The sequence below is a fragment of the Nostoc sphaeroides genome (assembly GCF_003443655.1).
Lineage (GTDB): Bacteria > Cyanobacteriota > Cyanobacteriia > Cyanobacteriales > Nostocaceae > Nostoc > Nostoc sphaeroides.
Genome location: NZ_CP031941.1, coordinates 4641354 through 4756696, shown reverse-complemented (window position 1 = coordinate 4756696; position 115343 = coordinate 4641354). Strand labels below are relative to the sequence as shown.

106 protein-coding genes, 1 tRNA gene and 4 pseudogenes (2 of these 111 cut by a window edge) are annotated in these 115343 nt (G+C 42.0%); 57 read left to right on the top strand and 54 right to left on the bottom strand.

The genetic code is table 11. The annotated features are described in order from the left end of the window. The 4 genes from aroC to psbA all read right to left on the bottom strand — a co-directional run. A protein-coding gene (gene aroC, locus D1367_RS21170; protein WP_118168114.1) for a chorismate synthase crosses the window boundary here: on the bottom strand, positions 1-522 show its beginning. 567 nt of this gene lie to the left of the window's left edge; only the first 522 of its 1089 coding nucleotides appear in the window; its start codon is at positions 520-522; the stop codon falls past the left edge of the window. Positions 523-631: 109 nt separating this feature from the next. After that, positions 632-1015: a hypothetical protein gene (locus D1367_RS32340; protein WP_228674785.1), complete on the bottom strand. Its 384-nt coding sequence runs from the start codon at positions 1013-1015 to the stop codon at positions 632-634. Next, on the bottom strand, positions 1012-1227 hold the full coding sequence (locus tag D1367_RS32335; protein WP_228674786.1) for a hypothetical protein: 216 nt from the start codon (positions 1225-1227) through the stop codon (positions 1012-1014). Before D1367_RS32335 ends, D1367_RS32340 begins: the two co-directional genes overlap by 4 nt. A gap of 319 nt (positions 1228-1546) precedes the next feature. Beyond that, the gene (gene psbA, locus D1367_RS21160; protein WP_118167236.1) at positions 1547-2629 is read right to left on the bottom strand and encodes a photosystem II q(b) protein; all 1083 of its coding nucleotides are present in this window, start codon (positions 2627-2629) and stop codon (positions 1547-1549) included. A gap of 876 nt (positions 2630-3505) precedes the next feature. Between psbA and D1367_RS21155 the strand changes: the two genes are divergently transcribed. Next, positions 3506-3877 (top strand): DUF2237 family protein, encoded by a 372-nt coding sequence (locus D1367_RS21155; RefSeq protein ID WP_118168113.1) that lies wholly within the window; start codon positions 3506-3508, stop codon positions 3875-3877. Between the two features lie 168 nt (positions 3878-4045). Here D1367_RS21155 and D1367_RS21150 read toward each other — a convergent pair whose 3' ends face one another. Together D1367_RS21150 and D1367_RS21145 are read right to left on the bottom strand one after the other, a co-directional pair. After that, positions 4046-6091 (bottom strand): hybrid sensor histidine kinase/response regulator, encoded by a 2046-nt coding sequence (locus D1367_RS21150; RefSeq protein ID WP_118168112.1) that lies wholly within the window; start codon positions 6089-6091, stop codon positions 4046-4048. 18 nt (positions 6092-6109) lie between these two features. After that, positions 6110-6670 (bottom strand): chemotaxis protein CheB, encoded by a 561-nt coding sequence (locus D1367_RS21145; protein ID WP_118171606.1) that lies wholly within the window; start codon positions 6668-6670, stop codon positions 6110-6112. A gap of 990 nt (positions 6671-7660) precedes the next feature. On the opposite strand from D1367_RS21145, the gene D1367_RS21140 reads away from it, so the two are divergent. The 5 genes from D1367_RS21140 to D1367_RS21120 all read left to right on the top strand — a co-directional run bounded on the left by D1367_RS21140 (position 7661) and on the right by D1367_RS21120 (position 12194). After that, positions 7661-8161 (top strand): DUF2231 domain-containing protein, encoded by a 501-nt coding sequence (locus D1367_RS21140; RefSeq protein ID WP_118168111.1) that lies wholly within the window; start codon positions 7661-7663, stop codon positions 8159-8161. Then, positions 8158-8775 carry a DUF2231 domain-containing protein gene (locus tag D1367_RS21135; protein WP_118168110.1) on the top strand — a complete coding sequence of 206 codons (618 nt, stop codon included), beginning with the start codon at positions 8158-8160 and terminating at the stop codon, positions 8773-8775. Before D1367_RS21140 ends, D1367_RS21135 begins: the two co-directional genes overlap by 4 nt. 117 nt (positions 8776-8892) lie before the next feature. Then, the gene (locus D1367_RS21130) at positions 8893-9819 is read left to right on the top strand and encodes a cytochrome c oxidase subunit II (RefSeq protein WP_118168109.1); all 927 of its coding nucleotides are present in this window, start codon (positions 8893-8895) and stop codon (positions 9817-9819) included. A gap of 13 nt (positions 9820-9832) precedes the next feature. Continuing rightward, complete coding sequence (gene ctaD, locus D1367_RS21125) at positions 9833-11494, top strand: cytochrome c oxidase subunit I (RefSeq protein WP_118168108.1); 1662 nt, start codon at positions 9833-9835, stop codon at positions 11492-11494. A 97-nt stretch (positions 11495-11591) separates the two neighbouring features. After that, complete coding sequence (locus D1367_RS21120) at positions 11592-12194, top strand: cytochrome c oxidase subunit 3 (protein ID WP_118168107.1); 603 nt, start codon at positions 11592-11594, stop codon at positions 12192-12194. Positions 12195-12332: 138 nt separating this feature from the next. On the opposite strand, the gene D1367_RS21115 is transcribed toward D1367_RS21120, so the two are convergent. Then, positions 12333-13112 carry a hypothetical protein gene (locus D1367_RS21115; RefSeq protein ID WP_118168106.1) on the bottom strand — a complete coding sequence of 260 codons (780 nt, stop codon included), beginning with the start codon at positions 13110-13112 and terminating at the stop codon, positions 12333-12335. Positions 13113-14273: 1161 nt separating this feature from the next. On the opposite strand from D1367_RS21115, the gene D1367_RS32885 reads away from it, so the two are divergent. Continuing rightward, entirely contained in the window at positions 14274-15512 is a 1239-nt protein-coding gene (locus D1367_RS32885; RefSeq protein WP_181984909.1) for a calcium-binding protein, read from the top strand. 527 nt (positions 15513-16039) lie between these two features. Here D1367_RS32885 and D1367_RS21105 read toward each other — a convergent pair. The 3 genes from D1367_RS21105 to D1367_RS21095 all read right to left on the bottom strand — a co-directional run bounded on the left by D1367_RS21105 (position 16040) and on the right by D1367_RS21095 (position 18569). After that, on the bottom strand, positions 16040-16873 hold the full coding sequence (locus D1367_RS21105; RefSeq protein ID WP_118168105.1) for a CheR family methyltransferase: 834 nt from the start codon (positions 16871-16873) through the stop codon (positions 16040-16042). A gap of 233 nt (positions 16874-17106) precedes the next feature. After that, a complete protein-coding gene (locus tag D1367_RS21100) occupies positions 17107-17637 on the bottom strand; it encodes a hypothetical protein (protein WP_118168104.1) in 531 nt (176 codons plus the stop codon). Between the two features lie 365 nt (positions 17638-18002). Beyond that, on the bottom strand, positions 18003-18569 hold the full coding sequence (locus D1367_RS21095; protein WP_118168103.1) for an HD domain-containing protein: 567 nt from the start codon (positions 18567-18569) through the stop codon (positions 18003-18005). Between the two features lie 776 nt (positions 18570-19345). On the opposite strand from D1367_RS21095, the gene D1367_RS21090 reads away from it, so the two are divergent. The 4 genes from D1367_RS21090 to D1367_RS21075 all read left to right on the top strand — a co-directional run bounded on the left by D1367_RS21090 (position 19346) and on the right by D1367_RS21075 (position 21389). Continuing rightward, on the top strand, positions 19346-20086 hold the full coding sequence (locus D1367_RS21090) for an LmeA family phospholipid-binding protein (protein ID WP_118168102.1): 741 nt from the start codon (positions 19346-19348) through the stop codon (positions 20084-20086). Between the two features lie 36 nt (positions 20087-20122). Further along, positions 20123-20674 (top strand): DUF2231 domain-containing protein, encoded by a 552-nt coding sequence (locus D1367_RS21085; protein ID WP_118168101.1) that lies wholly within the window; start codon positions 20123-20125, stop codon positions 20672-20674. A 93-nt stretch (positions 20675-20767) separates the two neighbouring features. After that, positions 20768-21184: a ribosomal maturation YjgA family protein gene (locus D1367_RS21080; protein ID WP_118168100.1), complete on the top strand. Its 417-nt coding sequence runs from the start codon at positions 20768-20770 to the stop codon at positions 21182-21184. Then, positions 21162-21389: a DUF167 domain-containing protein gene (locus D1367_RS21075; RefSeq protein WP_118168099.1), complete on the top strand. Its 228-nt coding sequence runs from the start codon at positions 21162-21164 to the stop codon at positions 21387-21389. Before D1367_RS21080 ends, D1367_RS21075 begins: the two co-directional genes overlap by 23 nt. Before the next feature lie 344 nt (positions 21390-21733). Here the strand turns inward: D1367_RS21075 and D1367_RS21070 are convergent, their stop codons facing one another. Further along, entirely contained in the window at positions 21734-22345 is a 612-nt protein-coding gene (locus D1367_RS21070; protein WP_118168098.1) for a glutathione S-transferase family protein, read from the bottom strand. Between the two features lie 209 nt (positions 22346-22554). Between D1367_RS21070 and D1367_RS21065 the strand changes: the two genes are divergently transcribed. From D1367_RS21065 to D1367_RS21045, 5 genes are all read left to right on the top strand, one after another. Then, entirely contained in the window at positions 22555-23259 is a 705-nt protein-coding gene (locus D1367_RS21065; RefSeq protein WP_118168097.1) for an SOS response-associated peptidase, read from the top strand. 79 nt (positions 23260-23338) lie between these two features. Continuing rightward, positions 23339-23860, top strand: coding sequence for a photosystem I assembly protein Ycf3 (locus D1367_RS21060; RefSeq protein WP_118171604.1), 522 nt, complete (start codon positions 23339-23341; stop codon positions 23858-23860). 76 nt (positions 23861-23936) lie between these two features. Then, positions 23937-24227 carry an Asp-tRNA(Asn)/Glu-tRNA(Gln) amidotransferase subunit GatC gene (gene gatC / locus D1367_RS21055; protein ID WP_118168096.1) on the top strand — a complete coding sequence of 97 codons (291 nt, stop codon included), beginning with the start codon at positions 23937-23939 and terminating at the stop codon, positions 24225-24227. A 252-nt stretch (positions 24228-24479) separates the two neighbouring features. Then, positions 24480-25448 (top strand): glutathione S-transferase family protein, encoded by a 969-nt coding sequence (locus D1367_RS21050; RefSeq protein ID WP_118168095.1) that lies wholly within the window; start codon positions 24480-24482, stop codon positions 25446-25448. 955 nt (positions 25449-26403) lie between these two features. After that, entirely contained in the window at positions 26404-26916 is a 513-nt protein-coding gene (locus D1367_RS21045) for a hypothetical protein (protein ID WP_118168094.1), read from the top strand. Positions 26917-27055: 139 nt separating this feature from the next. Here the strand turns inward: D1367_RS21045 and D1367_RS21040 are convergent, their stop codons facing one another. Both D1367_RS21040 and D1367_RS21035 read right to left on the bottom strand, forming a co-directional pair. Next, a complete protein-coding gene (locus tag D1367_RS21040) occupies positions 27056-27637 on the bottom strand; it encodes a thioredoxin family protein (RefSeq protein WP_118168093.1) in 582 nt (193 codons plus the stop codon). A gap of 146 nt (positions 27638-27783) precedes the next feature. Continuing rightward, a complete protein-coding gene (locus D1367_RS21035; RefSeq protein ID WP_118168092.1) occupies positions 27784-27999 on the bottom strand; it encodes a chlorophyll a/b-binding protein in 216 nt (71 codons plus the stop codon). A gap of 195 nt (positions 28000-28194) precedes the next feature. Between D1367_RS21035 and thyX the strand changes: the two genes are divergently transcribed. The 3 genes from thyX (at position 28195) to D1367_RS21020 (ending at position 30147) form a co-directional block, all read left to right on the top strand. After that, positions 28195-28917 (top strand): FAD-dependent thymidylate synthase, encoded by a 723-nt coding sequence (thyX, locus tag D1367_RS21030; protein ID WP_118168091.1) that lies wholly within the window; start codon positions 28195-28197, stop codon positions 28915-28917. Between the two features lie 105 nt (positions 28918-29022). After that, positions 29023-29859, top strand: a complete 837-nt coding sequence (locus tag D1367_RS21025; protein ID WP_118168090.1) for an Rpn family recombination-promoting nuclease/putative transposase — start codon at positions 29023-29025, stop codon at positions 29857-29859. Between the two features lie 36 nt (positions 29860-29895). Next, a complete protein-coding gene (locus D1367_RS21020) occupies positions 29896-30147 on the top strand; it encodes a DUF433 domain-containing protein (protein ID WP_118168089.1) in 252 nt (83 codons plus the stop codon). A gap of 141 nt (positions 30148-30288) precedes the next feature. On the opposite strand, the gene dcd is transcribed toward D1367_RS21020, so the two are convergent. Then, positions 30289-30858, bottom strand: coding sequence for a dCTP deaminase (gene dcd / locus D1367_RS21015; RefSeq protein ID WP_220451049.1), 570 nt, complete (start codon positions 30856-30858; stop codon positions 30289-30291). A gap of 236 nt (positions 30859-31094) precedes the next feature. Next, positions 31095-31631, bottom strand: a complete 537-nt coding sequence (locus D1367_RS21010) for a P-loop NTPase family protein (RefSeq protein ID WP_118168087.1) — start codon at positions 31629-31631, stop codon at positions 31095-31097. Positions 31632-31963: 332 nt separating this feature from the next. On the opposite strand from D1367_RS21010, the pseudogene D1367_RS21005 reads away from it, so the two are divergent. From D1367_RS21005 to D1367_RS20970, 6 genes and pseudogenes are all read left to right on the top strand, one after another. Then, a pseudogene (locus tag D1367_RS21005) lies at positions 31964-32587 on the top strand (adenylate kinase family protein). A 114-nt stretch (positions 32588-32701) separates the two neighbouring features. Beyond that, positions 32702-33445, top strand: coding sequence for a ribonuclease PH (gene rph / locus D1367_RS21000; protein WP_118168086.1), 744 nt, complete (start codon positions 32702-32704; stop codon positions 33443-33445). A gap of 310 nt (positions 33446-33755) precedes the next feature. Next, positions 33756-34478 (top strand): 6-phosphogluconolactonase, encoded by a 723-nt coding sequence (gene pgl / locus D1367_RS20990; protein ID WP_118168084.1) that lies wholly within the window; start codon positions 33756-33758, stop codon positions 34476-34478. 260 nt (positions 34479-34738) lie between these two features. Beyond that, positions 34739-35620 (top strand): FHA domain-containing protein, encoded by an 882-nt coding sequence (locus D1367_RS20980; RefSeq protein WP_118168082.1) that lies wholly within the window; start codon positions 34739-34741, stop codon positions 35618-35620. Between the two features lie 189 nt (positions 35621-35809). Continuing rightward, on the top strand, positions 35810-36553 hold the full coding sequence (locus D1367_RS20975) for a M50 family metallopeptidase (RefSeq protein ID WP_118168081.1): 744 nt from the start codon (positions 35810-35812) through the stop codon (positions 36551-36553). Beyond that, positions 36550-36810 (top strand): hypothetical protein, encoded by a 261-nt coding sequence (locus D1367_RS20970; RefSeq protein ID WP_338042131.1) that lies wholly within the window; start codon positions 36550-36552, stop codon positions 36808-36810. The genes D1367_RS20975 and D1367_RS20970 overlap by 4 nt, the downstream gene beginning before the upstream one ends. Positions 36811-36850: 40 nt before the next feature. On the opposite strand, the gene D1367_RS20965 is transcribed toward D1367_RS20970, so the two are convergent. Further along, a complete protein-coding gene (locus D1367_RS20965) occupies positions 36851-37855 on the bottom strand; it encodes a 2-hydroxyacid dehydrogenase (RefSeq protein ID WP_118168080.1) in 1005 nt (334 codons plus the stop codon). 125 nt (positions 37856-37980) lie between these two features. Then, positions 37981-39003 (bottom strand): serine hydrolase, encoded by a 1023-nt coding sequence (locus D1367_RS20960; protein ID WP_118168079.1) that lies wholly within the window; start codon positions 39001-39003, stop codon positions 37981-37983. 685 nt (positions 39004-39688) lie between these two features. Here D1367_RS20960 and D1367_RS20955 point away from each other — a divergent pair. Both D1367_RS20955 and D1367_RS20950 read left to right on the top strand, forming a co-directional pair. Next, positions 39689-39773 (top strand) — tRNA-Ser (locus tag D1367_RS20955). 362 nt (positions 39774-40135) lie between these two features. After that, positions 40136-41296: pseudogene (locus D1367_RS20950) on the top strand (CapA family protein); the annotation flags it as partial. A gap of 161 nt (positions 41297-41457) precedes the next feature. Here the strand turns inward: D1367_RS20950 and D1367_RS20945 are convergent. The 3 genes from D1367_RS20945 to D1367_RS20935 form a co-directional block, all read right to left on the bottom strand. Next, positions 41458-43053, bottom strand: coding sequence for a serine/threonine protein kinase (locus D1367_RS20945; RefSeq protein WP_118171602.1), 1596 nt, complete (start codon positions 43051-43053; stop codon positions 41458-41460). A 616-nt stretch (positions 43054-43669) separates the two neighbouring features. Next, a complete protein-coding gene (locus tag D1367_RS20940) occupies positions 43670-43885 on the bottom strand; it encodes a hypothetical protein (protein ID WP_118168077.1) in 216 nt (71 codons plus the stop codon). A gap of 4 nt (positions 43886-43889) precedes the next feature. Beyond that, positions 43890-45962, bottom strand: a complete 2073-nt coding sequence (locus tag D1367_RS20935) for a BamA/OMP85 family outer membrane protein (protein ID WP_118168076.1) — start codon at positions 45960-45962, stop codon at positions 43890-43892. A gap of 394 nt (positions 45963-46356) precedes the next feature. On the opposite strand from D1367_RS20935, the gene D1367_RS20930 reads away from it, so the two are divergent. Continuing rightward, positions 46357-47718, top strand: a complete 1362-nt coding sequence (locus D1367_RS20930; RefSeq protein WP_118168075.1) for a lipid-A-disaccharide synthase-related protein — start codon at positions 46357-46359, stop codon at positions 47716-47718. A gap of 117 nt (positions 47719-47835) precedes the next feature. Here D1367_RS20930 and D1367_RS20925 read toward each other — a convergent pair whose 3' ends face one another. Next, positions 47836-48561 (bottom strand): response regulator transcription factor, encoded by a 726-nt coding sequence (locus D1367_RS20925; RefSeq protein ID WP_118168074.1) that lies wholly within the window; start codon positions 48559-48561, stop codon positions 47836-47838. Between the two features lie 308 nt (positions 48562-48869). Here D1367_RS20925 and D1367_RS20920 point away from each other — a divergent pair, with 308 nt between their 5' ends. From D1367_RS20920 to D1367_RS20895, 6 genes are all read left to right on the top strand, one after another. Continuing rightward, positions 48870-49223 (top strand): HAMP domain-containing histidine kinase, encoded by a 354-nt coding sequence (locus D1367_RS20920; RefSeq protein ID WP_118168073.1) that lies wholly within the window; start codon positions 48870-48872, stop codon positions 49221-49223. A 348-nt stretch (positions 49224-49571) separates the two neighbouring features. Beyond that, positions 49572-50906 carry an ATP-binding response regulator gene (locus D1367_RS20915; protein WP_118168072.1) on the top strand — a complete coding sequence of 445 codons (1335 nt, stop codon included), beginning with the start codon at positions 49572-49574 and terminating at the stop codon, positions 50904-50906. Positions 50907-50942: 36 nt separating this feature from the next. Beyond that, a complete protein-coding gene (locus D1367_RS20910) occupies positions 50943-52067 on the top strand; it encodes a hybrid sensor histidine kinase/response regulator (RefSeq protein WP_118168071.1) in 1125 nt (374 codons plus the stop codon). 1110 nt (positions 52068-53177) lie between these two features. Continuing rightward, the gene (locus D1367_RS20905; RefSeq protein WP_118168070.1) at positions 53178-53375 is read left to right on the top strand and encodes a heavy-metal-associated domain-containing protein; all 198 of its coding nucleotides are present in this window, start codon (positions 53178-53180) and stop codon (positions 53373-53375) included. A 149-nt stretch (positions 53376-53524) separates the two neighbouring features. Further along, positions 53525-55894, top strand: coding sequence for a heavy metal translocating P-type ATPase (locus tag D1367_RS20900; protein ID WP_118168069.1), 2370 nt, complete (start codon positions 53525-53527; stop codon positions 55892-55894). A gap of 19 nt (positions 55895-55913) precedes the next feature. Further along, positions 55914-56141 (top strand): hypothetical protein, encoded by a 228-nt coding sequence (locus D1367_RS20895; RefSeq protein ID WP_118168068.1) that lies wholly within the window; start codon positions 55914-55916, stop codon positions 56139-56141. A gap of 163 nt (positions 56142-56304) precedes the next feature. On the opposite strand, the gene D1367_RS20890 is transcribed toward D1367_RS20895, so the two are convergent. After that, a complete protein-coding gene (locus D1367_RS20890; RefSeq protein WP_118168067.1) occupies positions 56305-56739 on the bottom strand; it encodes a heavy metal-responsive transcriptional regulator in 435 nt (144 codons plus the stop codon). Positions 56740-57205: 466 nt separating this feature from the next. Between D1367_RS20890 and D1367_RS20885 the strand changes: the two genes are divergently transcribed. Continuing rightward, positions 57206-58294, top strand: coding sequence for an aromatic ring-hydroxylating dioxygenase subunit alpha (locus tag D1367_RS20885; protein WP_118168066.1), 1089 nt, complete (start codon positions 57206-57208; stop codon positions 58292-58294). Between the two features lie 416 nt (positions 58295-58710). Here the strand turns inward: D1367_RS20885 and D1367_RS31070 are convergent, their stop codons facing one another. The 3 genes from D1367_RS31070 to D1367_RS20870 all read right to left on the bottom strand — a co-directional run bounded on the left by D1367_RS31070 (position 58711) and on the right by D1367_RS20870 (position 61625). Further along, complete coding sequence (locus D1367_RS31070) at positions 58711-58866, bottom strand: hypothetical protein (RefSeq protein WP_181984908.1); 156 nt, start codon at positions 58864-58866, stop codon at positions 58711-58713. Continuing rightward, positions 58863-59531: a hypothetical protein gene (locus D1367_RS20875; RefSeq protein WP_118168064.1), complete on the bottom strand. Its 669-nt coding sequence runs from the start codon at positions 59529-59531 to the stop codon at positions 58863-58865. Before D1367_RS20875 ends, D1367_RS31070 begins: the two co-directional genes overlap by 4 nt. A 111-nt stretch (positions 59532-59642) precedes the next feature. Continuing rightward, positions 59643-61625 (bottom strand): heavy metal translocating P-type ATPase, encoded by a 1983-nt coding sequence (locus D1367_RS20870; protein WP_118168063.1) that lies wholly within the window; start codon positions 61623-61625, stop codon positions 59643-59645. A gap of 671 nt (positions 61626-62296) precedes the next feature. Here D1367_RS20870 and D1367_RS20865 point away from each other — a divergent pair. After that, positions 62297-62671 carry a hypothetical protein gene (locus D1367_RS20865; RefSeq protein ID WP_118168062.1) on the top strand — a complete coding sequence of 125 codons (375 nt, stop codon included), beginning with the start codon at positions 62297-62299 and terminating at the stop codon, positions 62669-62671. A 539-nt stretch (positions 62672-63210) separates the two neighbouring features. Continuing rightward, positions 63211-63777 (top strand): annotated as a pseudogene (locus D1367_RS20860) (RNA-guided endonuclease TnpB family protein); the annotation flags it as partial. A 514-nt stretch (positions 63778-64291) separates the two neighbouring features. Here D1367_RS20860 and D1367_RS20855 read toward each other — a convergent pair. The 5 genes from D1367_RS20855 to pipX all read right to left on the bottom strand — a co-directional run bounded on the left by D1367_RS20855 (position 64292) and on the right by pipX (position 70047). Next, positions 64292-66970 (bottom strand): DEAD/DEAH box helicase, encoded by a 2679-nt coding sequence (locus tag D1367_RS20855; RefSeq protein WP_118168061.1) that lies wholly within the window; start codon positions 66968-66970, stop codon positions 64292-64294. A 221-nt stretch (positions 66971-67191) separates the two neighbouring features. Beyond that, a complete protein-coding gene (proC, locus tag D1367_RS20850) occupies positions 67192-68010 on the bottom strand; it encodes a pyrroline-5-carboxylate reductase (RefSeq protein ID WP_118168060.1) in 819 nt (272 codons plus the stop codon). A gap of 107 nt (positions 68011-68117) precedes the next feature. Beyond that, positions 68118-68720: a cell division protein SepF gene (locus D1367_RS20845; RefSeq protein WP_118168059.1), complete on the bottom strand. Its 603-nt coding sequence runs from the start codon at positions 68718-68720 to the stop codon at positions 68118-68120. Between the two features lie 362 nt (positions 68721-69082). Then, positions 69083-69772: a YggS family pyridoxal phosphate-dependent enzyme gene (locus D1367_RS20840; protein ID WP_118168058.1), complete on the bottom strand. Its 690-nt coding sequence runs from the start codon at positions 69770-69772 to the stop codon at positions 69083-69085. Next, complete coding sequence (pipX, locus tag D1367_RS20835; RefSeq protein WP_100898955.1) at positions 69769-70047, bottom strand: transcriptional coactivator PipX; 279 nt, start codon at positions 70045-70047, stop codon at positions 69769-69771. The genes D1367_RS20840 and pipX overlap by 4 nt, the downstream gene beginning before the upstream one ends. Positions 70048-70151: 104 nt before the next feature. Here pipX and D1367_RS31065 point away from each other — a divergent pair, with 104 nt between their 5' ends. Continuing rightward, positions 70152-70307, top strand: a complete 156-nt coding sequence (locus D1367_RS31065; RefSeq protein WP_181984907.1) for a hypothetical protein — start codon at positions 70152-70154, stop codon at positions 70305-70307. A gap of 178 nt (positions 70308-70485) precedes the next feature. Here the strand turns inward: D1367_RS31065 and D1367_RS31860 are convergent, their stop codons facing one another. From D1367_RS31860 to psaK, 8 genes are all read right to left on the bottom strand, one after another. After that, positions 70486-70749, bottom strand: a complete 264-nt coding sequence (locus tag D1367_RS31860) for a hypothetical protein (protein ID WP_220450970.1) — start codon at positions 70747-70749, stop codon at positions 70486-70488. Positions 70750-70826: 77 nt separating this feature from the next. After that, positions 70827-72392 carry an anthranilate synthase component I gene (locus D1367_RS20830; RefSeq protein WP_118168057.1) on the bottom strand — a complete coding sequence of 522 codons (1566 nt, stop codon included), beginning with the start codon at positions 72390-72392 and terminating at the stop codon, positions 70827-70829. Between the two features lie 22 nt (positions 72393-72414). Next, positions 72415-73332, bottom strand: coding sequence for an energy-coupling factor transporter transmembrane component T family protein (locus D1367_RS20825; RefSeq protein WP_118168056.1), 918 nt, complete (start codon positions 73330-73332; stop codon positions 72415-72417). Positions 73333-73588: 256 nt separating this feature from the next. Further along, on the bottom strand, positions 73589-74959 hold the full coding sequence (der, locus tag D1367_RS20820) for a ribosome biogenesis GTPase Der (RefSeq protein ID WP_094349751.1): 1371 nt from the start codon (positions 74957-74959) through the stop codon (positions 73589-73591). 217 nt (positions 74960-75176) lie between these two features. Continuing rightward, the gene (locus D1367_RS20815) at positions 75177-76415 is read right to left on the bottom strand and encodes an RNA-guided endonuclease InsQ/TnpB family protein (protein ID WP_118164787.1); all 1239 of its coding nucleotides are present in this window, start codon (positions 76413-76415) and stop codon (positions 75177-75179) included. A 257-nt stretch (positions 76416-76672) separates the two neighbouring features. Continuing rightward, positions 76673-76798: a hypothetical protein gene (locus tag D1367_RS32880; RefSeq protein ID WP_267255635.1), complete on the bottom strand. Its 126-nt coding sequence runs from the start codon at positions 76796-76798 to the stop codon at positions 76673-76675. Between the two features lie 43 nt (positions 76799-76841). After that, the gene (locus D1367_RS20810) at positions 76842-78038 is read right to left on the bottom strand and encodes a site-2 protease family protein (protein ID WP_118168055.1); all 1197 of its coding nucleotides are present in this window, start codon (positions 78036-78038) and stop codon (positions 76842-76844) included. A gap of 297 nt (positions 78039-78335) precedes the next feature. Further along, complete coding sequence (gene psaK / locus D1367_RS20805) at positions 78336-78590, bottom strand: photosystem I reaction center subunit PsaK (protein ID WP_109010963.1); 255 nt, start codon at positions 78588-78590, stop codon at positions 78336-78338. 130 nt (positions 78591-78720) lie between these two features. On the opposite strand from psaK, the gene D1367_RS20800 reads away from it, so the two are divergent. Continuing rightward, complete coding sequence (locus D1367_RS20800) at positions 78721-79416, top strand: phosphoribosylanthranilate isomerase (protein ID WP_118168054.1); 696 nt, start codon at positions 78721-78723, stop codon at positions 79414-79416. A gap of 55 nt (positions 79417-79471) precedes the next feature. Here the strand turns inward: D1367_RS20800 and folE are convergent, their stop codons facing one another. The 5 genes from folE to D1367_RS20775 all read right to left on the bottom strand — a co-directional run bounded on the left by folE (position 79472) and on the right by D1367_RS20775 (position 84393). Next, complete coding sequence (gene folE / locus D1367_RS20795) at positions 79472-80179, bottom strand: GTP cyclohydrolase I FolE (protein ID WP_118168053.1); 708 nt, start codon at positions 80177-80179, stop codon at positions 79472-79474. Between the two features lie 114 nt (positions 80180-80293). Continuing rightward, on the bottom strand, positions 80294-81019 hold the full coding sequence (locus D1367_RS20790; RefSeq protein WP_118168052.1) for an SDR family oxidoreductase: 726 nt from the start codon (positions 81017-81019) through the stop codon (positions 80294-80296). A 354-nt stretch (positions 81020-81373) separates the two neighbouring features. Next, positions 81374-82354, bottom strand: a complete 981-nt coding sequence (locus tag D1367_RS20785; RefSeq protein ID WP_118168051.1) for an acetyl-CoA carboxylase carboxyltransferase subunit alpha — start codon at positions 82352-82354, stop codon at positions 81374-81376. A gap of 190 nt (positions 82355-82544) precedes the next feature. After that, complete coding sequence (locus tag D1367_RS20780) at positions 82545-83564, bottom strand: long-chain acyl-[acyl-carrier-protein] reductase (protein ID WP_118168050.1); 1020 nt, start codon at positions 83562-83564, stop codon at positions 82545-82547. Positions 83565-83694: 130 nt separating this feature from the next. Then, the gene (locus D1367_RS20775; protein WP_118168049.1) at positions 83695-84393 is read right to left on the bottom strand and encodes an aldehyde oxygenase (deformylating); all 699 of its coding nucleotides are present in this window, start codon (positions 84391-84393) and stop codon (positions 83695-83697) included. 176 nt (positions 84394-84569) lie between these two features. Here D1367_RS20775 and D1367_RS20770 point away from each other — a divergent pair, with 176 nt between their 5' ends. Continuing rightward, positions 84570-85397: a carbohydrate ABC transporter permease gene (locus tag D1367_RS20770; protein ID WP_118168048.1), complete on the top strand. Its 828-nt coding sequence runs from the start codon at positions 84570-84572 to the stop codon at positions 85395-85397. Positions 85398-85616: 219 nt separating this feature from the next. Here the strand turns inward: D1367_RS20770 and D1367_RS33120 are convergent, their stop codons facing one another. Further along, entirely contained in the window at positions 85617-85880 is a 264-nt protein-coding gene (locus D1367_RS33120; RefSeq protein WP_338042151.1) for a hypothetical protein, read from the bottom strand. A 120-nt stretch (positions 85881-86000) separates the two neighbouring features. Further along, positions 86001-87032 (bottom strand): hypothetical protein, encoded by a 1032-nt coding sequence (locus D1367_RS20760; RefSeq protein ID WP_118168047.1) that lies wholly within the window; start codon positions 87030-87032, stop codon positions 86001-86003. A 298-nt stretch (positions 87033-87330) separates the two neighbouring features. On the opposite strand from D1367_RS20760, the gene moaA reads away from it, so the two are divergent. Then, positions 87331-88317, top strand: coding sequence for a GTP 3',8-cyclase MoaA (gene moaA, locus D1367_RS20755; RefSeq protein ID WP_118168046.1), 987 nt, complete (start codon positions 87331-87333; stop codon positions 88315-88317). 80 nt (positions 88318-88397) lie between these two features. On the opposite strand, the gene rpsD is transcribed toward moaA, so the two are convergent. Beyond that, positions 88398-89006 (bottom strand): 30S ribosomal protein S4, encoded by a 609-nt coding sequence (gene rpsD / locus D1367_RS20750; protein WP_094349733.1) that lies wholly within the window; start codon positions 89004-89006, stop codon positions 88398-88400. A 410-nt stretch (positions 89007-89416) separates the two neighbouring features. Between rpsD and D1367_RS31855 the strand changes: the two genes are divergently transcribed. The 3 genes from D1367_RS31855 to D1367_RS31850 all read left to right on the top strand — a co-directional run bounded on the left by D1367_RS31855 (position 89417) and on the right by D1367_RS31850 (position 91004). Next, positions 89417-89575 carry a hypothetical protein gene (locus D1367_RS31855; RefSeq protein ID WP_220450969.1) on the top strand — a complete coding sequence of 53 codons (159 nt, stop codon included), beginning with the start codon at positions 89417-89419 and terminating at the stop codon, positions 89573-89575. A gap of 22 nt (positions 89576-89597) precedes the next feature. After that, entirely contained in the window at positions 89598-90263 is a 666-nt protein-coding gene (locus D1367_RS20745) for a hypothetical protein (protein WP_228674789.1), read from the top strand. Between the two features lie 582 nt (positions 90264-90845). Beyond that, positions 90846-91004 carry a hypothetical protein gene (locus D1367_RS31850; RefSeq protein ID WP_220450968.1) on the top strand — a complete coding sequence of 53 codons (159 nt, stop codon included), beginning with the start codon at positions 90846-90848 and terminating at the stop codon, positions 91002-91004. A gap of 178 nt (positions 91005-91182) precedes the next feature. Here D1367_RS31850 and hetR read toward each other — a convergent pair whose 3' ends face one another. Continuing rightward, positions 91183-92082 (bottom strand): heterocyst differentiation master regulator HetR, encoded by a 900-nt coding sequence (hetR, locus tag D1367_RS20740; protein WP_100898938.1) that lies wholly within the window; start codon positions 92080-92082, stop codon positions 91183-91185. Between the two features lie 77 nt (positions 92083-92159). Between hetR and D1367_RS31060 the strand changes: the two genes are divergently transcribed. Together D1367_RS31060 and D1367_RS20735 are read left to right on the top strand one after the other, a co-directional pair. Beyond that, positions 92160-92336: a hypothetical protein gene (locus D1367_RS31060; RefSeq protein ID WP_181984906.1), complete on the top strand. Its 177-nt coding sequence runs from the start codon at positions 92160-92162 to the stop codon at positions 92334-92336. Positions 92337-94143: 1807 nt separating this feature from the next. Beyond that, the gene (locus D1367_RS20735; RefSeq protein WP_118164400.1) at positions 94144-95280 is read left to right on the top strand and encodes an ISAs1 family transposase; all 1137 of its coding nucleotides are present in this window, start codon (positions 94144-94146) and stop codon (positions 95278-95280) included. Between the two features lie 164 nt (positions 95281-95444). Here the strand turns inward: D1367_RS20735 and D1367_RS20730 are convergent, their stop codons facing one another. From D1367_RS20730 to D1367_RS33445, 4 genes are all read right to left on the bottom strand, one after another. Continuing rightward, positions 95445-97859, bottom strand: a complete 2415-nt coding sequence (locus D1367_RS20730) for an EamA family transporter (RefSeq protein WP_118168044.1) — start codon at positions 97857-97859, stop codon at positions 95445-95447. 865 nt (positions 97860-98724) lie between these two features. Next, entirely contained in the window at positions 98725-99993 is a 1269-nt protein-coding gene (locus tag D1367_RS20725; protein ID WP_118168043.1) for an inorganic phosphate transporter, read from the bottom strand. Between the two features lie 217 nt (positions 99994-100210). Further along, a complete protein-coding gene (locus D1367_RS20720; protein ID WP_118168042.1) occupies positions 100211-101257 on the bottom strand; it encodes a zinc-dependent dehydrogenase in 1047 nt (348 codons plus the stop codon). Positions 101258-101307: 50 nt separating this feature from the next. Continuing rightward, positions 101308-101424 (bottom strand): hypothetical protein, encoded by a 117-nt coding sequence (locus D1367_RS33445; RefSeq protein WP_476739228.1) that lies wholly within the window; start codon positions 101422-101424, stop codon positions 101308-101310. A 1001-nt stretch (positions 101425-102425) separates the two neighbouring features. On the opposite strand from D1367_RS33445, the gene D1367_RS20715 reads away from it, so the two are divergent. The 4 genes from D1367_RS20715 to D1367_RS20700 are packed head-to-tail and all read left to right on the top strand — an operon-like array spanning position 102426 to position 105886. Further along, positions 102426-104051, top strand: coding sequence for a DEAD/DEAH box helicase family protein (locus D1367_RS20715; protein ID WP_118168041.1), 1626 nt, complete (start codon positions 102426-102428; stop codon positions 104049-104051). Beyond that, a complete protein-coding gene (locus D1367_RS20710; RefSeq protein WP_118168040.1) occupies positions 103981-105195 on the top strand; it encodes a DUF790 family protein in 1215 nt (404 codons plus the stop codon). The genes D1367_RS20715 and D1367_RS20710 overlap by 71 nt, the downstream gene beginning before the upstream one ends. 15 nt (positions 105196-105210) lie before the next feature. Continuing rightward, a complete protein-coding gene (locus D1367_RS20705) occupies positions 105211-105453 on the top strand; it encodes a hypothetical protein (protein WP_118168039.1) in 243 nt (80 codons plus the stop codon). Beyond that, positions 105434-105886: a type II toxin-antitoxin system VapC family toxin gene (locus tag D1367_RS20700; RefSeq protein ID WP_118168038.1), complete on the top strand. Its 453-nt coding sequence runs from the start codon at positions 105434-105436 to the stop codon at positions 105884-105886. The genes D1367_RS20705 and D1367_RS20700 overlap by 20 nt, the downstream gene beginning before the upstream one ends. A gap of 141 nt (positions 105887-106027) precedes the next feature. On the opposite strand, the gene D1367_RS20695 is transcribed toward D1367_RS20700, so the two are convergent. Then, the gene (locus tag D1367_RS20695) at positions 106028-106720 is read right to left on the bottom strand and encodes a PD-(D/E)XK nuclease family protein (protein ID WP_118168037.1); all 693 of its coding nucleotides are present in this window, start codon (positions 106718-106720) and stop codon (positions 106028-106030) included. Positions 106721-106814: 94 nt separating this feature from the next. Between D1367_RS20695 and D1367_RS20690 the strand changes: the two are divergent. The 4 genes and pseudogenes from D1367_RS20690 to D1367_RS20675 all read left to right on the top strand — a co-directional run. Beyond that, positions 106815-106973: pseudogene (locus tag D1367_RS20690) on the top strand (tetratricopeptide repeat protein); the annotation flags it as partial. A 58-nt stretch (positions 106974-107031) separates the two neighbouring features. Continuing rightward, positions 107032-107298, top strand: coding sequence for a hypothetical protein (locus D1367_RS20685; protein ID WP_181984905.1), 267 nt, complete (start codon positions 107032-107034; stop codon positions 107296-107298). 525 nt (positions 107299-107823) lie between these two features. Then, complete coding sequence (locus tag D1367_RS20680) at positions 107824-108042, top strand: type II toxin-antitoxin system HicB family antitoxin (RefSeq protein ID WP_118168035.1); 219 nt, start codon at positions 107824-107826, stop codon at positions 108040-108042. 2 nt (positions 108043-108044) lie between these two features. Further along, complete coding sequence (locus tag D1367_RS20675; RefSeq protein WP_118168034.1) at positions 108045-108233, top strand: type II toxin-antitoxin system HicA family toxin; 189 nt, start codon at positions 108045-108047, stop codon at positions 108231-108233. A 96-nt stretch (positions 108234-108329) separates the two neighbouring features. Here the strand turns inward: D1367_RS20675 and D1367_RS20665 are convergent, their stop codons facing one another. Next, entirely contained in the window at positions 108330-108575 is a 246-nt protein-coding gene (locus D1367_RS20665; protein WP_118168033.1) for an AbrB/MazE/SpoVT family DNA-binding domain-containing protein, read from the bottom strand. Positions 108576-108744: 169 nt separating this feature from the next. Beyond that, the gene (locus D1367_RS20660; protein ID WP_118168032.1) at positions 108745-110112 is read right to left on the bottom strand and encodes an AAA-like domain-containing protein; all 1368 of its coding nucleotides are present in this window, start codon (positions 110110-110112) and stop codon (positions 108745-108747) included. 570 nt (positions 110113-110682) lie between these two features. On the opposite strand from D1367_RS20660, the gene D1367_RS20655 reads away from it, so the two are divergent. From D1367_RS20655 to D1367_RS20645, 3 genes are all read left to right on the top strand, one after another. Further along, positions 110683-112269, top strand: coding sequence for a sensor histidine kinase (locus D1367_RS20655; RefSeq protein ID WP_118168031.1), 1587 nt, complete (start codon positions 110683-110685; stop codon positions 112267-112269). 555 nt (positions 112270-112824) lie between these two features. Beyond that, on the top strand, positions 112825-114396 hold the full coding sequence (locus tag D1367_RS20650) for a metallophosphoesterase family protein (protein WP_118168030.1): 1572 nt from the start codon (positions 112825-112827) through the stop codon (positions 114394-114396). A 213-nt stretch (positions 114397-114609) separates the two neighbouring features. Further along, positions 114610-115343 carry the 5' portion of a YebC/PmpR family DNA-binding transcriptional regulator gene (locus D1367_RS20645; RefSeq protein ID WP_118168029.1) on the top strand. 25 nt of this gene lie beyond the right edge of the window, so only the first 734 of its 759 coding nucleotides appear in the window; it begins with the start codon at positions 114610-114612; the stop codon falls past the right edge of the window.

The following is a 115343-nucleotide window of genomic DNA, read 5'->3' as shown; positions in this document are numbered from 1 at the left end:
TTCTAAGGTGACAGTATTTGGATCAACTACACCTTCCAAGTCTTTGATGCGCTTAACGTAAGCAATAACTTCGACATTGGCGACTTGACGAAGAATTTTTTTAGCGATCGCACCTGCTGCGACTCTTCCGATTGTCTCACGCGCTGAGGATCTACCCCCACCTTGCCAATTGCGAATGCCATATTTTGCATCATAAGTTGCATCCGCGTGAGAAGGCCGATACTTCTCAGCCATCTCGTCGTAGTCTTGGGGACGAGTGTCTTTGTTCCGCACCAAAATTGTTATGGGCGTTCCCAGAGTTTTGCCTTCAAATACCCCTGATAAAATCTCGCAGGTATCCGCTTCTTTGCGAGGCGTCGTAATTTTACTTTGTCCGGGACGCCTTCTATCTAGTTCTACTTGAATTTCTTCTGCCGAAATTTCTAGTTGGGGAGGACAACCATCAATCACAACCCCCACACCGCCGCCGTGAGACTCGCCAAACGTACTAATGCGAAATAGATGACCAAAAATATTGCCCATGATTTTGAGGAAAAAGGTGAGGATTATGTATTCTACCTAGACTTATTGAAAAAGTTAATGTGCAAAAGGGTAGCCAAAATTTATAATATTAAGATATGTCAAATTTAATTTATTCAGGTAAAGCATCTAAATCAACTGACTTAGTTTGCCATTTTGCTGCATCAAGCTTTTTTAAATACTCCTTTATTAATTTATATTCATCAACAGAAAATGTTAGCGACTCTGTACGTTCATCAACTTTCTCTTTTTCTTCAAATCCATTTTCTATCTTTAAATAATAACCACCGCCAAAAACATCATCCCAGATACCTAATTTTACTACAAATTCGCCACTATTTGCCTTCCCTTCTTTACTATAAGAAGTATGAGTATCATCTTCATAAACACAGCATTCAAATTTCCAAGTTTTCCTAATGACACCGTTGTGTATTTTGTCAAGTAGTTTTTTTATATATCCTATACGATTCCCTTCTGGTTCTATAATATTCATCATATTTTTTCTTTAGCATCTTTATTTTGTTGATTGACTTGCTCAATTAAAGACTTCGCTAAAGCAAGACGTTCTTTTGCTTTGAGCAATATTTCTTGTTCCATTGTTGATATATTTATACTTTTTATCTCCAAAACTTCTACTAGCTGTCTGTAAAGGTCTACACGTTTTTGATAATTTTCTAGATGTTTCAGTTTTTCATCGCAAGCATTCAAAGTATCAATAGCAAATTGATAATTTCTATTCTGACAATGATGATTAAAGGCATCAATATAATCTGTTAAATCATCTTCCCAATCCCAATTTTCTAGCCACTCACCTTCTATATCATCAACATAAAGATGAATATACTCTGAACCATAAGTTTGTTTGTCAGTCTGTAATTGTTGGGATGCTTGCAGAGACTTGCCATCTACCTCAGAATTGGATTGATTATAAAACTTTATATACTTTTTGACTTAACAAAACCCACAAAAACAAAAAGCGCCCTCCTTTTTGGGAGAGCGCTTTTTAATTTTAGCTAAACTTTAGTATTTAACCGTTGATAGCAGGAGCAGTAAGAGCTACAGGAGCAACATCACCAGCAGCTAAATCTAAGGGGAAGTTGTGAGCGTTACGCTCGTGCATTACTTCCATACCCAGGTTAGCCCGGTTGATTACATCAGCCCAAGTGCTGATGACGCGACCGCTTGAATCAATGATGGATTGGTTGAAGTTGAAACCGTTCAAGTTGAACGCCATTGTGCTTACACCCAAGGCGGTGAACCAGATTCCGATTACAGGCCATGCTGCTAAGAAGAAGTGCAGTGAACGGCTGTTGTTGAATGAAGCGTATTGGAAGATTAGACGACCGAAGTAGCCGTGGGCTGCAACGATGTTGTAGGTTTCTTCTTCTTGACCGAATTTGTAACCGTAGTTTTGAGATTCGGTTTCAGTGGTTTCACGAACCAAAGAAGATGTAACCAATGAACCGTGCATCGCAGAGAACAAGCTTCCGCCGAATACACCTGCTACACCTAATTGGTGGAAGGGGTGCATCAAGATGTTGTGTTCTGCTTGGAACACAATCATGAAGTTGAAGGTTCCAGAAATACCTAAGGGCATACCATCAGAGAATGATCCTTGTCCGATGGGGTATACCAAGAATACTGCACTTGCTGCTGCGACTGGAGCAGAATATGCGATCGCAATCCAAGGACGCATACCTAAGCGGTAGGATAGTTCCCATTCACGACCTAAGTAGCAGAATACGCCGATCAAGAAGTGGAATATTACCAATTGGTAAGGGCCACCGTTGTAGAGCCACTCATCAAGGGATGCTGCTTCCCAAATTGGGTAGAAGTGCAAGCCGATGGCGTTGGAGGAAGGTACTACTGCACCGGAGATGATGTTGTTTCCGTAGATTAAGGAACCTGCAACAGGTTCACGGATGCCATCGATGTCTACTGGAGGTGCGGCGATGAAGGCGATTACGAAGCAAGCGGTAGCGGCTAAGAGGGTGGGGATCATTACTACGCCGAACCAACCGATGTAAATCCGGTTGTTGGTGCTGGTGATCCATTCACAGAATCGATCCCATACGTTGGCGCTTGAGCGCTGTTGTAAGGTTGCTGTCATGGTTTTATAAGTGCGGTTAGTTATTTATAAATCAGGCTCGTTTGCCTTTGCCTGTGAAACTACTTTACAATGCTTTACAAAATTTAATCAAGTTTTATTACTTCAGTAAAGCTGATGAGTTCTATCAGTTTTAGTTATTTAAAGGTAAGCAATGAGGTTAAGATACGCCAAAGCTCTCTTTTGTATGACATCACAACATATATAGCGGTTCTCGAATGGAAGCAATACACAATAGGGCATAGCAATGCTGTGCCCCTACAAATGGTCTGTATTCTATGCAATTGAGAACCGCTATATATCTGACTTTTCACGTTATGTGGAAAAGTCTACCAAAAACCTAACCCCCTAACCCCCAACTCGTCGCTCTAAGGGAGAAAATTCAAAGTCTCTCTCCTTAAAGGATGACAGAAATAGAAGTGAGGTTTTCCAGATGACCTGAATTGTCAGCCCTATATATATAGCTGTCGAAATTCCTATTCTATTTTGGTTCTATTGCGTATTGGACTGGGAATAATAGCTTTGTAGATTACCGCTATTCCAAAAAAATTAACCCTCGGCTTACCACTGGGGGCTTTTTTGCTTGGCAAAATGGCATATCTCTAAATTAGACGGTTGCTATGGTATTTAAGTAGGATACATTCCATGCGAAAAGTACTGACTTGCATTACCCCTGGCTAACTACCAGGGGTTTTTATCAGAAATTCTACTGAGATATTGCACCATTCTGAATAACTGTAAAGTTGAAATTTGGTATGAGTAGTGATTCTAAAATTCGCTACTTTTCCAAATTAATAAGAGATAGTGATTTTGATTCAAGTAGAGAATGTCAATATAGGCTTATATGGAAGCCAAAAAATCAAGTACAACTAATTAACAATGACAGAAGCTAAAAACGTAATCGGTGGAAACCTAGAAGCCTGCTGCACTTCACCGATGACTGGGTTTTACCGCGACGGTTTTTGTCGCACAGGTGGTCAGGATTTCGGATCGCATGTCGTATGCGCCGAAGTGACATCAGAATTCCTGGAGTTCACTAAATCCCACGGGAACGATCTAAGCACACCTGTTCCTGATTTTAATTTTCCTGGACTGAAGCCTGGCGATCGCTGGTGTTTGTGTGCTTCTCGCTGGCAAGAAGCTCTCGATGCTGGCGTTGCTCCACCCGTCATCCTCTCTGCAACCCATGCTAGAGCTTTGGAAATGGTTTCCCTAGACGAATTGAAAAAACATGCCTTAACTTCGTCTTGATTTGAAATTGGGCATTGGGCACTTGTACTGAGCGAAGTCGAAGTATGGGGCATTGGGCATTGGTCAATAATTAATAGTTATTCTTCCCCTGCTCCCCCTGCTCCCCCTGCTCCCCCTGCTCCCTCATCTCCCTCATCTCCCTCATCTCCCCCACCCCCCAGTTCAAAATCAACCCACTGGAACTTCCACAGGTAGCTTTAATACATTGGCAACCATAGCAATCAATTTAGTGGGGTCTATTGGCTTAGATAAATGCTGCTGAAACCCTGCTCTTAGGGCTTCTAGGCGGTCTTCCTCGCGCGTATATGCTGTTAAAGCGATCGCTGGGATACGTCCGCCTTTCTCTGGTTCTAAAGAGCGCAGTTTCCGAATCAGCGTATAACCATCTTGCTCTGACATGCCGATGTCACTAATCAAAATATCTGGTTTTGCTTGTTCAAGTACTGCCAACGCTTCATCAACTGATGCTACCGCAGTGGCAAACGCCCCATATTCTTCAAACATAAAACTGAGAAAGTTACGGGTATCTGCTTCATCATCTACAACTAAAACTCTTAATCCAGCAAGGGGGGTCAATGCCACAGGGGAAGAAATTTCTCCTGTGGCTTCTCTACTGACTCTGCTAGCCCTATTGTCTTGTAGCAGTGGTAATCTCACAGTAAAGGTTGCTCCTTGTCCAGTGCCTAGACTTTGGGCAACTATTGTACCCTTGTGCAGTTCTACTAGATGACGGACGATCGCTAGTCCTAATCCTAGTCCATTGTGCGATCGCGTTGTGGTGCTGTCTGCTTGCCGGAAACGCTCAAATACTTTGGGCAAAAACTCGGAACTGATGCCAATCCCTGTATCGATAACTTGAATTTGGGCGTATTTGTGAGTTATTTCTTGTTCTTCACCACAGACTACTGACAGATTCACATCTACTCTGCCACCCTTAGGGGTAAACTTAATGGCATTAGTTAGTAGGTTCCAGACAACTTGCTGTAAACGGGCTGGATCGCCATAAACTGACCCGACTGAAGTATCCAAAACAGTATTTAACTTAATCTCTTTTGGTTCTGCTAGGGGACGCACTGCCTCTAAGGCTGCCTCCGTTACCGTGAGCAGATTCACCGCAGATACATTTAACCGCAACTGACCACGGATAATCCGGGATACATCTAAGATATCCTCAATTAGTTGCATCTGAGATATTGCGTTGCGTTCAATGGCCTCTAGGGCGCGGGAAGTGGCTTTTTCGTCAAGTTTCTTAGAGCGAAGGATTTTTGACCAGCCCAGCATTGAGGTTAGCGGTGTGCGGAGTTCGTGAGAAAGAACAGCGAGAAACTCATCTTTCATGCGATTTGCTGCTTCTGCTTCGGCTCTTGCCGTCTGTTCTCGAATCACTTGAGCGCGGACTTCTTCTGCTTGTTTGCGTTCAGTAATATCTTCGAGAGTGCCTACATATCCTAGCAATTCTCCTTGACCGGAAAGCATAGGTGATGAGCGAACTTGAACCCAACGGACGATGCCATGAGCGGTTTGAAAACGAAACTCTTCTGAGTAATCACGACCTTCACGAATGTAGTTAGACCAAGTGGCAACTGCTCGTTCTCTATCTTCTGGATGAACAGATTCTAGCCATTTTTTTTGTAAACTCTCTGCCGCTTTCAAGCCACAAATTATTTGATAGCGAGGATTAGTATATCTACATCCTCCTTCGGTATCAATTTCAAAAATGCCAACGGGTGAACAGGTACTCAGCGATCGCAATCGTTCTTCACTTTGCCTGAGTTCGGCATTGACAGCTACCAGTTGCGCTGCTTGTTGCTTGACGGCTTCTGTTTTCTTAAATAGTTCTACGAATACTGTGACTTTAGAAGTCAAAATATTAGGGTCTAATGGTTTGAGCAAATAATCAACTGCACCTAAGGCATAGCCTTTAAATAGCATTTGGTCGCTGGTGCTAAAGGCAGTCAGAAAGATAATTGGAGTGTGACGCGATCGCCCCCGATTGCGAATCAAGGTTGCAGTTTCAAAGCCATCCATCCCTGGCATTTGCACATCTAACAAAATTACTGCAAAGTCTTGATGTAGCAGACACCTCAAAGCTTCTTCCCCAGAAGTAGCTCTTACCAGATTCTCTCCCAGTTTTTCTAGGATTGCTTCTAGTGCTAGCAAATTTTCTAGTTTATCATCCACTAGGAGGATGTTTACTTTGGGTTCCATCTGCATGGGTTTTTTTTTCCGTAATTAATGACAAAGCTTAACCATTTGGGAAGCAATGTTTGAAAGTGTTAAAATCCAGTCTACTGCAACAGCAGAAATTGCTGCTTCTGGCATAACATCACTCTCAGCTGTGGTAGGTTCTTGTACGATAGTAAGTCCTCCCCGCGCTTTTATTTTCTTCAGACCTTGCATACCATCTTGGTTTGCTCCTGTCAATATTACACCAATAACTTGCTCACTGTAGACATCGGCTGCTGACTCAAATAGCACATCGATAGATGGTCTGGCATAAGAAACAGGCTCATCAGTCGAAAGAGCAAAGTGACCTGGTTCAACCAATAAGTGATAATCTGCTGGAGCTATGTAGATATGTCCTGGTAGTATTTCGTCTTTGTCTTCCACTTCTCGAATCGGCAATGAAGTATATTCTTGTAATAACTCCTGGAGTGTGTTGTTAGACTCCTTGTGACGGTGTTGCACGATTGCGATCGGCACTAGAAAATCTGCTGGTAAATTACCCAAGAGAATTTTTAAGGCTGATAACCCACCCAAAGAAGTACCAATGACCACAATTTCAAATGCCACTTGTTTTCTCCTCACACCGATTAGTGTGACTTGATGGCTCATCAAACCCTTTCAGCATTCTCCAGTTCCACCATAGCTACTAAGACAATACGGTTCGGTTAAGCCAAAAGACGCGATAAATCGCCGTCTCTACAAAGGATTAATTATTGTAGAGACGGCGATTTATCGCGTCTTTGTGATTTAGAATTTTCATCAAAAAACCTTAACCGAACCGTATTGGCTACTAAGAGATTTCCAAATCAAAAAATATACCATTACTTTTAGGGCAAGGGAGCAGGCTTGCCGTGACTTGTACTGAGCGTAGCCGAACAGGAGCAGGGAGCGGCAAAGGAAAAATCGTTTTGATTCCAAAAATTGGATAGTTTATTTTTTGGAGTTCCCTAACTTACCTTGACTCGCTTTTATACTTACTAACCAAAATTATATATTTTTGTCATTTACATTACAATTAAAAATTTTATCATTGTGAAATACTTTACATAAAAAATATGATATTTATGGTTTTTTTGAATTTTAGTTAATGCCAGAATCGATACATTATATAAATATCTTTTTGCTAAATCACTAACTTTTAAAATTTTAATTATTATTGTTTTGACAATTTATAAAAATTTACTTAAGCTAAAGATAGGTTAAGGAAATCAACAAACGACAGCGATTTGATTTAGCTACATCAAAAATTGCTGTTGCAGACTATCGGCATGAGGAAATTAATCGCAACAAAAATCATTCCCTAAAGGCAAGTTTATTAAATTTGTCTACCAAAAGCTAAGACATGATTAAGCGTATTGCGCCGCGCACATATTGAACAGATTCCGGTCAATTATAGATAGATACTTGTAGTGGTGTTAGTGAGTATCCATCAATCATTGAAGTTTAATTAGCCATTTTGGATTAAGGTCTTCTGGTTTATATCTCGTCAGGGACGGAATAAATCTAAAATCCAAAATTGATTGACCACAGTGCGGTAGATATGTCCAGGAGAATCCAATGTTTGAGTATTTGACATCTTTGAACGACCATAATTTACCTTATCCAGATACGATTCATCCCATCGTTGTCCACTTCGTAATTGCGATGGTGTTGTTTTCCTTTTTCTGCGATGTAGTTGGCTATTTTACTGGTAAATCCAGTCTTTTTGAGGTGAGTTGGTGGAACATGTTAGTTGCCACGATCGCCATCTTCGTTGCGATTATTTTTGGTCAGTTTGAAGCGGGTTTAGCACAGCCTTACAGCCTCGCAAAATCGGTGCTGAATTTGCATACGCTGATTGGTTGGTCACTTTCGGGAATCATCACAGCAATTACAGCTTGGCGCTATGTAATTCGTGCCCGCAACCCGCAAAAAATATCAATTTATTATTTGGGAGCCGGACTAGTTTTAACTTTGATAGTTGGCTTGCAAGTATATCTCGGAGATGAACTTGTTTGGGTGTATGGATTGCATACAGTGCCAGTTGTGGAAGCAGTAAAGGATGGTCTGTTGCGATGAACTCAGAATTAATTGATCAATTAAGCGGCTCTTTAGGCGCAAACGGATTACCTTACACAATTCCCATTCATCCCAACTTAGTCCATCTGACAATAGGTTTGTTCATCATTGGGATGACCTTTGATATTGTCGGTGTTCTGTTCCCCTTTGAAAAATGGGTCTTCAAATATTTAGCAATTACTGTGGAACGTAACAACTTATTTGATGTTGGCTGGTACAACATGCTAGCTGCCAGCATCATCACATTTTTCACAGTGGCAGCAGGCTTTTACGAAATGCTGTTGGCCACACCACCAGCTGATATGAAAAGTGCCTGGGGATTGCAGGCAATGGAAACAATGCTTTGGCATGGTGTGGGTGGTGTGTTCTTATTAGCGCTGATTGTTGTCTTGACCATCTGGAGAGGATGGCAGCGCTTCGTTTGGGCCAAACAAGAATATAAACAGACAGATAGAGAAGTGCAATGGATCTATCTGTTGGCAGGCATAGCAATCATGTTCATTCTGTACGTCCACGGGACACTAGGGGCGCAAATGGCAGCCGAATTTGGCGTACACAATACAGCAGATAATTTGCTGCGATCGCACCAAGACCTCAACACAATACTCAAATAGTCATTTGTCAATTGTCCTTTGTCCTTTGTTTAAAGTTACTAACCATCGACCAATGACCAATGACCAATGACCAATGACTAATACTTCGGCTTCGCTCAGTACAAGTGACCAATGACCATGAAAATCCAGAAGATTTTAAATATTTTGACGCTGCTTACAGGCGCGATCGCAGTGACTGTTACGAGTCTCTGGATCGGGAAGCAGGCTTACTCCTGGCTTCCCCCCCAAGCAGCAGCCGAATCCCTACTAATTGATGATTTGATTAGCTTCTTAGTAACCCTTGGTTCCTTCATCTTCTTGGGAGTAACAAGTACTTTAATGTATTCTGTTATTTTCCATCGGGCTATCAAAGATGACTTCACCGACGGCCCTGCAATTGAAGGTAATATCACCTTAGAAGTTGTCTGGACAGCAATTCCAGTTCTGTTAGTGTTGTGGATTGCGGGCTACAGCTATCAAGTTTACGAACAAATGGGGATTCAAGGCCCATCTGAAATAGTTCACCTGCATAATCCATTGGGAATGGAATCGGCTTATGCAGAACCAAAAGATGCCCCAGCTAACACTTTAGCGGAACCTGTAGAAAAAATTGACGTACTAGCTAAACAGTGGGCGTGGGTGTTTCACTATCCTGAAAGAGATATTACCAGTACCGAATTGCATTTACCGAGCGATCGCCGGATACGTTTAGCGCTGAAATCGCAAGACGTTCTCCACGGCTTTTATATACCTGCATTTCGCCTCAAGCAGGATATTATTCCCAACCATGCGATCGACTTTGAATTTACTCCCATCCGTCCCGGCAAATACCGATTGACCGATTCTCAATATAGCGGTACATACTTTGCAACGATGCAGGCGAATGTAGTTGTCGAATCTCCTGAAGATTATCAACAGTGGCTAGCACAAGCTGCAACCCAAAAGCCATCCGTAGCAAAAAATCAAGCGGCTTCTGAGTATGCTCAAACATCCAATCAATCAGTCCAAACTGGTTGGGTTACAGTTCCACCTGCTGCACCTCCTCTAGTCAATTCACCTGGTTGAAAGGAAAGTAACCATGACTAATGTTCCTATTGAAGGTATTCTTCTCCCTGATGAGAAGCATAACCACGAATCTCCAAGTAATTGGAAAGAATACTTCAGCTTTAGTACCGACCACAAGGTAATTGGTATCCAGTATCTCGTTACCTCCTTCTTCTTCTTTCTCGTCGGCGGTATCTTTGCGATGGTGATGCGGGGGGAACTGATGACACCCGAATCAGATTTAGTCGATCGCACCGTCTACAACGGTATGTTCACCATGCACGGCACTGTGATGCTGTTTTTGTGGACATTTCCCTCACTCGTTGGTTTTGCCAACTATTTAGTACCCCTGATGATTGGGGCGCGAGATATGGCATTTCCCCGCCTGAACGCCGTCGCCTTTTGGATGGTGCCAGTAGTCGGAATTATCATGATGGGTAGTTTCTTTGTCCCTGGTGGGCCAGCCCAAGCCGGTTGGTGGTCTTACCCGCCAGTCAGTCTCCAAAATCCCACAGGTAATTTGATTAATGGCCAAGTTCTCTGGCTCTTAGCGGTGGCAATATCCGGCGTATCCTCAATTATGGGGGCAGTGAACTTTGTCACCACCATCGTGAAGATGCGGGCCCCAGGAATGGGCTTCTTCAAAATGCCCTTGTTTGTCTGGGCAGTATTTAGCGCCCAAATTATCCAACTATTTGGACTACCGGCATTGACAGCTGGTGCAGTGATGCTGCTACTCGACCTCACAGCAGGCACCGCCTTTTTCGACCCCGCCAAGGGTGGTAATCCAGTAATGTTTGAGCATTACTTCTGGTTCTACTCCCACCCCGCCGTTTACGTGATTATTTTGCCTATCTTCGGCATTTTCTCGGAAATCTTTCCAGTTTATTCACGTAAACCCTTATTTGGTTACAAAGTAGTTGCCGTTTCATCGATTTTGATTGCCGTAGTTAGCGGTATTGTTTGGGTACACCACATGTACGTCAGTGGTACACCCGGGTGGATGCGGTTGATTTTCATGCTGACGACGATGTTTGTATCTGTCCCCACAGGAATTAAAGTATTTGCTTGGGTGGCAACTATTTGGGGCGGTAAACTGCGGTTAAATACCCCCATGCTGTTTGCCTTGGGTGCATTAATCATGTTTGTCTTCGCAGGAATCACAGGCATCATGCTTTCCTCCGTGCCCGTTGATGTCCACGTTAACAATACCTACTTTGTGGTGGGACACTTCCACTACGTCCTCTACGGCACTGTGACGATGGGCTTGTATGCAGCCATCTATCACTGGTTCCCCAAAATGACCGGACGGATGTACTCCGAAAGCTGGGGTAAAATCCACTTCTGGTTAGCCTTCATCGGCACCAACCTCAACTTTTTGCCTATGCACCCATTAGGATTGCAAGGAATGCTACGCCGAGTCGCTTCCTACGCCCCAGAGTATCAATACTGGAATATCATCGCTAGCCTCGGCGGATTCCTCTTAGGAATGTCCACCTTGCCCTTCATATTCAACATGGTGATTTCTTGGATGCAAGGCGAGAAAGCACCCGCTAACCCTTGGAGAGCAATCGGACTAGAGTGGTTAGTTTCTTCCCCCCCCCCAGTAGAAAACTTTGAAGAAATTCCCATCATCGTCTCCGAACCCTACGGCTACGGCAAATCAGAACCCTTAACAGCCAACCTCCCAGAATAAACACAAACTATCGGGAAGACGCAAAAACCCTCCGCGTCCCTCTGCGCTTCCCTCCGCGTTCCTTTGCGTTTCAAATTCCTCTCAAACTAACAGCAAAATGGACAGTTATATCGATTCCCACGAATTGCACCACACAGCCGCAGAACATACCCACGACGAAGAAGGCAACAAGATGTTTGGCTTCATTGTCTTCCTCCTCTCAGAAAGCGTCATTTTCTTGAGTTTTTTCGCTGGATATGCCATCTACAAAACAACAACCCCTAACTGGCTACCAGCTGGTGTTTCGGGGCTAGAAGTAAAAGAACCGACAATCAACACGATAATTCTTGTCGCTAGTAGTTTTGTGATTTACTTAGCAGAACGTGCCCTGCAACGCCATGACTTAGTAAAATTTCGCCTGTTTCTCTTGACAACAATGGCGATGGGTACTTACTTTTTGGTTGGGCAAGCGATTGAATGGAACGGCCTCGATTTTGGCTTCACCACAGGGGTATTTGGTGGAACGTTTTACCTGCTAACAGGTTTCCACGGTTTGCACGTTTTCACCGGCATTCTGTTGCAGTCGATTATTTTGGTACGTTCTTTCATCCCTGGCAACTACGACACAGGCCACTTCGGCGTGAACGCGACTTCGTTGTTCTGGCACTTCGTCGATGTTATCTGGATTATTTTGTTTATCCTCATCTACGTTTGGCAGTAAATGAGAATGAGGGAGTAATTTCTCCCTCTGCTTATTTAATTCAATTGATGATTGCAACACATGCTTGGGGAAAGAAAGACGCGATGAATCGCGTCTCTACAAGTGGTCTGTTTGTCGGATTGTTTTTTCAAATTTGTATTAGACTAAATAACTCGTGTTGGGCACGATCGCAAATAAGGCATACTCATACCAAGCAGTCCATAAGAAACTGCGAATCCATCGCTGGCGCTTTTCGGGACTCAATTCATATTCAAACGCGCCACTAGATACATCAATGGAAGATAGGTGAGAGTTGCAACCGCAGCCGTGTTGATAAGTAAAACCGTATTTAGAAGCAATACTTTGCACCTTCATCTGAATCGCAAACACCTTACCTGCATGGAGTATGGCATCCCAAGCCCGCTTGTGTTCGATATCGCGCTGATCAAATCTTAAGGCGCGTTCTTCAAAAACATGATCGCGGTAAATTGGTGCTAGATGCACATGATAAAAGCTGGCAGGTAGTTCATAACCAAACTCGTTGAATAAATCTATGCCAATGTGAGCCACTTTTACTTCATCAGCATATTCTGTCCCCTTTGACTCCACATCACGGAGAATTTCTGCAAAGTTTGGATAGCTGTGTTTGAGAAAGTCTTGCCCAAAAAATTCTAGGGTTTCCCATGCCAGTTGTGTAAATAGCTGAGAGAATGACGGTATCAAGTGAGCTAGTTGGGGGCGATCGCTAAATAAGTCAACATCACCATGCTGTAATTTGTATAAGAACAACTGTGCCATCTCAACATAGCTCTGAGGATGGGAAACTCCGACACTTGTGGTTCCTCTAGCAATGTCTTGCCATGTAGAAGGTAGTTGAGAAACGTGAACCGCATTTTCTCCAGCAATGACTGCAACAGGAGGACATTCGAGAAGCTGCATCGACAATCTCCTTTAAGAGTTTAATGTGTAATTTACCTTAAGCGATGTCTAGCGACAAGCCGCGTTGCGTCTACGCTAAGTCTATCTTCTGAACACAATTAAAAATGTTTGACAGACTGTCTTTTGACAGCGATGCCTACGACGGGCTACATCTACGCAACTCAATACTGCGTAGGTTTTGAATCGATTCCCTCACCCCCAACCCCTCTCCCAAAATTGGGAGAGGGGAGCAAATTCTCTAGTTCCCCGAATCCCAATATTGGGAGAAGGGGTTAGGAGATGAGGGCAAAACCTCGAAACAAGACAGATTTTTGCTTAAGTTGACACCAATGGGCTTTTTCCACGCCCCTATGATAAATCTATATGTATCAGGATTTTCGTGAATTGGTATAACAGCTTTATGTAAAGCTTGTATAAACTTGATTATTGCTTGATAATAGATGTCTTCAGCTTACATATAAAATTAATTTATATATATTTCATCACAACTCAATATCACAAAATTATTTTTTGTACAAGAAGAATTTCTATTTTTGTCAAGAACAAAACAAAATTTCACAAGATATCGAATCCTCAATAAGTGAACAAAATACATCTGTGCGAAGGATAAATTTTCGCTTAAACATATTTATACAGATATTAAAATGTATTGTATTTTACAAAAAATTACATATTGAAGATTGGGTAAAGAAGTTTACTTGACCTGGGAATAGTGATAAATAAATAAGTGTCTTGATTGAGCAAAAGAAAACACTCAAAAAACCTGATTTACAGCAGTTTTCATGTATTTGAACCACATCTGTCGTAGGGAAAATTGCTCATACGTGTCAACTTAAGCCAGAAGCTAAGATTGGCAAGCTTTCGAGGTTTGACCCTCACCCCCAACCCCTCTCCCAATTTTGGGAGAGGGGAGCAAATTCTCTAGTTCCCCGAATCCCAATTTTGGGAGAAGGGGTTAGGGGATGAGGGCAAAACGTCGAAATAAGACAGATTTTTGCTTAAGTTGACACCAATGAGCAATGTGCCCCTACCGCGTGGTCTATTTACTTTTGAGAAATCAACAATAAAGAATACATACGTCAGTCGCCAGAAAAAGAAGGTGATGGAAGATTTATCCAAATACCTTTGCCTTAACTCGATTTAGATCAAGGAGAAATTCAAATGGCTATTATTTATGGCAACACGTTCAGCGATGTAGTGTTGAAGGGAAATATTACGAATGTATCAGAAATTATTAGCTACACCCAGATTTATCAGCTAGATATCCCCAATAGTGCCGATTTTGGGACAACCGGAACACCATCTTACAGTTTGAATAACTCCGCAAAAATCTTCCCTGCGGGAATTGATCGCATTGCCTACTACTTAGAACTTGACAATGGTAGTGGTTCACGCTGGGTTTGGGTATCAATGGATGCCTTTACTCAAAATCTGGGCCAAATTGGTGTCCCAACTGTTGCTTCTAATGCTTTTTGGCAGCAACCTGTCAGCAATCTGAATGTTGAATCCAATGTGGCAGGAATCCTTACGGGACAGAAAATCAACACCGGCAACATTGAGTTTTGGCCCAACACTTATGTCCAAAATCCCAGTGTTAATAACATCGGAGGAAGTAACTCCTATGATTTTAATGATTCAACCGGGCCAGCTGGCTATGGCTCAATGCAAATCCATAATTATGGGGCAGGGCAAACTCTTCTTGCTTACAACGCATGGAATACTCCTGGTTTAGACGAGGTTGGCATTGGCAATAATACAGCAATAAATACTATAGATGGTAATATTAATCCGGACTGGACTTTTTCCCAAAACGCGAGTAACTATACCATCAAGCAATTGCAAGTTTGGGTAAAACCAATTGATCGTGGTGGTAACGATATCTTTATCGGTAGTATTGGTAACGATATCTTTATTGGTGGTATTGGTAACGATATCTTTATCGGTGAAAATGGTAACGATACTCTTCTTGGCTTTGGAGGCAATGATCAACTAGCGGGCGGTGCTGGTAACGACTATTTAATTGGTGGTGCTGGTAACGACTATTTAGTTGGTGGTGCTGATAATGACAATCTGACTGGTGGTAGCGGGCTAGATTTCTTTAGCTTCAATTTGCCAACTGATAATAGCATCGACACCATCACGGACTTTAATCCAACAGACGATACAATTGGTATTGAAGCTGGTGGTTTTGGCGGTGGACTTGTTGCTGGTACTCTCCTTCAAACTCAGTTTGTTTTGGGAACAGCAGCAAACAATGCCAGCGTTCGCTTTATCTATAATCAATTTACTGGTGCGCTTTTCTTTGATCCTGATGGCACGGGTGCTAGCGCTCAAGTCAAAATCGCAGAGATCACAACCAAACCTGTGATTAGCTTTGCAGATATTGTTGTCAGGGTATAACACAATACGCTTGGGTTAAGGCTAAAACTCTTTGTGAAAATCAATTTTTTTAACGAACCACTCCAGACGCAGAGGAAACAGAGAGAAGAAAAAATGCTTAACTGAACTGTATTGGGGTATAACAGTGCAGAGAGAAGGAAGAAATGCTTAACTGAACTGTATTACCTTAAAAAGGGCGAAAAATAAGGCATTCTTAGCCCCCCTTTTTAAGGCAGGGCTGTTTCATTCCCTAAAGACCTTTAAAAATCAAGGGTTCTAGCAATTAAAAATTGGTTATTTTGTTACCAACGTGCCGAGAAAATGAACTATTTTACTGATATTTAAGTGCTTAAATGTTCATCTCATGGTCACGCTTACTTACAATTTTCTCGCTAACTATGTTGACAAATCCTGTTTGAAATGGAATGAAACAGCCCTGCCTTTTTAAGGGGGGTTGGGGGGATCGATTCAAAACCTACGCAGTATTGAGACGGTATTTCCCAGTTTTGTTTACCGATTTATGACTACCAAGAAGGCAAATTAGCCTATTACACCGCAATTTTCTTATATATTTTCTCACCTTTGACTATTTCTTCATAGTACTGCTCATAGGGGGTGAATCTGATGGATTCTTGCCTTCCTAAACCCAAAATACCAAAGTTGCAAAGGCTATTATAAAAAAGTTCATGTACCCGTTTTTGAAGTACCTGATTGAAATATATCAGCACGTTACGGCAAAGGATGACATTAAACTCATTAAAAGAGCTATCAGTTGCTAAGTTATGCTGGGCGAAAACAACATTTTCTCTTAGAGATGCTCGAAATATAGCGTTATCATACGCTGCTGTATAATATTCTGAAAAAGACTTTTTTCCGCCTGCTTTCAGATAAAGTTGAGTATATTCCTGCATCAGTTTCAGCGAAAAAATACCACTTTTGGCACTTTGTAATACCTTCTCATTAGTATCAGTGGCATATATGCGGCAACGGTGGTAAAGCCCTTCTTCTTGTAGCAAAATTGCCAGTGAGTAGACTTCTTCACCAGTCGAGCATCCAGCGTGCCAGATGCGAATAAACGGATAGGTTTGCAAGAAGGGGATAACTTGATTTCTAAAGGTCTGATAAAAGCTGGGATCACGAAACATTGATGTGACATTCACCGTCAGAGCAAGCAAAAATCGTTCCAAATAGGCACGGTTGTGGAGTAAGCGTTCTTGCAATGCAGAAACATTTGCTAACCCCTCTAATTCCATGAAGCCCTGAATACGGCGCTTGAGTGAGGAAAGAGCATAATCACGAAAGTCATAACCATAGTACTGATACACACCTTCCAAAAGCAGATGTATTTCTATATCCTCCAAGGTAGGCTTGGGCGAAGTCATAGTACGAATTAGCATATATGTTGAGCCAGTTTCAGTTATTTAAATGTGCTGGCAATACAACGAGTTAAGCTGCTTAGAATTAGCTGAACCAATATTTCCCAAAACACCTGATGGAGAAAAATTTATTCACATTTTATAGTGGTAGGATTTTGATAACTCAAGTAAATCTTACGCCGAAAATAGCTTGCTGGATATATTAAGTTTGCTAACGTTGCTATTTATGGGTTTAAGTTTCACCTGATGGCTGTTATTCCTAAAGCAGCGATCGCTATTATTGAAATCCCAACTAGCCATCTCACCTGATAGCGCAGATTCCTAATCTCTTGGCTTATATTTTCTCTCTGTGGTATAGGATATGGTTGAAGTTCTGCAACTTCAACAGCGACTTGTTGGGGTTTCTTTTGGGCACTTTCAAAAGTCACCTGCGTATGTAGCCAATTAGTGATTAGTTGAGGACAGTTTTTCTTAAACCAATTTAAAGCCAAAGTTCTAAAAACTGGTTTGGACATTCGTGCAATTAATTTCATTACCCTGTTTACGGGTTTCACGCGAAGCTTTTGGTTGATCAGATTGACTGAGCCAACATCATAGAGACAATCCAGAATTAGTTTAACAGTGGCTTCTTCACTGTTAATCAAGTTTTGCAATAAAAGCAGAACATCGCGCATACGCTCTGCTTCAATAACTTTTTCTGTCAAGGTTTCTGGAGAATTTACTGAAGGACTTACGGTTGTATTTAGGTCGTTTCGTCTTACTATTGTCATGTTAGTAACATAGCAGTCATAATAATTTAAGTACACCTGTCTACCGGGAGAAAGACTTTTTATCTAGAGAAAGAACCTAAAAGCCAAATTTTTTTCGTGAGACACATGATTATATGGTGTCTGTAAAAGGGTTATTTGTCTAGTTTCCTGAAAACTTTTATCTACTTCTGAGTAATTGAACTAAAAGCTCCTAGATTCAATGGGAGCATCGGTTTTGAGTAGGAATTCAGCACAGCCTAAACGCCTCGCTACCGCTAATAGGAGTCAGAAGTCAGAATTGATCAGGAGTTCAGTATGATTGGGATATTCATTTATTTATTCTGACTCTTGTATTCTTACCGTTTTGAAAAACATATCTTTATTTTTTATTTAGATGCTAATACGTCAATTTGTGAAACAACCCGTTCTAATTCGTCAATGATTATAGTGGTTCCTGTCTTTCTAAAGACATCCACAAGCGTCCGATAATACCAAAGAGTTCCTTGTTTACCTCCGTGAAAACGTTCCCAAAGTGATTCGCCCAAAACCCGATAATCTTTGAGAATAGATTGGGCATTGTAAAGTTTATCTGCTAATGACACGAGCAGTACTGATGAAGATGCGTTAGAAATATGAGCAATGTATGCTTCCTTGCGCTCTCGCCAAGGTGGTTTTGGAGTTGTATCAGCATCAGTACAACCATCTACAATTGCTGTTACATTGTCACCAAAACGACTGCGAATTTCTTCTCGTGTTGCAGCGCCACCTTGATCTTCGATCGCATCGTGTAAAAGAGCTGCGATCGCTTCATCTTCATTTGCCCCATATTCTAAAGCAATACTGGCAACACCCAATAAATGGGCAACATAAGGAACACCTGAACCTTTACGAACTTGGTTGGCGTGCAGTTGGGTGGCGTAGGTAAGGGCTGTGGTAAAGCGTTCTGATAGCATTGTTTTGAAATAATAAAACAGCTTGTAGTCAGATATTACCCTGATGTTAATGTCAATTTTATAACAAATCACTCCAGACACACAGAATGCAGAGCGGGAAAGGGGTACAGAAGTAATTACAGCTATTTTCAGGTAAATAGACCACGCAGTAGGGGCAATTCATGTAGACGCTTTGCGGTGAGGGGGTTGCAGTCTTCTCTACGAGAGGCTGCGCCAAGGCGGTTTCCGTCGTTAGCGCAGCGTTAGCGACGTTAGGAGCGTCACCCCCGAACCCGCAGGGTATTGCCCCTACGACAGATGTGGTTCAAATACATGAAAACTGCTGTAAATCTCAACCTAAAAATGAGATATCTCTCACTAAAATTGAGATATCCATCAAGATTGCTATGCCTTTAAGAAAATTATTATAATATTGACTAGATTCTATATCAATTCGATACAAGTATGCACCAACCCAAAAATTTGTTTAAAACTACGCTACAAGCTTTATGTTTAAACAAATTTTGATGCAGCATTAATTAAAACAATAAGTATAACGACTAAATTATTAAGATATCATCTTTCTTATGAGCGATATTTGATAATAAGTTTTCCTACGTATACGCCGGAAAAGTTCTGAGTAGAAAAGCCAAAACTTTTATTAGATAAAATTATTTAATTCTACTTTTAGATAGACAATATTTAAATGTTAATTATATCGCCAGATAGATAATATTGTGATGATAATTTATTTAGATTAACTCAAGTATATGCTATTTATAGGAGTTAATTTAATAATGGCAGACAGTCCTGGATTAGGAGAGCAGGCGCTGAATAAAGCGGCAGAAATAGGATTATCTAGCCAATTAGATGAAGTAGAAAAGTTAGATATAGACATCAAAACTGACCCTCTGAAACTAGTTCAAGGTGAGGTAGATGAAGTCAAGATTGAAGGCGAAGGTTTGGTTATGCAGAAAGACCTCCGCATGGAGGAATTGGAAATGCAAATGACTAACGTTGCCATTAATCCTCTGAGTGTGGCTTTTGGCAAAATTGAACTGACCAAACCTACTGAAGCTAAAGCACAGGTTGTGTTAACCGAAGCCGATATTAATCGCGCCTTCAACTCAGAATATGTGCGATCGCAACTGCAAAGCCAGAAAATCCACGTTAACGGGCAACTCACCACTATTGAACCTCAAAATGTAGAATTTCGACTACCTGGCGATGGGAAAGTGGCTTTAAATGCCAGCGTGAAATTAGTAGAAACTGGTGAAAATCAGCAAGTTGCTTTTTCCGCAGTCCCCAAGATTAGCGGCAATGGAAAAACTGTTGCTCTGGAGAATGTCGAGTATGGCAAAAGTGAGGAAATATCGCCAGAGTTGACAAAAGCTTTGATAGATCAAACTAGCGAAATTCTAAATTTGAGTAACTTCGATTTAGAAGGAATGAGTCTGCAAGTTAACCAACTAAAAGTAGAAGTAGGCAAACTAACCCTACAAGCTGAAGCTTATGTTGAAAAAATTCCTTCACCTTAAAAATAAATAAGACGTTAATAAATTCAGGATACTAAAATGGAAACTACAGACACAACGCAAACAAGTTCAACACCTTTCCCAAATATTCCACCAGTTATTGAAAGTAACGACAGTGAGTATCTTGATAGCGGCGTACCTAGCACAGTTGCGATCGCAGGACATCCCCTACATCCTTTGAGTGTGATCTTTCCCATCGCCTTTTTAGCCGCCGCTTTGGGAAGTGACATCGGCTACTGGTTAACTCACGATTTCTTTTGGGCTAGGGCTTCGCTATGGTTAATCGGACTCGGATTAGCTGGAGGCTTACTCGCAGCAGCGATCGGTCTGAGCGACTTTTTGAAAATTGAACGAGTTCGCAAGCGCACCGCCGGTTGGGTGCATTTGATACTTAACGTTTCTATCCTGGTTTTATCACTCGTCAACTTTCTCCTGCGTTGGGGCGACGCTGAGTCCCGAATAGTACCTTGGGGACTATTAATCTCCCTTGTTGTTGGTACACTGACTAGCGCTTCCGGCTGGTTCGGTGCTGAACTCTCCTATCGCCACAAAATCGGTGTAGTAGGCGCTGGTAGCAGAAGATATCCATAACGAAATAATTCGTAATTAAAATCCAAAATTACGAATTATTAAGAAAGAGGAGTGCAGAGGCTAAAATTTTCGTTAGTCTTTAGCCTTGAGAAAATGCTCCAACATCGTAACCAAACAATATTTATTATTCTTTCTCTGCTCATCGTTGTACCGATGGGCTTTTTGTTTAAGTACTACACAGGCCCTGCCCAGCAATGGTTTAATGACTACGGAGCAGCTATATTTTACGAAATATTTTGGTGTCTGTTTGCATTTTGGTTTTTTAGAAGTCGGGCGGCGATAATCCAAATTCCTATATGGGTTTTTGTCATCACCTGTATACTAGAATTCTTGCAACTTTGGCATCCGCCGCTATTAGAAGAGATTCGCGCCACCTTGATAGGTAAATTGTTACTTGGTACTACCTTTGTTTGGTGGGATTTTCCTCATTATGTATTGGGTTCTGTCTTAGGTTGGTTGTGGCTACGACAATTACAGAAAATAGGTTATGCAAAAAAAAGTCAAAGTTAAACCTAATTCAAAACAGCAAAAAATTGAAGAACAACCTGATGGCAGTTTAACTGTGTATTTAAAATCGCCCCCAGTCGATGGTAAGGCTAATGAAGAGTTAATTAAACTATTAGCAAAGAAATTTGATGTAGCCAAATCTGATATCAGAATAAAATCAGGTTTGTCCGCTCGGCAAAAGCTGATAGAAATTGATACAGACTACTAGTAGCTGCTTATTAAAAGGGAACAGGGAACAGGCAAGAGGGAACAGGGAAATCCCCATAATTAAAATTAGGGGATTTGTACAAGGACGTATTTTTTCTTGCGCTGCGCGTCCCCTTAAAAAATGTTTTTATTTTTTTTCATAAATAAATTTAGGGGCTTTAGACCCAAAATTCGGGCAGGTTTTCAAAGCTGTTCCCTGTTCCCTCTTCCCTGTTCCCTGCCCGAAGGGCTTGGTAATAACCTTATTGGAAAATGCCTCCTGCTGAATGTGAGGCAATGTCCCACCCAATATATCCTCTAGCAAAGCCAAGAAACGAGAGACACAAAAGAAGCAAAATAGACTTTTTATGCTTGTGTAATACTGATATACCTTGGTTGAGCTTTGACTCTTTCTATCCAATTTTGGATAGCAGGAAATTGTGTTAAATCGAACCCACCTTCATCAGCTACATGAGTGTACGCGAACAAGGCGATATCAGCAATTGTGTAACGCTCTCCTACAAAAAAGCTGTGAGAAGTTAAGTGTTTTTCCATCAGGCTAAGTGCTGCATAACCTGGTTCACGTTTTTGCTTTATAGCTTCACTATATTCTTCAGCTTTACCTAAAATAGAAATCCAAAATCTTGATGTAGCAATAAAAGGTTCATGGCTATACTGTTCAAAACATAACCATTGCAGCACCTGCGCTCGTAAAAAGCGGTCATAGGGTAAAAATTCTGTACCTTCACTTAAATATACCAATATGGCATTTGATTCTGCCAAGTATTTCCCTGACTCGATTTCAATAAGAGGTATCTTTCCATTTGGATTTTTACTTAAAAATTCTGGTGTTCGAGTCTCGCCTTTCAAAATGTTAAGCTCTACCCTCTCAAAAGGCATACCTAGTTGTGTTAATAAAAGACGTATCTTATAACCATTACCAGAAGGTAAAAAATCGTACAGACACAGTAGTTCCATGCTAAAATGCAGTTAAGAATATGTTGAGAATTAGAGGTTCAAAATACAATATCTTACCAAAATATTTTCCCAAAACCGGATGATTTTTTTGAAGATTTCGCTTAGAAATAATAAAGAGAAATAATAAATAAAATTATCTGGAAAAATAAAAAACATTATTCATTTCTAGATTGAGATGTTTAATTTAGTTAGTGGTCGAGAATAAAAGTATGTGTGGAAGATTTACTCTAAATCAGTCAGCAGAAGCTTTAGCTCAAGTTTTCCATGTCGTCGAGCCAGTTCTGGATTTAGCAGCCGGATATAACATTGCACCGACGCAAATGGTGGCAACAGTGTTAGAAAATCCCGAAAGCGAAAAGCGTGAATTTAAGCAGTTGTATTGGGGATTAATTCCCTCATGGGCGAAAGATGCAGGGATAGGGGCAAAGCTGATTAACGCTAGGGCTGAAACTGTTGCCGAAAAGCCTTCTTTTCGTTCGGCTTTTAAGCATCGACGTTGTTTAGTGATAGCTGATGGCTTTTATGAGTGGCAACGGCAACAAGGCAAAAAGCAGCCATTTTATTTTCGCCTTCAAGATGGGCAACCCTTCGCCTTTGCAGGTTTATGGGAGAAATGGCGTTCGCCTGCTAACGAAGAAATAATCTCTTGTACAATTTTGACAACGGCAGCTAACGAATTACTCCAACCTATCCACGAGCGGATGCCAGTGATTCTAGAGCCAGAAGATTACGATTTATGGCTAGATTCCCAAGTGCAAACGCCCCAAACCCTACAGCAGCTGTTGCGTCCCTATCCAGCCCCAGCAATGACTGCGTATCCAGTTAGCACCTTGGTAAACAACTCTCGGCATAATAGTCCAGAGTGCATCATCCCACTCAGTGAGAAGAATGCCCCCACAAATCAGTTAAATTAGCTATTGAGTGGACAACGGGACAAGGAGAATAACCAATGCCCCATGCCCAATGCCCCATGCCCAATATCCACAGACAAATATGCCAAGAACACAAAAGAACGATAATTTTGTTGACAAATCCTTTACAGTGATGGCGGATATCATCCTGAAGATCCTGCCAACCAACAAAAAAGCTAAAGAAGCGTTTGTTTATTATCGAGATGGCATGTCAGCCCAAGCAGAAGGGGAATATGCTGAAGCATTAGAATATTATGAAGAAGCTCTAACACTAGAGGATGATACCAACGATCGCGGCTATATTTTCTACAATATGGGGCTAATCTATGCGAGCAACGGCGACCACAACAAAGCTTTAGAACTGTATCACCAGGCAATTGAGTTAAACCCACGGATGCCCCAAGCCTTGAACAACATCGCCGTGATTTATCACTACCAAGGCGAAAAAGAGAAAGAAGCTGGAGATAACGAGGCTGGCGAAGCACTGTTTGACCAAGCCGCAGACTATTGGATTCGAGCTATTCGCATGGCTCCCAATAACTACATCGAAGCTCAAAACTGGCTAAAAACCACCGGGCGATCGCAAATTGACGTATTCTTTTAGTCATTAGTCATTAGTTCTTTGTCATTTGCTAAGGACTAATGACCAATGACCAATGACCAATGACAAATGACAATTTATGATTGACCAACAACAAGTTCATAAAGTAGCTAATCTTGCTCGTTTAGAATTGACTCCAGAAGAAGAGGAACAATTCACTACCCAGTTAGGAAGTATTCTGGATTATATTCAACAGTTGGATGAACTTGATGTTAGTAATGTGCCCCCAACAACGCGGGCAATTGATGTCAGCAACATCACACGAGAGGATAAATTGCAACCCTATCCTGACCGAGAAAGCATCCTTAACAGTGCGCCTGAACAGGAAGGCGAATTTTTCAAAGTACCAAAAATCCTCAACGCTGAATAGTCAAAAGTCAACAGTCAAAATTTTTAGATTTTTGACTGTTGACTAACGCTCTTTTATGACTCTCGTGGGATAAAAATCATCTACCCTTATTTTTAAGGACTTTTATGAATTTAGGCTTTTGTTGGGTTGAGGAACGAAACCCAACCCCAACAAAATCAGAGATTGTTGGGGTTTCACGAATGTTCAACCCAACCTACGAATATTTTATTTTTTCAGAGTAATAAAAGAGCGCTAATAACTAAGGAGATAATTATGGGTTTGGGAATTCTTAAGGATGGTCAGTGGATATCTCGAAGGGATCAAGAAGACTCAAAAGGTAAATTTATCCGTCCATCAACTACTTTCCGTAACCACATTACAGCCGATGGTTCTAGTGGGTTCAAAGCTGAAGCAGGGCGTTATCATCTGTATATTTCTTGGGCTTGCCCTTGGGCGTGTCGCACTGCCATTATCCGCCAATTGAAAGGACTCCAAGATGTCATTGGGTTATCAGTCGTTGCCGCAGAAATTGATCAAAATAGCTGGGAATTTGGTGATGAACCGGGGTGCATTCCCGATACAGTCAACGGTACTCAGTATCTTTGGCAACTTTATCTAAAAGCTGATCCTAACTATAGCGGTCGGGTGACAGTTCCAGTTTTATGGGATATCCAAAATGGGACAATTGTCAATAATGAATCCCGCGAAATCATTCGGATGTTTGATACAGAATTCAATGCTTTCGCTAAACAAAATATCAACTTTTATCCAGAACATTTACAAAAAGTAATTGACGAGACGATTGATAAAATTTATCAACCAATAAATAACGGTGTCTACCGGGCAGGATTTGCTACTACTCAGTCGGCTTATGATGAAGCGGTAACGGAATTATTCACCGCTCTCGACTACTGGGAAAAAGTATTAGGAAATCAACGCTATCTTTGCGGAAATCAAATTACTGAGGCGGACTGGTGTATGTTCACTACTCTGTTTCGTTTCGATGTAGTTTATTATGTGCATTTCAAATGCAACTTACGCAGGATTGTAGATTATCCGAATCTGTGGAATTATCTCAAAGAACTTTACCAACAGCCGGGAGTCAAAGAGACTTGCAATCTTGACCACATCAAACGGCATTATTACAGAAGCCATCCCCAAGTTAACCCAACTCGCATCGTCCCAAAAGGGCCACTGATTGATTTTGATGCACCCCATAACCGGGATAAAATATTTACTTGATTGTTTTGTTCGCTTGTCGCGTCATCGCTTTATAGCGTTAATTTTTGCAAAATATACCTACTCCAGTACAAATACTCAAAATTACAGGAATTCGATAAAGTTTAGAGGATATTTGAAAAATCCTTTTGTCGAGCTTGAAAACAACTAGCAGGGCTGCGGGGTTCTTTTATTAAAAGAAGTTACAAAATTTCGGTTAAAGTGCCGAATGGCACTAAGAAAAGCCCAAAGACTTATGTAGCAATCGTTCCCAGCCTCCAGGCTGTGAACGAATTCTGAATGGGCTGCTGCCTCTTGTCAAAAAAGAGGAGGCGGAGCCTCTAGGAATGGTTTCCCAGCCTGGAGGCTGGGAACCAGTTGGAGCAAGGGCTGTATCTTAACTTAGTGCCATTCGTTAAAGTGCCCAAGACTAGACGATGGTGAAGATGCTCAATCACCCGGATGTGACCCCCGTAAATGCAGTCAAAAGGGGGGCGTTGAATAATTAACTTGTAACAAAGGTCTTCGTGAGTTTCTACGGTTATAACAGAAGGTGACATTAGGATACACTGGCTTTTGAGTACACTAGAAGTTCAGCAGCAACAAACAAAATCGCTGCTGGTTACTTCATGCCTAGTATCCTATTGCTTTTTGCTGTATGAAACTTACTTAAATCTACGGCTAGTCTCCCTGAAGAAGGTTTCTGAGCATCTAAAAAGACTCCCACTGTTTTGAGGCTATAGCCTTAGAATATTTACAAGCTTTACTTACGAATTAGCTCTCTCTAGAGAAAGAAAGTACCGTTTTTGCTGTCTAAGCTGACATTCTACCTGTTTCTATTGGTATCTGTGTAGCTTAACAAATCAACGGATTCATTAATATTAAGCCTGTTTTACTATTTAGTTTCTTACCCTGACCTATTAGACAGCTAGAGTGTTCATTTCACTTTGTTCAATAGCTTTTAGCCCTTATCGCTCCCATGCTCACCCATCACCGCAAGCCCGTGTGCTTATCACTTATTTCCACTGACCTACCAATCTGGTCTGTTGTGGAAACTGCCGCGACATTGTATCAAAAAGATACTGATAGATTCCATTTGCTGCTGACCGCACCGCCCCTAATTAGCTGTGAAGTAGAGACTGTAGTAAGTCCAGAGGATACACTTCCCCAAAGTAAGAGCAAAGCTTACGCCCCTAACAGTCCCAGAATTTTGTGGCTGGAGATTTCCCCTTATCGGGTCATCATGACCATGCAAGGTAACGCTCAAGTGAGTTACCGTCACTTTTGGGAACGGGGCATTTATGGCATTAGTCGCTATTGGTTGCCAACTGAGTCGTTGCAACCTAACAATCCGATTCGTTTACGAAATTTTACTAGTAGCCTAATTCTCAACGGACATCCCTTACCAGAACATTTGCGTCTGGAATATGAATTGTGGGCAGAAAAAGTCCAACTAGGATGCTACATACTGAATTTGGAAATTAAACATTGATAGTTATGGGGAGTAGGGACTGGGGACTGGGGACTGGGAGATATGAGGGGACAAGGGGAATCATTCTTAACTCCTAACTCCTAACTCCTAACTCCTAACTCCTAACTCCTAACTCAGCACTCCCAATACCCTATGTCTTTCAACCAAAATAACTGGGTTGGTTTCCAGGTTTCCATTTAATATTGCAACCAACACTCGGCTTTTGGTCGCTTGTAACGGGTTTATCTGCCAGCACTGCTTCAATGGCTGCGCGTAAATCTGCGCCTGTTACAGGTTTACCATTACTGGGGCGGCTATCGTCTAATTGTCCGCGATAAACAAGTTGCCGTTGGTCATCAAATACAAAAAAATCAGGTGTGCAAGCTGCTGTGTAAGCCTTTGCCGTTTCCTGACTTTCGTCGTAGCATAAGGTAAAATTAAACCCTTGTTCTGTCGCAAATGCTTGTAACGACTCTGGCGCATCATCTGGGTAATTTTTTGCATCGTTAGCACTAATGGCAACGATCGCTAAATCACTTGTAAAATAATCTTTTCCTAACTGCACTAATTCTTGTTGAATGTGCTTTACAAATGGGCAATGCCGACAAATAAACATTACCAACAGCGCTTTTTTACCTGCAAAGGTGGAAAGTGAAGTTGCCTTTCCAGATACTACTTCCGGTAGATTAAAATCTGGTGCTTTTGTGCCTATTGGCAACATAGTTGAAGCTGTTAAAGCCATAGTTCACCCAATATTTTTACGCTGATAACTAACGGCTTTTGCTATCAGTATATTTTTACTCTAGCACTAAGTTTTCCATAAATTAAGAGACGGTAAATTTACCGTCTCTTATTATTTGTTGAGAATTAAGTTATAGAAATAAGTTTTTACAGACTTGCCAAAATACCAACGATGCCGTGTCCTGTGAATACTTCTAATGCTATGAGAGAGACAAAACCAATCATTGCTAAACGACCATTGAGCATTTCTGCATAGGGAGTGAAACCAGTGCGATCGCCTTGCTCATCTATATAAACCTTTGGCTCGATCGCAAAGTTGTTCAGTTTGCCTTGGTCATCAATTATAGCAGTGTTTGTACGCATGGATTTTTCCCTGTCTTCTCTTTATATAAATAACTGTAACAAAGTTATTAATTTTTGTAAAGTATCTTAATCTGGTCAAGTAGAAGACCCAACCAGAGATATGATCGTGGATCGAGTTAAAAGCTATCTATAACAAGCAAGCTCCGCTCCTTCTGCGTAAGCAATCTCAGTTACCAATCCATTCCCCATAAGCTAATGCATCGATTTCGAGTAGAGGTTATTGCCAAAACACCAAACCCGCAGCAGGTGATTTATGCCGCGATGCACCAAGACTATACCGATGGGTTCGTGTATGATGAGCGCGACTCTTGGCCCTCGGAGTCACAAAGCGGCGAAGTTATTGTTAAGCGACTTTTAGCCGGGGAGAGGGGACACTACGGGCCTCTAGAGCATCCCCAAATTGTTTTCAACTGTGGCTACTTTCCTCACAGTGTGATGCAGCAGGCCCGTACTCATCGTGTAGGAGTATCATTTGATGTTCAGTCATTTAGGTACACAGGCAACCAATTTATTGACGTAGTAGAAGGTAAGAAAGACATAGAAGATGTTTTTTACGTCCGTCCCGTTGGTTATTACACTGATAGACAAGGAAAAAAGTACCATTATTCACCAGAGCAACGAGCAGCAGATTTGCAGTGGTGTCTAGAAGCAGCTAAACGATATAAAGCTGATTTTGAGGGTGGAATGTCTGAAGAACATGCAAGAGGTAAAGTGCCTTTTGATTATCGCCAGCATTTTGTAGTTAGTTTCAATTTAAGGTCTTTCTTGCATTTTTGTGACCTGAGAAATAAGAAAGATGCCCAACTTGAAATTCAAAAGTTGTGTGAAATGATGTGGCCTCATTTTGAAGATTGGGCACCTGCGATCGCACAATGGTATGAAAAGCAGCGTCTAGGTAAGGCAAGATTAGCACCATAATCACATTTTGGGGAATTCATAGTGAATTCTGACCGGAGACGGAGCGTCTCTAGCTCCGCTCCTGAGTTCTGAATTCTTGTTATAAAAAATTAGTAAAATGCTTTCATGCGTCGAGACTCAATATTTTACAAACTGTTTCAACAGTCTCCCAATTTGCTGTTTGAACTAGTGGCAAATCCTCCAACTAATGCAGATAGTTATCGTTTTGATTCAGTCGCCGTCAAAGAACCTAAATTTGAAATTGACGGAGTATTTCTACCACCTGAAAGCGATGGTGCTGGAGTTGTATATTTTTGCGAGGTGCAGTTCCAGAAAGATGAACAACTTTATGAAAGAGTATGGGCTGAATCTTCGTTATATTTCTACCGCAACCGTGCCAGATTTAGCGACTGGCAAACAGTGATAATTTACCCGTCGCGCAGTATCGAACAAAGCGATATTCATCCTCATCGCTCATTACTGAACGGCGGACAAGTACATCGGGTGTATTTAGATGAATTAGGGGATATTCGTCAGTTACCTATATGGGTAGCGCTGATGGTACTAACTACAGTGGATGAAGAACAAGCACCAGAAGAAGCAAGGTACTTGTTAACAAGAACCACTCAAGAAATGCTATCACCATCGAATCGCGCCATAATTGAATTAATAACGACGATCATGGTGTATAGGTTTGAACAGTTAACTCAAGCGGAGGTAGAGTCTATGTTAGGAATTACGCTGAAGGAAACGCGAGTTTATCGAGAAATTAAGGAAGAAGGACGGGAGGAAGCAACAGCTAATCTTATTCTCCGGCAATTGACTAAGCGATTTGGCGAACTTTCTGAAGAAATACGCTCCTCAATTTCTGGTTTACCTTTGCCCGTGCTGGAAGATTTGGGTGAAGCACTGTTAGATTTTACTAGTTTGGCAGATTTACAGGTTTGGCTGGAAGCGCTATGAAGGTTTAGACTATCTCATATAGACTTTTCTAGGACGATGGATATTCAAAAAGTTCTATGCGATCGCCTAATTATTTCCTCTGATCCAGATATTATGAGTGGTACTCCTGTGTTTGTTGGAACGCGAGTTCCATTGCAGACTTTTTTCGACTATCTAGAAGGTGAAGCAGGTTTAACCGAATTCTTAGAAGATTTTCCACATTTGCAAACTCAGGTGTTACAAGTTTTGGAGGTGATTGCAAAAGCAATGCTGAATCAGGAGCAAATTACTTATGCTCATTCTGCTTGATGAAAATCTTCTGAGTAAGAAGTTCAAGAAGCCGTTCATACACTTTATGACTGATATTGAAATAAGTTATTACTGATTTCTTTTTCTATATCTATGTTACTTAAAATAGCCATAAATAACTTTTTCTTTATTTTTAATTACTTAGACTTTAGCTAGAGTTACAATCTCTAGTTGATCCTGATATTTACCTCGACGGGCTTCGTAACTGATAGCGCATGGTTCACCTTCTAAAAATAGCAATTGCACTACACCTTCATTCGCGTAAATGCGACAGTCAGCGCTGGAAGAATTGGAAAACTCTAAGGTAAGATGACCTCGCCATGCAGCCTCAGCAGGCGTTAGATTTGCTATTATGCCACAACGTGCATACGTAGATTTTCCAATACAAATTACAGTGATATTCTCAGGAACCTCTAGTTTTTCTAGAGCAACCCCAAGCCCATAACTATGAGCAGGTAAAATAAAGTAACTGCCATTAGCATCTGTGTGCAGTGCAGTTGGCTCCAGATTCTGGGGATTAAAGTTTTTGGGATCAACTACAGTTCCGGGAATGTGGCGAAAAATGCGGAACTCTGCCGAGGAAAGGCGTATATCATAGCCATAAGAAGACAAACCGTAGCTAATTACAGGTTGAACCGCTACAGACTTATCTTTTTGTACTTTTCGGATTAAACTTGGCTCAAAGGGCGAAATCAAACCCTTTTGAGCCATTTCAGTAATCCAGATATCGTTTTTAATCACAACTTCACAGCTAATTCAAACCGAACTATAGGACTAGTATTTGATTTATGAAAAAATCTAAGTATATGTAGGGTGTGTTACGGCTTCCGTAACGCACCAGAATCTTCGGATGGTGCGTTAGCCTACGGCATAACACACCCTACTGAAATATTTTCAGAAATCAAATATGATTCCTATACTAGGATATCCTGAATTGAGTATTTTGTTTAAGGTCGATAACTCCGACGGATTTCTGTAATTTGATCTGCCACATCCAAGAGAGATTTTGGCATCTCTGGCCCTGTGAGAATAATATCGACGTGGGGAGGGCGCTTTGCCAGAAACGCTAAAACTTCCGTTTCAGGAATTAAACCAAAGTTAATCGCTAAACTTAACTCATCTAAGACAACGAGAGAATACTTACTCTCACACACTACCTGCTGTGTATACTGCCACAGTTTTTGTAAAGCTTGATTTTCAGTATCGTCTAAATGTGGTGTATCAATACAACGAGGTAAATCACAGCGAATCCAATCTAAATTTTGTCCTAGTTGTATAGGTCGATCCTGTCCTTGACGAATGCCTCCTTTGAGAAACTGCACTATTAATACTGGAGTTCCTTGTCCAGCTATTCTCAGTGCTTGAGCCATAACAGTTGTAAAAAAGTTTCGATGGGAACTAGTGAAAACTTGCACTAGCCCTTCAACTAGATATGGTAAGGTAAGTGTTGAATTTATACTTGGAGTTTCTAGCTGGGCAACCATAGGGTAAAGTTCAAAAAATTACAATAAATTAAGGGGTTGGGCTGGCGGTACTTATTACAAGTCTGCCTGTATAATCTATCTGTTTTTCCCAAGTGTGGTGGATTTGGCAAATTGCATTCTTAGTCAAACACTACGTTTGTGTTGAAGTCAAGGGTTATTTTCGTTTTTCCTCTGAAAGTAGTTGTAAAAATGAAAACATAAGAGTTACAGTTCCAATTATTTAAAAAAGCTGGGCATAACGGCTGAAAATCGCTAAATATTAGATTTATCGGTTGTTTGGGCAAAACAGACTTAGCAAGTAGTGAATTTGACAGGATGAGGAGTTAATTGTTGTGAAATTAGTGATTCTGGGAGGTTCAGGATCGGGTAAAAGCACTCAAGCACAAAGGCTTTGCAGATACTTTGATATTCCTTTGGTTTCTACAGGTGAGATTTTACGGGAAGCGATATCTGGCGATCAACTCCTCCCGGAGTTCCAATGACCCGAGGCCGACCCCCGGACTTCTCTTTCGGTTTACGCTAGCCTGAGTGAACTAGGTTATCACGCCCGGCCCTATATGCAAAAAGGGGAGTTGATTCCAGATGAAATAATCATTGAATTGATCCGAATTCGCCTCAGACAACCAGATATTAACGGAGATTGGGTGTTGGAAGGCTATCCCCGTACCGCCTTTCAAGCTGAAGAATTAGATTTTTTATTGGATAATTTAGAACAAAAGCTAGATTGGGCAATTTATCTCCAAGTGTCGGAAGCTGTCATGGTTAGCCGATCCTTGGGGCGATCGCTACCAGATGACCAACCAGAAATCGTACAACGGCGTGTAGAATTATTCTACGATCGCACCATTCCAATACTTGAATATTACGACCGTCGTCGCCGCTTATTGACCATCAACGGCGACCAGTCACCAGATATGGTACAGCAAAATATTTTGACTCTGCTTTCAGTTCCTTAGAAGGAGGCAGGGCGCAGGGGGCAGGGAGAGAAATAATAACTAATGACAAATGACAAATGACAAATGACACTAAGGTAATCTTAAGGCAGTATTCTAAAACTTGAGGCAACTCCAATGGCTTGGCAGCGTCCTGACGGTCGTCTTCCTTACGAACTACGTCCGATCAGCTTTCACCCCAATTTCACCCGCTTTGCCCCCGGTTCTGTTCTCGCAAGATGCGGTGATACGCAAGTACTTTGTACTGTTAGCGTTAATAAGGGAGTTCCGAAGTTTCTCGAAGGAACTGGTAAAGGCTGGTTGACTGCTGAGTACCGGATGCTACCATCTGCAACCCAAAAACGCCAAGAAAGGGAATTATTGAAATTATCTGGACGGACGCAAGAAATTCAACGTCTAATTGGCCGCAGTTTACGCGCAGCAGTGGATTTTGAGGCATTGGGAGAACACACGTTGATTGTGGACGCTGATGTGTTGCAAGCAGACGCTGGAACTCGAACAACAGCCATTACAGGCTCGTTTGTGGCGTTGGCTCATGCAATTTCTAAATTATTGCAAGAGGGGATGTTGGAGCGATCGCCTCTGTGTGGACAAGTAGCAGCAGTTTCCGTAGGATTACTGGAGGGAGAGCCATTTTTGGATTTGAATTATATCGAAGATGTGGCTGCAACAGTAGATTTTAACGTGGTGATGAATCAACACCTGGGAATCATTGAAGTCCAGGGAACAGCCGAAGAAGGCAGCTTTAGCCGGACTCAGTTGGATCAACTGCTAGATGTCGCCCAAAAAGGAATTCAGGAATTGTTAATCGCCCAACGCGAAGCGATCGCTGACTGGAAAGGGTTATTTGTGGGAGATTAATAATATGTCATTACCCAGTCCAAAATAAAGTGATTAATTAGTTTTATTAATTTTTAATAAGAATTAATAAATGTATCCTCTGTGGCGTTAATCAACAAAGTATCAAGTAATTGGGTGTAAATACAAATAATCATGAGAGCCGTTAGTAGTTAGTACAACTGACTACTGACAACTTGCCGTTGAAGGTATAAGCGTCTACGTTTTTCCAGCCTACCTAATCCATGATGTTAAATGTTTCAAAAGTTAAAAAGGAGGATTGTAATAAGTTCGGTATTGTATTGCCAGAAGCCAGCAATATGATGATGGAGCCATGAACAAAACCGTTGAAGTTCTACCGGATCAGCCGGCGCTGGTTGCACGAGCGCTAGAATTAATTCTGTCGAAGTTAGAAACTGCCATTGAGCAACAGGGGCGGTTTAGCATCGCCTTATCTGGGGGTAGTACACCTAAACCGTTATACGAAGCGATCGCTAATCAAAAACTGCCTTGGGATAAAATTCATATATTCTGGGGGGATGAGCGTTACGTACCACCAGATCACCCCGATAGCAATGAACTGATGACGCGTCGGGCGTGGCTAGATCGTGTTGATATCCCAGCAGCTAACATTCACCCCGTACCAACCTTAGAAGCCAAGCCAGAACTGGCTGCTGCTAAGTATGAACAACAGCTTAAAGAATTTTTCAATTCTTCTGGGGTGGAGTTTCCCTCGTTGGATGTAGTATTGTTAGGAATGGGTGATGATGCACATACCGCATCTTTGTTTCCCCACACAGAGGCTCTCAAAGTACGCGATCGCCTAGTTACGGTGGGTAACAAAGACGGAAACCCCAGGATAAGTTTCACATACCCCTTCATCAACGCTGCGAACAGTGTGATTTTTCTAGTTGCTGGTGCTAATAAACGACCAGCTTTAGCGCAAGTCTTTGCACCTGTAGCAGATGACTTTACTTACCCATCCCGCTTAATTCAGCCCCAAGGAGAACTTTGGTGGCTGCTAGATGCGGCAGCAGGTTTGGAACTCCAACATTAAACTTGGAAATTGGGCATGGGGCATGGGGCATTGGGCATGGGGCATGGGGCATTGGGAAGAGGACAAGGGGAAAGACTTCTTGCAAGTTCTCCTCATGTCCCCTGCCTCCCCTGCCTCCCCTGCCTCCCCTGCTCCTCCTCCCTTTCCCCGTGTCCAATTGGTTCCATCACCAGTAATTGCTAGAATCTAAAGCTAGGGCCGCCCTCTGCTTGCCAGTCCTACCTATATTTATGATGATCTTGAACAAAGGCTAAATATCGATGATCGTCTGCCCGAATTGCAATCATCCAAACCCTGATGGCGCTGTCCAGTGTGAAGCTTGCTATACACCCTTACCCGCGACTACTAACTGTCCCAGTTGTGGGGCAACTGTGCAGGCAGATGCTGCATTCTGCGGTCAGTGTGGCTATAATCTTCACTCCGCAGGAGTTCCACACGTTCACGCGGCAACAGTAGCTACAACAGTTACTCCCGATGTTCCTGTAGAAGTACCGCCATTAGTTCCACCCGATCCACTGTTAGAACCTTTACAACCAGATGCTTTGGAAATGGGCGGATCTACTAACTCCCATCCCCCTGAATCATCTTTACCAGCAACAGAGGTGGCAGCTCCCCCAGTCGCTTTGCCAGAGGTATCTGTGGCAGAAAGCAGCCCTCCAGAACCAGCGCCAGCCTTAGAAGCTCAACCCGTAGTCTCTATACAAACTATTCCTACTCCACCACCGTTGGAACCAGCGCCAGCCCCTGAAGCCGAAGTACAGGAGCCAGCCGCACCAGCACCAACTGCAACTGTTGCCAAAACGCAATTGCAGCAGGTTACAGCGCGGTTAATCCACGTTCAAACTGATCGGTTAATTGAATTGCCACAAAATCTCTCTGTGATTCATATCGGCAAGCCCAATGACCGGATTCCCCCAGATATAGATGTTTCAGGATTTCCCAATTCAGAAGTTGTCTCGCGGATTCATGCAGATATTCGCGTTGAGGGAGATGCTCATTATGTAGAGGATGTAGGAAGTTCTAATGGCACTTACATTAATAATTTGCCACTTTTACCGGGGAATCGTCATCGCTTAAGACCAGGCGATCGCATCAGCTTGGGTAAAGGAGACTTAATGACATTCCTCTTTCAACTTGCTTAACTGATTCTCTATCAATTGTGACATCAGTCTTGCGAATTTGAGATTTTGGACTTCGGCTTACCTCGGCTTTGCTCGGCACAAGTCGCTCAGTCGAACAATTTTGGATTTTAGATTGAAGAAATAATCTAAAATCTAAAATCTAAAATCTAAAATTGAAGAAATAATCTAAAATCTAAAATTGAGTGACCTATGAGGGAATCAAGTAAAAATTTTGAACCCTTGCTTACCAAAGAAGCCCCAGCAGTTGTTGAACGCATGGGGCTAACTTGGCTAATTGCAGCAGCGATCGCAACTGCTTTACTGTGGCAAATACCAGCAGGGGATTATATTTTATACCCATTTACGATCCTGGCAACTTGGTTTCATGAAATGGGTCACGGCTTAATGGCACTCCTTTTAGGGGGACAGTTTCAGAAATTGCAGATTTTTAGCAATGGTTCCGGTGTCGCAACCTATGGCATTCAGTCGTCATTGGGGCCAATTGGCCCGGCAATAGTCGCAGCCGCAGGCCCAATGGGCCCGCCTCTTGCCGGTGCAGGTTTGATTCTGGCTTCCCGCAGTTTTACAGCAGCAACTCTGAGTTTGAAAATATTAGGGAGTTTTTTGCTATTTTCCGCATTAATTTGGGTACGTTCCTCGTTTGGATTGGTGGCAATTCCCTTACTAGGTTTCATAATCTTGGGTATTGCCCTGAAAGCACCTCGTTGGGCACAAGGGTTTGTCATTCAATTTCTGGGTGTACAAGCTTGTGTGAGTACGTACCATCAACTTGATTATCTATTTAGTAGTTCTGCTGGCCCCCTTGGACTTTCTGATACAGCGCAAATGCAGCGATATTTGCTTTTACCTTACTGGTTTTGGGGTGGGTTAATGGCGATCGCATCTCTGGTGATTTTAGTCCAAAGTCTCCGCGTTGCCTATCGTTCAGAATGAAAATACAGATGAGCGATCGCCCTCTTGCAGTCACGAATTCAACCCTCAGTATTTTGATTACTGAATTAAGTACAGAGTGCCTGAAAGTACAAGCTTTAGTTAACCAGTTCCAGTTAACTAGTTTAACTGCTAACCAACAAGCTGAAATTCTCGCAGAACTTTTAACTGCTGCGGTTCATCTGCATAATCATTGTGACGAAGATTTTCAGACGCTAATTATTGAGGAAATGGAGAATTTGCCTGATGATCAGGATTGACTAGTGATTTTAGTTCAAAATTGCGATCGCCAACCATTACCTAAGCTGGCACTTGAGCGCGAATTTCATTTGGACAAGAACGACCTTGTTCAACATCAGCAATATTAGCAAAAGTTGTTTCTGCAATATTGTGGAGAGCTTCTGCTGTAAAAAAGGCTTGATGTCCGGTAATAAGTACATTGGGGAATGTCGTCAGACGTTGGAAAATATCATCTTGAATAATTGCACCAGACAAATCCTCAAAGAACAATTCCGATTCTTGTTCGTAGACATCCACACCGAGATAGCCAATCTTGCCAGACTTCAACCCCTCAATTACTGCTTGAGTATCAATCAGCGCTCCTCGGCTAGTATTAATTAGCATCACACCTGGCTTAATATGTTCTATAGCCTCAGCGTTAATCAAGTGATGCGTCTCGGTAGTCAGAGGGCAATGTAGGGAGATAATATCCGAGTTGGCAAATAGCTCAGGTAGTTCTACATATTTTCCACCTAGCGCCTCCAATTCTGGATTGCGATAAACGTCATAAGCGAGTATCTGACAGCCAAACCCCTTCATAATCTGTCCTAAAATCAGACCGATTTTGCCCGTGCCGACAATCCCTACTGTGCGCCCATACAAATTAAATCCTAATAGTCCATCTAAAGAAAAATTGCTTTCTCGGACACGGTTATAAGCCCGATGAATTTTGCGATTCAAGCTTAAAATCAATCCCACAGCATGTTCTGCTACCCCATAGGGTGAATAGGCAGGAACCCGCACAATGGTAATTCCTAAATCTGCTGCGGCTTGTAAGTCTACATTGTTAAACCCTGCACAGCGCAGGACAACCAGCCGAGTTCCCCGTGAGGCGAGAAGTTCTAAAGTTGGCGCGTCAACCTGGTCATGGACAAATACACAAACCGCCCCAAATCCGGCGGCGAGGATAGCTGTATCCCGATTTAAACGAGGTTCAAAAAACACTAATTCGTGTTGGGTAGGAGAATTTGCTGCTGATAAAAACTTACGATCATAGACTTTTGTACTGAAAACTGCTACTTTCATGCAAAACCTCAAGCTGTATGCTGCACAATGTTCGACTACATGATAACCTTGGCAGTCAGAAAAGCAATGTCTACAATGGGCTATTGGGCATCACAGCTTTGAACAAAAAAGAATTCAGAATTGCTTCAAGGTAGATGAGTGACTTTTGGCTGCTCAAAGTAGCCATACATCACGCGAGAAACTTGACGAATAAAATCCCTAGCTCTAATGTCATTATTCGGTCTTCGCACGAAAATTCCTGCTAAATAACGCTTACCTGATGGCGTTTCAATAATACCCGCATCGCCTAGCACAAACCTTAGAGTACCTGTTTTATGAGCAATATTTGCACCAGAACCTAAGCCAGATGGGAGCAATGCTCTATTATGACAACGAATCATAATACCTAAAACTTGAGATTGACTTGTATCAGAAATTAACTGATTATTTGTAATCAAAGCTGACAGTCGTACTAAGTCTTTTGCACTAGTTTTATTAGTTCCTTTAAAGTCTCCTAACATATTGTGAATCACAGTGCTTTGCAATCCCCAACGGCGAAACTTTTGATTTAATTTAGATACACCGCCTAAACGGTCAATAATCATATTTGTAGCAGTGTTATCGCTAATAGTCATCATCTTGGTTGCAGTTTGCAAGAGACTAAGCTTAGTTCCCACTCGTTGATACTGCATATCTCCAGAACCGCCTGTGACATGCTTCCGGCGCATCACCAAAGTTTCCCCTAGTTTGATTCTTCCTGCATCTACTTCTTGAAACAAAGCAATCAAAATTGGATACTTAATTGTGCTAGCTGCGGAAAAAGCTTTATCACCATTAAAACTAAAATAATCCCCTGTTTCTAAGTCCATAAAAAAGATTCCGGGAGTCAGGAATCTATAGCGAGCCATTAATGCTTTAATAGGAAGTTTTAGTTCTGATATCTCGCGTCCTAGAGGAACTGTACCAGTGAATTTAGAAGTATTTATTGGGTTGACAGGATCGGTTAGAGGAACCGGAGGAATAAATTTAAGTTTTGGTAGTTGTAAATTAGATTGATTTGCACTCCAGTCATTTACGTTGCTAACTTGATTCGGATTGGGGTTCGCTTTTACTGGGGACGATAGTAAAAGAATACTTGTAAGGCTCAGTAAGAGCGAGCGTAGTTTCATGTAGTGCTGTGAGGATACTGTTGGATTTATTTACAGAGATTTTCCGAAGAAGTTAATCAAATCCGGATTGATTGACATAGTAATCACTAAGATATGCGATGTCAATAGATATTAATAAGAGATTTTCTAGAATATTGTAAATAAGAATTTTAATAAAAGCCTACAGGGGAGAATATATAAAATATGTTTATCTTACATCAATTAATTATGTAATTATACAAATACTAAGATATTCTGATTGAGGTTTTAATTTTGTTAGCAATGATTTATACATAGCAATCGGGATAAAAAAACACCCGCAGTCGAACTAATTAAAAACTGAAAACTGAAGAATACAAATTTCGATTCTTGTCTGATTTATCGCTTTTGTCGATTCAGGCTGAAAGCTATGTTATATCAGCATTTTCACACCTGAGAGTGTGATTAGTCCTCCAGCGATCGCAGAATGTTAGTGTCCTCGTCCAGAGGTGCGATCGCATGAATGTTATTTTTAAGTCATGCTAATGTCATAAGATAAATTTTGTGATGTCTTTTTCGATGTCTACACACCTTAATTAGCCATTGGCGTTCCCAAAGCATCCCGTTACGCAGATAAAGCGATAATGTTATAGTAGTATAGGAAATATGGTAAAATTTCCCTTACTTCACTCCATTTGAATACTCAAATGTGTAGAATGATATAGCTGGAGAGGTGTCCGAGCGGTTCATGGTGACGCACTCGAAATGCGTTTTGGGGAAACCCAACGGGGGTTCGAATCCCCCCCTCTCCGTTTCAAATAATTGCCGAAGAACTAGACAAACAGATGATGTTTGGCTTCATGTATGGTATATATGAGCATTTGCAAGTAAAGGCACACAGATCATTGGTGTCAACTTAAGCTAAAAATAGCTTAACTGTTAGCTTCCTCACCCGCATTGAACTTTAGTTCAATGCGGGATATGGCTTTTACGTTAAGTTGACACCAATGCACACAGATGTGCCCCTACAAGTTTATATATGTAACGGATGTTGTGTGAAACGGGATTATATTTCCGTGTTCACTTAGTCAAATATTGCCCAAACTACACTAAAATATACACTGGCAGCACATATTTTTGGTATACACTAATGCCATTGTGTGAGGAGTGAACAATGGCAAATCGCAGCATGAGGAAAGTGCCCTCATTTATTGTTATCAGTGTCTGTTTATATCTAGGCATTAGTATAGGAGTCATTATCCGGCTTGGGCAATCACAGCGATTAAACGCTGCTACTACACCTACTCAACCTGTATCATTACCATTAGCTATTCCTGTTACGCCATCAACAAAAGGACAAACCTTTCGAGAGACTATTACTATTAAAGCCGTTGGAGATATTATTCCCGGCACTAATTTCCCTAACTATAGATTACCCCGGTTTCGAGATCAATTATTACCAAAATCAGTGAGAACTCACTTGCAAGGATCTGATATCTTGTTTGGTAACTTTGAAAGTAGCTTAACTAATTATCCCTACACTGCCAAAGATATAAGTCGAGGACAAGTCTTTGCCTTTCGCTCCCCACCTGGATATGCTCGACTATTTGCTGAGGCTGGTTTTAATGTGTTTAACATGGCGAATAACCATGCAATGGACTTCGGCCCGGTAGGGTTCAAAGATACAAAGAAAAATCTTGAGGCTGTGGGTATTGCAACATTAGGTCATAAGAATCAAATTCTTTATTTGAAAGCTAACAATATCCCTGTGGCAATGGTAGGGTTTTCTCCTTATGAAATGTATAATTCTATCAATAATTTAGGAGCAGCCAAAGCACTTGTAACAGAAGCTAAAAATAAAGCCAACATTGTAATAGTATCGATGCACGCTGGAGCCGAAGGAACGGGGGCACTACATGTTAAGAATCAGACAGAGTTTTTTTATGGAGAAAATCGAGGAAATTCGATCAAGTTTGCTCGAAACATGATTGATGCGGGAGCAGATTTAGTACTAGGACATGGGCCTCATGTTCCGAGAGCGATGGAAATTTATAAGGGAAAAATCATCGCCTATTCTTTAGGAAACTTTCTGGGATATCGGACTTTATCTACAAATGCCCAGACGGGTGACTCAATGATTTTAGAAGTTAAACTTAACTCGGCGGGAAATTTGGTATCAAGTAAAATTATTCCCGTGCGGATGAATGGGCAAGGAATCCCTCAAATTGATCGGTATTTTCGGACTGTGAAACTTATGCGTTCTTTGAATAATCAAGCTTTTCCCAAAAATCCAGTGAAGATTAATAAAAAGGGGGAAGTTGTTGTACAGAAAAGTAAATCTGACAATTCAGACTATGTGCAAAAGCTAACTATTAACCTAACCCCCTTTCCGACCTCTAAAGCAAAAGGCGTTCAATTTTAGATTGTGAATTTTGGATTTTAAATTGAAGAAAAAATTCAAAATTGACTAATTATTGTCATCTTGTAGCTTTTATTTTATGGAGATTTCTGATCGTTCTGGGGTTGACTATCAATCGGTGAATTTTGCTTGTCCAGTGTTGGTACTACTACAGCAGAAGGATCTGACTGTTTGGATTCTGACTGTTTGGATTCTGTCGGTGGCGGTGTTGGTATAACCACAGAATTTGATGGAATCACCGTTTGAGGGGAAGCAGAATTTTGATTAGAAGCAGGTGAGTTATTTTGTGGCAATGGTGCAGGAGAAGCACTACGAGATGAACGAATCGCCCGTAGTTTTTCGACTAGCGAGGGTGTAGGGGAAACGCTAGGTGAAGGTGCGGATTGCTCAAGATTGCCGCGTTGTGATTCTTGTGTAGGGCTGCTGGGAGTTTCTTGTGGGGAAGAACGACGATTACGCCGGCGCTGCTTGGAATTATAAACAGGTGCTGATTCCGTTCTTGAGGTGGTGTTAGTTTCTTCACGACTCTCTAAGTTAGGAACTTTTGCAGGTGGTTCTTGAGTTGGCTGTTCAAAAAGCGGTTTTGCAGTTGGCTGGGGCTGAGATTTGGGTAAGATGCTAGTGATGCCAAAACCTGCTGTAGCAGCAACCAGGGCTACACCTATACCTATAAATATTTGAGATGATCCCAGTTTTTTTGCTAGTACATTTTCTTTGGCGATCGCTGGGTTGGGCTGTCCCAAGGCAGATGGTTTATGAAGGCGATTTTGGGCAGTTTTCCCAAGCAAAGTTGCAGCTTGTTGGGCAGATAAATTGACAGTTGGCACTGCATAAGTGGATAAGGCTTGCGGTGTCATATTCACCCCATTTCCAGGTAGCAGTTGTAACCACTCAGCAACTGTCGCTGGGCGAAAACGAGACTCCACCGCCATACCGCGCATTACGGCCTGGTTGACAGCAGCACTTAAGTGTGGTTGCAGTTCGCGGGGGGAAGGCATTTGTTCGCGATCGCGCAATAATGCTGGTATAGGAACCTGTGCTGTCAACAGTGCATACAAGGTTGCCGCTAAACCATAAACATCGGTGGCAGGTGTACGCGGGGCTTGCGTCAAATACTGCTCAATGGGAGAATAACCTTCAGAAACCATACCTGTGTGAGTCTGCCTGACACTGCCATTAAATTCTCTGGCAATGCCAAAATCAATCAGTACTACTTCCTGGGTTCCTTCACGAAGGATAATATTATCTGGTTTGACATCTCGATGTAACAAACCGTTGTTATGCACTACCTGCAAGGCTGCCCCAATTTGCCGGATGTAATGAATTGCTGTAGCTTCAGGTAAAGGTATCCCTGGTAATACAAATGCGTCTCCCAAGGTTTCGCCACGAATGTATTCCATCACCATGTAAGGTAGTCCAGCCTCGACAAAAAAATCACTAACTCGGACTATATTTGGGTGAATACACGTAGCTAATCGTCTGGCTTCATCTTGGAATTGGCGCTCAAATTTGGCAAAATCAGGATGTTGTCTCAGCCGTTCATTGATGGTTTTCATCACCACTTCATGACCCAAGTAGTGATGCGTAGCTTTAAATGTAATGCCAAAGCCACCCCGCCCTATTTCTTCAATTAGGGTATATTTTCCATCCTGCAAAATTGTGCCTGCTAACATAAATCCTGAGTCCTGAGTGAGCAGATAACTAGCGAGTCCTGAGTCTTGAGGGATTCTAAAAAATTTTCCCATATTTTTTGATATGGGGCAGGGTTTTTGCCTGTCTATCTGACGGGATGATTTAGTTGTTGGAATCCAAGTAAGAAAGACCTCCCCATGAGCGCAACAGTTTTATCTTTATAGGATAACGCGAGAGTCAAGAAATCCTGAAGTAGAAAACAGGCTCAATTTGTCTTCCAGGCTTGTGATGTGATAACTAAGGGAACTCCAAAAAATAAATTATTCCACTTAAAGTCGTTGACTGTTGACTGTTGACTGTTGACTGTTGACTGAAAACTCGTGAACCGTCAACGGCCAACAGTGAACAATAGCAATGGAATATTTTTTAACTTGGAAGTCCCTAACACGCTAGTTGCTACAATGCCAAAGAGCTATTCTGTAATTTTTAATCAGTTAATAACCAGTATATTTCCGATATCTTAGTGAAACGCGACACCATTTATTACCAAATAATTGATTATTTTTGAACAGTAACCAAGTGCAACGAATTTATTTTACGACTTACGCAAAATATCTCTCAAACTCTCATTTCTCCGTGCCCGCCTAGAAACAACTTTTAGATCGTCTCGTTCCCAGTCTCCGACTGGGAATGCCCGTCCTTGAGGCTCCCGCCTCCCGAACTCGCGGCAGCAGCCCAACGATCAACATTTCCAGCCAGAGGCTGGAAACGAGGTTTTAAATAAGAATTATTTCCACCTACCTTGAAAGGGCTAATCCTATCCTCTTTTTTCAGTTTTCGGGAGAAATCCAGGTTAATATTCTGAATGCTCATTTTCTTAAAATCGCTGACCTATCCCTAAATGCACTTTGCTTTCTCCTTGGTCATTAATGCCATAGTCAGCCCGAATTAAGCCTAGTGGTGAATTTAAGCGGACTCCAGCCCCATAGCCAAAACCATAACCTGGTTTGCCTCGCACACCTGCTGGATCTCCTAATACAGTATCACCGGAGCCTAAGTCTGAGCCGAAGTCGGCAAATAATACACCCCCTACTATTGGTAAGACGGGAAAACGATATTCTGCGGAAGCTAACACATAACTGCGACCACTCCCTACATCTCCAGAATCGTAACCGCGTACTGAGTTGGAACCACCCAAGTTAAAGCTTTCGTAGGGTGGTAAATTACCAAGGACGGTACCAGCTTGCAGATTCACAGCAAATACTTGTGGCTGTTTGGTGTTAAATAATTGCACTGGTAAATATTGGCTGTAATTGGCTTTGAGGCGATTTAGGGAAATATTTCCTTGACCGATGGGGACAGATTGTTCTGTACTCAAACTCAGAACGGAACCTTTAGTAGGATTGAGAGAATTATCTCGTTGGTCTTTGGTGGCGGTGAAGGATACGGTAGTTAGGTCGTCAACGCCAGTTCCACTCGCAGATAGGGGATTGCCTTGAGCGTCGGTTGGGGTAATATTACCTTGGCGATCGCGGATACTAGTTCGAGTATAGTTTAATCCTAATGAGGTATTCCAGTCGTCGATTGGTCGCTGTAAGCTGACACCACCGCCAATTTGACCTTCTCGAACTTTGTCGCCGTTAGCTAGCTTAATCTTGTCGTCAAAGGTTTCCGAAAGTTCCTGACTACGAAAACCATTCACAGTGTACCCTAAGCGATCGGGGTTAGTTATCCGATAGGGACTGATAAATTTGCTATTAAACTGCAAGTCTCGGCTACTTACACCAACATTCACACCTAAAGTATCATTAACACCACCGACATTCTGATCTTGATAGCTGATTGTGCCTATTAATCCTTGATCAGCATTATAACTACCACCCAAGTTAACACCACGCGCCCCAGTTTCTTTAAGTTGGTAGACTAAATCTAGTTTTGTCGCATCTCCTTCTAAGGCAACATTCACACTCTCAAACAAACCAGTACGATATAGCTGTTGTATGTCTTGCTTGACGACATTTTCTTGGAAAATTTGACCAGGTTTTAGCTTGAGTTGCTGTTGTAGAAAATCTGGTTTAGTGCGTCCTCCCACAGGATTGCCTTTGCTATCAACGGTTTTACCCTCGTCGTTGACAAAGCGAAACTTGATATCACTCACCAAGCCTTCAGCGACATTCACAGTAAGAATGCCTTGAGAACTGGGTTTAATTGATAACACTCGTGCTAACTTATAACCATTGTCGGCGTACCATTTGTTAATTTGTGCTACTGCTTGCTGGAGTCCAGAAGGACTGATGATGGTTCCAATTTGAGATTGTAACTGTTGTTGGGCTACTTGATAGGTGAGGACTTTAGCGCCAGATAATTGCAGCGATCGCACAATCACCGATTGCACTTGATAAACTACATTTAATCCAGCCTGTGTGCTAAAGCTATTTACACTGACATTGCTAAATAAACCTGTATCTAAAATTGCAGCGACATCTTTTTGTAGCTGGCTTTGACTGGTTTCTCCACCCACCTGGGTTTTAATTACTTTACGAATGATTTGCTGCAATTCTTGATTGGCTCCCACTACCTGGACATCTGTAGCTGTGACTACTAAATTGTTTCCAGTATTTGGGGTTTTGGGAGATGAGGGAGATGAGGGGGAAATAGGGAGGATGACTTGGGAATTTAACTTTTGTGCTGAATTTAAGATTACTGTGGAATTTTTGTTTGCACCTGTTTGCACGGCGATGGGATTTTGGGAAAATTGTTGTGCAACTATAGTTTCTGGGGAAGCAATTGTCTCTATCCGTGCGGGAGTGTCTTCAATGATTGGCACCACCAAGTTACCAGCTTTTGCAGTTGGAGTAACGGTTTTAGTAGGTGCAGCCGTTGCTTGCTGAGTGACATTGGCAGCAGCTAAAGTAGCTAAAGTAAAAATTGCAGTAGCAGAAACTCGCATAATTCGATTTTGGATTTTGGATTTTAGATTTTAGATTAAAAGACTTAATTAAAAAGCTGTTCTAAGAATTTTAAACAATACATCCTTTGAGAATTTGATGTTAAACCTCATCTAAGTTGAGAACCATAGTTTTCGCCCTCACCCTAAATCTCTCTCCCAGATATGGGAGAGGGAGTTTGAAATTCTAGCTCCCCGAATCCCAGATATGGGGGATAGGTTGGGGGATGAGGGCAAATCCTTTTCATCAGAGAATAACTACAGGTTTCAAGATAGACGTGGTTTAGTTGTAGGGAAGTAAAGAAATAGGGATAATACTAACTTCCAGCTTTTTCGCCGATTTCCCTATTTATACCTCTTACCCAAACAGACGGTTAATTTTGATATTTTGTTTCTTATGAGTAATGTATCTCGGTTATCTCTAGCTTCTAACTCTCAAGCTGCAACTTCTCCGTTACGCTTACTTGTATTAAGTAATGGTCATGGCGAAGATGTCATTGCAGTTCGGATTTTGCAAGAACTCCAACGACAATCAAACCCACCAGAAATCTTTGCTTTACCTCTGGTAGGTGAAGGACGTGCTTACCAACAGTTGGATATCCCCCTCATCGGTTCAGTCCGCACTATGCCTTCTGGCGGGTTTATTTATATGGATGGCCGCCAATTAGCGCGGGATGTCCGCGGTGGTTTATTGCAACTTACCCTCAGCCAGATTAAAGCTGTGCGCCGTTGGGTGAGTTCTCAAAAAAAATTAGGTAATAAAAGAGCGATTTTAGCGGTGGGAGATATTGTCCCACTATTGTTTGCAACTTTCAGTGGCGCTAATTATGCTTTTGTAGGTACGGCGAAATCTGAATATTATGTGCGCGATGAAGCTGGATTATTACCACGGAAATCTAAAGATGCGCGTTGGGAAAATTTTTCCGGTTCAGTTTACCATCCTTGGGAACGCTGGTTGATGAGTCGTCGCCGTTGTAAAGCGGTGTTCCCTAGAGATGCACTGACGACAGAAACATTAAAACAATGGCCAATTCCAGCTTTTAATTTGGGTAATCCCATGATGGATGGTCTGCAACCGACCTTTTCACGCCAACAATTTTATGGTCAGGATAGCCAACAACAAGAAATAGTTCGGCCTTTAATGGTGACTCTTCTTCCTGGCTCCCGTCCGCCAGAGGCATACGCCAACTGGGAAACAATTATGATTGCTGTATCTGCGTTGATAGCAAGTTTTCAAGAGCGAGATTCGATTTTCTATACTTCTAAAACAGTGGTGTTTTTAGGTGCGATCGCTCCTGGTTTAGACTCTAATATTTTATCCCAAAGTGTGCAATCTCAAGGCTGGCGCACTGAATCAACATGTCCTATAAAAATTCCTGATCCAAATATCTTGACATTTAAACAAAGAAATGCATATCTACTGCTGACACAAAAAGCTTATAATGATTGCTTGCATTTGGGAGATTTAGCGATCGCAATGGCAGGTACAGCCACAGAACAGTTTATCGGTTTAGGGAAACCTGCGATCGCTATTCCCGGTAATGGGCCTCAATATAACCCTGCCTTTGCTGAAGCTCAAAGTCGTCTTCTAGGCTCATCTTTGTTTTTAGTCGAGCATCCAGCAGAAGTTGCCAACGTTGTCCAGTCCCTATTCAAAGATCCTGATATTTTGCAAATTATTGCCGAAAATGGGGCGCGACGCATGGGTAAACCCGGAGCAGCACTACGCATTGCGGAATGTTTACAGGAACGATTTTGATTAGGGCATTGGGCAGTTGTCAGTTGTCAGTTATCAGTTAAAAGTTTTGAAAATCGTCTGTGATAACTGTTCACTGATAACTGTTCACTGATTTTAGTCTCCCTCATCCCCAATTCCTCACGCTACCAACCCAGAACGTAAAGCCCTTACAGCAGCTTGGGTACGGTCATCAGCACATAGTTTATTTAGAATATTACGAACGTGGGTCTTCACAGTACCAACTGTAATGTAGAGTTTTTCAGCAATTTGCCCATTGCTGCACCCAGCTACAATCAACTCCAGGATTTCCAATTCCCGTTGAGTCAAGGGGTAAGTTTCCAAAACTTGCTCGTATTCTGACGCTAACGCCTCAATTTTGACAGTTTTCGGCGTTTTATCAGAACCTTGGCTCTCTCCAGGAATACCTTGCCGCATTTTCCGCAATACCACGTTGGCAATTGCCGGATCAATCCAAGAGTTACCGCCGTGAGTCGCTTGGATCGCCTCAGTTAATTTACTGATGCTTGTTTCTTTCATGTAATAAGAATCAGCACCCGCCGCAAAGGCTGCAAGTACAGCATCCTCTGTGTGATCCATTGTCAGGATGAGAATCTTCGTTCCCGTCTGCCCAGTTTCAGCTTGATGGCGTTTGAATTTACGGGTGAGTTCAATGCCATCCATGTCAGGCAAACCGATATCTACAACAGCTACATCTGGCTTTGCCGTTTCCAAAAGTTTTAGTCCTTGGGTAGCATTTGCTGCTTCGCCAATTACTTTTAATGCGCTGTGAGCCTGTAATGCTGCTCGTAGCCCCATTCGCGTTAAGTCATGATCTTCAATTAAAATAATGCTAATTTCATTCATCGCTACACTCGCTCTTATGCTGTTTGCATCTTTCAAAGTATTACTTTTTCTAAGCGCTATCTTTTATTTTCCCATACCAAAGATAGATGATCTTTCAACCACTCTGCATCCACCGATAGAAATAATAAATTTCCTATTTTTTAGCATTTAGATAGAGAATAAATCTAGCTGGAGATATATAGATCCTTACACAATAAGGATGAAAGATTGAGACTAATGCAAAATTGCTCCTCCTTTGCTAAAAATTTAGCTTTCAGTAGCCATGTTCCATTAGTTAATTACTATTATCTTGCATAAAACTTACAAAAATGGACGACAAATTACAAAAGGTAAAAATTACCTTACGAAAAAGTGAGCGATGGTTTCGAGTGATTTTTAGCCAAATCTTTGGATTCATCGGATTGATGCAGTTGATGGGCATCCTCATGAAAGGGAATCAGACGGCGTTAAAATTTGGTGGAATTACTAGCAAGGTCGTTCGTTGTCCTTTGTGGTCAGCTTGTTGGACTGACTTTTCACGGGATGGGGAAGACCGCGATCGCCAGGAAAATCCTAACACAGGTCTGGCGATCGTTAAGAAAATTGTCGAAATCTCAGGAGGTAGGATTACTTCAGATTCACAAATTGGTATAAGGAGTTACTTTATTATTTACCTAGTCTAAGCAATCTGATGAGTACAACTACTCAGCTTATGGTACACAACAATGGTATGCAACTCTCACCAATGGCTGACGACGGTCGCTTGCTGACTCAATTACAATTGTTTTAAGCTGTAAAGTATAAGTATTTTATTTAACTTTATATCAGCTATGTTTGCTGTGATGAATGTCGAGCAAGCATTCAATAAAGCTAATATTATTAACTCAACAAGTATTGGATATTGTGCCAAATGTCTTAGTAAATAAAGTTACCGATTTTATATGTGAGAAAATATTATATTTTTTAGTTAGATAATCTCAAAAAAGGAATGTTATACATCAACCTATGTTTAGCGGCAAAAATAAAAACCGATGGAAGATACGCTGAAAATTTTGGTTGTAGATGATGATGAAGTAGACCGGATGGCAGTCCGTTGTGCCCTGACTAAAGCAGGTATTCAAATAGAACTATCTGAAGTAGCCAATAGCAATGATGCATTTTCTATTTTAAACACTACTGGCTATGATTGTGTTTTCCTCAACTATCGCTTAATAGCTCAGGATGGACTAACCTTAATTCAACAGCTACGTTCTTCGGAAATTAAAGTTCCTTTAGTAGTCCTAATTGATCAAGAAGATGAACAAACTGCTGTCCAATTATTAAAAGCTGGTGCTACAGACTATCTCTCTAAATCTAGGATATCTCCAGAAAATTTGGCACAAGTTTTGCGGAGTGCGATTCGGGTTTATCGGGCTGAAATACAGGTAGCTTTGGCAAAAGACCAGCTTAGAGAAAGTCATGAAGAACTTCTTCGTAAAAATCAAGAATTAGAGAGACAACAGCAACAGCTTCAAATGCAAAACTTCAAGCTATCAGAGGCATCAGTGCTAAAATCACATTTTTTAGCAACTATGTCTCACGAACTCAGAACGCCGATGAATGCGATTATTGGTTTTTCTCAAATACTCCTGCGTCCTAAGTTTGGTCAACTAACGCACCAGCAAGCAGATATGGTTGAGCGCATCTTGAATAATGGCAAGCATTTGCTGATGCTAGTCAATGAAGTTCTCGACTTTTCCAAGCTGGAGGCAGGAAGATTAGACTTAAAAGCAGAAAGATTTGATGTCTTAAAGGTAATAAATCTGGCTGTAGGTGAAATGCGTTCCCTAGCTGACGCTAAAAATCTATCATTGTTAGTGCAAACGGATTTGCAAAATACTTTGGTATTTAATGATCCAGTTCGGCTCAAACAGATTGTAATTAATCTGCTCTCCAACGCCATTAAGTTCACAGAGTCAGGTGAAGTTTGCGTTGAAGTTAAAGAACTACCTGCAAATCGATTAACAATTATTGTTCGGGATACAGGTATTGGCATAGCACCCAGAGATTTTCAACGTATTTTTGAAGCATTTCGACAAGTCGATCAAACTCTGACTCGGAAATATCCAGGTACAGGTTTGGGTTTGGCAATTGTAGATTCACTGGTGCGAATGATGGGTGGCAAAATCTTTCTTGAGAGCAAATTAGGGGTGGGTTCAACATTTAAAATTGAATTACCGCGTCAAATTTCATTATCGTCTGTAGGAGGTGAACCTCCACCTTTACAGTTAGATAGCAACCAGGTTTTTTCATCTGCTAAAAATCCGCATCATTCATCTACTCAAGCTAGGCAATCACCAATAGGATATCCTAAATTTAAACTATAAATTACTTTCAAAAAAACTGATAAAAGTTGATAAATTATGTCTGTAGTTGAAAATAATAAAATTTATCGCATCCTCGCAGTTGATGATACTCCAGATAATCTCTTTTTGGTTCAAGCAATTCTAGAAAGTGAGGGGTATGAAATTGATCTGGTTTCAGATGGAATAAAGGCTTTGCGAAAAGTTGAACAATCTCCACCCGATCTGATTCTGTTAGATGTGATGATGCCAGGGATAGATGGTTATGAAGTCACCCGTCGGATTCGGAATAACCCAGCAATTAGTTATATTCCAATTCTGCTGATTACAGCCTTTCACGAATCGAGTGTTGTCGAAGGTTTAGATGCTGGTGCTGACGATTTTATTCGTAAACCATTTGATACTGATGAACTATTGGCAAGGGTGCGATCGCTATTACGTCTCAAGCACAGTCTAGACGAACAGCAAAAAATGGCCCGCCAAAGGGAGGACTTTGTTTCCCGTCTGACTCATGATTTGCGGACTCCCCTAGTAGCCGCCGATCGCATGTTGAATTTGTTTGAGATGGAAACATTCTGCAAAATTTCGCCGGAAATGAAACAGGCGATCGCAGTTATGATTCGCAGTAACCAAAATTTGATGGATATGGTAAATACCCTCCTCGAAGTTTATCGTTTCGAGGCAGGTAAAAAAACGTTGAATTGGGAGGAATGCGATTTACGTGAGATATCTCAAGAAGTAGTGAGCGAACTAAGTCCTCTAACTGGTGAAAAAGGGTTGACTCTAAAAATAGATACCACTGAATTAAATCTACTAAGTAAAAACGCTGGGATTATTATGGGCGATCGCTTGGAACTACGGCGGGTGATAAACAACCTAATCGCAAATGCCATCAAATTTACAGATACAGGAGGCATCACAATCCGCATTTTTGAAAAATCACCTAATCCAGAAAATCCAGATTTGGTAACAATTGAGATCCAAGATACAGGATATGGGATTGCGCCTGAAGATCAAGCAACAATTTTCGAGCGATTTCGCCAAGGCAAAAATAAACGTTCAGGTAGTGGTTTAGGGCTACATCTATCACACCGGATTATAGAAGGACACGCTGGAACAATCCAAGTTACCTCTGAACTAGGTAAAGGTAGTTTGTTTACTGTGCAACTACCTAAAAATATTTAACTTTTTCAGCGAATTTTAGATTTTAAATTTGGCGATCGCAGTTCTTATTGAAAAGAAAAAGCGACTTACAACTAAACCTTAAAACGACTGGATTCATCTATATTTTTTAAACACACTGTAGATAGATGAATTAAACCTATAAATCCTTAGTATAATGCTTACTCTGCAATTTATGAATCTCACTTTCTTAGGACTTACGCATGAGTTACGGAATAACGTAGACGCTTCTCTACGAGACGCTACGCGAACGGCTTGCCGCAGGCTACCGCAATACACCAAGCAAGAAAAAACTATTACTACCATATCTGGATCAATATTCGTATCATTCTATGGATAGTAGAAATAATTATTTTACAAAGTTATTATTCAGCCTGTTAATGCCTGAAAAAGGTGTATGTACCCTGGAATAATACTCAGGGTCTTTTTTGATCAAAACTTAGATAAGTCAAAGATATACTCTCATCGCAATAAAGGTAAATTGACTCTTCAAGTCATCACCCAAGGGCAGCCAGTAGCATATCAGCTTTTAGAATATTTGGATACAGCCTATAGCAAGATGAACTAAAGGAAAGGTCGGTCTAAATTAATCTTGGTGTAGTAAATGTTTGGTATATATACAGACTTGGTTTAACCAAGCCTTTTATTATGACACCAGGTAAATTCTTATCTAACTAACTGAAACTGATTGCAAAATAATCATCAATTTTATGTGGTAATTGCATTAATACGGATTTACAAAGGCTCCACAGATGCGATTCTAATATCAGGGAATAAAGATGGATACCCCTGGTCAATACCAGGGGCTTTTTACTTAGCAGCTAGGCTTTAAACGTCAACACCGGACTCAATCGCGCCACAACGTCCACCATTTCTGCCTCAAGCTGCACATCAATCACAGATGAATCGGTTTTAAACCCATTTTTATACTACGTCGTAAAGAAATTTGAAGTTTAGCGAAAAACTTTTAAAATTCTCTAGACTCTCCAGCCGGCTGGAGAGTCTAGGATGAATTCAAGGGGACTCTCAACCAGTTATTTCTGACTGTTGACGGTTATCCCTCAGTCATCCAACTTGGTTTGGCTAGGTTGTTCATTTTTATCCCGTAAATCTATGACTCTCCAACTCACAGTTCCCAACATGGCTTGTTCTGTTTGTGCAAGTACCATCACTAAAGCACTTCAAGCAGTCGATGCCAATGCTAGCGTTCAGGCTGATCCAACAACCAAGCTTGTCAGTGTAGAAACTCAAGCATCAGAAACAGTAATTAAGGAAGCATTGGCTGCTGCTGGCTATCCAGTTGCCAACTAATTTGTAATTCGTAATTGTTGGCGAAGCACTCGCGGGTATTTGTCTTTCTTGGCGGTATTTACCTGTTGGGGTCTAAATCCCCAAATAATTTAATTACGAATTACTTTAAGATCCTCCACATCAATCACAGGGGTTCGGTTCATCTAGTTATGGATACTCTCACACTCAAACTTCGAGGGATGAGTTGCGCGGCTTGCGCCAACAATATCGAAAAGGCAATTCGCTCTGTTGCTGGGGTAAGGGACTGCAACGTTAACTTTGGAGTAGAACAAGCTACCATCAAGTACGATCGCTCTCTAGCGAATTTAGAGAAAATCCAAAGTGCGATCGCATCTGCGGGATACTCTTCTTACTCACTCCAGGAAGAATTGCTCACCGAAGAAGATGATGCAGAGATTGCGAGTAGGCAAGCATTACAACGCCAACTCTCCCTTAAAGTAACGGTGGGAGGTGTAATCAGCATTTTCCTATTTTTGGGGTCGTTCCCCATGATGACTGGGTTGAACTTGCCCTTAATTCCAAGCTTCTTACAAAATCCTTGGATACAGTTAGTACTGACAACACCCGTCGTGTTCTGGTGTGGTGGATCTTTTTACCGCAATGGCTGGAAATCCCTCAAGCGCCATACGGCGACGATGGACACGCTAATTGCTTTGGGTACAAGTGCAGCATATCTATATTCTTTATTTGTCACTATTTTCCCGAAATTTTTTATTGCTCAGGGATTGATACCTCATATTTATTACGAAGTTGCTGCTATTGTCATTACCTTAATTTTGTTGGGGCGGTTGCTGGAAAATCGCGCTAGGGGAGAAACTTCTGAAGCTATCCGCAAACTCATTGGATTGCAAGCTAGAGATGCCAGAGTCATTCGTGATGGTAGAGAAATTGATGTTCCCATCGCCGAAGTCAGAATCAACGATGTAATTTTGGTACGTCCTGGTGAAAAGATTCCGGTAGATGGTGAAGTGATTACAGGCGCTTCGACGGTAGATGAAGCGATGGTGACCGGTGAAAGTTTGCCAGTCAAAAAGCAGCCAGGAGATGAGGTGATTGGGGCGACGATTAACGGTGCGGGTGCATTTCAGTTTCGGGTGACACGAGTCGGAAATGATACGTTTTTGGCTCAAATCGTCAAATTAGTGCAACAAGCCCAAGGTTCTAAAGCACCAATTCAACGCTTGGCAGATCAGGTTACAGGATGGTTTGTACCAGCTGTGATTGCCGTTGCGATCGCCACTTTCGTCATTTGGTTTAATTTCACTGGCAACCTTACCCTAGCAACAATGACAACGGTGGGTGTACTAATTATCGCTTGTCCTTGTGCTTTGGGTTTAGCTACTCCCACTTCTGTAATGGTGGGGACGGGCAAAGGTGCAGAAAATGGCATTTTGATTAAAGGCGCGGACAGCTTAGAACTAGCACACAAAATTCAAACCATCGTTTTAGATAAAACTGGTACTTTGACTCAGGGGAAACCTACGGTTACAGATTTTGTAACTGTCAATGGTACAGCTAATGGTAATGAAATCCAGCTTTTACAATTAGCAGCAACGGTGGAACGCAATTCTGAGCATCCTTTAGCTGAAGCAGTGGTGAAATATGCCCAGCAAAATTTTGTAGAGACGCGAAATTTCGTAGAGACGCGAAATTTCGCGTCTCTACAGGTGAAAAACTTTGTGGCGATCGCAGGTAGTGGTGTCCAAGGAGTTGTTTCAAATCAGCTTGTGCAAATTGGTACACAACGCTGGTTAACAGAACTTGGAATTAACACCATAAGTCTCCAGCAGTATAAAGATGACTGGGAAGCGGCTGGTAAAACAGTCATTTTGATTGCTGTAGATGGCGAACTACAAGGAATAATGGGTATTGCCGATGCCCTTAAACCTTCCTCAGCAGCAGTGGTGAAAGCCTTACAGAAGTTAGGTTTAGAAGTAGTAATGCTTACCGGAGATAATCGTAAAACTGCTGATGCGACCGCTCTCCAAGTTGGCATCCAGCGAATCTTTGCCGAAGTGCGTCCAGAGCAAAAGGCGGCGATTATCCAATCTCTGCAAGGGGAAATAGGGGGTAGAGGGGCGCAGAGAAAGAATTCTCATAAATTCTCACTCCTAACTCCTAACTCCTCACTCCTCACTCAGCACTCAATTGTTGCAATGGTAGGTGATGGTATAAATGATGCCCCAGCCTTGGCACAAGCTGATGTGGGAATAGCAATTGGAACGGGAACAGATGTAGCGATCGCAGCTAGCGATATCACTCTAATTTCTGGCGATTTGCTCTTAATTGTTACAGCTATTCAACTTAGTCGCGCCACCATCAACAACATCAAGCAAAATCTCTTCTTTGCCTTTATTTACAACGTTATTGGTATTCCCATTGCGGCTGGAATTCTGTTCCCCATCTTTGGTTGGTTACTCAATCCAATTATCGCCGGCGCTGCGATGGCTCTTTCTTCGCTCTCTGTTGTTAGCAATGCTCTCAGATTGCGTAACTTTCAACCAAAAAGTATCTCATAATTTCAGGATAATTTCGGAAATGTTCAGTAAAAAAATGTTTTGGGGAAGCCTGATAGCTTTAGTTCTTCTCACTGGAACATCAGGCGTAGCATTAGCAGAAATGCCAGCCCACTCGCCAGAGCAAAACAGCCAATTTCACCGCATCGAGCAACCTTTGGGCTTGAAAGTTGGTGTTGCGATCGCAGGTTTAGCCTTGATTGGACTAGAGTTGTGGTGGTTTCTTCTCTATAAAAGTCCTGAGTCCTAGTGGTCTGTCTCATAAGTTCTGATTGATTAGTTTGGTACCAAAACCCTGTAGAGACGCGTTAGCGTAGCGGGACGAAGTACAATTTCGCGTCTTTAGAACCCCGCAAAATTAATGAAACAGACTACTAGATGAGGAACAAAGAAATTGCTTTATTTTTTAATTTTTAATTCCGCCCTGCTGTACTAGTGTTTTGAATGATGGGGCAAATTGTATCCTCATGCTGTCCGTCCATATTCTTCCAGCCTGAAAGTAATGCCTTTATTTCAGACCGTAAAGTTAACAACTGATCAAGTTGGTGATCAATTTGCGATAGCTTATCTTCGAGCTTTTCTTTAATTTCACCACAGGGAGCTTGTCCTTGGTCATAAACCTGAAGAATATTTCCAATCTCCTCTAAGCTAAGACCAAGATTTTGTGCCCTTTTAATAAACGCTAGACGAGTCAGCACATCCAATGAAAACTGGCGGAAGCCTCCTTCTGTTCGTCTTGATGATTTAATTAAACCTAAACTCTCGTAATAGCGAATTGTCCTGATGGGGATTTTGCTTATATCTGTTACCTGACCAATTAAAAGCAGTTTTATATCCTGAGTTAACACGGCAGATTTTCCCAATTATTGTCATTATTATTACATATTTTTCTAGTTTATTAACTCATTTGAGAGTTTAACAAAATGTTGGTGTCAGTAATTTATGTTATCTATAGGACTAATATTTGATTTCTGAAAAAGTTCAGTACAGATTGAAAAGCCTAATTTCCTACTCCCCACTCCCCACTCCCCGCCCACGTAGATAATTTCAAAAATCAAATACGATTCCTATAATTAGAGATATTACTAAGTTGTGATTTTTCAAATCTTTAGCCTGAATGGATATTAACTTACATCATCTGATATTTAACTAGCCTAATTTTAACAATTGTAATAAAGTTCACTCAACATTTTGCCTCTATAATTTGCTCTATTGATTGGGTAACTGTTGGTCATAGTACTGAAAGTAACTGTTTTTTTCTAGTCCTCATGTTACTTCTAGATCAACAGCTTCACCTCAAGTGAAACCATAAAAATGAATCTCAACTCGCAGACTTTTAGTTCAACCCGTAAACCTAAAAACTTCAATAATCCAAAGCATTTTATTGAGGGATGGTATTGGGTAATACCCTCTCGAAATCTGCGGGTGGGTGAAGTAAAACCTGTCACGATTTTGGGCAGAGAACTAGTGATTTACCGTGGTAAAGACAGAAGAGTAGCTACCTTTGATGCCTACTGTCCACACATGGGCGCTCACCTTGCTGAAGGGAAAGTTGAGGGTAATGCACTACGTTGTTTTTTCCACCACTGGAAGTTTGATGCTGAAGGGATGTGTATTGATATTCCATGTTTAGATACACCGCCTTCCCTAAAGTTACAAACTTGGCCTACTGCTGAGAAATACGGCATGATTTGGATTTGGACTGGAGAAATACCACAACAACCCTTACCTTTTGTTCCAGAGTTGGAAGAAAAAGAGTGTGATGTTGCTATCCATTCTCATTTTTTGGTGAATTGTCACCCCAATGTGGTAATGATTAACGCCATCGATGCTCAACACCTCAATACAGTTCACAAACTGCCAATAGAAATTAATTTTGAAACACAGGAACTGAACGAGAATGCGATTATTTTCACTAACACTACACCCCTCAAAAACGAGCATTTTTTCATTAAGATTATCCGTATTTTCTACAAAAATGCCATAAATTACAGTATTTGCTATTGGTACGGTAGCATTGGTATTGTAACGTTTGGCTTCGATTTCTTCCGTGTCCATATGATGTTTGCAGTTCGCCTCCACGAAGCAGGAAAAGCTGAAGGCCAAATATTGTTGATCGCTAAGAAACGTCAAGGAATCTTTGGTTTGTTATGCAATCGAATTGTGCTATGGCTGACTAAAATTGCAGGTAAATTCTTTCTCAAGGGTGACATCAAGGTTGTGCAAAAAATTCAGTTTGATTTGAAAACTCCCATCAAAGCAGATCACTCAATTATGCAGTTTATTAACCATGTTGAAAAACAGCAATCCCTAATGTGGGGGACTTGGCAAGAAGCGCGATCGCACGATGTGGAGAGCAAGCCCAAGCGTGAGAGATGGCAAGATAAAATGAATAATGACTAACTTCATGTCTATGTCACCAGAATTCCGTCTGGCTAATTAAACGCACACGATCTCATACCATTGTCAACAATCTTTGCAACAATTAATCGTTTGTAGAGGTGTACAGATATATGCCTCTACCAATGTAGGTCTAGCAGGTATTTTGGGAAATGGTATAACAATTAATAAAGGTTAAAAGTTCAAAAAAGTTACTTTTAACTTTTAATTTATTTTTTACTGCGCTACCAAATAAATAAAAAGAAGTGGCAAAGCCACTTCCTAATTCCCAGGTAGAACCTAAGTTATGAGTATAACCACTACAAAATTTTAAAATAGTATAAACAAACACCAATTAACTGATGATCTATGTTTTCCTTGTTTTCTGAGTTAGGAAATTTTGATTTTCATCAGCCAAATAACTGTATATTTACATAGCCTCATGATTGCAATGCAGACTCAATTTTATCCAGTTCATTGCTAAGATGTGCCAGTTTTGCCTCTTCATCAAGAAGAAGTGCGTCTAGTTTTTGTTGCGATCGCCTTTTATAATCTATAGACTTGTGAGTGCCGTGTAAATGTGAAACGGCTATCACTGACTTGGATTCAATGCAACAATAATTTCTGCTAACCTGATTCCCAGAGGTTTCCAATGGGTATTGCTAGAAGAAAAAGTACTATCCCCAGACACTGCTTGGTAGTCATTGGGATATTTCTGTGCAGCATTAGGATCAGCGTTTACTCGCAGGATGAGTTTGCCCTGATAGCGTGATAGTCGGCTACTATCCAACAAAATAGTACCGCCGTAGTCCCACGCCAATCCATAGAGTTTAAAATCACCTAACTTCTTGCGTAATTCGCTCAAGGGTGTTCCAACGCCGATACCTTCGCGGGTTTTCCAAGCTGAACCCAAGTTACGCACATCTAGAGGTTTAGTACGAGTATTATCATTCCAAACTACTAGCAGAGAACGTCCCTGATTTAGGTTTACCTGAGTAGCTGCAAAACTACCCATTCCTTCAGGGCCAGAAATGGTTTTATCAACGAGATGGGATGCACCAAACAGCTTGACTAAATCTTGCTTGGTGGTTGTGCGTGTTATCGGCCCAACTCTTTCCCCAGGAACAATTAAGGTGTCTTTTGAGGGTTGCGATTTAGCAACAGTAACTGGTTGATTGGTTTTCTGGGGTAATGCAGCTACTGGGTTAGTCAATAGTAAAGCTAACGCAACCGTAGCAATACCTTTAATAGATGGGTTCACAGTCTACCTCTGGGAGAATCCGATTTGGGAGTGTTCGATATATTCAATTATTGCTTTTCAGTTTTAAATTCTACAATTTCCCAATTACGGATTCCCGATTTTTCAATAACTTTATTTCATGACTCTAGTTGCGTTGAAAATTGCTAGTATTGCTACTCCAACATCAGCAAATACGGCTTCCCACATTGTCGCTATACCTAAAATACCCAATCCAATGAATACACCTTTAATGAATAAAGCAAGCCCAATATTTTGCCAAACAATCTGCCTTGTTTTTCTGGCGATTTGTATTGCTTCTGCCACTTTTGAGGGTGCATCTGTCATAATCACAATATCGGCAGTTTCGATCGCCGCATCTGAGCCTAATCCACCCATTGCGATACCAACATCTGCTCTAGCAATCACTGGCGCATCATTAATGCCATCCCCAACAAAGGCAACTTTACTATGCTTACCAACGGTGCTGAGTAACTTTTCAACGGCATTGACTTTTTCTTCTGGTAATAACTCTGCTTCGTAAGCATCTATGCCTAGCTGTTCAGCAATTCGGGATGCGATCGCTTCATTATCTCCTGTCAACATTACTGTTCTCTTTACACCCATTCCCTTGAGTGCTTTAATAGCAAGTCTCGCATCTTCTTTAAGTTCATCAGCAATGACAATATACCCAGCATAAATATTATCCACTGCTAGATGAATAACTGTTCCCTCTAACTGGCAATTATCATGAGCAATATTCTCTTTATGTAATAGGCGATCGCTTCCCGCTATCACTACCCTATTTTCAACCTTGGCTCTAATTCCATAGCCTGCTATTTCTTCATAATCTCTCACATCTAATGTATCAATTTTCTCACCATAAGCCTTGCGAATAGATTGAGCGATCGGATGATTTGAGTGTAATTCTACCTTTGCAGCTAATTGCAGTAATTCTTGTTCATTCCAGCCATTTGATGGTACTACTTTTGCTACTTTAAATACCCCTTTCGTTAAGGTTCCAGTTTTATCAAAAACAACTGTATTGACTGCATTTAAAGCATCTAAAAAAGTAGAGCCTTTAACCAAAATACCGCGTTTAGCCGCACCTCCCACACCTCCAAAGTAACCTAATGGAATACTGATAACTAGTCCACAGGGACAGGAGATAACTAGTAAAATTAAGGCGCGATAAACCCATTCTGAAGAAGTTGCGCCAGCAATCAATAAAGGAGGTAATAATGCAACTGCTAGAGATGTAAAAACTACTATTGGTGTATAATATCGGGCAAATTTAGTAATAAACTTTTCTGTTTCTGCTTTTTTACTTTTGGCATTTTGCACCAAGTCTAAAATTTTGGCAATGGAAGAGTCACCAAATAGTTTTGTTACTCTAATACTGAGAACACCCATTTTATTAATCATCCCAGCCAAAACTGTCTCGGATAGCCTCACCGATCGCGGTACAGATTCTCCAGTTAATGCAGATGTATCGACTTGGGAATTCCCATCTATAATCTCACCATCTAAGGGAATCTTTTCCCCAGGTTTGACGACGATAATATCTCCAATATTTACTGTTTCTGGCGATACTTTTTTTAATTCTCCCTTTATTTTAATATTGGCATAATCTGGACGTACTTCTAATAAAGCTTTGATAGAATTACGGGAACGACTAACGGCAAGATCCTGAAACAATTCCCCAATTTTATAAAATAACATGACTCCGACAGCTTCGGGTAATTTATGAATTGCGATCGCTCCTAATGTCGCTACTGTCATCAAAAAGGTTTCATCAAATATTCTACCTCTGAGTATATTACGCCCAGCAGTTTTTAAAACACTCCATCCACTTAATAAATAAGCAGGGATGAAAAGCAGATATTCCCCTATTGAGTAGAATGTATTGTGTAATTGATTTTCAAAAATTACACCAGGCGCATATAAACTTAAAATCGCTACCAAAGGCAATACTTCATTTTTCAGATTGAATTCTCCACCGTGGTCGTGATTATGGTCATGGTTATGATTCTCATCATGATTGTGATTATGATTCTCGTGATGGTCATGTTCACAGTTGCAACAACCTGAAGATTCTGAATGTATTTCCTGCTTCATTTTTTCTGTTAAGGCTAGTAAATTACTTCATATATGAGCCTGTTTCTAAATGTAATAAAAAAAAGAACTTTTTACAAGTTGATAATTTAAGAACGAGAATCTATATCAAATCTATTGCTAAATATTTATCCTATTTTTTGGCTAAAACTAAGATTGTAAAGATAGCTATACTGATTGTTAATTGTATAGAATGCTGAATGTAAAATATTATTTTTGTTGGTAGTGAGCGATTTATCGCTCTGCATAATATTACACAGGTAAAGAACTGCTTACATCAAGCTAACAATCACCATCTTAGGGATAATAGAGCGGATTTAAATTTACTGAAGTACACAACTTAGGTTTTAAGGGACTTCCAAGTAAAAAAATATTCCATTGCTATTGTTCACCGTTGACCGTTGACGGTTCACGAGTTTTCAGTCAACAGTCAACAGTCAACAGTCAACGACTTTAATGTGGAATAATTTATTTTTTGGAGTTCCCTAAAGCCAGATATCAAGCCTGTTTGACTTCTGAATTCTGCTGTAGCAGCTAATTTGCGATCAAACTGGGTGATAGGGAACATTCTTAGGTAACAAGTGTCAGGCTAGCTATTCTTAGGGGAAATCCACTTGAAGTTTGAAAGTGAATCGAATACCCTAAACTAGTAGACAATTTTCTCAAGTAAATCTATGAACAAAAAAATTCTTCTGAATTTGCTTTCCACTTCCTCAATATTTATGTCGATGATGTCTACGCTGGTGGCATTTCATCCTGCCCATGCTAGTATTACTCAACGATTAATGCACACAAAAGATGGTCGTACCTGTATCACCAACCCACATGGTGGAACAGATTTTGTATGCATTCGAGATTCAGAGAGAAAACAACCATATACGTCTACACGTTCCTCAACTATTGCCACATCAGTATCAGATGAGAATATTGCCATGTTGGACTTTACTGAGGAGGAAAGTGAAGCTGCAATTAATTTATTTAAATGTGACTGTCCATTCTGTATAAATTCTTTGCGTCAGTTGCGCGGTACTGGAAACTTAGTGTACTAAGATTGAATAGCGCTGATAGCGACTATAACTTCTGTTAGATACGCGTGATTAATCACGTATAGAACATATACGAAACCAAAAAAGCATTTTTAACTATTACGCCGTAAGTCCCCCACTGAATTCTGTACTCGGAATCAGTGGCGGGATATAAGGCGGTTGATAAGGATTGCATCTAATATCAGGGTAAGCGCATCTCAAACCCTATTGACACGGTAGTTTTGGGGTTCACCCAAAGCACAAATAAGTTCAAAATTACTATACTGAGCCAAGCAGTGGGATTGACATTTTCGGCTTTATGTGGTTAAAAACATAAAAAACTATTTGAACCATGTTTTTTCAATCATTTACGACAATTCGTCCTATTTTGAATAGAAAATTGATATTCAGATAGAGTTTTAGCCTTTTTGTCTGTATCAAGAGCTACAAAATTAGATGCGCTTACCCTGCATCTAATATTAATTAAATGCATCAGCAAAGACAAATATTAGATGTATGACGAATCAACAATTATTTTCTTTTAGTCCTTTACCACAATATATAATAGATATAGAAGAGTTGCTGCCAAGGTGTACGAGCGAGTTAGTAACTCAAGGCAAGATTTTCTACATAAACTTAGTTACAAGTTGGTCAGCGATAGCCAAGCTGTCATAGTAGAAAATCTTAATGTCAAGGGCATGGTTCGTAATCACAAATTGGCCAAATCAATATCTGATGTGGGTTGGGGAACATTCATCAACTTTTTAGCTTACAAGCTAGAACGCAGAAGTGGAAAGTTAGTTGAGATTGATAGATGGTTCCCCAGTTCCAAGCTTTGCTCTAATTGTTTCTATCAAATAGGTGAGATGCCGTTGGATGTCCGTGAGTGGACTTGTCCTCATTGTCATACTCATCATTCGCGTGACGTGAACGCCGCGCAGAACATTAGATCAGAGGGTATCAGAATGCTTGCCCTGATCTCCGACGTAGGGATAAAGGCGGAAGGTTCAGCCGTCTCTGCTGTAGGAGGGGAGGTAAGACCAAAGCTCGGACGAAAGTCTAAGTTGCGGCACTCGCCTATGAGTACAGAAGCCGACACTGTACTTGGTACTCCAAGTCAGTGTGGGTAGTTCACCTAAATACTACTACTAGTCTGTCAAGTTTAAATTAATGGGTAAGTAAGTTCGTAGTAAGGACTTTAGTCCTTATCTTCTAAGCACGCTTGTGATTACTACAAACTTTTCATGACTAGCTTGGACATTGTAAGCTGTTCGTCATCTAGTTTTACAAGGCAATCTAAGGCAGCAAAGCGGTTCAGGCGCTAAATTATCAAATTTAAATGCGTGTCAGCTTACTACTCTTATTTAGTCAAATCTAAATTCATTCTTGTGGTAGTAGGGGCAATTCATGAATTGCCCCTACTGTGTCTAGTTTTGCATAAGTCCTGAAAGGAAAAGACGCACAGGAATTATCAAATACTCTGTAAAAGCCAATAGGCTTGGGTTAAGGCTAAAAACTAAAACTAGCGTAGGTTGGGTTGAGAAACGAAACCCAACATTTTTAAGGCTTTGTTGGGTAACGCTTAAGCTCAACCCAACCTACTATTCTTCTTAACCCAAGCGTATTGCTGTAAAAGCGTCCTGTTTATTCAACCACCTCATTTACAGGGAATCTATCAATCAACTGCATCGCCCGATGGGCATTACGCTGAAAAGAGTCTGGCAAATGTGGAACGTGGGGTATTTGCGATAATAAATCCAACGTCCGCCGTAAAATTCTTACCACATCGCCTTCATCCAAAGTGGTGTTCTCGCAGAGTTCTATCCACTCCATTCCCAGCGCCCATTGTTCGACGATCGCAATTAACTCAAACTCCAACCATATAGGCAATGCTACATTATACCGCCGTTGTAGTTGGAACATTTGGCGGCGAATTCCCCGCAATTTTGCTAGGGCTTCTGCAACTTCATTACTAAGCTCAAAGTTAACCTTGCTATCTGGGCGGGGCGTTTCCATCACCAAACCGGCGGCGGCGGCGGCTAAATGATGCGGATCTAAGTTGTCCAATTCACCACTAGCGAATACTAAACCCAACCACAATTCATTCTCGCCTCGAATGGCGGCAGCAATTCGCCCTAGTACTGTGGGCACTAAGTTATCTAAAGCGCCAAAGTGTTGCAGAATTAAGATTAAATTGAGAAATTCTTCCCAATGACGTTGTGACTGTTGCTCTACTTGCTCTTGCAACTGTTCAAGTTCGGCTTCTAGTTCAACATAGCGGGCGCGGCGCTTGAAAAGCGTGGCAGCATTGCCTGATTGATGTAGGGGATGAGCTTCTAATTGCTCTTGGATGGCAGCAGTGCGACTGAGTTGTTCTGCTACTTCTGGTGCCAGATTCAAAGATTCTACCGGATTGGGAATACGGGTAGCGATCGCAAATGTTTCTTGAGTACCCCGGCGCGACTGTCCTGGCTTCAAAGGCATCTCTGGCGGTGGCAGGATATCAGGTGGCACTTCAATTCGCGGCAGTTCGGCATACAAATCGACTACATCCCCTATTGTTGCCACATACCAGCGGTTATCGTGTCCCAAGCATACCAAGTAAGGAGCTTGACCAGAACCAGGCGATTTGCCCACTAAAACTGCGGTTACGGGTGTAGATACTGTGATATTTTTGCCCTTGAGACTCAACAGAGTTCCTGACACTGCAAAGCCCAACATCATCCCCAATTCTTCTTGTCTATCTTCCTGCGCTTGCTCTTGCAAGGTTTTCAATATCTGGCGTTCCACTTTTAGGCGTTGCCGCAATTTCTCATAAATAGCCAGTTCATTTTCATCAACTGCGGCGATTTGCTCATGAAGTTGAGCTAATTGTTTTTGCAGTTCAGCAATCTCATCGTATTCTGGCCGTAAATGCAAGGTGGCCATGTACTGCCCAAAACTGCGTTCTATCAGTTCCCTGGTTTGCTCTAGGGTGTGTGTTTGCAGCAGGTTGAGTACCATGCCATAACTGGGCGTAAACTGGCTTACAAGGGGGTCTGGCTTGGATGTTCCCAAATACGCCGCTTCTTTGGCTCCTTCAAAGGGAGTTTGGACTGTCACGACATGACCTTGTTTATCCATCCCCCGGCGGCCTGCTCGTCCCGCCATTTGCAAGAATTCGGAAGCATTTAACAAGCGGTGTCCAGTATCGGTACGCTTGGAAAGGGTAGAAATTACCGTTGTCCGGGCAGGCATATTAATTCCAGCCGCTAGTGTTTCGGTGGCGAATACTACTTTAATCAGCCCCTGCTGAAATAGTTCTTCTACTAATGCTTTCCAAGCAGGTAAAATTCCGGCGTGGTGGGCAGCAATTCCCCGGTATAGGGGGGCAATTTGTCCAGAACGCCCTGCTTCGGGATTGCGGGCTAAAAAGTTATCAATCTGTTGCCGCAAAATCTGGGATTCTTCATTATTTACCAGCCATAAATCCCCTACTTCCGCCACGGCTTTATCGCATCCCCGGCGGCTGAAGATAAAGTAAATCGCTGGTAGCATATCCCGTTGCTCTAACTGGCTCAAGGTAAAAATGATTCCAGGAGCTTCAGGTCTACCACTTCTCCCCCTCTCCCTTTCTGTGCCTCTGGCCTTCTTCTTCTGAATAAGGCGGGGGTTAATTTTGGTTTTGCTATCATTCAGCAGGGGAAATAACCCTTTGGGATTGCAAAAGTGAAATTCCAAGGGGACTGGGCGAAAATCGGAGTAAATCAGGTCTGTTGGGCCGTGAACGCGATTTAGCCAATCGGTGAGTTGATCGCTGTTGGCAACCGTTGCTGAGAGGGCTGCCAGTTGGACTTCCCGAGGACAATAGATGATTGATTCTTCCCAAACGGTACCGCGCTGGCGATCGTTCATGTAGTGGCACTCATCCAGGATCACGGCTTCAACGTCTACCAATGAGATGCCAACTTGTCCAATGGGTGTGCCATAGAGCATATTTCGGAAAATTTCTGTGGTCATCACCAAAATCGGTGCATCCCTGTGAATGGAGGCATCTCCAGTTAACAGTCCGACTTGATCAAACCCGAATTTTTCTCGAAAGTCACGTAATTTTTGATTTGACAGCGCCTTTAGGGGAGTCGTGTAAAATACACGTTTTCCTCGCGCCAGGGCGCGATAAATGGCGTATTCCCCAACTAATGTTTTGCCGGAACCGGTGGGCGCACATACGACTACGGAGCGTCCGGCGTTTAGGGACGCGATCGCTTCTTTTTGAAACTGATCCAGATCAAAGGGAAATATAGACCCTAAGTCAAGTTCTGGAGACGGTGCAGGATAATTCACTCAATCACATTTGCAACCAGATTGTTTACTATATTAACGAGTCTTTTGTCAACTTCGTTAGGTTATAAGTTATAAGTTAGGAGTGAGGAGTGAAGAGTTAGAAGTTAAAACTCATAACTCATAACTCAATAGCTCATAACTCCTAACTCAATAGTTCATAACTCATAACTCATAACTCAATAGCTCAATAGCTCATAACTCATAACTCCTAACTCCTAACTTTATTTTCCCAGTTCTTGCGATCGCTCTGTGGCAGCTTTAACTGCTTCTATTAAAGCTGAACGAAATCCTGCCTGTTCTAGCTTGGCAATTCCGGCAATGGTTGTACCACCGGGACTGGTAACGCGATCTTTGAGTTCTGCTGGGTGCATTTTGGTTTCATGTAACAGTTTCGCTGTTCCTAGTACGGTTTGCAAGGCTAGTTGATTGGCAATTGCTCTAGGTAAACCTGCGGATACTCCGCCATCAGCAAGTGCTTCTACCAACAGCGCCACGTAAGCCGGGCCGCTACCAGATAGCCCTGTGACTGCATCCATCAGCCCTTCTGAGACTTCTACTACTTCCCCCACAGCAGAAAAAACTCGCTGTGCTATTTGCTGGTGCTTGGCATTGGTGTATGCACCTGAACAAATGGCGGTAATTCCCGCCCCCACTGTTGCTGGGGTGTTGGGCATTGCTCTAATAACTGGCAATTGCACAAATGCAGCTTCTAGCTGAGTCAAAGGCACACCCGCCAATATAGAAATAATTAGGGGTGAATGTTCTCTATTAAGAATATCAATATCTGTTAATTCTTGAGCGATCGCGCTAAACACTTGCGGTTTTACTGCCAAAAAGACAACTTCTTTTACTTGGGTGAAAACCTCGCTATTATCTGTCGTCACAGCAACATCGTATTGCTGTTTTAAAAAATCTAGCCGTGAAGATAGCGGTTCGCTAACTATGACTTCTGATGATTGATAAATTCCACGCGCAATAAGGCGGGATAAGAGCGCTTCTCCCATTACCCCGCCACCAATTAAGCCAAATTTCATAGTCATTGATCAATTAGTCATTAGTCATTCGTCGTTTGTCATTAGTCATTTGTCACTATTATCAAAACCCAGGACTAATGACAAATGACAAAGGAGTAACAACTAATTTAACTTTATTGTGCCATCCGGTTAGTTTCGTTGCCCCAGGTTTGATTGGGAGAACCTGTAGGACGAGAGGAACGGGTTGGCGGTTGTGGTACTTCATGAAGAACGCCACCTTGGGTGCTAACTTGGACACAGCTTGGCGTAAACAAGAAGATGCTCTCACCGATGCGCTCTTGATGTCCATCTAGTGCGTAAGTACCACCTGCAACAAAATCTACTGCTCGTTGAGCTTGATCTGGATCCATTATTGTCAGATTTAATACTACTGACTTGCGTTCGCGCAACGCTTGAATTGCCTGGGGCATTTCTTCAAAGGTGCGTGGTTCGAGTACTAAAACTTCCGAAATTCCGTTAATTGCTCCTGGCATACCAATCACATTCCCCATTGGCTTTGAACCTGCTGCGATTTCATCTCCCATTGTAGGCACTGGTTCCCGCCAGCGTCGATTTTGAGCGGCTGGGTTTTCTTGTGGTGCTGCTGGTTGGGGATTTTCTTGCTGATACAGATTTTGGTAATTATTATCTCTATCTGGTTCTTCTTCGTAATATTCGTATTCCACTTGCTCATTTAGACCCACAAAGTCTCTGAGTTTGGAAAATATATTGTTCATTGTCTGTGTACTCTCCTGGTGCGAATAGCCTGTATTGACTTGGCTTAGGATTGATTGAGTAGGAGCGATGCCTACGGCGTTGAACTACGCTACATCGGTGGATACTACAGCAAGTATATTGCTATTTGTGACCCATATTACGGCTTATGACGATGAACTGACACTTTTTGCAAAGGTCTGTGCATCGCCTAAACATAATAATGAGTTAAAATTATATCCTAAGGTTTGTCCGAAGGAAAGCTCTTTTTACCCCATTTCCCCTTAGCGATTGCTTTTGTCAATACTATATCCTTTGTTTCTAATTGCACCAGTTTGTTACAAAATTCTTGTCATCAAATCCTGATCTCTATTAATACTGAAGATCAAGGCTGATAATCAAAGGCTGTCTGGCGATCGCCAAACAAAATTGTTCCTAATCGTACCATCGTTGCGCCTGCTTGCACTGCCAGTTCGTAGTCGCCTGACATACCCATAGACAGGTGCTGCATTTTAATGTGCGACCAGTTTTGCTCTCTTATTTTCTTTGCTAGCTCACGATTGAGATTAAATACATTCAAAATTTCCGAATCATTTAATCCTGAAGGTGGAATTGTCATCAAACCTTGAATTTGTAAACTTTTGTATTGATTGAGTGTGGGTAAATCAGCCAAAAGTTCTGGCACACTCCAACCAGACTTGTTGGGATCGGGGAGAATTTTCACTTGCAGGCAAACCTGGGGACTCACTCCTAGCTGTTGCGCCAATTGATCTAAGCGCTGTGCCAGCTTCAAGTTATCGACGGAGTGAATCCAAGGGAATTGTTCGATGGCTTTTTTGGCTTTATTGCTTTGCAAATGTCCAATAAAGTGCCAGGTAATATCCGGTAAGTCTTGCAACTCGGCTTGTTTGCTGGCGGCTTCTTGGATACGACTCTCCGCGAAATCACGAATTCCTGCATTATAGGCAGACCGAATGGCCTGGGCAGGAACTTGCTTGCTAACAGCAATCAGTTTGACTGAAGTTGGCAGGGAGGAACGAATGGAAACAATACGTTCGGAAATCGAACTATTCATTGGAAGGTGCGTTGGAAAACACTCTGAAGTTGATCGTACTCCTGAGATTGTCCACTGCGCCGCAGGGTACGTAAGCGATTTTCCAACATCATTCTCGCCTCAGTCCGTCCTAGAGACTGGAATTTAACACCTTTAACGTCATTTGCGACCAAAAAAAACAAGCGCTGGGCATAAAGTGTGGTGAACAAATCCTGGTTGTCATCAACCATACAGATTTTGTAAAGTAAACCCCAAGTTGGATGGTTTATGTAAGTTTCTGCGTTTTCTGGATTCATTTAAGAGTCAAGGTGTAGTCAAGGTGGGAGTATATATATCTTTTCGCAATGAATTCCAAACATTCAGACGATAATACCTTCTTTCGCCAGAATATTTGCTTAAAATGCAAAACTGCGGTTGCGAAGACCTTGATCTAGTTTCTAATGGGCAGATGAAGCTAGTACCGCAAGGTGGAAGTCAAAAGTTAACACTGAGCGAAGTCGAAGTGTCGAAAGTTATGCTTGCTTTAATTTTGGGCTTTCTGGCTGTTTTGAAATGATAGGCTGATTTTTGCCAACCTGTACTAGTGGTAGTGAAGCGCAATGGTACAACATGAAACGCGAAGCGTAGACTCGAAGAGTAGAGGCTTGCCGATAGATTTTGCCTTATGTGGTGACTCAAATACACCAACCTGGCGGCACAAGGCACAAAACAGTCCTGACCCTCTTATTGGAAGTTTAGCGTAGCGATGGAAAACACCCTTTGAAATTCCCAACTGCAACAGCTAACTTTTCAACTTCTTTCCATACTGCCACAACTGTCGCAAAATGGCACAAAATTGGGAGTGGGGAGATGAGGGAGCAGGGGAAGCAGGGGGAGCAGGGGAAGAAAGAATAACTAATGGGAACTCCAAAAAATAAATTATTCCACATTAAAGTCGTTGACTGTTGACTGTTGACTATTGACTGTTGACTGAAAACTCGTGAACCGTCAACGGTCAACAGTGAACAATAGCAATGGAATATTTTTTTACTTGGAAGTCCCAATAACCTACTCCCTACTCCCTACTCCCTACTCCCTATTGATTCTCTAGCATTTTCAGGGCTGCCAGTTGTGCCTGGGCTTTGTGCAGAGATTCATACCATTCTCTCTCAGGATCGCTGTCTGCGACAATTCCTGCGCCAACTTGTCCCCAGACAATATTGAGTCCTGAGTGCTTGAGGATGAGTCTTGAGTGGGGAAATAAAGAAGAATTTACTCCCCCTGCCTCCCCTGCTTCCCCTGCTTCTTGAGACGCGGGGGCTAGTAGGAGGGTGCGGATTAAGATATTTAAATCTAAATGACCACGCCAATCTAAATAGCCGCAAGAACCGTAGAACAAGCTGCGCCGCACAGGTTCTAATTCTTCAATAATTTCCATGCAACGGACTTTAGGACAACCTGTGATTGTTCCACCTGGAAACGTGGCACGAATCAAATCAATGGGAGTGTATTCGCCTTTTAAAGTACCTTTGATGTTGCTGACAAGATGCATCACATGGCTATATCGCTCAATTGTCAGCAATTCGTCAACTCTAACCGTTCCCCATTCACAAACTCGCCCTAAATCATTGCGTTCCAAATCCACCAACATGATGTGTTCTGCACGTTCTTTGGTGTTGCTGAGTAAATCTTGTGCCAGTTGCATATCTTGTTCTAGTGTGACACCACGCGATCGCGTCCCGGCGATCGGTCTGGTTTCAGCTTGCCGATTTTGCAGCATTACTAACCGTTCCGGCGAACAACTAATCACTTCCCCCCAAGGCGTCTGCCAATAGCTAGCAAAAGGAGAAGGATTGATTTTTTGCAAGGCTTGGTAAATTTCCCAACCAGAAGCCGATGTAGACGCTTGAAATCGCAATGAAAGATTTGCCTGAAAGATGTCTCCAGCTTGAATATATTTTTTCGCCTGGTTTACAGCTGTTTCATAATCTGATTGCGATGTCAAAAACTGAGGAGATGAGGGAGATGGGGGAGATGGGAGAGATGGGGGAGATGAGGGAGAAAATTCTACTTTGTTCCCCAACTCCCCTTTTCTGTTCTCTAATTTGTGCTGGAACTCATCGAGTTTACTTGCATCACTAACGGCTAACCAAAGAATTTGTTGCGCGTGATCCAAAACAGCAAAACAATCTGGTTCATACCAAAAAGCTATAGGAAATGGTAGGGGATCAATTTTATGACGTGGTAACTGTTCAATTTCCCATGCTACATCGTAGCCTAGCCAACCTAACCAACCGCCGGTGAAGGGGAGATGGGGAGGTAGGGGAGATGGGGAAGCAGTAGAAGCAGGGGAAGAAAATACTACCTCATGCTCCTCATTCCCCTCATCTCTCCCTATCCCTTGCTGCAACAAATTTTCTAAGAAGGGAAAAACTTCTCCTACTTCTGGTGTCCACATCTGGGGGATGCCATCAACTAGGCGAGGAGCGCCTGCACAGATAGAATATCGACTGAGTTGGGGATGATCGATTGGCGTTGGGTAGGGACTTTCGAGTAGGGTAGCAATTCCCGGTGCGGAGGTGGGGTGAAAAAGAGCAGCAAAAACTTCCGAACCTGTGCGCTTTTCTAAGGGTAGCGATCGCCAATACCAAGCCTTGATCATACTGTTTATAAGCGTTGCAAAATTAGACCTGAGTTCCTATAGCTAACCGTATTCCCCAGAATAAAATTAAAGTTGCGATCGCAAGCCAGTCACGCCCTTTAAATCGTAAATCATGCCACTGGACTCGATGCTCGTTGGGACTGGTAAAACCCCGCACCATCATTGCATTCGCCATTTGATCGGCTCGTAAGAGCAGATTTTCTAACAGTCTCTCTGCGACTGTCATCCAAACTTTGAATCCTCCTTTCAATCCCAGCTTTTTCCAATTAATTGCCCTTGTCATCACAGAGCGAAATAAGTTTTGCACTTCTTCTAAAACCAGGGGAATAAAGCGCAAGGATAAGGTTAAAGTTAAAGCAATTTCGGTGACAGGCAACTTAAAGCGTCGCAGGGGTTGCATTAGGCTTTCTATGCCAGATGTGATTTCTTCTGGTGCAGTTGTCAGCAGATACAGGTTGGTGCTGTAAATTACGGTAAATATAATTGTACTCAGACGTACAGCCAAATCCAAGGAGCGGCGAGTTACTTTGACTGGCCCTTTGTGAAATAGCACATAGCTGTATTTGCTATTACTTGCTGGCTCTTGAACAATATTTTTGGGGTTTACTGGCTGGGTTAATATTTGTTCATTAGCTGGGAGACGTTGCTGATAATCTACACCCATTGCATCAGGACTGATAGCTCCGATCGCTAAGACAAAAAACGATAGCATTAATAGCCAACCCATTTGCTGCTGCCATACTCGCCGGGGAATTCTGGCAATCAAGGTGGCAAGAATCAATAGTACAACTAGCAGCACCCGCCAAAAGTTGTTAGCTAAAACATAGCTTGTTAAAAAGCTCATCAACCAGGCGAACTTGACTCGCGGATCGATTTTATGCAGCCAAGTTTGAGGTTGTTCTAAATAAAGTCCAAGTGGCAGCGATCGCAATAAATCCATTTTAAAGTTAGGAGTTAGGAGTAGAGACGCGATTAATCGCGTCTGTACAAGAGTGAGAAGTAGAGATGCGATTAATCGTGTCTGTACAGTTAGGAGTTTTGACTTTAACTCATAGCTTTCACCTTGTGCCGCTATCAAACTCAAGTCGATAGGGTTTTATAGTTAGCAATTTTGACTTTAACTCATAACTCCTGTACAGACGCGATTCATCGCGTCTCTCTTGTACAGACGCGATTCATCGCGTCTCTCTTGTCTCCTAACTTATTTTGACGCGAGTTGCTCTATTAACATTACCACTTTCGGCATCACGCACTTTTTTACTCCGCCACAGTAAAATAATTGGTGTGCCTTTAAATCCTAGCTGTTGCCGGAATTGGCGTTCAATGTAGCGGCGGTAGTTGTCGTTGAAGCGTTTGGAATCATTGACAAATAGTGCGATCGTTGGGGGTTGGCTACTTACTTGTGTACCATAATAAATCTTGCCCTGACGCCCACCACGGGATGCTGGCGGTGAATGCCAACTCACAGCGTCTGTTAAGACTTCGTTAATAACTGATGTGCTGACACGGCGTTTGTGTGATTCAGCTGCCGTTTTCACCAATTCTAAAATCTTTTCTACCCGTTGTCCCGACAAGGCACTCACAAAAATTGTTTCTGCCCATTCGGTAAAATGTAACCGTGATTGCAGAGTTTTTTCGTAGTCGTAGATTGTGTAAGAGTCTTTTTCGACAGCATCCCACTTATTAACGACGATGATGCAAGCTCGACCTTCTTCGATAATCCGTCCAGCTAATTTTTGGTCTTGCTCAGTGACTCCATCTACGGCATCTATTACTAATAAAACCACATCAGCACGGCGAATCGCTTTGAAAGCACGGTTAATACTAAAGAATTCTGTGCCGTATTCTATGTGTTTCTTTTTGCGAATGCCTGCGGTGTCAATCAAACGGTAGGTTTGCCCTTCCCGTTCAATGACGGTATCAATAGCATCGCGGGTTGTGCCGGAAATTGGGCTGACAATTGCCCTTTCTTCCCCAACAAAAGAATTGAGTAAACTTGATTTGCCCACATTCGGGCGTCCCACAATTGCTACTTTGATTTCGTTAGTATCTGGGATGTCTTCAATCGCAGGTATATGATTAACTAACTCGTCGAGTAACTCTCCTGTGCCACTGCCATGAATTGCGGAGATGGGGTAAGGTTCCCCTAATCCTAATTCCCAAAACTCGGCAGCTTGCATTAAGCCTTGTTCTGGGGATTCACATTTATTTACAGCTAGTAGCACAGGTACGGGTTGTTGGCGCATCCATTCGGCGATTTCTAAATCTGCCGATGTGGGGCCTGTTTGACCATCGACGACAAAAATAGCACCACACGCTTCTGCAAGGGCTGTCATTGCCTGTTGGCGAATTAGTGGTAAAAATTCAGTATCATCATTAAAAACTAAACCACCAGTGTCTACCACCAAAAATTCCCGACCATTCCAGAAAGCTGGTAGATAAGTGCGATCGCGTGTCACTCCCGGTTCATCATGGACAATCGCCGTTTGTTCCCCGGCGAGTCGATTAACCAGGGTGGATTTGCCCACATTTGGGCGTCCGATAATTGCAACAATTGGCAGTGCCATAAAACCAGGGTAAGTGAGAGACGTAGTATATCACGTACTTACATTTTACTCGCTTTAAACTGGAAGTTTTAATAACTTTCTAATCATCTGAGGCGATGTTAAAGAAACCTCTCCCTGGTTTGACTACGTAAAACCGTCCCTCTCCGAATCGGAGAAGGAAAGACTTGAACTTTAGTTCAAGGGAGGGAGAGGTTTATAAATTGACATCCTCCCCACCCTACTTCGTTGAGGGTGGGGATTCCAAAGATCGCTCTCTGGGTTTCCTCTTTCCACGAGTTGACTTGCTTGAAGGAGTTTCCTCACTCAAGTATTGGTCAGTCTCTCCAGAGGCGTTAGTTCCGACGTGACCTGCCGTACTCAATCCTTTTTCTAATATGTTCCGCGCTGCGTTCCAATCCCTGTCTTGGGTATGCCCACAATGAGGACAAACATGAGTTCTGGTTAAGAACGTCTTTTTGACAACCTCGCCACAGTTAGAGCAATTCTGACTGGTGTAGTGAGGTGGAACGGCAACCGTGACCACACCAAACACCTTACCGAAATACTCAACCCAATCACGAAACAACGACCACGAAGCATCACTAATAGACTTAGCCAAGGGGTGATTTTTCACCATATTCCGCACCATCAAATCTTCATACGCCACAAGGTCGTTAGACCTCACCACGCACCTTGCTGTCTTAACGGCAAAGTCTTTACGCTGGCGACTTACTTTGAGGTGTTTCCGTGCAAGTTTATTTCTAAACTTAATTCTGTTTTGAGAACCTTTTTTAGTCTTAGACATCCGGCGTTGCAACCGCCTCAAAGACTTCTCACTCTTGCGAAGATGTCTAGGATTGGGGACTGTCTCTCCGTTACTATCGGTGTAGAAATGGTTCAGTCCAACATCAATACCAATAGTTTTTCCTGTTGGTTCTCGTCTTTCAACTCGCTCTTGGTCAATGCAAAATTGGCAATAATAGCCATCTGCACGACGTACAACCCGCACCCTTTTAAACTGTTTAAGCTGGTAGAAATGCAGGTCACGAGTTCCCCAGAGTTTAAAGGTTCCTGCCTTAAATCCATCCGAGAAAGTGATATACCTGCGGTCATCAGAAAGTTTCCATCCACAGGTTTTGTACTCAACAGAACCATGCGTTTGTTCTTTCTTAAACTTTGGAAATCCCTTTTTCCCTGGTTTACCTTTTTTGCAGTTATCAAAGAACCGAGCGATTGCAGACCACGCCCTTTCAGCACTGGCTTGTCTTGCCATTGAGTTCAGCTTGTCAACCCAAGGAAACTCAATACTGGCTGCAAGTACAGCGCAAAATTTATTTAGGTCATAGCGTCCAATGCCCTTATTGTCCATCCAGTATCTCAGGCAGCTATTACGCACAAAACGAGCAGTACGAATCGCTTCATCAAGCGCTCGATACTGCTCGTTTTGTCCTTCAAGTTTTGCCTCAAATACGATCATTTATGTCTATTCTTGCTACATAAATAGTAGATCATGATTGTCAAAAACTCAACTACCTTCTTCCCTAATTTCGCTTACGCTCAATTTTGGTCAGAAGGTGTTTCGTTTTTGACCGCTTTACATCCACGAACTACGAAGCGTTGAGGCAGGGGTATTACAGCGATTTGATAAAAAAGGTAGGATTTCCTACCTTTTACCCAAAAAAAGCATTTTGTAACCAAATACCAAATTAAATATCACACAAGCTTTTGACGAATCTATTGCAAAACTATAACAAGGGTATGACATTTAGGGAACTCCAAAAGATAAATTATTCCACATTCAAGTCGTTGACTGTTGACTGTTGACTGTTGACTGAAAACTCGTGAACCGTCAACGGTCAACAGTGAACAATAGCAATGGAATATTTTTTTACTTGGAAGTCCCTTAATCTGTAATTGACTTGGCTAGTGCTGCTAGTTGCAACCCAGGCGAATAAGTTCCTTCTTCCTTGATCCGTTTAATTTCAGCATCTGTTACCCGCAAATTTAACTTTTGTCCCAACGCCCTTACAATATCTCCCCGATCAATTACACCAGCGACAGCACCAGCCGGAGAAAGCACGGTAATTCTAGGTAACTGCTCATTTTCCAGCTTGTTAATTACCTCAGCTATCGTTGTTGCTTCAGAAACAGTCGGTATTTCTGTCAATGGATGCACAATACTATGTAAGGTTTGGGTTTCCCATTCACTCCTTTGGGTTAAACGAAAATCGTCAATGGAAACTAGACCCCGATAACGTCCATCAGATGCAGCAAAATAAATCTGTGAGGGAACGGTTTCCAACAGGTATAAATCGGCAAACGATCGCAATGTCTGATCAGCATCGACAACCCGAAAGTCACGAGTCATCGCATCAGCCGCCATAACTTTAAGTAGGCTTTCTTGCAATGTAGTTACGTTGTCATAGCTGTTAGCATTGCGGACAGCAAACCAACCTAACAGCGCAATCCACAAACCAAGTACTAATTCTCTGGTAACAAAATCTACAACAAATCCTAAAGCGATCGCAGCATAACCCAATATTTGCCCAGCCTTTGCAGCCCAGTGTACGGCTTGAAAACGATTACCTGTGATTTGCCATAGTGCTGCTTTTAACACTTGCCCTCCATCTAGAGGTAAGCCAGGAATCAGGTTAAATAGAGCCACCACCAAGTTAATTCTCGCCAAATCTCCGACCATGACACTGAGTGGACTAGTATCAGGTATTACAATAGCTCCGAGCCGGAGCAGGAAAAATAGTCCGATACTCACCAAAGGCCCAGCGATCGCTACTTGAAAAGCTTTGAAAGGAGTTTTAGACTCTTCTTCTATAGCAGCAATCCCACCAAACAGAAATAGAGTAATTGAATTAACTCTAATGCCTTGCGATCGGGCTACTAAGCTGTGACCCAACTCATGTAGCAACACCGAACCAAATAGCAATAGGGCCATAACTATTCCAGCACTCCAAGCTATAACAGGCCCCCATTCCTGATAAGCTACCCCAAAGTTAAGAGTTGCCAACCCTAAAATCACAAACCATAACGGGTCTAAAAACAGGGGAATTCCAAATAAAGACCCAATTTTCCAATTTGTTTGCATTACATTGTCCTAAAACTAGATATCGCCAGTAGTTCCTATACTGGAATATTCGCGTATATACTTATACATATATTTCTGAGCATCAATTCGATAGTGTCGAGTTACGAAATGCTCTTATTTCTAGAATAGACAATTAATGCCTTTGAGCAAAGCTCTGAAGTGGGGAATTGGTAAGAGGCAGAGGGGCGGGGAGCAGGGAGCAGAAGGGAAATAAATTATTTTGATTTCCCTTCTGCTCCCTTTTAGGAGTTTTGTATTGATTGCGGCGTTACAAGCAACGCCGCGATCATCGCAAAACTATAGACGACCGATGTTAGTCAGTCCTAAAACGATGCCAACGCCAACAATATGACCAAAAGCCATCGCTGCAACGAATGTTGGAATACTAATCGGCAGGATGGGGAACTTGGGGCCAACTAGGGGTTTTTCGATCCTAGTACTTAGTAAAACCATTACTAAGCTGCTGATGCTGATGATGATGCCGACTGTAGGATTCCACGCAGGTGTTGCGGGAACAGTTGCCTGGGCTGCTAGTAAAATAGATGAAATCAAGCTTTTGTCTCCTAAAATGTAGACCTACAAAATAAATGTAGACCTACAAAATTATAAAATTACCAAGGCACAAAAGTTTTTCGGATAGTTTAGACTTTCTTGATAATTATTCTAAATTTGTTAAATTTTCATGCGCGTTAAAATTTGCGGCATCACTCAACCACAGCAGTCTATAGCGATCGCCTCTCTAGGCGCAACGGCACTAGGATTTATTTGTGTGCCAACCTCACCTCGCTATGTGACTACATCCCAAATTCGGGCAGCAGTAGCCGAACTCCCGGCTAATATTGACACAATTGGTGTTTTTGCCAACGCTAGTATCCCCGAAATCAGTAAGATAGTTGTTGATTCTGGGTTGACTGGTGTGCAGTTACACGGAGATGAATTACCAGATTTTTGCTACCAATTACGTCAAGCTTTACCCAATGTCGAAATTATTAGGGCGCTGAGAGTTCGGAGTCTTGAGCATCTTGACACAGTGACTGATTACACAAAATATGTAGATACTTTACTACTTGATGCTTACCATCCCGAACAGCTTGGTGGTACAGGCAAAACCTTAGATTGGACAATGCTAGAGCAATTTAACCCCAATTGCCCTTGGTTTTTAGCTGGGGGACTAACAGCAGATAATATTATCGAAGCCCTGAATCAGGTTAATCCCAGTGGCGTTGATTTATCTAGTGGTGTAGAATGCGCACCTGGAGATAAGGATTTAGATAAAGTAGCCAAGTTATTTGAGAAATTGGGGAGTAGGGAGTGGGGGATGAGGGAGCAGGGGAAGCAGGGGGAGCAGGGGGAGCAGGGGAAGAATAAAAAAAATTAATTATCTATTTCCCCTCTGCTCAATGCCCCACTCCCCACTCCCCACTCCCCATTCCTTAAAAGAATGCTGGTTGATGGCGAATCAAATTAAAAAATTCTTCGCGGGTTTTGTGATCGTCTTGGAATGCACCAACCATTGCACTAGTGACAGTCCAAGAGCCTGGTTTCTGGACGCCGCGCATCACCATACACATGTGGCTAGCTTCCATCACAACGGCTACCCCTTGAGGTTCCAGAATGGTCTGGATTGCTTCGGCAATTTGGCGGGTTAACCTCTCCTGGACTTGCAAGCGACGAGAATACATCTCAACAATGCGGGCCAACTTACTCAATCCCACAACTTTTTGGTTGGGGATATAAGCAACGTGCGCTCTACCCATAAATGGCAGCATGTGGTGTTCGCACAGACTAAAGAAATTAATATCCCTAACTAGTACCATCTCGTTATGCCCTTCATCAAAGATGGCATCGTTAACGAGTTCTTCAAGGGATTGGGTGTAGCCACTGGTAAGAAATCGCATTGCCTCGGCCACTCGCTTGGGTGTTTTGAGGAGTCCTTCGCGTTCGGGGTCTTCGCCAACTCCCAATATTAGTGTCCGCACTGCGTCCTTCATTTCCTCCAGATGTTCCTCTTTTGGCGGGGACACATCGGCTTGTCGCCCGTTGTGGGTGTTGCGATCGGGTCTAGGAGTTATGGCTTCTGCCAAATCGGGAATCAGAGGCGATTGAGAGCAATTGGAACCGTTGGAACTAGCAATAGTCATGATTAAGTCTTGGTTATGGTTTGAATTTAGTTATGAGTTAGGAGTTATGAGTTATGAGTTAAAAATTTTAATTCCTAACTTCTAACTCCTAACTCCTAACTTCTAACTTCGCAATTAGAGTGCGCCAGCGCTGGGCATCAGGGTCAATTCATCAATAACTGCCTGTTGTGGTAACAGAACTGTGTAGAGAATTGACTGAGCGACAATTTCCGGGGTTAACATTTTGGAACGGTCTAAGTTGGCATGGACTGTTTCTGTGTCCCAAAGTTCGGTATTGACTGCGCCAGGACAAATAGCTGTGACCCGAATGCCGTGGGTGCGTTCTTCTTGTGCCAGGGTTTGAGAGAGGGCTATCAAACCAGCTTTGCTGACGCTATATGCTCCCCAACCGGGAAACGGCTGCTTGGCGGCAATTGAGGCGACGTTGATAATTGTGCCTGCGCCCCGATCGCGCATTGAAGGCAAAATCCCCACAATGCACCCAAACACGCTGGTAAGATTTAAGTCAATTACCTGCTGCCAGTCCTCTAGGGGGGTTTCGCTCAAAGTACCTGTATAGGCAAGACCCGCATTATTTACCAGAATGTCTATATCACCAAAGTCAAGGGCGATCGCTTGGATCTTTTCTTTTACTTCGGAAATCCGCGCTAAATCTACAGCGTAAGCTTTCGCTTCCACCCCAGTATGCTCAACTGCTTCTCTTACCGCCTCCAACTTATCTAAAGAACGGCTGACTAAGGCGATATCTATTCCCGCTTTCGCAAAGGCTAAAGCCGTTGCTTTCCCAATTCCACTACTTGCCCCTGTAATCAGGGCGCGTCGTTTTTGCTCAACACTCATGGTGTCTCCCAATTTTTTGCCAGTTCCCAAAGCCTGTTACCACTCAATTATTCACACTTCTCGGTTTAGATTGATTAAAGTAATCTAAAAATCTGATGATTTCCATTAAACAACTGCTATGATGCAGTGCAATAGTGCGTATATTGTGGGTTTTACCAGTGAAGACAACAAATCATCGCCTGGAAAACCACGCCGTACACTCAAATCAGATTACTTGATAACACAAAAGTTACTCAATCAAATTGAGTAGATTTACCAAACATGCAAATGCCTATGGCTAGATTGTTAAAAATCTTTAAGCACATAGGCAATTATAGCATTGCTGCTTTACTAATCAATTATTATGCAGCGTTTTTAGTGGGCAACTTCTGTAAAAACGCCAATTTTGCGGAATTTTTCATAGCGCAGTTGACGACGTTCTGGAGCAGTTAAACGATTAAGTTCGTCCAAATTTTCCAACAGCACTTGCTTGAGAGTGGTAGCGGCTTTTAAAGGATCGGAATGAGCGCCACCAGTGGGTTCAGGCAGTATTTGGTCGATAATTCCTAACTTTTTCAAGTCGTGGGAAATAATTTTTAGAGCAACAGCAGCTTGGGGAGCCTTAGCAGCATCTTTCCACAGAATGGCGGCGCAGGCTTCGGGGGTGGCGACGGTGTAAACGGAGTGTTCAAACATGAGTAGGCGATCGCCTACACCAATACCGAGTGCGCCACCGGAACCGCCTTCACCAATAACTGTGCAGATAATTGGTACATCTAAGCAAAACATTTCTCGCAAGTTGTAGGCGATCGCTTCTCCTTGACCTTGATGTTCTGCTTCTACCCCAGACCAAGCTCCTGGTGTGTCGATAAAAGTTAGTATTGGCATACTAAACTTGTTGGCGTGTTCCATTAACCGCATCGCTTTGCGGTAGCCGCCAGGGTAAGGCATTCCAAAGTTACGGGCAATATTGTCTTTGGTATCACGGCCTTTTTGATGACCCAACATCACCACAGGTTGTCCACACAGACGACCGACACCACCAACTAAAGCCGGATCGTCACCACCACAGCGATCGCCATGTAACTCCATCCATTCATCACTAATAGCCTGAATGTAATCGAGAGTACTGGGGCGACGCGGATGACGAGCGACTTGCAATCGCTGGGACGGGGATAGACTACTGAAAATTTCCTCACGCAGTTGCATGGCGCGTGCTTCTAGTTGACGAATTTGACCAGAAACATCGACGCCATTTTCTTCTGCAAGTTGCCGAATTTGATCAATTCGGGTTGCTAGTTCTGCTAGGGGCTTTTCAAAATCTAACAGTAGCGGTTTACGCTCAGTAGTTGCCATCGTAGGGGTTATAAGTTACGAGTTATAGGTTTTTCAGAGTGAGGGAGAGGAGTTAGGAGTTAGGAGTGAGGAGTTAGGAGTGAGGTTTTAGAAGGTGTGGACTTATGAAAGCTATTAACTTCTAACTCCTAATTCTTAACTCCTAATTCCTAACTTTTAACTCCTAACTTTTAACTCCTAACTCTTACAGTTAAACCAGCAGTGGTCTAAATCCATGTTTTACTGATACCTTACCAATCTGCTCCATTTTTTCTACGGTAATCTGATTCCGTCCCCATGAAAAGTTCGTGTATAACTTCTCAAATTCCAGCAGCATTGATTCGGCAAAACAAGCAAACAACTGGCGGGCTGGCACGTCCATATTGACGATTTTCATAATTTTCCAGTCAATATCCAGGGAATGCTCTACAATTCCACCATTTAACACATGTACACCAGGATACTGAATTTTTGTTGCTAAGTTTTTAGGATAACCACCATCAATCAACAAACAGGGTTGTTTCAAAGTGGTGGGTTCAATTTCCACGCCTTTGGGCATACTGGCAACCCAAACTACAACATCAGCTAGGGGTAATGCTTCTGTCAAACCCATGATTTTTCCCCGTCCCAGTTCGCCTTGCAACTCTTTGAGACGTTCTTGATCGCGGGCTATCAGCAGAAGTTCTTGAACATCTGTTTTCGCATCTAACCAGCGTGTAACTGCACTGCCAATATCCCCAGTTGCTCCACATATAGCAACAGTTGCTTTTGATAAATCAATTCCTAGTTGTTTTGAGGCTTCTTCCACCTGCTTACAAATAATGTAGGCAGTATGAGTGTTTCCGGTGGTGAACCGTTCAAACTCTAGTTTAATATTGCGGACTTGGCTAAACTGCTCTAACTTAAAGTTTTCAAAAATAATTGAGGAAAATCCGCCTAAAGCTGTGATGTTAATGCCGTTCTTCTGTGCATGGGCCATGGCGTTGAGGATTTTGCGCGTTGCGGCTTTGATGCGGCGACTAGCTAGCATCTCTGGCAAAAAGCAAGATTCTACATACCTTCCTTCAATTTGTTGCCCAGTTATACTGGTGACAATAATGGTATCAACAATTTGCGGTGGGGCGCTACACCAAAAGTCTAGCCCTTGATCGGCATATTCTGGGTATCCCAATTCTTGAGCTACCGATTGAGCGTGTTCTAAACTAGTCAGATGTCCAATTAGACCAAACATGTAGTGATTATTAGGCTTATGCTGTCTCGAAAGGGTGGAATTTAGTAAAGTTAGGAGTTAGGAGTTAGGAGTTAGGAGTTAGGAGTACGACTTATAATTTCTCAGTGATCATTCCTCACTCCTAACTTTTTTAAGCGGCGATGAGTCCGTAGGCTGATAAGCGCATAATATCGCGGGTCGTAAAACCGATGTTACTCAATGCTTCACCGTACTGAATCATAAAGTCTTCTACTAAAGCATCTTTTTCCATTGCCATTGTGTGGGCATCACCCTCTACTTGGTTGAGCATTCTCCAGACGATGGGGAGGTTTTGGCGATTTGCAAGTTCAAGTTCCGCTTTGGCTTCTGTAAAGTGTTCTTTCAACCAAACTTCTCCAAAGTTGAGGTGGCTATATTCTTCTTTGACTACTCCTTCAGTAATTTTACGAGCAAAATCGTCGGCGACGGGGATGTAAATGTTATATGCTGCGATCGCAAAACATTCAATAATTAAAGACTGAATCAACAAGCAAGTGACCACCTTCCCGGATGCTGCGGCTGTTTGGAAATTTTGGTGTAGTCCAGAGAAAAATTCCTCGGCAAATTGCAAATCTGGGGTTACTTGTAAATTCCGCCCACAAGCTTCAAATCCTTTCTTGTGCCGACTTTCCATCTTGGATAGGCGAATCAATTCATCATGAGATTCTGGCAGCAGTTGGGCTAGTGTGATGTAATTCTCATGGGCTTCTTGTTCCCCTTCAATCACGATCGCATTAATCCGGCTATAAGCATCTTTGTATGTTTCGCTCTTGAAATCTAATTCTTTAGATTGGTCTGTAAGCTGCTGCATGGTATGTTTACTCCTGTAAAGGAAAGATTATTTGACACCAGGATTCAATTTACCGCATGAACTGAGGGTAATAATCACTGTGGTTTAATTTAACTTAACAAGTAACTATGTTTATAGATTAACTGTTGCTGGGTGAGATGTAGTACTAGCGAAACAAATGCAATGCAGCTCAAGTTATGTTCAAACCAAACCTGAATCTAAAATCTGGCGATTTTTTGAGCCTAGTAGTCTTACTGCTAGGGGCATTTATCGTTCTACTACCTCTGTTTGTGGTCTTTCTCACCTCCTTTGCACCAACGGCCACCAGCCCGGAAAATTTGGACAAAAATAGCTGGTCTTTAGCTAATTACCGCGTTGCATGGCAACAGGGAAAATTTTTACTGGCGTTTGCTAATTCTACCTTGGTAGCGATCGCTGTGACGGCGTTTCAGATTGTCACTTCTGCTTTAGCTGGTTACGCCTTAGCACGGCTGAAGTTTCGGGGACGCCAAGCACTGCTATTGGTGGTTTTAGCAACTTTAGTGATTCCCTTTCAGTTATTGGTGATTCCCATCTTTTTGGTTTTGAAGTGGGGACACCTGATAAATACTTATGGAGCGCTGATTTTACCCACTGCTGTCAACGGGTTTGGAATTTTCTTGTTACGTCAATATTTCCAGACAATTCCCGTGGAGTTAGAGGAAGCCGCAGCCATAGATGGGGCGAACCGACTGCAAATTTTGTGGCGGGTGATGTTACCTTTAGCCCGTCCGGCCTTGGTGACGCTGTTTTTGTTCACCTTCATCGGGGAATGGAATGATTTGTTTAAGCCTTTGGTGTTTACGACACGACCAGAATTAAGGACGGTGCAACTGGCGTTGGCTGAGTTTCAAGAGCAATTTACGAATAATTGGCCCTTGATGATGGCGGCGGTGACTATAGCGACTGTTCCAGTGATGGTATTATTTCTCATCGGTCAGCGTCAGTTTATTCAAGGTGTTGCTGCGACGGGGATTAAGAATTAGTATCGCTAATTTCGCAATCATCTTTATACAAGCGATCGCCTCTTCTTATGACCTTCACACAAGCGATCGCTCCCAATACGGTTCAGATAAGGTTTTTTGTTGACACGCCCTAGATCCAAAGACGCGATAAATCGCCGTCTTTACAAGAATCAGTCCTTTGTCTTGACGGCGATTTATCGCGTCTCTTGCCTTAACCGAACCGTATTGCGATCGCTCCTTTTACTCGTAGCCAGCCGTAGGCATTGCCGAAATAACAATTGCGTACCCCGAAATAACAATTGCGTACCCCGAAATAGCAAATGCGTACCCCGAAATAACAATTGCGTACCCCGAAATAGCAAATGCGTACCCCGAAATAACAATTGCGTACCCCGAAATAGCAAATGCGTACCCCGAAATAACAATTGCGTACCCCGAAATAGCAAATGCGTACCCCGAAATAACAATTGCGTACCCCGAAATAGCAAATGCGTACCCCGAAATAGCAGAGTCTAAATCATCCCCGGACGCTCGTTCGCCCTTGGCGTGTCGTAGACAAGACTCGCTAACGTGTCGCTAACACAAAACTTAATTACGAATTACGAATTACGAATTACGAATTATTTAACTCGTCTCCTGTATTTGCAGACGTATAGTGTGTTCAGTCGCACCACTAAGTTGCAATTCCATAATTTCACCACCCAGAGGTTCCAAGCAAGTGAGGAGCGATCGCAAGTTGGGTGTACTTGCACCAGTATCTACATATAATCTATCCGCCAAATTACTGATTCGTTTCCAAGTCATGTACAATTTAGCGATCGTTTGTTCAATCTGCGATGCTTGATTCACCAAGTCAGCAGCAATGCTCAAACAGCCGACTCTTTGCGCTTCTTCTAAGGCTGTTTCAATATCAACATCTTCCTTCGTCAGCGCCTGGACTTGAGCCGCCCCTTTGAGATATTTGGCCAAGTTACGCGCTTCGGTAGTTACCTGTTTGAGGGTATCCACATCAGGGTTAGCAGCTATTTCCTTCTGGATAAACTTTTGGTGCGATTCTGGCAGTTTTTCCATTTCCTTCACCAGTGGGGCGATGTAGCGCGGTGGAAGGGTGTTATCTGCGGCTTTTTCTTTGACTGATTCAGGTAATAAATCTGAGGACATGGCTGTCCATTCATCGCTAAGTTGACGCACTTCGCGCCTTGTGATGCGATCGCCTTTTTGGGCGGCTTCACTGACCATCTGTTGCACCTCTGGGACTGCTTTAGAGGTTTCAACAAAAGCTCGTTTGCTGAAGTTGTTCACAGTTGCGGGGTCAAGTTTACCGTCTTCGATGAGAGTATCGGCACTATTCGCCAGTTGAATCCAGGCATAAGCTTGACTTTTGCTGATTTCTCGTTCTTTTAGCCATCGCAGAAAGCCAGTACCGCGTCCGTCACCACCGACTTTCTCTCTGTCGCGGATCGCCCGTAAAATTCGCCCCCGCCAGATTTCAGTTTGCAAATCAAAGCGATCGCATACCTGCCAAGCTATTTCTAGCTGCTCTTGAAAATCTGACTCTAGAATCTGTTCATCTTCTGGATCGGGCAGTTCAAAGCTGATATCTGCTGGCTGTAGTAAAGCAGCAGCAAGGTCGTTTATGGAGTCGGTGTCTTGCACGATTGATGACTAACTAGTGGATGCGATCGGCTTATTATGCCACAATCTGTGGACTCTCACTTAAGGGGGAGTACGGTATCTTGAGTTACAACCAACAAATATAGTAAGCTGTCGCGCATTTAACTTGCACATCTTTTCGTGTTGACTGTTGACTGTTGACTGTTGACTGTTGACTGTTAACCGTCAACCGTCAACGAACTTAGGAAGTGACTATGTAATTTAAAAGCGTAATAGCTTAGGAAGCCGTAAACCAACTTTGTAAAGTCTTTAATTAATTAGAGACAATAAAAATAAAACGATGAATCAGGTAGACTACCTTCGCATTAGCTTAATCGATCGCTGCAATTTTCGTTGTCAGTACTGTATGCCAGAGGGAGTAGAACTGGATTATATTCTCAAGCAACAGATGTTGACTGATGAGGAACTGCTCACCTTAATTGAAGAGGTATTTATTCCAGTAGGCTTTAAGCAGTTTCGGTTGACTGGGGGTGAACCCTTGTTGCGTCCGCGTGTGGTAGATTTGGTAAGTGCGATCGCAAGTCTCCCCCAAACTGAAGACCTCTCAATGACCACCAACGGTTTTTTGCTGGCTCCGATGGCACAAAACCTCTACAATGCTGGTTTGCGACGAATTAATATTAGTCTGGACTCTCTTGATCCCGACATTTTTGATCAAATTATTGGTAATCAGGGGCGTTCTCGTTGGCAACAAGTTTGGCAGGGGATTCAAGCTGCTCATCAAGTCGGATTCGACCCCCTGAAGCTGAATGTGGTGGTAATTCCTGGCGTTAATGACCACGAAGTTCTAGATTTAGCCGCCCTGACAATTGACAAACAGTGGCACGTTCGATTTATTGAATTTATGCCCATTGGTAACGTGCATTTATTTGGCGATCGCGGTTGGGTATCTTCAGCCGAGTTACGGCAACAAATCCGCGATCGCTGGGGCTTGACAGAATCACTTGTTCGTGGTGCTGGCCCTGCTGATGTCTTTCAAATTCCCGGTGCGAAGGGGACACTAGGATTTATTAGTCAGATGTCAGAATGTTTTTGCGATCGTTGTAACCGGATGCGCCTGAGTGCTGACGGCTGGCTACGTCCTTGTTTATTAAATGAAACTGGTCAAATAGATTTAAAAACTGCTTTGCGTTCTGGCACTAGTACGGCTCAATTACAAAAGCAGGTGAGGCATTTACTCGGAATCAAGCCAGAAATTAACTTTAAAGGGCGCGATTCTGGCATTTCAGGGACATATACCCGCACCATGTCGCAAATTGGCGGATGAAAAAAGTTAGGAGTTAAAAGTGAGGAGTTAGGAATTCTCGTCTTGCAACTCCTAACTCATAACTCCTAACTCCTAACTGTTTAAGCTTGTCGTGAGTAGTATTCCACCACAAGTAATTCATTAACTTGTAGTGCCACCCATTCGCGTTCAATAACGCTGTTGACTTTACCAACCAACTTATTTTTGTCAAACTCCAAATGACTGGGGAGGTTTGCCAAACCGGGATATTGCAAGTTAGCTTCCACCAACTTCCGTGATTGTGCCCGATCCCTGACGGCAATTACTTCTCCAGGACGGCATTGATAGCTAGCAATATTAACCACACGACCATTAACAGTTACATGACCGTGATTTACCAGTTGACGAGCTGCTGGGATAGTCGGGGCTATACCCAAGCGGAAAACGGTATTATCCAAGCGCATTTCTAACAATTGCAGCAGCACTTGTCCGGTAGAACCAGTAACACGTCTGGCTTTCCGCACATAGCGCAACAATTGCTTTTCAGTCAAACCGTAGTTGAAGCGGAGCTTTTGCTTTTCTTCTAAACGGATGGCATACTCAGAGCGCTTCTTGCGGTTCTGACCATGCATACCAGGCGGATAAGCGCGTCTGGCGCTTTTACGAGTTAATCCTGGTAAGTCGCCCAAGCGGCGGACAATTCTGAGGCGTGGCCCTCTATATCGGGACATGAGTTTCCTTAATCTAATCCTGTTTAAACTTTACCCAAACATTCCATTTTGACATTCCCTCGATAAAAAATCAGGGGATTCTTGGTTCTTTGAGGCTGCTTGCCTTGGTATGACGTATCCTACCAAAGTAGAGGCATCAACTTTTGCGCCAGTTGCTTTAAGTCGGTATCGACGTACTAGCTTCCAAGCTTTAATTCCGGCCTGTCACGCCGTACTCCTGCCAATAAGTTTTTTGTGTTTATTTAGTTTCGTAAGCTACTCAATCATCAGATTGGTTTACGCAGTATTCTTACTCTGAAATACTTTTTACGTTGCCTACTTATCTTTCAAACAGTTATATTAACACAATTTCCGGCATAATTAATTAGGGACTTCCAAGTAAAAAAATATTCCATTGCTATTGTTGACTGTTGACCGTTGACGGTTCACGAGTTTTCAGTCAACAGTCAACAGTCAACAGTCAACGACTTGAATGTGGAATAATTTATTTTTTGGAGTTCCCTTATGTCTATAGCTTGCTACCGCCGAAATTCTTTAATTACAGAGGATTTTTAAGATATTTGAGTTAGCATAACTTTGGGTGTTTGGAGAATGGCAACGTCAATGAGCAATAAAGCGGTTAGTAGAGGTAAGAACAAACAAGCCAGTTCCACCTCCAGGATTTTAACAGTACCAGTTTTGGCTATAGCTGGATGCTTGGCAACGATTTTACCAAATACAGCGATCGCTGCTTCCTACAACAATGATTATAGTGTCTGTGCAGGTCGCCTCCTAAAAGTGGGTGTAACGGCAGAAGCGGCATCACTTGGTTGTGCAGCAGCACTGCGTCCAAGGGATTTGGCTGCTTGCGTGGTTAAAATTGATAAGGAAACCCAAATTGCCGCGACAGATGCGCTTTCTACTTGTGGGAGGGCCCGGCGTCCTGAGGAGTTAGCTACCTGTGTAGTTGGTGTCAGCTTAAGTACCAAGGAAGAAGCTAATCTGGCAGTTCTAGATTACTGTGGACGTAGTTTGTTACCCGTGCGCTTTGGGCAATGTGTGGTTGGCTTGCGTAGTCAAATCGACTTACCCGCTACACAGGCGTTAGATACTTGTATCAGTGCTGATGATAGTGTTATCGGTGCTTCATCTTCCTCTCCACCGTCAAGTATAATACCTGCGGGTTCAAGTCCAAGTTTAGAGACTACCCCATTTCCAACGCAACCAAGTGTTCCAACACAACCGGTTATTCCAACGCAACCCGGTACGACGAATTAATTACGAATCGTGATGCTTATATCCCCCTTTTTCTAAAAGGGGGATATAAGCGGATAAGCGAATTTATTCGGTCGTGATACAATAAGTTTATGGGTAGGGCGTTATCCATTGGGCTAGGTGATGTAAGACGGCTTTGCCTACTACTGCCCTGTCCCAAAAATTTTGAAGGGTTATGAAATCAATTCGCAATTCGCAATGACGCTCGTTCGCCCTTGGCGTCTCCCCTTGGGAGAAGACTCGCTAACGCTGCGCTAATGCAATTCGCAATTAAACTAAGCCCGACACAACGGGCAGAGGGTTTTAACCTACCAAGAGAATACAAGGATTTTTTCGCTTGAATTCGGGCGAGGTTTTGAACCCTTACTTTTTCGATAAAAGTTCGTAGTAAGGACTTTAGTCCTTGATTTGAGGGATAAATCGCTCACTACAAACCCTTCATAACTAATGGGACAGAACACTACTTTGACTGAAGCAAAAATATCTATATAAAACCATAATTGTCCTCTGCTTGCAAATGCAAACTGAACACTTAGGGACTTCCAAGTAAAAAAATATTCCATTGCTATTGTTCACTGTTGACCGTTGACGGTTCACGAGTTTTCAGTCAACAGTCAACAGTCATCAGTCAACGACTTTAAGTGGAATAATTTATTTTTTGGAGTTCCCTTACAATACAAAAGTCACAAAATCGCTTGTGACTTTTGTACTACTATTATTAGTACAGTGTTACAATCTAAATAGACCAACCATCCCCCTACTTTTAAGCAAGGGACAAAATCAGTGGAAAGCTTAGAAAGTAAGCTTTTTAAATTTTGCGTAGCGCTACTAATACAGTCCGACAGAAATAAACTACCATTTCATTACAGCCAGAAAGCCCAAAATTAGAGCATGAGTGAGTTTTGACTTCCGCGCTGCGGCGCTAGTCTTCTCTTTCGCCAAAAACTGTCTGTAAAATTACTGGAATACCCCCATCTTGGTGATATTTATCTGCCCAGGCACGGATAACTTCATCCAATTCTTCCATAGCCTGCTCCATTTTTTCTGGGAGGATATCAAGTTCTTCTAGCAAGCGCATGGCATTTCGTCGCCGTTCTGCCCAATTTTTCATCATGCGAAAATACCGAGCGGTATCTTCTACCATGATGTAAGTGCGTTCTTGATCGTCTGCTGGAGCATAAAAAGGACGGGTAAGAGCATAGAAGGGCATTCCCCAAGGAGAATCAATGCGTGTTACCGTTCCTGAGTAGAGCAGACGGCGCTTGATATGCTCACCCAAGGCTTCACTCAAAGGCATTTGGTGTTCCGGCGGTAAGTCTTCTTGCGATCGCCTGTGCAAAAACTCAATCAAATCCAGAAACTCAAAAGAGCTAACTAACTGAGCATCAGGTAAGTTACTTGGAAGTTTTTGCTCAATTTGCCTTTTTTCTTCACTTGTCAGACTAGTACCAGGAACGCGCGATCGCCCTGGTTGCCAAGGATACTTTTCTAGCCACACATAAGGCAATTGAATTAAATAGCGCGGTTCCTGAGAACCCAGCATCTTTAATAGTTTGCCTTCTGTTAGAGCCTGTCTGACTTCTTCTACAATAATTTTTACCCGTTTCGGCTCCAAGTGGTGCAAATGCCCCGTCATCCGCAGGTTTTGCCCCTGCTCAAGATAGGTCATGTAAATTGCACACTTTGCTGCTGTTGCGGCTGCGTCTAAAAATGCCCCATGCCTGTGCCCACTCGTCCGCATGGCACTAAAAGCCAGATAAAGCATGATCTGATCCATCGCACTGGGGTCAAGACGTTTGATCAGATCTATGTCGTTACTCATATTACAGACAATTGAATAGCACGTTTACAGAATTTTTAATCGATTGAAGATAGGTAGTATACACCTGGCTGAAAGCGATGTATTCACTTCAGACTATATTAGTATGCGATAACTATGAAATCCGTGGTAGCCCAAACTACCATTTTCGCATATTTTCTGGTGTTAAGGCAGATTTAGTTGTGGTTACTATAACTGTCTTTGCATCTGACCGGAAAATTACAGACATCACTAAGTCCAGCTTGACAACGGTTTAAATCCCAAAAGTCAACTGTGTTGCAAGTAATTTACAAAGCCTTTAACTTTTCTGGGGTTTTTCTCATCTTTCAAGAGCAATAACGTCAAGCTATTTACACCTAATTATCGCACTTTGCCGACTCGGAGTAAAAAGTATTTTGCGCGATTCATCTGGGATATCTGTGACTCGAAAAAGATGGCTTTTATTCAGCTTTGGTGAATTATTTTTAGTACACAGGTGGCTAAAGTTAATTGGGAGTGGTCTAAAAAGAAATCGCTTACCAGGTGTAGAAAAATTCAGAGGTTGAGCCACGCGGCTCGTTGCGAACTATCATCTTCACAACCTCCAGTGATGTCTCGCCACTATAAGCCGTTGGCTTGAGGGAAGATAGTAGACATCAAGTAGAGCAATTAATTCCAATTTCAAAAATACCTGTTTTTCAAATATCGTTCCTTATCATATCATTCTTTTTGGGTTTTGTAATAATTTTATGTATTTCATAAAATTTTAAATCATGCGTATTTAAATAATTTATATTTTTGTTAAATCAAGGTTTGATGATATTTTTATTTTGACTCCTATATGTAAATCATAATTATCTTTTTGCGTTGATAAGTTTACACAAAAAGCCGCAATTTAATCTGAATTAATCCCATAGCTATCAGGTCTTTTTGAACATGCTCATAGCGCAATAATTAGTTATTAGTTAAATATATAATAAAACATCTTAGATTTTATTTGATGATTATTTATATATTTTTTTCATGAAAGAATTTTAAATTTCATGATTTAACTAATTCTTTGGTTACTTTAAAGCATATTTTTACCTTGCTATTTTATATACTTGAGAAGCTTGAATTGCATAAATAAAAGGAAGAAAATCCGCAGCAAGCTACGATATAAGCTTCTTTATTTGGGTGTCTGGGCGTAGTTTACCGCCGTAGGCATCGCAGACCAAATTCACTAGTACAGAGCGATAGAAATAAAGATACCATCTCACTAAACACAATAAGTAAATGGGTGTGAATAATTAAAAGTTTGTAATCAGCACCTCCAGCCTTATTTTAAGGTCTGAAGATCCTTGCTAAAACTCAATTTAGTGAATTTTACATTACTTAACATAGTTTAATTTATTCTTGCCCACTTACTGAGTCTACCACGCTTAAAACTGGGTTACTCTAAACATTTCTGCTAGTTAAACGTGCTGCAATGGTCTTAACTCCTTGCCAATCTCCTCCTTGAGCAAGTACTCGTGCCAAATTGCTTGAGTCAGTACTACTCGTACTGCTTATATATACGTGTTTACCTACCTGTATCAGGCTAAATCCCTAAAAGAATATTACAAGTCAAGTTATTCTGATTACTACTTACTCATCTATTAGGGACTTCCAAGTAAAAAAATATTCCATTGCTATTGTTCACTGTTGACCGTTGACGGTTCACGAGTTTTCAGTCAACAGTCAACGACTTGAATGTGGAATAGTTTATTTTTTGGAGTTCCCTTAAGTGTTATCTGCTCTTATACAGCAGTCCTATATTATTTGTAAAAACACAAGATCCCCGGCTTCTTTAAGAAGCCGGGGATCTTGTGTGTCCAGATGATTTAGGGAAGTTGCAACTAAGCGTATTCGCGTCAGGATTGGTGCCCAGAGTTATGGGAGCTATTTTACCTCCCACTACACCGAAACTGATTGAACTCGTCATTTAATTCGTGGGACTAGAGGGTTTAACCCAGGGCAAACGCATCAAAATTGGCGACAAAGATGAGGTACAATGAAGGGTTGTAATTTTGCCAGTATTTCAGGCGATCGCAACATCGACAAATTATGAGTGCGAACTTTGACAATACTATCCTCAAATACTTTTCTAACCTGGAAGATCCAAGAATTGAGCGTACTAAACAACATCAATTGGTAGATATCGTTGCAATCGCAATATTAGCAGTTATCAGTGGATCGGATACCTGGGTAGCAATTGAGACTTATGCTCAAGCCAAACGGGAATGGCTAGAAACGTTTCTGGCATTACCCAACGGTATTCCTTCCCATGACACGATTGCAAGAGTGTTTGCCAGATTAAATCCCCAAGCATTTGAGCAATGCTTTCATCGGTGGGTGGGGTCAATTACTGAAGCTATTGGCGCTCAAGTAATACCTATTGATGGGAAAACAGTGCGGCAATCATTTGACCGCAATAGTGGACAAAAAGCAATTCATGTTGTCAGTGCTTGGGCAAGCGAACATCGGCTGGTGTTAGGTCAACTTAAAGTTGATTCCAAATCGAATGAAATAACGGCAATTCCGAAATTATTGGAGTTGCTAGATATTGTTGGATGTATCATTACAATTGATGCGATGGGATGCCAGAAAGAAATCGCTGCCCAGATTATCGCAAAAAATGCAGATTACGTTCTTGCTCTCAAAGCAAATCAAAGTAAACTTGAGGGTGCAGTTAACAGTTGGTTTGAAAAAGCTCAAAGCAACAATTTTGAAGGTGTTGACCACAGTTATCATCATACAATCGAAAGCGCTCATGGTCGGATTGAAATTCGCAAATACTGGAGTGTCCCTGTTGAACAGCTAGGGGAGATACCAAACCAGGAAAAATGGTCAGGACTGAGGAGCGTAGGAATGGTCATGTGCGAACGTAGGCTTTGGAATAAAACAACTATTGAAGTTCGCTTTTATATTAGCAGTTTAGAGCATGATGCTGTTGTTTTAGCTCATGCTGTTCGTAGTCATTGGGGGATAGAAAATTCTGTGCATTGGGTACTGGACATGACATTCCATGAAGATGCTAGTCGTATCCGTAAAGATAATGCCCCTCTTAATTTTTCTGTTCTACGGCGTTTATCTTTGAATCTTTTAGATAAAGATAAAACGGTGCGTGGAAGTGTTGCGATGAAAAGATATCGCGCAGGTTTAGATAACAATTACCTACTTCAAGTTATCGCAGCCATCTAAGTCTTCTCTCACGTCGAAAATTTAGCTATAAATGGTAGTTTTAGGTTGTCTAAAACAATTTTCTCATGAAGATATTGCAGTAAATACACAACTTTACATTTTTATAAATTGCCAAATACATCTGTAACTTGCAATACATATAAATGATTATTTGTCAAATAAAATTAGATGCGTTTGCCCTGGGGTTTAACCTGATTTCGCATTGTTTCAAAGCTGAAAGCAGCCGCGCCAAAGGTTACTAACAACACTCCGAGAATTTGCACTATATCCAAATTTTCTTGAATGATTAACCCAGCGAAAATCACGGTTAAAACTGGGATTGTACCACCGATGAGCGCCGATCGCGAGCCACCTAGTTTACTAATACCAACATTGTTGAGCAAATAGCCGGCAAGAGTCAACACACCCAAAATAAATGCACTTAAAACCAGTTCCAGCATCTTAGAGGGATCAACCGCCAAGTTCCAATCGCTTGGTAAAGGTAGCATCAAGCAGATAAAGCTCAACAGCAACATGGTGGCGAAGTTAATCAAAGTAAAAGTCACGGGATGTAGTTTGCTAGCACAAACCCGCGTCAGAATTATGTAGGCTGCAAAAGCCACGCCCGAAAGAATGGCGGCGCTGCTTCCCATTGAAGTGTTACCCATACCTGGGTTGGGAGAACCTCCTAAAACCAACAATTCACCGCAGCAAATCGCAGCGATCGCACTGATGCGAAATGTGGTAGGGCGATCGCGAAACAGAAACCACGACAATAAACCACTAACCATTGGATAGATAAAGAACAGTGCGATCGCCATTCCAGTTGTGACTTGAGCGATCGCAATGTATATGAGAACCTGAGACAAAAACAAAAAGCAGCCACTCACAACTGACAACAGCAAAATCTGCTTGGTAGCTGCATTAGCAGGTGTAGGATTTCCTCTAACTGAGTTAGCCAAGTTCTCTAAATCTTGCCACAAAGTCGGATGTAGTATCGGAGATAACAGTATCATCAGTGGGACTACTACCATAAACCGTAGGGTCAAAATTAAGAAAGTATTGCCCAAAGTGGGCGGTAGCAAGCGTTCTACCTCTAATACTCCAAAAATCTGGGAACCTTCGTGGAAAATCACCTTGATGGCTACGTTATAAAGCGACGATAGCACTGCCGATAAGACAATCAACAATAAACCGATTTGGATCGACGATAAACCAGAGGAATTGCGCGATCGCGATTGTGGAGGCTTTGCTTCTGGCTGTGGCTTTAGCGCAGTAGAAGGCGGGTATTTAGTTTTGCTGGGTGAGACGTTCCTGCGGAGGAGAGAAATTGATTCAGCAGCGTTTCTCCTTCGTGTAGGTTCTATTGCTTCCGGTTGTGGTACAGATACAGTCGGAGGTTCTGATGTCGTTTCGTTTTCCGATAAGTCCTTATTCAGGACAGAAATTGGTTCAGCAGCATTATCTTTTGGTGGCGGAACTACAACAGCATTCGGCTCTGATTTAGTTTCCCTTTGGGACGAGTCTTGGCTGGGGATAGAAATTGGGTTTGCGGTGTTTTCTCTAACAACAGTCGGCTCTGATGTCGTTTCCCTTGGGGACGAGTCTTTAGTGGTGATAGAAATTGGGTTTGCGGTGTTTTCTCTAACAACAGTCGGCTCTGATGTCGTTTCCCTTGGGGACGAGTCTTTAGTGGTGATAGAAATTATGTTAGCGACGTTTTCTCTAAGAACCGGCGGTTGTGATGTTGTTTCCCTTGGGGATAAGTCTTTGCTGGGGATAGAAATTGGGTTCGCGCCGTTTTCTCTAACAACAGTCGGCTCTGATGTCGTTTCCCTTGGTGAAAATTTATTAGCGATCGCGGAAATTGGCTCAGGGGAATTTCTTACTACTTCGCCAACCTGTGGCGGGGATGTCTCAAAAGAACTGTTTTTTTCTGGCTCGGTAAATTGCAAAACAGTAGGTGTTCCTGCTGTTGCTGGTTTGCGTGAAGCAACTTCAATAGTTTTGTCTAATTCTCCATGCAGGCGATTAACAAACTCCGCCAAAATCGTTTCCCCTTGCTGCTGCTGGCTGTACATCCGTGACAACTGTTGGGAAAGATTACTTTGATAGTTCTTCAGTTCCTGTTGCAGCGAGTTAAAGGTAACAGTAACGGTGTCATCCAAGCTGTCAAACATGTGTTCGACTTTTTCATTGATTTCACCTACTACATTGCTGCTTACTTCAGCCGACTTAAGCGCAGCTTGATCGTAAGACTTGCCCTCTATGTTTTGGTTAGCTAAAGTTGCCAGAGAGGATTGCAGTTGTGAAGATATATGTTTCGCCAGAACTTCTGCCAGTTGCCGAATTAACACTTGTTGCTCAGTAATTTGGCGCACTTGTTGTAAATGCTCTTTTTCTTCTAGCAAGCTTTGAATGTCATCAGATAACCGATTTTTTTCTGACTGAAGCCGCTTTACGTCTTCCTGCAATCCTCTGAGGACATTCTGCTGAAGATTTTCTAAGTCTTCAACTACAGCCCAAAGAGCATTTTCTGCTGCTCTGGATAGCTCGCCTCTGACTCTTGGGTTTTCTGGTTGCTTCTCGAATCGCCCCATTAGCTTCTAACCTCTAACACCTTGACGATAAAGCTGCTTCCGGTACAATTTATTGGCGCTCATACTAATTTTCTGTATTTTGTCAGATAAATTAAAAATTTTAACAGCACTTGGGCATTTCAACGTAATTCTGTCATACTGAACACAACTTGGCAAAGCATCAAATCTGCCCTACTGCTTAATAATCAGTATTTTTTCAGCATTGATTAAGTATTTAGCCATTCGATTTTGGACTCCGGTTTTCCTCAATCGAACGATTTTAGATTGTCGTATGGCTGTAACTAGCTTGAAATGACACCTTTTTGATTTTTGATCCTTTCATGTACATCAATATAATATTTGCCAATGAGATTTTTACTTTTAAATAAATCTCACTCCAAATAAATATTTATTGTTTTGCTACCAATACTAATTGTCAAAGACTTGTAGATGCGTGTGCTTAGGTAGAAAGTTATCTACCTTGCGAAACTAGTAGTCTGTCTCATAAGTTCTGATTGATTAGTTTGTTACCAAAACCCTGTATAGACGCGAAATTTCGCGTCTATGCAACTGGGTTGCGAGATCCGCGAGATCCCCGACAACTTTTACGAAGTCGGGGATCTGAACACCTTAACCTTTCAGAAATAATTACATGAAGCACTAGTTGTAAATTTGTGTGGAATGTAACTTGTGTGACAGTTTATATCTCTAAATGGAGATTAAAGTATCTTTCTGTGGAAATTCAAACTTACGCTATCCCCTGCACAACATTCTAATGAATCAGCAGCAGTTCTGCAAAGATACGCTTTTTTGGCGTTATTGCAGTCTAGGTTCTATTTTGAGTAGATGCAGTAGAGGAAAAACTTAGGAAAATATTAATAATTCTTTAGAGAAATAAAATCCGGGCGATGCTAAAGATGGCAGCGCTAAGGACAGCACTGACGGGGATTGTAATTAACCATGCGGCGGCAATGCCTTTGAGTGTTTGAAACTTAATCGACTTGATATTTTGCACTATTCCAATACCAACTACACCACCGACGAGAGCGTGAGAGGTGGAGACTGGTAAACCTAGCCGGGAGGCGATGAGGATGGTAGTAGCAGTAGCAAGTTCGGCACAAAATCCACTACTAGGTTGCAAGGCAATAATGTTTTCGCCAATAGTGGCGATGACTTTTTTACCCCAGACAGCTAAACCACCAACAATACCAGCACCACCAAGGATTAAAATCCATATTGGGATGGTGATACCATCTGTAGGTACGCTACCAGTGCGATTGATGTAGACGATCGCAGCTAAAGGAGCGATCGCATTTCCCACATCATTAGAACCATGAGCAAAGGCGACGAAGCAAGCACTTAGTAGTTGGAATCGGGCGAATAATTTTTCTACGGGATTGGGGATTGGGGATTGGGAAGTGAGAAAGACTTCTTTTGTTTGTTTTAACTGTCGCCAACTAATGATTGTGAGTCCAACTGCTGCTACTGTACCGGTTAACAGGGGAATGTCGTAAGCGGGAATGTTGAAACCAAGCTCAATTACAAAATTGGTTAGCGGTTCAGTTAGCGATGGTAATACAATTACGCCGAATACACCTAGCAGCAGAGTACTCAACCAGGGAATCCATTCTTGTAACTGGACTACTTGATTGGGTTGATCTAAAATCCAGTGCTTGATTTGACTGTAAAATAAAGCAGCGATCGCACCACTAATTAATGGTGTTAAAACCCAGCCAATGGTAATCAAGCCAATTGATGACCAATCGATTGCATTTACTCCTAAAGCTACCCAACTAAATCCAGCGATCGCACCAACAACCGCATGAGAAGATGAGACTGGTAAACCGCGTGATGTGGCAATTTGCAACCACACACCACAAGAAATTAGCACCGTTACCATCCCAGTTACGAATATTTGAGGTGTAGCAGCGAATAAAGCGGGATTGGCAATTTTCGTTGCTAGAGTTTCCGTTACCTCATGTCCAAACAACACAGCACCCGTAAACTCTAATACTCCAGCAATTATTAGTGCTTGTTTGAGGGTAACAGCTTTAGAACCTACAGAGGTTCCCATCGCGTTAGCAACATCATTTGCTCCGAGATTCCAGGCGACGTAGAAAGCTAGTAGGGCGACGAAAAGTAGGGTAATAAGCATTTTGGGGAGATGAGGGAGATGAGGCAATACGGTTCGGATAAGGTTTTTTGATGACACGCCGCCAATTGCAGAGACGCGATAAATCGCCGTCTTTACAATAATCAGTCCTTTGTCTTGACGGCGATTTATCTATCGCGTCTCTTGCCTTAACCGAACCGTATCGGGAGATGAGGAAAATGAGGGAGAAAAATTGCTTCCTTATTCTCCTCATTTCCTTTTACGGATAAATTAAGATTTTATAAGTATCCGGTGTAGGTGCGATCGCTTGCTCCACAGCTGCTGATAAATCTTTTAATGGATAGCGATCGCTAATCAACGCTTGTACGTCAATTCGCTGATTAAACACAATATCGGCTGATAAATTCTGAAGCCGATAAGATGAGCTATAACTCCCTATCAAGTCAATTTCTCGACGGTAGAGGATATTGGGATTAATGGGAATTTCCAACTCATCGGGGAATTCGGCGAAAAACAAGATTTTGCCACCTTTGCGGGTACTATCAAGTGCTTGAAAGAAAGCTTTCTCACTAGGAACAGCCAGCAGGGTAACATCAACACCCAGTCCACCAGTTAGCGCATGGATTTTTGCTGTTAAATCGGGATCACGGGCATCAAAAGCAGCTTCTGCACCGACACTCAAGGCTTTTTCAATTCTAGAGGGTAGTAAATCAGTAGCGATCGCTTTTGCTCCAAAATACTTCACCAACATGATAAACATTAACCCAATTGGCCCAGCACCAGTAACTAATACAGTTTGTCCTGGAGCAATTTGGGCTTTTTTCACAGCTTTCAAGCAGCAATTAGTCGGTTCGACAAAACTCGCTTCTTCAAAACTGATGTTATCCGGGATGGGAATTAGCCCACCATTTTCCACAATATGTCCAGGAACCTTGACATAATCTGCAAAACCCCCGCCACTGGCGTTAAAGCCTGCGGTTGTGGAGATGTTTTTGTAGACATCACACATGGAGAAATTATCATTTAGACAGTAGGCGCAACGCATACAAGGGATGTGGTGCATCACCGCTACCCGTTGTCCAACTTGCCAACCTTTGACATTATTGCCTAATGCTGCGATCGTGCCGGCAGTTTCATGTCCAAAAATGCGCGGCGGTTCATAGAGTGGATAACGAATTTTTTTAATATCTGACTGACACAACCCCACAACCCGCACCTGTACCAGCACTTCATCTGGTTCTACGGTTGGAACTGGGATATCTTCGTAAGAAAGTTGATTAACGCCTCTAAATACCTGTGCTTTCATGTTGATTTTTCACCGCTCGATGTTATAGATGTAACATTTAGTGGTTCAGGTTAGGTTATGAAAGTGCGGATTTTTTCGGAAAACTTTGGTATCTGGTTACTCAGCTTATCTAGTAATTCGACAAAAGTCCGAGGATTTCTTTTATAGTTTTGAGATTGTTGCAGCAAAATTTGAACCGTTATTTTAGGATATTGTTCAAATAGATCACAAAGAAAATCATCTAGTGACTGTGTTCTTACATTCCAATAGTTTAAATCTTGCTCCTGAAAGTCTTTAATATTTCTGTTGATTAAAAGGGAACAGGGAACAGGCAAGAGGGAACAGGGAAATCCCCATAATTAAAATTAGGGGATTTGTACAAGGACGTATTTTTTCTTGCGCTGCGCGTCCCCTTAAAAAATGTTTTTATTTTTTTTCATAAATAAATTTAGGGGCTTTAGACCCAAAATTCGGGCAGGTTTTCAAAGCTGTTCCCTGTTCCCTCTTAAGAGTTCCCTGCCCGAAGGGCTTGGTAACAATAATCTCCGCTTTAGCAACTACAGCACCAGCAATAACATGACGATCTTTAGGATGATGTCAAACTAATTCATAATTGATAATTAATAATTCATAATTTAAAGACGCTCGATGACTCGCTTTCCGCAACGCTATCAGTGGGAGCAGGAAATGCTCCACTGTCTTTTTGCCCACTGATTTAACAATGAGCGTGGGGGCTGCTGTACCCATTTTAAAGTTTATGAATTATGAATTATGAATTAATAATTATTTGGTCAATCTAATCCTTCCAGTCCTATAGGTAGTTTAATCATCGGTTCGGCAAAAGCTGCTTTCATTAATTTTTCTGATAATTGTGACTTATGTAAAGACAAAAATATATTAAACCTAAGCAAATAATTAGCATAATATGCACCACTAAGTTGTAGCCCTTTCAGCAGAAAGCTTTGTCGTTGTTCTTTGTAGGATTGGGCAAGGTTATTATGGTTTGTCGATCAGACATTCCATAACTAATGAGCGCATCTAGTTGGGTTTTGTCGGAATTACTTGCATGAATCATCCACTTTTTGCGTTATTAGTAATCAATAGACTAAGGAATAGGGCATAGCGAATGGAAAAATTACCAATCCCCAATGCCCAATTCCTAATGACCAATCCCCAATGCCCAATACTCATGGTTCGTACTCCTACATTAAATTTTGATCGTGGCACATTAATTTTGCATCCACCACCACGCGGCAAAGGTTGGATGGATTATGCTACGTGGGATGATAGAGTTGAAAAATTCCGCATTCCCGCAATTAGATATCGATCGCTAGTGGAAGCACTACAAGCGGAAGATGTTTATTTTATCGATGAGGCAAAGCAATTTTATCCAGTAGATTTGGTTCCCAGTCTGGAAATGGAACCCTATCCGCACCAGACTGAGGCGCTAGCGGCTTGGAAACTCGCGGGTAGACAAGGGGTTGTTGTGCTTCCCACGGCGGCGGGAAAGACTTATTTGGCGCAAATGGCGATGCAGTCAACGCCGCGTACAACGCTGATTGTGGTGCCAACTTTGGATTTAATGCATCAGTGGTATGCACATTTAGTAGCGGCTTTCCCCGATGCTGAAGTGGGATTGCTAGGAGGTGGTTCGCGGGATAGAACGGCAATTTTAGTTGCAACTTATGATAGCGCTGCAATTCACGCTGAGACGTTAGGAAATCAATATGCGTTGATTGTTTTTGATGAATGTCATCATTTACCGACAGATTTTAATCGGGTGATTGCTGAATATGCGATCGCACCTTATCGCTTAGGACTCTCTGCTACACCAGAACGCACCGATGGTAAACACGCTGAGTTAAATATTCTCATTGGTCAAGAAGTATATCGCAAACGCGCTGAAGATTTGGCGGGGAAGGCGTTAGCAGAACATCAAATTGTCCAAATTAAGGTTAAGTTATCGCAACTTGAGCGGGAAAGATACAATCAACTAATTCAAACTCGCAATGACTTTTTAAAGCAATCAAAGATTTCTTTGGGGAGTCTGCAAGGTTGGCAAATGTTCGTCCAAATGAGTGCTAGATCGCAATCTGGACGGAGGGCGATGTTAGCGCACCGAGAAGCGAAAGATATCGCTTTGGGTACTGATGGGAAGTTGCGAATTTTGATTGATTTATTGGCAGAACATTATCCGGCACGAATTTTGATTTTTACTGCTGATAATGCAACGGTTTACCGCATTTCTCAAGAGTTGCTAATTCCAGCAATTACTCATCAAACTCCTGTGAAGGAACGGCATGAGATATTAACAAAGTTTCGGGAGGGTAAATATAATACTTTGGTTGCTTCTCATGTGTTGAATGAAGGGGTTGATGTGCCGGCGGCAACTGTTGCAATTATTTTATCGGGGACGGGTTCGGCTAGGGAGTATACTCAGCGCTTGGGGAGGATTTTACGGAAGGGGAATATTGAGAATAAGCAGGCGATTTTGTATGAGGTGGTGGCGGAGGATACTAGTGAGGAGGGAACTTCGGCGCGGCGGAGAGGGGAGAGGAATAACGAACCGCCAAGACGCCAAGGGCGCAGAGAGGAGGAGAAGAAGGGGAAGTTACAGGTTGTGTATGGGAGTGGGAAGGAACGGAGTTTGAAGGCTGCGGAACAGTTAGAGATTAATTATTCAGTCCAAAATCCAAAACTTGTACTGAGCGAAGTCGAAGTATCTAAAATCCAAAATTCACCAGATGTTACCGACAGACTTACTGATGCATCGCCAAAACGGGGAGGAGATCATTCCGAAGAGACTGAAGATTGATCAAAAAACTTCGGAGTTGGCGATTGAGTTAATTAATTATTTTCAATCAGCAGTGGGAAAGACTCAGGGTGTGCTTGAGCGACAATTGACTGATTTTGAAGGAGATTCTACAGATTATCGGGTGAAGCGAGGGTTAGCTTATATTCTCAAAAGCAGTTTTTGCACTTTTGAGGTGGTTAGTCCTTTGGAACCACAGATGTTAAGAGAACGGGTGTTTTCGTTGGCTGCAAAATCTGTTTCTAGTCGAGAATCAACCCAAGTTACTTTGAGTAAAATTGCTGATGATTTAACTCAAGAACTTGAGCGGGAAGTTTTATTAGAACAGGTTCGGAATGGACTATATGCTGATTTGTCTGAAAATAAGATTTTGACAGTGTTTGATGCACCCACAGCGCCAGATGTATTAAATCGATATAACTTATCTCAGGTACAGGGTGTATTTTATAAAGCCAGTCAACTGGTGTTAAATGCTCATCGGAATGTTCCGGGTGAATATAAGCTGTTATTTCGCTATTTAAAGTTGTTTCAATTGATGGCTTATATTGAGGGTGATGCTGACCACGGGTTTACAATTACCATAGATGGGCCGACGAGTTTGTTTAATCCTAGTACGCGATATGGGTTAGCGATCGCTAAACTTATTCCGGCTTTACTTCACGTTACTAAATGGAGTCTTTCGTCCATTCTCCAAACCCGCGATGCTTATACAAATAGTTGGAAAACTGGACGTTTTACTCTCAATTCCGAATGTGGTTTGGTATCCCATTATCCACCAGGAAAGCCCTATGATAGTATGCTAGAAGCATCCTTTGCTGATAAATGGGATGCGTTGAAAAGTGGTTGGGCGTTAGAACGAGAAGTTGATTTGATACCAATTCCTGGTAGTGTGATGATTCCCGATTTTCGCTTAGTTCATGCTGATGGACGCACCTTTTTATTAGAAATTGTTGGTTATTGGCGACCAGAATATTTACAAAAGAAGTTTTCTCAAGTGCGACGGGCTGGACGTGATGACTTAATTTTAGCAATTTCTGAGCGACTTAATTTAGAAAAGGCGGGAGTAAAATTAAATGATGTCCCCGCCAGAATTGTTTGGTTTAAAGATAAGTTGTTGCCGAAAGCTGTGTTAGCTGTAATGGATTGATTAAGGATAAATGAGATGAAAAGTATAGAAACAATTGCCACAGTTACTAAAGATGGTAAGATTACAGCGCAATTACCATTGGATATTCCAGAGGGTGAGCATCAAGTGGTAATAGTAATTGATGAAAAGCCTTTGGCTGAGAAGGCAGAGAAGAAAGAAAAGCGTCCTCCTCTAAACTTTCCTGTGCATAATTATGGCCCTTGGCCTGAAAACCTTTCTTTAAGACGTGAGGATATGTATGGTGATTGGGGGCGATAATCCTGTTTTTCTGGACACAAATATCTTGGTGTACGCTAGTCAGATTCAGTCTCCATTTCACCAAGCTGCTATGGAGGCTATCCAAGGTTTTTATGATGCAGGGGTTGAGTTGTGGATTAGCCGACAAGTGTTGCGGGAATATTTGGCTACCCTTACCCGTCCGCAACAGTTTGTCAACCCACTACCCATTGCAATAGTAATTCAGGATCTCCGCTATTTTTATAACCGCTTTCGGGTGGCTGAAGATAGTTCTCAGGTGACAGAAAGGTTACTGACACTTATGGAGGAAGTTCCAAGTGGTGGTAAGCAAGTTCATGATGCAAATATTGTCGCTACGATGCTAGTTTATGGCATTCCTCAGTTACTCACTCACAACACAAGTGATTTTGCAAGATTTTCTGGGTTAATTAGTGTCTTGCCATTACAAGGTTAACGCCGTGTGGGACTTTATCTCAAACCTAACCCCCAACCCCTTCCCTACAAGGTAAGGGGAGCAAGAATCAAAGCCTCTCGACCTTTCGGGGAGAGGAATGGAAGCGGGGTTCCAATTTCGGTAATTGTACAATTCCACTGGCTAACCCCAAACACTTCTGCGTTCCCAATATTCAGCAACTCTTTTTTCCCATTGTTCCCAGTAATCTTTAATGACTGCTGATTCAAACCAAAATACCTCTGCTGGCATTTCTGGAATTGCTACGACTAAGAGAGCGTGCTTTAGCTGAATACCATAATCTTGATAATACTCGTTAGCTGCTCCTATGTACGCCGTAAGTTGCAGTGGATGTTCATATAAATGCTCAATTGAACCTTTGGGTTTATCTGCTGTTTTCCACTCGCAAATACAGGGAATACCTTGATAGCTGGCAATACAATCAACTTTGCCAGAATAACTCAAATTATGATGAAAAACAGAGCCTTCTACAAGTCTAACTGTGTCGATTTGTTCTAAAACTGGCTTGATACTCTCCCAATAAGGGCGACTCGCTTCGGGACAAACAGGGTTTTGTCCAAGAAGGTAGCGCTCAATTTGTTTGTGTGTTTGGGTTCCCCGACGGCTAGCAGTTGTAGTAATGTGGGTAGCTTCTTCTGTACCAACACGCGTTTTCCAGTTTAATAATCTGTCTCTGTCTGCTTGTGATTTGGTGGCATTAAGTATTGTAGTCACGCTGGGAAAGCGATTTCCGTTGGCATCTACATAATATTGTTTACCATTTTCTCTCTTGGCTGTAGCATTAATGCGTGGTAGCAGTTGGGTATCAAATTGCATTATTAATTCGTAGTTCGTTATTAAGAAAGTGGTGATTATAAATTGCAATCACTCTTGTTCTAGTTGTGCTAATGCTTCATCAATATTCAGAGGTATCTACAAATCCCAAGGCAGATACAGCGAAGCCGAACCCCTTTACATCCAAGCTTTGGATATTTGTGAGCGACAGTTAGGGGTGAATCATCCTAATACTGTTACTGTTCGTGAAGGTTTAGCATATTTGCGCGATCGCCTCCCCTCAAATCCAGAATAGACTACCTGGGGATACAAATTTACAGATTTTGTGCAAAGCGTACCATGCTAAAACTTGAATGAGCGATCGCTTTAACTCGGAGTTTCCTGTTTTGAACTCGGAGTTTCCTGTTTTTAACTCGGAGTTTCCTGTTCTGAACTCGGAGTTTCCTGTTTTGAACTCGGAGTTTTCTGTTTTTAACTCGGAGTTTCCTGTTTTGAACTCGGAGTTTTCTGTTCTGAACTCGGAGTTTTCTGTTCTGAACTCGGAGTTTCCTGTTTCAAGCTCGGAGTTTCCTGTTCTGAGGTGGAATGATGGTGTTGTAAGGGCGATCGCTCTAGTTTAAAGTGTAAATCGACAAGCGATCGCCTTTCAGGTAAAACATTGAATGCATTAGTGTCATTGTGTAGAATGCGATCAGCTTGCCTTCATGGAGGCGATCGTTTTAATTCAGTTAAAATATCCTTAAATTTCCATACTTGAGATGCTATAGAGATGACAATCCTTAATCTCAATATAGAGCAAGTCATAACACTGGTGAAGCAACTAGCAATTCCAGAGCAGCAGATGATATTGGGGACTTCCAAATAAAAAAATATCCAATTAACTCCTGTGGGGTGGGCATCTTGCCATTGGTGTCAACTTAAGCTAAAAATCGCTTATCTGTTGGCTTTCACGCCCGCCCAGAAATAAATTTCAGAGGCTCATAGCTAAAGTCTACTTCAGTAGACTTTAGCTATTAGCCAAGGAACTTCCGTTCCTTGCGGGATAGCTCCTTGTTGAGGTCAATATTATCAATTACTGGTAGAGAAGCTCCCGCAATAAAAAATCAGCTACGATCAATCATATAATTATCCTCACGAACACAGAAATGTTAATTACATACACTGCAAAATATACAAAAACTAATAGCGGATATATGGGACAACTCATTGAATGGCAAGAAGTCATTACAGAAGGAGAAACTCTAGAAGAATGTAGAGCTATGTTACAAGATGCAACCAAAGAAATGATTCTTGCTTATCGCCAACAAAATAAAGAAATTCCCACAGGTGGTTCTTTGCTCGAACAAATTCCTATAGAGGTTTGAGTGTGTCAGTCAAACGCAAAGAGCTAATTAAATACTTAGAACAAAATGGCTTTTATTTATTAAGGGAGGGAGGAAATCATTCCATTTATACTAATGATATAAAAACTCTTCCTGTAAAACGGCATCGTACCATTGATCGTATTACTGCTAATGAAATTTGTAAGCAAGCGGGTTTATTACCTAATTTTTAACTACCATCTAGAAGCATCGGAATAATGAAATTTTGGGCAGCTTGCTTCCACTGCTTTTCATCATCTTTGGTCAAGTAACGCACTAAAATATTTGTATCAAGTCCAATCACTTGAACCTTCTTGGATTGCTACTTCCATTTCTTCTAAAGTTGCGCTTTTCATTCCCGGACGGTGTAAAATCCCTGATAAGCTTTGAATAGGAACATTCAGGGGAATCAGTTTGACTGCTCCATTTTCATCAATGACAAAATCAACCTTACTACCTGTGTCCAGATTAAGATAATCCCTAATTTCTTGAGGAATAGTTATTTGTCCTTTGCTCGTAATGGTCGCACTAGCCATGACTCAAGTTCCTTACTTGATGATAAGTTCTATATTAAACTATAATGCGATCGCGTAGCCTGTGGTAGACATCGCGTCCTTTTATATTTGCTTAATAGAGTACTTCCTTAGCAGCATTAACTAAACTAGCAAACTACAGCAATAACACTAGCCACGCCTAAACTGAGAGTTAAAACAACTGTTCAACACAATTATTATTTAAACTCTCACTTCTTGTCATATACTCTCGAAAATATAAACGATATAATTCACACGCAACAGTAGAGCGATCGCTTTCTAAATTAATTAGCCCCATACTTTGTAATTTACATGCCAATGCTGGCTCTAATTGCACATAATTTGTAGCGTTAATTACCTCATAAAAAGCATTTTGCAATTCTGGTTCATCTTGTAGCACTAACACAAACTGCCTTAAATATTCGTGATAAATTCCTGCTTCTGTGGGTGCTTGTTGCAATAGCTGTTCTAAATCCCCTTCTAATCCCCCTTTACCCACAAGGTGATAAAAAGCTAATCGCACCAAATAAGGATATCCTCCCACCATTGCCATCAAACTCTCGACATTTTTACCATCTGTCCAATCCAAGCCGTGACGTAGTGCTAAATCTAGCACCTGCTCTCTTGTAAAGGGAGATAACTTAATCGGTAAACCAACATTAAATGGTGACTGATTCAGTTTTATCGGAACAAAAATTTCCGTTGAATAAACTAGAACTAGACGCAGTTTTTGCCAAATTTCTACTCCTTTGGCTTGTTCATACCACGATCGCACCAATGGTAACAATTCTCCAACAATTTCTTGATGCTCAAACAGCCAGTCCACCTCATCCAATATCAAAACAAGAGGAGTTTCCAGTGCAGACAGTAAACACTCTTGGAAATAGATAAAGCAACTGACTTTGCTATCCATATCTTCATTCCAATAATCATTGAGTTTTGGTTCTAGCTGTAACTCCCGACTGACGCTTGTACAGAACCAGCGCAAAAATGTATCCAAACTGGCAAATACTGCTTTATCTGCTTGCTGAAAGTTCAACGTCACGGTGCGAAAGCCTTGATTGTTAGCGCGTGCAAGCAACCGCAAAATCAGAGAGCTTTTCCCCATCTTCTTCGGTGCTTTGATGCAGATGAGACTTCCAGGTTTAGCCATTTCTGCGTAGGCGAGTTCTTCAATCGGCGGGCGAGGGATGTAAAATCTGGAATTAAGAGATACTGGGCTACTAGGAAATTCTAAGGATATAGCCGTGGCTGCTTTGTTGAATTCCTTAACTAACTGCTGATGTGCTTTGCTAAGACGATGATTTTCTACGGTATAGCGGAAGTTTGATTTATTTATCGGATATGCGCAAAAAGCACTCAGTAATTGCCATAAATGAGCAGCAATTTTACTGACACGTTCCTCGTCGTAGTCAGCTTCACAGGCTATATTCGTGTAGGTTTTTCCTTCCCACGAAGAACGTAATATAATCTCTTGGAGTGTCGTTAAACCGGTTGCTTGACTGGCTTTAAGTAGCAATACTACTTCATCTATAGTCATTACTTATCAAATATAAAGCATGAAATTTGCTCACACCATTATTCTTTGAAACTTAATCTAGCCTGCTTTGTATGGATAGCAGCCAGTCGTTTTCCAAAAAGTTACAAACAAGGCTTGACAATTTTTTTGTATCCTGAAATATTTGACATGACTTCAGCATAAAATTTTTTTGACAAATTTTTTCGAGTTTTTAGGTAATTATATGTGATTTGAACTACTTTTTTTAGACATATCTTAGAATGTAGATGCAGACAATGGAGCTATTTTTTTCTAAAAAATGGTCATAGCGATCGCATTACCTTTTTCTAAATTCCATCCAAATTCATGATATGGGCAGTGACAGCCTAATCAATTAAGTAGACTTATCCATAACTGGATCGTCAGGGAAGAGGAAAAGGGGCAGGGGAAAATCCCATAAATAAATTGATTTGCTTTAAAACCCTTTTTGCTTTTGGAATGAGCGTATCTTTCTCCCCTGCCCCCTGCTCCCTTGCCCCCCTGCCTCTTGGTCAGGGTACTAAGACAGCGTAGAGAGAGCTACAGCATATCTTCCTCATCGTACCAGCAGCTATGCATATAGAAGAACCCGCTACCCATGAACCGGAAGCTCTATCAGTACAAGATTCCCAGAGTTTCCCAGAATCAAAAGACTTATCTCAAGAAAATTTAGATCCTTGTCAATGCTCACAAGCCGCCTTAAAAATGGCATTAATAGCCAGTGGCTTAGGGTTGTGGGATTGGAATTTAGTAACTAACAAAACCTATTATGATCCTCAGTGGAAGGGCATTCTGGGGTATGGAGTAGACGAAATCGATAATGACTATAAATCCTTTGAGCAACTTGTACATCCACAGGACTTACCAAGAATTCGCCAGGTATTACACGATTATCTGCAAGAATACACACCTGTGTTTGAAGTCGAATTGCGAATGTTGACTAAATCCGGTGAGTGGAAGTGGATTTTGGCTTGTGGGAAAGTATTTCAGTGGGATGAATTCGGTAAGCCAGTGCGGATGGCGGGGACGCACAAGGATATTACTCAGGATAAAGCGATGTCTACGATGGTCACTGAGCCACTTGCCTTGAGCGAAGTCGAAAGGAGTCGAAGTGCGGGCTGCGCCTACGCTACTCAACAATACCAACTATTTGAACAACTCCAATCTACCGAAGACCAAATTAGGGAAAAATCACAGCAGCTAGAAACTACCCTCGAAGAACTCAAATATACCCAAAGACAGTTATTGCAGAACCAGAAAATGGCTAACCTTGGTCAACTGGTGGCGGATATGGCTAACGAAATTAACAACCCCGTTAGCTTCATCTATGGCAATCTCCATCCGGCAAGTCAATATGCTGAAGATTTAATCAAAATCATTGAACTTTATCAACATCACTATCCCACACCGACCCCAGTCATAGCCTTACATTTGCAACGCCTTGACCTTGGTTTTGTGAAGACGGACTTTTTGAAATTGCTGTGGTCAATGCGAGCCGGCTCTGAGCGCGTTAAAGAAATTGTTTTCGCCTTGCGGAATTTTTCAAACTCTGACGAAGGTCAAATGAAAAAGGTTGACTTGTATGAAGGATTTGATAGTGTTCTCAGGATTTTGCAGCATCGTCTCAAAGAAAAGCCTGATAGAGCAGGGATTGAAGTAATTAAAACCTTTGGTGAATTACCCTTAATCGAGTGTTACCCTGGTGAACTCAATCAGGCATTTATGAATATCTTAACTAATGCCATTGATGCTTTAGAAGAGAAGATGAAGCATGATTATTCTTTTACTCCCAAAATTTTGATTCATACAGAAATTGTTAGTAGTCATTTATCATTGATCAATTGTAATGAAGCGTGGGGAAATAACAACCAATGGGGTAAAAAATACAAAGTTATAATTCGCATTTTTGACAATGGTAAAGGTATACTTCCTCATATCCAAAGGCATATATTTGAACCATTTTTTACGACTAAACCAGTAGGTAAAGGTCAAGGACTAGGGCTATCAATTAGTCGGCAAATTATAGTTGAAAAACATCAAGGTAAACTGAAGTGTAATTCTCAATTAGGTCAAGGCACAGAGTTGGTGATTGAGATGAATACAACAGCAAGACACCTAAATAACGCGGGAAAGATGGTAGCCACGAAAGTTAAGAGTTAAGGAATTAAAGGAATTGACTCTTAACTGGTATTCATATCGTGACGGAAATCTGACACGGCGGATTTATCCGCCGTGGCATAAACTCTTATCATTTTGAGTGATGAGGGTCATTGATGTAAGCTTCAATCATTGCCGAAGAAACTTTACCTGTCGTACCACATAAGGGACTTCCAAATAAAAAAATACTCAATTACTTGTTGGAAGTCCCTAACCTGAATTGTCAGACACCATAACACCCAATACGGTTCGGTTAAGAATATTTGTAGGTTGGGTTGAGGCTTTGCGAAACCCAACAAACCCAGTACAATGTTGGGTTTCGTTCCTCAACCCAACCTACACATTTTTATTTTATGGGCTTAACCGAACCGTATTGCCATAACACCCGATCAATAACCTTAACCGAACCTTATTGATTTATGAAAAGCAAAAAAATAAATATGTATTTCGAGCGGAAAACATCTGAAAAAGAGAGCTAGCGGGGTGCTAGCTTGCCGATGACCCACTGGGGATTCGTTACAATCGGTGTATGCATTAGGCATTCAAGAGTTATAAGCCATGAAATTGATTTCCGATCCACCGATTCCTGTAAAAATTCAAAAGATGAAGGAACGGGTGCGGTGGATGCATCCAAGTTTTGTGCAACGGGGAATTGATCAAACCAGCATAGTTATTGACGATCGCACAGAAGATAGTCCAGAATTTTCCTTTATGGTTATCGGTGATTCTGGCACTAAATCCCATTCTCCATACCACCCCCAACGAAAAGTTGCCGAACTAATGCTGACTCACCGCGATGATTGCAGTTTTGTGTTGCACACAGGCGATGTAATTTATGTGGTGGGTTCCCAAGAGTATTATTCAACAAACTTTATTGAACCTTACCGGGAATTTCTTGTTGGTGGCGACAACCCGAAAGATATTCCCTACGATCGCATGGTGTTCAATCTGCCATTCTTGCCAGTACCTGGTAATCATGATTACTACGATGTGCCGTTAATGTACCGTTTATTCACTGGAACAACATCTTCATTACGTCGCCTGTTCCGCTACAAAGATATTGAGATTGGCTGGCATGGATCATATCAAGGTAATGCTTATGCACGAGCATTTATGGACTATACAGGGGCGATCGCTTCCCCACAAGAATTAGAACGTCATTTAGATCAACACTATACTGCTAAAACCGATACAGGGCGCTGTTTGCGTTACGAACCTGGACAGTTTACCCGCTTACCCAATCGCTATTACACCTTTCGTTATGGCGGGATTGATTTTTTTGCTTTAGATTCTAATACCTTTAATACACCATCACCCTTACCTGCAACTCAAGACGGAGAAATTTACCGCCGGGAATTACAAAAGCGTCGCCAGGAAATAGATCGAGAAGAATTGCAGATATTGGAAATATGCGATCGCCTCAATCCCGATAAACCCACCGAAGCCGAACAACTCGATGACCTTAGTGCCAAATTAGACCAAATTAATGAGATCAAAATCGACATTGAAAAACAATTGGCATCTCATAAAATGCCTGCGATCGACTTTGAACAACTCGAATGGTTGCGTAGCAGACTAATCGAATCTTGGAACACCTCAGAAGTGCGCGGACGTGTAATCTTTTTCCACCATCCACCCTATGTCACAGAAGCTACCAAGTGGAATCAAGCCCAAACTTTGGCGGTTCGCCACCGCTTGCGGTGGGTGTTTGAACAAGTCGCAGAAACTCTTGGTTTTCTAATTAAAGAACGTCCCATAGTCGATTTGATTTTAAACGGTCACGCTCACTGTTTAGAGCATCTTTGCACAACTGATACCGGATTTGCTGACTCCCACATTAACTGCATTATCTCTGGTGGTAGTGGTCATCGTCCCCGTTATCAACGGCGAGAGGGGACTGAATTGATGGAGATTTTTACGGAAATTGCAGGTAAACCCACTCGGAAAGTTGCCGATTCAACGCTTTTTGTGGGTCGTCATGATTACAATTTCCAGAACCGCCTGCCTTACTCATGTGTGCGGATTGATGTTTTGGATGGTAGCCCACCCAAGTTTATCATCAGACCGTTGGTTACTGAACGGATTGAAGATGAGTGGTATAACCGCGAACTTGAACCTTTTGTAATTTAACCGAGTACCGTGGGTTTAAATCCCCCGGTTCAAAATCGCGCAAGTTTTGGGTCGGGGTCTAAATCCCCCGAAGTTTTGTGGACGGAAACCGTCCCCACAACAGCACTCAACTCTTAGAGACGCAGCGCGTTCGTCACAAAACTTAATTACGAATTACGAATTACGAATTACGAATTATTTTAATCTTAAATAGAGTTTTGATAATTTCAGATTATGGCAGGACATAGTAAATGGGCAAATATTAAGCGCCAAAAAGCGGTAGTAGATGCAAAAAGGGGAAAAACCTTTACTCAGTTATCGCGGGCGATTATTGTTGCGGCTAGAAGCGGTGTACCAGATCCGGCGCTGAATTTTCAACTTCGCACGGCAATTGACAAGGCAAAGGCAGCGAGTATTCCCAATGATAATATTGAACGAGCGATCGCTAAAGGTGCAGGCACGAATGGCGGCGATAATGCTACCTTTGAAGCGATTCGCTACGAAGGTTATGGCCCTGGTGGTGTAGCAATTTTAATCGAAGCCCTCACAGATAATCGCAATCGTACTGCTGCTGACTTGCGTGTAGCTTTTAGTAAAAATGGTGGCAATCTTGGTGAAGTAGGTTGCGTTAGCTGGATGTTTGACCAAAAAGGCGTTTGTGTAGTGCAGGGTGTGGTTGATGAAGAACAGCTTTTAGAAGCATCCCTTGAAGGCGGTGCTGAGTCTTATGAGATGACTGAAGATGAGATAGCTGAGGTTTTTACTGACATTGGCAATTTAGAAACCCTTAACCAGACACTCAAAAATCAAGGCTTTAAAGTAACTGATGCCGAATTGCGCTGGATTCCTAGTAATAGTGTAGAAGTTACCGATCCAGATCAGGCGCGATCGCTTTTCAAGTTAATTGATACTCTAGAAGCCTTGGATGATGTGCAAAATGTCACAGCTAACTTTGAAATATCAGAAGA

Excerpts from the sequence above, each read along its gene's own strand:
- D1367_RS32340 (WP_228674785.1), bottom strand. The coding sequence starts at position 1,015 with ATGATGAATATTATAGAACCAGAAGGGAATCGTATAGGATATATAAAA.
- psbA (WP_118167236.1), bottom strand. The coding sequence starts at position 2,629 with ATGACAGCAACCTTACAACAGCGCTCAAGCGCCAACGTATGGGATCGA.
- D1367_RS21155 (WP_118168113.1), top strand. The coding sequence starts at position 3,506 with ATGACAGAAGCTAAAAACGTAATCGGTGGAAACCTAGAAGCCTGCTGC.
- D1367_RS21150 (WP_118168112.1), bottom strand. The coding sequence starts at position 6,091 with ATGCAGATGGAACCCAAAGTAAACATCCTCCTAGTGGATGATAAACTA.
- D1367_RS21140 (WP_118168111.1), top strand. The coding sequence starts at position 7,661 with ATGTTTGAGTATTTGACATCTTTGAACGACCATAATTTACCTTATCCA.
- D1367_RS21135 (WP_118168110.1), top strand. The coding sequence starts at position 8,158 with ATGAACTCAGAATTAATTGATCAATTAAGCGGCTCTTTAGGCGCAAAC.
- D1367_RS21130 (WP_118168109.1), top strand. The coding sequence starts at position 8,893 with ATGAAAATCCAGAAGATTTTAAATATTTTGACGCTGCTTACAGGCGCG.
- ctaD (WP_118168108.1), top strand. The coding sequence starts at position 9,833 with ATGACTAATGTTCCTATTGAAGGTATTCTTCTCCCTGATGAGAAGCAT.
- D1367_RS21120 (WP_118168107.1), top strand. The coding sequence starts at position 11,592 with ATGGACAGTTATATCGATTCCCACGAATTGCACCACACAGCCGCAGAA.
- D1367_RS21115 (WP_118168106.1), bottom strand. The coding sequence starts at position 13,112 with ATGCAGCTTCTCGAATGTCCTCCTGTTGCAGTCATTGCTGGAGAAAAT.
- D1367_RS32885 (WP_181984909.1), top strand. The coding sequence starts at position 14,274 with ATGGCTATTATTTATGGCAACACGTTCAGCGATGTAGTGTTGAAGGGA.
- D1367_RS21105 (WP_118168105.1), bottom strand. The coding sequence starts at position 16,873 with ATGACTTCGCCCAAGCCTACCTTGGAGGATATAGAAATACATCTGCTT.
- D1367_RS21100 (WP_118168104.1), bottom strand. The coding sequence starts at position 17,637 with ATGACAATAGTAAGACGAAACGACCTAAATACAACCGTAAGTCCTTCA.
- D1367_RS21095 (WP_118168103.1), bottom strand. The coding sequence starts at position 18,569 with ATGCTATCAGAACGCTTTACCACAGCCCTTACCTACGCCACCCAACTG.
- D1367_RS21090 (WP_118168102.1), top strand. The coding sequence starts at position 19,346 with ATGGCAGACAGTCCTGGATTAGGAGAGCAGGCGCTGAATAAAGCGGCA.
- D1367_RS21085 (WP_118168101.1), top strand. The coding sequence starts at position 20,123 with ATGGAAACTACAGACACAACGCAAACAAGTTCAACACCTTTCCCAAAT.
- D1367_RS21080 (WP_118168100.1), top strand. The coding sequence starts at position 20,768 with ATGCTCCAACATCGTAACCAAACAATATTTATTATTCTTTCTCTGCTC.
- D1367_RS21075 (WP_118168099.1), top strand. The coding sequence starts at position 21,162 with ATGCAAAAAAAAGTCAAAGTTAAACCTAATTCAAAACAGCAAAAAATT.
- D1367_RS21070 (WP_118168098.1), bottom strand. The coding sequence starts at position 22,345 with ATGGAACTACTGTGTCTGTACGATTTTTTACCTTCTGGTAATGGTTAT.
- D1367_RS21065 (WP_118168097.1), top strand. The coding sequence starts at position 22,555 with ATGTGTGGAAGATTTACTCTAAATCAGTCAGCAGAAGCTTTAGCTCAA.
- D1367_RS21060 (WP_118171604.1), top strand. The coding sequence starts at position 23,339 with ATGCCAAGAACACAAAAGAACGATAATTTTGTTGACAAATCCTTTACA.
- gatC (WP_118168096.1), top strand. The coding sequence starts at position 23,937 with ATGATTGACCAACAACAAGTTCATAAAGTAGCTAATCTTGCTCGTTTA.
- D1367_RS21050 (WP_118168095.1), top strand. The coding sequence starts at position 24,480 with ATGGGTTTGGGAATTCTTAAGGATGGTCAGTGGATATCTCGAAGGGAT.
- D1367_RS21045 (WP_118168094.1), top strand. The coding sequence starts at position 26,404 with ATGCTCACCCATCACCGCAAGCCCGTGTGCTTATCACTTATTTCCACT.
- D1367_RS21040 (WP_118168093.1), bottom strand. The coding sequence starts at position 27,637 with ATGGCTTTAACAGCTTCAACTATGTTGCCAATAGGCACAAAAGCACCA.
- D1367_RS21035 (WP_118168092.1), bottom strand. The coding sequence starts at position 27,999 with ATGCGTACAAACACTGCTATAATTGATGACCAAGGCAAACTGAACAAC.
- thyX (WP_118168091.1), top strand. The coding sequence starts at position 28,195 with ATGCATCGATTTCGAGTAGAGGTTATTGCCAAAACACCAAACCCGCAG.
- D1367_RS21025 (WP_118168090.1), top strand. The coding sequence starts at position 29,023 with ATGCGTCGAGACTCAATATTTTACAAACTGTTTCAACAGTCTCCCAAT.
- D1367_RS21020 (WP_118168089.1), top strand. The coding sequence starts at position 29,896 with ATGGATATTCAAAAAGTTCTATGCGATCGCCTAATTATTTCCTCTGAT.
- dcd (WP_220451049.1), bottom strand. The coding sequence starts at position 30,858 with ATGGCTCAAAAGGGTTTGATTTCGCCCTTTGAGCCAAGTTTAATCCGA.
- D1367_RS21010 (WP_118168087.1), bottom strand. The coding sequence starts at position 31,631 with ATGGTTGCCCAGCTAGAAACTCCAAGTATAAATTCAACACTTACCTTA.
- rph (WP_118168086.1), top strand. The coding sequence starts at position 32,702 with ATGGCTTGGCAGCGTCCTGACGGTCGTCTTCCTTACGAACTACGTCCG.
- pgl (WP_118168084.1), top strand. The coding sequence starts at position 33,756 with ATGAACAAAACCGTTGAAGTTCTACCGGATCAGCCGGCGCTGGTTGCA.
- D1367_RS20980 (WP_118168082.1), top strand. The coding sequence starts at position 34,739 with ATGATCGTCTGCCCGAATTGCAATCATCCAAACCCTGATGGCGCTGTC.
- D1367_RS20975 (WP_118168081.1), top strand. The coding sequence starts at position 35,810 with ATGAGGGAATCAAGTAAAAATTTTGAACCCTTGCTTACCAAAGAAGCC.
- D1367_RS20970 (WP_338042131.1), top strand. The coding sequence starts at position 36,550 with ATGAAAATACAGATGAGCGATCGCCCTCTTGCAGTCACGAATTCAACC.
- D1367_RS20965 (WP_118168080.1), bottom strand. The coding sequence starts at position 37,855 with ATGAAAGTAGCAGTTTTCAGTACAAAAGTCTATGATCGTAAGTTTTTA.
- D1367_RS20960 (WP_118168079.1), bottom strand. The coding sequence starts at position 39,003 with ATGAAACTACGCTCGCTCTTACTGAGCCTTACAAGTATTCTTTTACTA.
- D1367_RS20945 (WP_118171602.1), bottom strand. The coding sequence starts at position 43,053 with ATGTTAGCAGGCACAATTTTGCAGGATGGAAAATATACCCTAATTGAA.
- D1367_RS20940 (WP_118168077.1), bottom strand. The coding sequence starts at position 43,885 with ATGAGCATTCAGAATATTAACCTGGATTTCTCCCGAAAACTGAAAAAA.
- D1367_RS20935 (WP_118168076.1), bottom strand. The coding sequence starts at position 45,962 with ATGCGAGTTTCTGCTACTGCAATTTTTACTTTAGCTACTTTAGCTGCT.
- D1367_RS20930 (WP_118168075.1), top strand. The coding sequence starts at position 46,357 with ATGAGTAATGTATCTCGGTTATCTCTAGCTTCTAACTCTCAAGCTGCA.
- D1367_RS20925 (WP_118168074.1), bottom strand. The coding sequence starts at position 48,561 with ATGAATGAAATTAGCATTATTTTAATTGAAGATCATGACTTAACGCGA.
- D1367_RS20920 (WP_118168073.1), top strand. The coding sequence starts at position 48,870 with ATGGACGACAAATTACAAAAGGTAAAAATTACCTTACGAAAAAGTGAG.
- D1367_RS20915 (WP_118168072.1), top strand. The coding sequence starts at position 49,572 with ATGGAAGATACGCTGAAAATTTTGGTTGTAGATGATGATGAAGTAGAC.
- D1367_RS20910 (WP_118168071.1), top strand. The coding sequence starts at position 50,943 with ATGTCTGTAGTTGAAAATAATAAAATTTATCGCATCCTCGCAGTTGAT.
- D1367_RS20905 (WP_118168070.1), top strand. The coding sequence starts at position 53,178 with ATGACTCTCCAACTCACAGTTCCCAACATGGCTTGTTCTGTTTGTGCA.
- D1367_RS20900 (WP_118168069.1), top strand. The coding sequence starts at position 53,525 with ATGGATACTCTCACACTCAAACTTCGAGGGATGAGTTGCGCGGCTTGC.
- D1367_RS20895 (WP_118168068.1), top strand. The coding sequence starts at position 55,914 with ATGTTCAGTAAAAAAATGTTTTGGGGAAGCCTGATAGCTTTAGTTCTT.
- D1367_RS20885 (WP_118168066.1), top strand. The coding sequence starts at position 57,206 with ATGAATCTCAACTCGCAGACTTTTAGTTCAACCCGTAAACCTAAAAAC.
- D1367_RS20870 (WP_118168063.1), bottom strand. The coding sequence starts at position 61,625 with ATGAAGCAGGAAATACATTCAGAATCTTCAGGTTGTTGCAACTGTGAA.
- D1367_RS20865 (WP_118168062.1), top strand. The coding sequence starts at position 62,297 with ATGAACAAAAAAATTCTTCTGAATTTGCTTTCCACTTCCTCAATATTT.
- proC (WP_118168060.1), bottom strand. The coding sequence starts at position 68,010 with ATGACTATGAAATTTGGCTTAATTGGTGGCGGGGTAATGGGAGAAGCG.
- D1367_RS20845 (WP_118168059.1), bottom strand. The coding sequence starts at position 68,720 with ATGAACAATATATTTTCCAAACTCAGAGACTTTGTGGGTCTAAATGAG.
- D1367_RS20840 (WP_118168058.1), bottom strand. The coding sequence starts at position 69,772 with ATGAATAGTTCGATTTCCGAACGTATTGTTTCCATTCGTTCCTCCCTG.
- pipX (WP_100898955.1), bottom strand. The coding sequence starts at position 70,047 with ATGAATCCAGAAAACGCAGAAACTTACATAAACCATCCAACTTGGGGT.
- D1367_RS31065 (WP_181984907.1), top strand. The coding sequence starts at position 70,152 with ATGCAAAACTGCGGTTGCGAAGACCTTGATCTAGTTTCTAATGGGCAG.
- D1367_RS20830 (WP_118168057.1), bottom strand. The coding sequence starts at position 72,392 with ATGATCAAGGCTTGGTATTGGCGATCGCTACCCTTAGAAAAGCGCACA.
- D1367_RS20825 (WP_118168056.1), bottom strand. The coding sequence starts at position 73,332 with ATGGATTTATTGCGATCGCTGCCACTTGGACTTTATTTAGAACAACCT.
- der (WP_094349751.1), bottom strand. The coding sequence starts at position 74,959 with ATGGCACTGCCAATTGTTGCAATTATCGGACGCCCAAATGTGGGCAAA.
- D1367_RS20815 (WP_118164787.1), bottom strand. The coding sequence starts at position 76,415 with ATGATCGTATTTGAGGCAAAACTTGAAGGACAAAACGAGCAGTATCGA.
- D1367_RS20810 (WP_118168055.1), bottom strand. The coding sequence starts at position 78,038 with ATGCAAACAAATTGGAAAATTGGGTCTTTATTTGGAATTCCCCTGTTT.
- D1367_RS20800 (WP_118168054.1), top strand. The coding sequence starts at position 78,721 with ATGCGCGTTAAAATTTGCGGCATCACTCAACCACAGCAGTCTATAGCG.
- folE (WP_118168053.1), bottom strand. The coding sequence starts at position 80,179 with ATGACTATTGCTAGTTCCAACGGTTCCAATTGCTCTCAATCGCCTCTG.
- D1367_RS20790 (WP_118168052.1), bottom strand. The coding sequence starts at position 81,019 with ATGAGTGTTGAGCAAAAACGACGCGCCCTGATTACAGGGGCAAGTAGT.
- D1367_RS20785 (WP_118168051.1), bottom strand. The coding sequence starts at position 82,354 with ATGGCAACTACTGAGCGTAAACCGCTACTGTTAGATTTTGAAAAGCCC.
- D1367_RS20780 (WP_118168050.1), bottom strand. The coding sequence starts at position 83,564 with ATGTTTGGTCTAATTGGACATCTGACTAGTTTAGAACACGCTCAATCG.
- D1367_RS20775 (WP_118168049.1), bottom strand. The coding sequence starts at position 84,393 with ATGCAGCAGCTTACAGACCAATCTAAAGAATTAGATTTCAAGAGCGAA.
- D1367_RS20770 (WP_118168048.1), top strand. The coding sequence starts at position 84,570 with ATGTTCAAACCAAACCTGAATCTAAAATCTGGCGATTTTTTGAGCCTA.
- moaA (WP_118168046.1), top strand. The coding sequence starts at position 87,331 with ATGAATCAGGTAGACTACCTTCGCATTAGCTTAATCGATCGCTGCAAT.
- rpsD (WP_094349733.1), bottom strand. The coding sequence starts at position 89,006 with ATGTCCCGATATAGAGGGCCACGCCTCAGAATTGTCCGCCGCTTGGGC.
- D1367_RS20745 (WP_228674789.1), top strand. The coding sequence starts at position 89,598 with ATGGCAACGTCAATGAGCAATAAAGCGGTTAGTAGAGGTAAGAACAAA.
- hetR (WP_100898938.1), bottom strand. The coding sequence starts at position 92,082 with ATGAGTAACGACATAGATCTGATCAAACGTCTTGACCCCAGTGCGATG.
- D1367_RS31060 (WP_181984906.1), top strand. The coding sequence starts at position 92,160 with ATGTATTCACTTCAGACTATATTAGTATGCGATAACTATGAAATCCGT.
- D1367_RS20735 (WP_118164400.1), top strand. The coding sequence starts at position 94,144 with ATGAGTGCGAACTTTGACAATACTATCCTCAAATACTTTTCTAACCTG.
- D1367_RS20730 (WP_118168044.1), bottom strand. The coding sequence starts at position 97,859 with ATGGGGCGATTCGAGAAGCAACCAGAAAACCCAAGAGTCAGAGGCGAG.
- D1367_RS20725 (WP_118168043.1), bottom strand. The coding sequence starts at position 99,993 with ATGCTTATTACCCTACTTTTCGTCGCCCTACTAGCTTTCTACGTCGCC.
- D1367_RS20720 (WP_118168042.1), bottom strand. The coding sequence starts at position 101,257 with ATGAAAGCACAGGTATTTAGAGGCGTTAATCAACTTTCTTACGAAGAT.
- D1367_RS20715 (WP_118168041.1), top strand. The coding sequence starts at position 102,426 with ATGGTTCGTACTCCTACATTAAATTTTGATCGTGGCACATTAATTTTG.
- D1367_RS20710 (WP_118168040.1), top strand. The coding sequence starts at position 103,981 with ATGTTACCGACAGACTTACTGATGCATCGCCAAAACGGGGAGGAGATC.
- D1367_RS20705 (WP_118168039.1), top strand. The coding sequence starts at position 105,211 with ATGAAAAGTATAGAAACAATTGCCACAGTTACTAAAGATGGTAAGATT.
- D1367_RS20700 (WP_118168038.1), top strand. The coding sequence starts at position 105,434 with ATGGTGATTGGGGGCGATAATCCTGTTTTTCTGGACACAAATATCTTG.
- D1367_RS20695 (WP_118168037.1), bottom strand. The coding sequence starts at position 106,720 with ATGCAATTTGATACCCAACTGCTACCACGCATTAATGCTACAGCCAAG.
- D1367_RS20685 (WP_181984905.1), top strand. The coding sequence starts at position 107,032 with ATGAGCGATCGCTTTAACTCGGAGTTTCCTGTTTTGAACTCGGAGTTT.
- D1367_RS20680 (WP_118168035.1), top strand. The coding sequence starts at position 107,824 with ATGTTAATTACATACACTGCAAAATATACAAAAACTAATAGCGGATAT.
- D1367_RS20665 (WP_118168033.1), bottom strand. The coding sequence starts at position 108,575 with ATGGCTAGTGCGACCATTACGAGCAAAGGACAAATAACTATTCCTCAA.
- D1367_RS20660 (WP_118168032.1), bottom strand. The coding sequence starts at position 110,112 with ATGACTATAGATGAAGTAGTATTGCTACTTAAAGCCAGTCAAGCAACC.
- D1367_RS20655 (WP_118168031.1), top strand. The coding sequence starts at position 110,683 with ATGCATATAGAAGAACCCGCTACCCATGAACCGGAAGCTCTATCAGTA.
- D1367_RS20650 (WP_118168030.1), top strand. The coding sequence starts at position 112,825 with ATGAAATTGATTTCCGATCCACCGATTCCTGTAAAAATTCAAAAGATG.